The organism is Azospirillum picis, assembly GCF_017876115.1.
In the GTDB taxonomy this organism is placed as follows: domain Bacteria; phylum Pseudomonadota; class Alphaproteobacteria; order Azospirillales; family Azospirillaceae; genus Azospirillum; species Azospirillum picis.
The window spans coordinates 1-115343 of sequence record NZ_JAGINO010000021.1 but is presented as its reverse complement, the minus strand read 5'-3'; the positions used below and the strand labels follow the sequence as shown (position 1 = coordinate 115343).

The window sequence follows — 115343 nt, the reverse complement described above, 5'->3', positions numbered from 1 at the left end:
CGGCATGCTGGCCGACATCGTCGCCGTCCTGGCGGCGGCGGGGGTGAAGGCCATCGGCATCGACATCCTGTTCGACCAGCCGACCCTGCCGGCCCAGGACGAGCGGCTGCGCCGGGCCCTGCTCGGGGCGGCGGTGCCGGTGGTGGCGATCACCGCGCTCGACCAGACGCCGCTGACCGAGCGGCAGCGCCGCTTCCTCGACGGCTTCACCGACGGCCTGCCGCGCGGCCACGCCAACCTCGCCAAGGACCGGCTGGACGCGGTGGTGCGCTGGCACGTGCCCTTCGGCGCCGACGGTACGCCCAGCCTGCCGGTGCGGCTCGCCCGCCTCGGCGGCGCCGCGGCGGTGCCGGCCGAGCCGTTCCGCATCGCCTGGCACGGGCGCCCCGACGCCGCCACCGCCCCCTTTCCGGTCTATCCCGCCGACGCGGTGGCGCTGCTGCCGAAGGAGTGGCTGGCCGGGCGGCTGGTGCTGGTCGGCACCGCGCTGGCGGGGATCGACCAGCACCGCACGCCGCTGTCGCCGGCCGGCTCCTCGACCCCCGGCGTCGAGGTCGAGGCCCATGTCCTGGCCCAGCTCCTCGACGGGCGGACCAGCCCGCGGCTGCCGGCCGCGGGGGAGGCGGCGCTCGCCGTGCTGGCTGCGGCCGCCGGGGTGGCGCTGGCGGCGTCGGCGCCGCCGCTGTGGCTGCTGGCCCCGGCGGCCCTGCTGCTGCTGGCCGCCGCCTGGGCCGGCGCGGCGGCGCTGTACTCGGCCGGCGGGCCGCTGGTGCCGCTGGTGGCGCCGTCGCTGGCCTGGGGGCTCGGCATCGCCGCCATGACGGCGCACCTGTCGCTGCGCGAGCGGGCCGACCGCCGGGTGATGATGCGGCTGTTCGCCAACCACGTCTCGCAGCCGGTCGCCGACGAGATCTGGCGCGCGCGCGCGACCTTCATGGCCGGCGGCCGGCCGCGGCCGCAGCAGCTCACCGCCACCGTGCTCTTCTCGGACATCGAGGGCTTCACCACCATCTGCGAGGCGCTGGAGCCGGAACCGCTGATCCGCTGGCTGGAAGGCTATCTCGACGCCATGGTCCGGATCGTCGCCGCCCATGACGGGGTGGTGCTGCGCTTCGTCGGCGACGCCGTGCTGGCGGTCTTCGGGGCGCCGGTCGCCCGCACCACGCGGGCGGAGATCGACGCCGACGCCGGCCGTGCCGTCGCCTGCGCGCTGCAGATGGGGCGGGAGCTGGCGACGCTGAACCGGCGCTGGCAGGAGGAGGGGCTGCCGCCGGTCGGCATCCGCGTCGGCCTGCACACCGGCCCGCTGGTCGCCGGCAGCCTCGGCGGGCTGCGCCACAGCGAATATTCGCTGCTCGGCGACACCGCCAACACCGCCGCCCGGCTGGAGGCCTACGGCAAGCAGGTCGCGGCCCGCAGCTCGCCTCACTGCCGCATCATCGTCGGCGAGCCGACCTGGCAGGCGGTGCGCGACCGCGTCGCCGCCCTGCCGGTGGGCGAGGTCGCGCTGAAGGGCAAGATGCGGAGCGTGCGCATCTGGCTGCTGCTCGACGAGGCTGCCGGCGGCCGGGACCAGAGCGCCAGCGGATGAAGTAATCCCTTGGGGCGGACAAGTCCCCGATTGCCGGAGGTAGGCCGGAGGAACGGCTTGGAAGCCCCCTGTTTCCTCTGTATCGTTCTTGCGATCCTTGGCGGGTTTCGGGAAATATTTGGAAAAATCCGACGGCTGTCGGCGCCGCTTTCGCCGGGCAGGGAGGCGGAATGGTGACATGGAACGGGCCGCGCCCGGCGTTGGGCATGGTTCTGGCGATCCTGCTCGTGGTGGCGGGGCCGTGGGGCCTTGCGCTGGCCGCCGGTCCCGCGGGCGGTCCCGACAGCCGTTCGGACAGCCGCCCAGAAAGCCGCCCCGAAAGCCGCTACGCTCTGGTGATCGGCGTCGGCACCTACACCAACGCGCCGGAGCTGCTGAACCCGCGCAACGACGCCCGCGCCATCGGCGAGGCGCTGCGCGGGCTCAACTTCACCGTCGACGAGCTGTACGACCTCGACGCCCGCGGCTTCTCCACCGCGCTGCGGCAGTTCGGCCTGCGCGCCTCGCAGGCCGACGTGGCGGTCATCTTCTATGCCGGCCACGGCATCCAGGTCGGCGGCGTCAACTACCTGATCCCGGCGGACGCCCAGCTCGAACGCGAGCGCGACCTCGTCTACGAGGCGATCCCGCTGAACCTGCCGCTGGGCGAGCTGGCGCAGGCCCGCAAGCTCGGCATCCTCATCCTCGACGCCTGCCGCAACAACCCCTTCGTCGACCGGCTGACCCGCACCGGCTCCAACCGCATCCAGGCGCACCCCGGCTTCGGCAGCGTCGACGACACCCCCAGCGACACCCTGGTCGCCATGGCGACCCGCGCCGACCAACTCGCCGAGGACGGCACCGGCGACCACAGCCCCTACAGCGCCGCCCTGCTCGAACACCTGAAGACGCCGGGGCTGGAGCTCAGCCTGTTCTTCCGCAACGTGCGCGACACCGTGCGGCAGGCGACCAACGGCCGGCAGGAGCCCTTCATCTACGGCTCGCTGGGGGCGGCGCCCTTCTACTTCAACCCGCGGCCGTCCAACCGGGCGCCGGTGCTGGGCGACCTGATGGCGCTGACCGTCACCGACAAGGGCGGCGCCGCGCCGATGAATGTCGGCAAGCCGTCGGACCCCGACGACGACCAGATCTTCGCCCGCGTCACCGGCCTGCCGCGCGGCGGCAGCGTGCGCGTCGACGAGCGCAGCGTGCTGATCGGCGACTACCTGACCGCCGAGCAGCTCGCCGCCACCACCTTCAAGCCCGACGGCAGCTTCAACGGCGATGCCGGCGCCTTCGAGTTCACGGTGTCCGACGGGCGCGGCGGCTCGACCGCCGGCACCGTCCCGGTCACCATCCTGCCGGGCAATCGGCCGCCCGTCGTCGCGGCCGAGCGCCGGCTGCGCGCCGTCGCCAATCCGCTGGCGATCGAGGCGCCGACCGACCCCGACGGCGACAGCCTGACCGTCACCGTCACCGGCGTCCCCGACCGCGGCACGGTGCGCAACGGCGCCGCCGCGGTGGCGGCGGGCGACCGGCTGACGGTGCAGGCGCTGGCCGCCCTCAGCTTCGACCCCGGCGCGGCGGCGCCCGGCCCGGCCGGCAGCCTACGCTACAGCGTCGAGGACGGCCGTGGCGGCAGCGCCGCAGCGACGGTCGAGCTGGAGGTCGCCGGTCCCGGCACGGCCCCGGTGGCGGACCTGGAGGAGAGCGTCTGGACGCGCGTCCGCACCAGCAGCGAGCCCGGCGACTACCGGGCCTTCCTCCAGCTCTTCGGCAACGGCGGCCATGCCGCGCTGGCGCGCCGCCAGCTTGAGATGCTCGGCGCCCACGGCCGTGCCGAGACGGCCGCCGGCCCGCAACCGCCTTCGCAACCGCCTTCTCAACCGCTTCCGCAACCCGCACCGCCGACGGCTCCGCCCCCCGATCCCTCCGGCGCTGCCGGCCAGTCGGCCAGCCAGGCGGCGGGCCAGATGGCGGCCGCGGCCCCGCCACCCCCGACCGGCAGCGGGAGCGGGGCGGCGAATGGGGCCGCCCGCAACCACGGCTCCGGCAACAGCTTCCAGGACTGCCCGACCTGCCCGGTGATGCTGCGGGTGCCCGCCGGCAGCTTCACCATGGGCAACGACCGCGGCGACGCCTCGGAGCGGCCGGCCCACCGCGTCGCCATCGCCAAGCCCTTCGCGCTCGGCGTCTACGAGGTCACCGTCGGCGAATGGCGCGCCTGCATGCAGGAGGGCGGCTGTGCCGAGATGCCGCGGATCTCCGACGCCACCGACGCCACGCCGGTCCACAACGTCCATTGGAAGGATGCCGACGCCTATGTGGCGTGGCTCAGCCGCAAGACCGGCCAGCGCTACCGGCTGCCCAGCGAGGCGGAATGGGAGTATGCCGCGCGTGCCGGCACCGCCGGGCCGCTGTGGTGGGGCGGCGAGACGGGCGTCTTCGCCGACTGCGACGGCTGCGGCGGCCCGCACGAGGCCCTGGCCCCGGCGGCGGTCGGCAGCTACAGGCCCAATCCCTTCGGCCTGCACGACATGAACGGCGGCGTCGCCGAATGGGTGGCCGACTGCTGGAACCGCGACTATCGCGGCGCCCCCGCCGACGGCGGCGCCTGGACCAAGGGCGACTGCCGCAAGCGGGTGCTGCGCGGCGGCTCCTGGCGCAACAAGCCGGCCGAGATCGCCGCCGGCCTGCGCAACTTCTACGACGCCGACGTCCGCTACCTCGACAACGGCTTCCGTGTCGCCCGCGACCTCAAGTGAGGCGGCGTCAGCGCTGGGCGGACCCGACCGTCTGGCTGGCGCGGTTGCCGATGCCGGTGGCGAGGTTGACCGAGCTGTTGACGTTGTTGAACCGCACGCCGCCGTTTTCCAGCGCGAAGGGCAGGTGCGGCAGCGGCCCCGCCGACCTTTTCCGCGACGCCAGAGGCGATCCACTGGGTCGGCGATACGCCCTCTTCCCGAGCGAGCCGGGCCGCGGCGCCCTTGACGGAGGCGGGCAGTTTCAGGGGACAGGTCGCCTTGCCCATGTCGCCACTCCTGCGAGGACCTCCGCCGGGTGGAGCACGGGAATGCCGAACCTTGCGGCTGCGGCAAAGCCCCGGACATTATGGGTCACCGGCACGTCCGCCCTGCCATTGACGACCGTCTCCAGCATCAGTTCGTCAGACACAGCCTCATGTTCGAAAAACAGGGCGGTGGTCACCAGACCCCGGAGTTGTCCGTCAGCCGGGAGGCTCAGCACCACGAACGAGGCGCCATACTCAACGCAGTCCGCAACGGCAAGAGCCGGAATTTTCCGGATTTGGCATTATTGCTTGAATGCTCTTCCATGTATGGGCGCGGAGTGTCAGCGCCCGGCGCTTTCTGGAAACACTTTCGGCTATCCGCTCCCACTGCTCGTCACGCAGAACCATCCGATCCAAGGCCACCTCCTCTTTGGCAGCCTTGAACCGGATTTCGGCGACGACGGGAATCCCCTTCTTCGCGCAACTGTCAACGGACCCTAAATGGAAGTGCGGCGCCCATCTCGTTGCGCTCCCGCGTGCAGCGCGTCATCAAGGAACCGCACGGCATTGCGTAGCGCTTGATCGGCATCGGGCAGGATTCCGGCCAGCAGATGCCAGACGTGGAACATGCCCGGCCAGACTTCAAGCGAAGTGCGCACCCGTGCCTCGCCCAGATTGGCCGCAAGGCGGATCGCATCGCTGAGCATGACCTCGTTCTCGCCGATTTGAACCAGGATCGGCGCCAGATCGTGAACATCTGCGAAGACTGGAGAGGCGTCGGGATGTGTCGGCAATTCCCCGGCGAGGAACATCCGTGCCAGCTTGTTCAGGAAATCGACGCTGCAAAGCGGATCGATCCCGTCGCGCACGGTGGCGGACAAACCACTATGGGTCAGATTGGCCCATGGCGAAAAGGCGACACCTGCCGCGGGCAACGCGATCCCCGCATCACGAGCCTTGCGCATTATGGTGACGACCATCGCCCCGCCGGCTGAATCGCCTGCCAGAACAAGATTGTGCGGATCGACGCCCGACGAGAGAAGAGCGCGGTAGGCAGCAAACACATCATCGATCGGTGTTGGAAACGGGAATTCCGGAGCCTGACGATAATCGGGCGCATAGACCTCCGCATTCAGGGCGCTTGCAAGTCGTCCGGTCAAACCCCGATAGCCTTCGACGCCGCCATGGACATATCCGCCGCCGTGGATATAGAGCAGAACCCGCCCCTGCGTCTTGCCTTCGGGAACCACCGTCATCGCAGATACCGAATCCAGCGCCATGGCCCCGAAGGTCACCCCTTCCGGCGCGGGAAACAGGTGGTTCAGGCCGCTCATATAGCTGGCCCGGACTTGCGCCCAACCGGCTTCTGACGTGCCGCAGATCTTCTCCACCACCGGGGCAGCGGCGGCGATCCAGCCATCGAGGGCGCTCTGTGCGTTCTGGGGAAGCGCGTTCGCGGAGGGCATTTACAGTACCTTTCGTAATCTGTTCGACAATCGGTAATGTAGGCCTTCAATTGACGAAGAAATTTCCCCAATGCAGAGCCGAGATATCGCCAAGCGTCTGCCCGTCGCCTCCGATCTCGATATCGGAGCGTTGCGCATCTTTGTCGCCATAGCCGAGGCCGGCAGTTTTGTCGGCGGCGGAAAGGCCACGGGGCTGACCCGTTCTGCCGCCGGCAAGGCGTTGGCGCGGCTGGAAAGCTATCTCGGGGTCCGGCTGTTTCACCGGACCACGCGCCGTCTGTCCCTGACCACCGAAGGTCATGAATTCTATAGGCGCAGCGTGCAGTTGCTTGAAGACATTGCCGAGGCCGAGGCAAGCATTCGTCAGAGCCAGCTTCGGCCACGCGGAACACTGCGCCTGACCGTGTCCGAAGGATATGGGAAATCGAAAGTCATTCCCTATCTCGCGACTTACCTTGAAAACGCGCCTGATCTGGCGGTGGAAGTGAGTTTTACCGACCGGCTTGTCGATCTCGTGGAAGAGGGATTCGATCTTGCGATCCGGGTCGGGTTGGCCACGTCGAATGGCCAGTATATCACCCAGGTAATCGACCGGGCTCGGCTGGGGCTTTATGCGTCGCCGCAATACCTCCATAAGCAGGGCGTTCCGGCCAGCCTTGCGGACCTGGTGCATCATCAGCGGCTGATCTACGGGTTGGGTGCCACGTCAACGGCATGGAACCTGCCGGGAGAAGATGGGGAGCCCGCCATCGTCGCTGGCGGCACTCATGCCCGCTTTGACAGTGGCGACGCGATCCGCGTGGCGGCTGTGGCGGGCCTCGGGATCGCGCTTCTCCCCTCATTCATCGTCGAGATGGACCTGAATACGGGTAAGCTGGTGGAAGTCCTGCCGGAGAACGCTAAGAGCGAAATCGCCGTCCATGCGATCTATCCCAGCCGGCGGCACCTTTCGATTCGTACCCGCTGTTTCATAGAAGGGCTGAGGCGTTCTCTCAGATAACCCTATGCTGCGTCGTCCAACTCGGCTCCTTCACCGTCGTCGTCACTAGCCTGCTGCCGGAGGAAGCGCTGGGGGACGATTTTTGTGGCGCCGGGCGCGTCCGCACCCTCGACGATCGTGGCGAATACCGCGTCGAACTGATCGGAAGGCACTCCGTCCAGCATCGATTGCAGGTGGTTGCCGCCGGAGTTGTCGCTGGGGATTGCTGTCAACCCGGACAGGGTATGAGCGTTCGACCGCCCACGCCCGGTGCCCTTGGCCAAGCCGCGCCGGTGCGACAGAAACGACGGGCTCTGCATGAAGAATACCGGAAATGCCGCCAACCCGGTGTCCGACATCGTCTGGCGGCCGTTGCTCCCCCGTCGCCGATCCGCAAGCCCCATGCTTGCTCCACCTGCCTGATCGGCGTCGCGCTCAGCGCTGGACGGTCGTCACCGTCTGGGTGGCGCGGTTGCCGGTGCCGGTGGCGAGGTTGATCGAGCTGTTCAGGTTGTTGAACTGCACGCCGCCATTCTCCAGCGCGAAGGGCAGGTGGGGCAGCGGCCCCGCCGTCCGCATCAGCGGATCCGGCACCTGCGCGGTTTCCTCCCGATGCTGCCGCGCCTCGTGTTGGGGCTGGGGCTGGGGCTGGGATTGTGGCTGCGGTTGCGGCGCCGGGCCGCTGGGACCCGCCGGCGCGGCACCGCTGCCGTCGCCGAGCTGCTGCTGGCTGAGGTTGCCGTCGCCGAAGGCGAAGTTCAGCGCGCTGTTGAAGTTGTTCACGATGAAGGGCGCCTCGATCAGCGTGAGGGCTGGGTCGGCCGGCACCGGCGCTTGGCGGCTGGGTGCCAACGGCTGGCCCTTGCTGAAGCCGGCGAGGAAACCGGCGTCGCCGCGGATGCGGGTGATCGATTGCTGGTGCACGGAGGACCGGCTGGCCGACGGGTTGGTGACCATTGCGCCGGGAGGGGCGCCGCGGCGGTTGGGCGCCACCGACACCGGCAATCGCGGCACCTGCGACAGGGCCTGGGCCATGGCGGCGCCGGGGATCGGGCCGGACGGAAAGCCGATGCCGCCGCTGACCTGCGCCGCGGCGGTGCCGGCGGTCAGCAGCAGGGCGGCGCCTGTGGCGAGCAGGAGGCGGCGGGGCTTGGTCATCGCGGGCTCCCTCGGACATGTGGCGGGCGGACATGCGCTGGGCTGTCCGGGAGCCAGGATAGGGCGCCGGCCACCCCGCCGCTGTGGTCTGGGCCACAGGCGGCGGCCGATTGCCGCTCAGCCGCAGGACTCCGTGATCTCCTCCAGCGCCTCGGCGTCGAGGATGGTGATGATCCCGGCCTCCATCCGGATCACGCCGGCGCGCTGCCATTCGTTCAGCATCTTGTTGACGCTCTCGCGTGAGACGCCGACCAGGCAGCCGAGCTGCTGCTGCGACAGCTTGATGTCCAGGCGCAGCCCGTCGGCCGCCGGCTTGCCGAAGGCGTCGCCCAGCCGCTTCAGCGCGCGCGCGAAGCGCGAGGCGGCCTCCAGGAACAGCGTGTCCTCCAGATGCTCGCTGGTCAGGCGCAGGCGCTTGCACAGCACGCCGATGATGCGCAGCGCAATGTCCGGCCGGGCGGTCAGCAGCGGCATCAACTGCGCGCGGTCGACCACCAGCAGGTCGGTTTCCTCCAGCGCCACCGCGTCGGCGGTGCGCGGCTCGCCGTCGAGCAGGGCGATCTCGCCGAACAGGCCGCCCTTGTTGATGATGCTCAGCACCAGTTCCTTGCCGTCCAGCGAGTGCGAGCAGATCTTCACCCGGCCGCGGATGACCGCCATCATGCTGTCGCCGGGGTCTCCCTTCTGGAAGATCACCGCGCCGCGCCCGTGGTGGGACAGCCGCGCGCCGGCCGCCAGCCGGCGGCGTTCCTCGCCTTCCAGATGCTTCAGCAGGAAATGCCCGGCGAGAACGAGGTCCTTGTCGAAGTTGATCCGGATCGCGGTCATGGAGGGCCTCCAGAGCGATGTCTCAGGGCCGGTCGCTCGCGGCATGGTACAGCCGTTGCGGGTCTGCCCGGCGCCGTCATCGGCGTTACCCCGCCCTCGGCGCCGGCCCACCTCAATCCGGGTCCGGTTCCGGATCGGCATCCGGATTTTCGGGGAAGGCCCATGAGTCTCCGCCCTGGCCGACTTGCCCGACCTGGGGAGGAAGGCGGCGGTCCAGGAATCCCCGCAGGTCCGGATCGACGGGCCGCGGCGGCAGCATCGCGCCGTCGTCCGAGGGGATCGCCCGCATCGCCTGCGCCGACGTGGCGGTGCAGCGGGTTTCGCCGTCGACGGTGCGGCAGCTCAGGGTGCCGGACCCGCGCATGCAGACGGTCTTGCCGTTGACGGTCTGGCAGGCCAGCGAGTCCGCCAGTGCCGGGGTGGCGGCGAGGAGCGTGGCGCCGAGAAGAAGGATGGTCTTGCCCATGGTCGTGGGACTCCCATGATCGGGACGCGGTGGCCCGCCCCGCTCCCGCCCGGGGAGCGGGGCGGGGCCGGGGCGGGAAGGATGGAAGCGGCAGCCGGCGTGCCCTTGCCGGCCGCGCCGTCGTCAGCGGCGCCCGCCCGCCAGGGCCTGGACCGCGCTGTTGCCGATGCCGGCGGTGACGTTGGTGGCGATGCCGACGTCGGTGCTGACCAGCGGGCCGCGGCCGGTGAAGTTCAGCCCCACCCGCACGCCGCTGCCCGGCATCCCGGCCACCGATTGGCCGGCGCCGTTGCCGATGCCGGCGGCGACGTTCGTCGCGGTGCCGACGTTGGTGCTGACCAGCGGGCCGACGCCGCGGCCCGGCACGGCCATTCCGGGGCCGGCAGCCTGCCCCATACCCTGGACCAGGATCCCCTGCTGGTGGGCCGTGTTGCCGATGCCGGCGCCGACGTTGGTCGCAGTGCCGACATTGGTGCTGGCCAGTCCCGGGACCATCCCGGCGACGGTCATGGCGGGGATGCCGGCGGCGCGGCCCCTGCCCATGGCCGTGGTGTCGGCCGACGCGGCGGTCGAGAGCAGCGCCGCGGCGGCGAAGACGGCCATGAACGGGGCGCGGTTCGGAATGCTGCGGATCATCGGATGGTATCCTTCATCTGGTTGCGGGGGAAGGGCGATGGATCCAGCCTATCGGGAGAGCCGCGGCGCCGATGTGAGGCGGCCAACACATCGCCCCGTTTCCTTTTTCCCCCGCGGCCGCGGCAGTGGGACGGGCGCCGGCCCGAAAAGGAAAGCTCCGGCCGGGGGTCCGGCCGGAGCGAGGGTCAGGGAGGAAGCCTTGCAGGGAGGAGGAGGCGGACCGCTCAGCGCTGCTGGACGAAGGCGCCCTGGCCGGCGAAGTTGCCGACGCCTGCCGACAGGTTCTGCATGCTGGAGAGGTTGGACGGGCCGAGCAGGCCGCCGGAGCGCTGGAGGACGGTGCCGCGCTGCAGGGCGGTGTTGCCGATGCCGGCCGCGGTGTTGCCGATGGTGGCGACCGAGCCGCCGCTGAGCATGCCGCCGGACCGCTGCATCACCGTCGCAGCCTGCCCGGCGGTGTTGCCGATGCCCGCCGCGGTGTTGGAGACGCCGGCCACCGACCCGCCGTTGAACAGCCCGCCGCTGCTCTGCCTGACGAAGGCGCCCTGGGTGGCGGTGTTGCCGATCCCGGCGGCGAGGTTGGAGACCGAGGAGACGTTCGGGCCGGCGAAGCCGCCCTTGGACCGCTGCATCACCAGGGCGCTCTGGTCGGCGGTGTTGCCGATGCCGGCGGCGGTGTTGGAGATGGTGGAGACGTTCTGCGCCATCGCCGGGGCGGCGAACAGGGCGAGCGAGGCGAAGCCGGTCAGCAGGGCGGTGCGGATCATGGTGTGGTCTCCTGTCTGGGGGCCGTGGTGTCCGGCCGTGTTGTCGATGGACAGACCCTACCCAAGCCCGCGGATCCCGGATGTGAGCCGGGCCACAACCGGCCGCGGTTTCCCCGACGGGCCGGATTTCCCCGTGGCTCCACACGTTCCGCCGCCCCTGCGCGACCTCGACGTTGCCCCCACCTAACCTCCCCCGCCCAGCGGGAGAGGGTTGGGGTGGGGGTCTGGCTTGCCAAGGCCGGCACCCTCGCGGCCCCCAACAGCAGGCGGCCGGCCGTCACGGCACGGTCATTCCGCCGTCGACCGGCAGCGCCACGCCCGTCACGTAGGAGGCCTTGTCGCTGAGAAGGAAAAGCGCCGCCTCGGCCTGCTCCGCCGGATCGGAGAAGCGCCCGATCGGATGCGCGGCCAGCACCTGGGCATTCACCGCCGGGTCGGCCGTCCACTGGTCGAACATCTCGCTGCGCGTGCCGCCGGGGCAGATCGCGTTCACCCGGATGTTCCGCTGCGCGAGCTCCAGCGCCGCGACCTTGGTCAGGCCGATCACCGCATGCTTGGAGGCCTGGTAGGCCGACAGCCCGGGATTGGCGACGAGGCCGCCCACCGAGGAGGTGTTGACGATCGCACCGCCCCCGGCTTCCAGCATCGCCGGGATCTGGTGCTTCATGGCGAGGAACACGCCCGTCAGGTTGACCGCGATCACGCGGTTCCACTCGTCTTCGCCGAGATCGGCGATGGCGGTGCCGGACTGTGCCATGCCGGCGTTGTTGAAGGCGAGGTCGAGCCTGCCGAACGCCGCGACCGTCGCATCGACCAGCTTGCGGTGGTCGTCCGCCACCGCCACGTCCGTCCGCACGAAGATCGCCTTGCTGCCCTCCCGGACGATCCGGTCGGCGACCGCACGCCCTTCCGCCTCGCGCCGCGCCGCGACCGCGACGCTGGCGCCCTCGCGGGCGAACAGCAGCGCCGCCGCCCGGCCGATCCCCGAATTGCCGCCCGTGACGATGGCGACCTTGTCCTGAAGCCTGCCCATGCCGGTCTCCTGTGTCTTGCGCCCGCGGGCGGACGCCGTCGTGTCCGCCCGCGGGGCCGGTTGACTGGGTGCCGGAGTTAGGTAGACGCAAGGGGCTGGACAATCTATGCTCGGAAATCCGCAATACCCTCGCGATCGTCCAGAATGCCGGTTGACCCGCTCTCCGACGTCCTGTCGCTTCTCAAGCCTCACACCTACATTGCCGGCGGCTTCGACCTCGCCGGCGGCTGGTCGATCCGTTTCAACGCCCACACCGGCATCAAGTGCTACGCGCTGGTGTCGGGCCGCTGCTGGCTGACGGTGGAGGGCGCCGCCGAGCCGCTGGAGATGGAGGCGGGCGACTGCGTCCTTCTGCCCAACGGGCGGCGGTTCGTGCTGGCGGCGGACCTTGCGCTCGACCCCGTCCCCTATCCGGATCTGGCCCCGGCCGTGGGGCCGGGCGGGGTGCTGACGCTGAACGGCGGCGGCGGGACGATGATCCTCGGCGGGCATTTCGCCTTCAGCGGCGCCCATGCCGACATGCTGCTGGGGGCCATGCCCTCGATCGTCCGCCTGCGCGAGGATGCCGACAAGGACGGCCTGCGCTGGGCCTTGGAGCGCATGCGGCGGGAGCTGACCGGCGGGCAGCCGGGCGGCGTGCTGGTCGCCCGGCACCTCGCCCACATGATGCTGGTGCAGGCGTTGCGGCTCTATCTGGCAGAGGGGGTTGGCCGGAGCGTCGGCTGGCTCTTCGCCCTGGCCGATCCGCGGCTTGCCGCGGCCCTCGGCGCGATGCACGCCGATCCCGGCGCGCGCTGGACCCTTCCCGCGCTGGCCGAACGGGCGGGCATGTCGCGCTCGGCCTTCGCCGAGAGGTTCAAGGCGACCGTCGGCTCGTCCCCCATCGACTACCTGACCCGTTGGCGCATGCTGCTGGCCGGCGACCGCCTGTCCGGCGGCGGCGAACCGGTCTCCGCGATCGCGGCGTCGCTGGGCTACGAGTCGGAAAGCGCGTTCGGAACCGCCTTCAAGCGCGTGATGGGATGCTCGCCGCGACGCTACGCCGCGCGGCCCTAGAGGCGCCGCGCGGGAAGCCGCCCGGCCGAGGCGCCAGGCGGTGGATCAGGCCGTGGACCGGGATCGCGTCAGGCCGCCCGGATGCGGGTGATGAAGGCGTTCACCTCGGCGCGGAGACGATCGGCCTCGCGCGACAGTTGGCCGGCCGCGGACAGAACCTGGCTGGAGGCGGTTCCCGCCTCTTCCGCGGCGCTGCTCACGCCCGTGATGTTGGTCGAAACCTCCTGCGTGCCCTGCGCCGCCTGCTGCACGTTCCGCCCGATCTCCCTGGTGGCGGCCGACTGCTCCTCGACGGCGGCGGCGATGCCGCCGGAGATCTCGTTCACCTGCGCGATGGTGCGGCCGATGCTGCGGATCGCCTCCACCGCGCCGTCGGTGCGGGCCTGGATTTCGGAAATCTGGGCCGAGATCTCCTCGGTCGCCTTGGCGGTCTGGGTGGCCAGTTGCTTGACCTCGCTCGCCACCACGGCGAAGCCCTTGCCGGCCTCTCCGGCGCGCGCCGCCTCGATGGTGGCGTTCAGCGCCAGCAGGTTGGTCTGGCTCGCGATGTTCTGGATCAGGCCGACGACATCGCCGATCCGCTGCGCCGCCGAGGCGAGGCTGACGACGGTCTCGTTGGTGCGTTCCGCCTCGGCCACCGCGCTCTGCGACATGTGCGAGGAGTCGGTCACCTGGCGGCTGATCTCGGAGATCGAGCCGCCCAGCTCCTCGGACGCCGAGGCGACGGTCTGGACGTTGACCGACGCCTGTTCGGTCGCCGCGGCGACGGCGGTCGACCGGCGGGACGTCTCCTCGGCGATCGCCGACATGCTCTGGGCGCTCGACTGCAGGTGGGCCGCTGCGGACGACACCGCCTCGATGACGCTCAGGACGCTCGCCTCGAACTGATCGGCCAACCCGAGCATGGCGGCCTTGCGTTCGCGCTCGGCCAGCGCCTTGCGTTCGGCGGCGTCCGCCTCCATGCGACGCATCTCCAGGCCGTTGTCCTTGAACACCTGGACGTTCCTGGCCATCAGGCCGATTTCGTCGCTGCGGGCGGTCCCTTCGACCTGGATGGAGTGGTCGCCCTTCGCCAGGACCTGCATGACGCCCGCCAGGCGCTTCAGCGGCCCGGTCACCTGGCTGCGGATGATCCAGATGGCCAGCGCGAACGCGAACAGGGCGCCGACCGTCGTGCCGGTGACCGTGCGGATGAAGGAGCGTTCGTAGAGGTCGCTGGCGGCCTTCGCGGACGCGGCGAGGTCGTCCTGCTGGTCCTTGACCAGGGCCGCCAGGGCGTTGTTGCAGCTATCGTAATACTCGGTGATGATGTCCAGCAGGGCCTTGGCCTGGACATCCTGGTTCGAGGCGATGAACTTCCGCGCATCCTTCAACGTCGCGCGATAGTTGGTCGCGTCGTCGGTCGCCTTGTCGAAGGTCGCCTGTGAGCGGTCGATGAAGGTGTCGAGCTCCTTCATGATCTGGTCGAACTCGGCAAACTCCTCATCGGCTTCGCGGAACTGCTCGGCGATCTCGGCGGGGTCGTCCGCGACGATCGCCTCGTAGGTCAGTTGGTGCGCGCGCGCCATCTTCTCCTTGGCGGTGGCGGCCAGATACAGGGATCTGGCATCGTCCGTCGCCATCGTCTGCGTCGTCGCGGCAACCGTACGAAGTGAATCCAGGGATGTGGCCGCAACTCCCGCGACCAGCAGGGCGAACAGCGCCAAGCTGCTCAGGATCTTCGACGACATCGAGAGACGAGAAAGCAAGAAACGCTCCATTTATATTCAGCCCGTAGCTGCTCGGTCGTACGGTTTCGATGCGAATAGAGCTGCGTTTCATCGCGGCCGGAGAGGTTTACATTGAGCCTCGAAGGATCTTCGAAGTGGTTAACGGTAAGCAGGGGAAGCCCCTTAAAATCCGCCGGCGAATGCCCGGCGACGCTTGGGCGGCCATGCGCGCGCGGGTGGAAATCCCGGCTGCTCCGGCAACCGGCCTGGCACCGGCGGCGGCCTCGGCGTCACGGTGCCCACGCCCCGTGCGGGTGCCCCGGGCATGCGCTGTCAAACGATTGGAATCACTCCTGCTTTGGGTCATCGGCGCCTGAAAGGCGCGAGGCGGGCCACCCGCCCGCCTGCTCGCCGGGCCACGCGAACGGACCGTGGAGTCCCGCTGTCCCGGCGACGGCGGGCGGACCGGCGCCTTGGCTTGGCGAAAAGCTTAACGCCCCGACTGTGCGTACGCCGCATTACTCCAGGCGGGCTCCCCGCTTCGACCCGGAACCGCGCGGCTCGACCGGGTGCTTCCATGCCCCGCCGGCGCGTGTCGGCGGCAGCCTCGCGCACCCCGCCGGAGGAGCCGCCTCCACCGGTTCATGACCCCCGTCACCCGCCGTCCTGCGGTTCCAGGCCGGCGATCAGCTTCGCCAGGAGGGCGGCGAGCGCGTCCCGCTCCCCCTCGGTGAGGGCCGAGAGGATGGCGTGCTCGTTCTCGACATGGGCGGTCACCGCCTCGTCGATCACGGCGCGGCCCTGGTCCGTCAGGTGCACGGTAACGCCGCGCCGGTCGCCGGGATGGGGCTCCCGCCGGATCAGGCCCGCCCGCTCCAGCCGGTCGAGGCGGTTGGTCATCGCCCCGGACGACACCATTGTCGCCTCGTAGAGCGCCGTCGGCGTCAGCGCATAGGGGCTGCCGGAGCGGCGCAGCGTCGCCAGCACGTCGAACTCCCCCTGCTGCAGCCCGAACCGCGCGAAGACCGGTGCCAGCCGGTCGCGCGACACCAGCAGCGCCGCCTCGGTGAGCCGGCCGATCACCGCCATCGGGCGGACGTCGAGGTCCGGCCGTTCCCGCCGCCACTGCTCAAGCGCCCTGTCGGCCCGATCCATTCCTCTCACCATCAAGTATCTTGACGTAAAGATTCTTCAGGCTAAACATTACCGCCGCACGCGATCCTTGCCAAGCGGGAACCTCACCATGACCAGGCTCTGGAACTCGGCCGCCGGCCTCCTGCTCGCCACCGGCGGGCTGCTCGGCCTGACGCCGCTGTTCGGCAAGCTGGCGGCGCAGGGCGGGGTCGGCGCGCCGCTCTGGGCCTTCGTCGTCTCGTTCGGGGCGGCTGTCGTGCTGCTGTGCGCGCTGCTGGCGCGCCGGGGCAGGGTGGGGCTCACCCCGCGCCGGCTGCGCTATTTCGCGGCCACCGCCGCGATCTCCTACGCCATCCCGAACCTGCTGATGTTCTCGGCGATCCCGCACCTCGGGGCCGGCTACACCGGCGTCATGTTCACGCTGTCGCCGGTCTTCACGCTGGGGCTGTCGATCCTGTTCCGCCAGCGCCGGCCCAACGCGCTGGGCATCGCCGGGATCGCCGTCGGCTTCGCCGGCGCGGTGATGGTGGCGGCGACGCGCGGCGAGGCGGGGCAGCCGGCCGAGCCGCTGTGGGTTGCCGCCGGGCTGCTCATTCCCGTCTGCCTCGCGGCCGGCAACATCTACCGGACCCTGGACTGGCCGGAGGGCGCCGGCCCGATCGAGCTGGCGGTGGGCAGCAACCTCGCCTCCGCCGCCATGCTGCTGGCGGGGATGCTCGTGACGGGGGCCGGCGGGCCGGTCGCCAGCCTCGCCGGCGCCCCGCTGCCGCTGGTGGTGCTGGGGCAGGTCGCTGCGGCCTCGGGGATGTTCGCGCTGTTCTTCCGCCTCCAGGCGGTCGGCGGGCCGGTGTATCTGAGTCAGATCGGCTACGTCGCGGCGGCGGTCGGCCTGGTCTTCGGGGTGGCGATCCTGGGCGAGCGATACCAGGCGATGACCTGGGCCGGGGCGGTCGTCATCACCGTGGGCGTGCTGATGACCACGCGGGCGCAGGGCAGGGGATGAGAACCCGCGTGCCCGGCCGCTCGGCCGGCTCCAGCCGCTGCCCGCCCGCCCCTTCCGTCAAGCCGGCCCATAGTCCCATTTGCCCGCGTCGCCGAGCGCCGCCGCGAACGCCTTGCGGCCGGGCCCGGCGAGCCAGGAGCGCAAGGACAGCATCCCGGGATTCAGCTCCCGCAGCGCCTGGAGGTCGGCGTTGCCCGCGAGGCGCCCGGCATCCATCAGCGCCGCCAGCTTGCCCAGGAAGGGGTCGGCGGCCAGGAGGTCGTCGGGAAAGCGGGCATAGGCGATGGGCCGGCCGGCCGCCTCGCTGAACAGGGCTTCCAGTTCCCGCCCGGTGACGGCGTCGCCCGCGATCTCCAGCGTCGTTCCGCCGAACCGTGCCGGATCGGCGAAGATCGCCGCGACGAACCGGCCGATGTCCTCCACCGCGATGACCTGCATCCGCTGGTCGCGGCGCAGGAGGAAGCTGAAGCGTCCCTCGTTCAGCCCGAAGCCCGGCATCGCCAGCATCTCCATGAACGTCACCGGCCGGACGATGCTGGCGGTGATCGGCAGCCTGCGGATGTGCGCCTCAATGCGGGCCTTGGTGTCGAAGTGGCCCATGCCGGTCGGCTCGTTCCCGATGGCCGCAGTCGAGGTGTAGACGAGGTGCCGGACGCCGGCCTCGGCGGCGAGGTCGGCGATCCCGATGCCGTAGCGTTCCTCCTCCTCGTCGCTCAGCCCCAGCAGGGGGCCCTGGCCGGAACTCGGCTGGACGCTGAAGACGCCGTGCACCCCCTCCATCGCCTGCCGGATCAGGGCGGCATCGGCGAAGCCGCCCTGCATGAGGTCGACGCCGGCCCCGCGCAGGGCCGCCGCCTTGGCGGACGCCGGGTCGCGGACCAGGGCGCGGACCCGCCAGCCGGCCGCCAGAAGTGCCGATGCCACCGATCCACCCTGCTGGCCGGTCGCGCCGAAGACCAGAATTCGCTGCTTTCCGTCGGACATGGACGTTACCCTCGTGCTTGAACTCGCGCTTGGACGAGGGCCATCCACATATACCCGGGCGGGACGGCCCGGAAGACGGCACATTCTTCACCCTCAGGCACAAGGATGATACGCGTGGAACGAGTCATTCACGGCCGGCCCTACATCGAGACCAAGGACGGCCCCCGCTTCAAGCCCTGCGCGCCCAACAGCGTCCTCGCCCGGCTGGGCGACAAGTGGACGATCCTCGTCATGTCGCACCTTGCCGTGGCACCCGGCCACCGCCTCCGCTTCTCGACGCTGAAGGGCGGGATCGAAGGGATCACCCAGCGGATGCTGACGCTCACGCTGCGCAATCTGGAGCGCGACGGCCTGCTGGTGCGCCATTACTTCCCGGAGGTGCCGCCCCGCGTCGAGTATGAGCTGACGGAAATGGGCGCGAGCATGCTGCCGGCGCTGGAAGGCTTCACCTCGTGGATCCGGGAGAACTGGCCCCGCATCGTCGACTGCCGCCACGCCTATGACGAGGCGCAGCAGCGGGCGGAGGACCAGGACGCTCCGGTATAGGACGCCGCGGCATAGGACGCCCAGGCGCCCTCCGTCCGGGCGCCCGGCACGCCGTCCGGGATCATTCCCCGTCGGTCCGGGCGGCATCGGCACCGGGAGGCGGCGGTCCGATCCCTTCGCGCAGCATCAGGCTGCGCTTGCGGTCGAGACCCCAGCTATATCCCCAGTGGCTCCCGTCGGCCTTCACGACCCGGTGGCAGGGGATGGCGACGGCGAGCGGATTGCTCGCGCATGCGCTTGCGACCGCGCCGACCGCCCGCGGCCGGCCCACCGCCCTGGCGATCTCGTCGTAGGAAATCGTCGACCCCGCCGGCACGGACTGCAGCAGCCTCCAGACGCGCCTCTGGAACGCCGTGCCCCGCAGGTCGAGCGGCAGGGCCGTCCCCAGGGCCGGCGCCTCGACCAACCCGACGACACGCGCGACGAGCGCCTCATACTGCGCGTCGGCCCCGACCAGGGTCGCATGCGCGAAGCGCTCCTGGAGATCCCGGAGCAGGGCGTCGGGATCGTCCCCCAGCAGGATCGCCGCGACGCCGACCTCGCTGGAGGCCACGAGGATGGCTCCGAGCGACGTCTGGCCGACCGCGAAGCGGAGGGTTTCTCCCGTCCCGCCCGCCTTGTAGTGCGACGGCGTCATGCCCAGGGACTTGCGGGTCACCGCGTAGAAGCGGCCGCTGGAGCCGAATCCGGTCTCGTAGATCGTCTCGGTGATCTTCTGTCCTCGCGAGAGGCGCTGGCGGACGTCCTGCGCACGCTTCTGCTGGGCGAACGCACGCGGCGTGAGGCCGGTGTGCGCCTTGAAGAGGCGATGCAGGTGGCCCTCGCTGATGCCCAGGGCGTGCGCCAGCGCGCCGACCGACGGAACACCCTCGTCCGCCTCGATGAGCCGGCACGCCTCCGCCACGAGCTCCGCATGCCGGTCCGCGACCGGCCCGTCCTGCGGCCGGCAGCGGCGGCAGGGGCGGAAGCCGGCGGCCTCGGCGTCGTGCCGGCTCTCGAACAGCCTGACATTCTCGTGCCTGGGCGGGCGGGAGCCGCAGGTCGGGCGGCAATAGATCCCCGTCGTCGTCACCCCGCGCCAGGGCGCGCTCCCGTCCGCGGCTGCGCCGCCCGGCATCAGGCGGTCTCCCGGCGGGCGGAGCCGAACGGATTGTCGATCAGGTAGCGCCACAGCCCGTCCTCGCCGCGGCGGGCGATGTCGGTCGCCGTCGCGACCATGTTCACCGCGGTTCCGTCCCGCGCGATCCCGACATACGACCAGTCCAGGATCAGCAGGGCGATGTTGCCGGCGACGAACAGGTGCCGCTGCGTGATCGACATCTCCAGGCCCAGGCTGAAGTATTTTTCGAGTTCGGCGCCGATCCCGGCGCGCCCGGCATGCGGCGTTCCGCCGGCATCGACGATCATGCCGTCAGGATCGTAGAATCCGAGCATCGTCTCGACGTCGAGCGAATTGAGGTGCGCAAGCAGCGCGGGAACGATGCCTTCGGGGGTGGTCGCCAGGGCGAGCGGCTTGGTCATGGAAACTGGTATCCTTGGATGGCACCCGCGATGTGCGGGCCATCGAGTGATGCCAGTCGGCGGCCTGCCGCGAACTCCGCTTTCTGATCCCGGATTCGGCTTCGATCCCCTGCCGCCCTGTCCGGTCTCGCGGATCCGTCACGCCGCCCGCCCGGCCGGCCCCCCGCCCGGCGGACCGGATCAGGCGCGAGGCGGGTTACGCCTTGGCCGCCACCGGAAGGCGGAAGGGGGCGCCCAGCCGGTTGACGGCGTTGATCGCCGCGATCGCCACCGTCAGGTCGACGAAATCCTTCGGCTCGAACGCCGCCGAAGCCGCGGCGTAGGCCTCGTCGGACGCATGGGTTTCGCCGATGCGGGTCACCTCCTCGGTCCAGGCCAGCGCCGCGCGCTCCCGGTCGGAAAACAGGTGCGGAACCTCGTGCCAGACCGGGACCAGCGCCACCTTGTCCGCCGACATGGTCTTGCGCAGGTCGCGGCCATGCTTGTCGATGCAATGGGCGCAGCCGTTGATCTGGGACGCACGCAGGAACACGAGGTGGACGAGGTCCTCCGGAAGGTTCGTGCCCCTGGTGACATAGTGATAGAGGCCGCCGACGGCCTTCGCGCTTTCCGGCGCCACGTCGTACCAAGTCAAGCGTTCCATGTGTCAGCCCTTTCTGCTGGTGGTGGATGGTTCATTCCTCGCCGGTGCCCAGATCCGCACTGGGATCCGCACTGGGAACCGCACCGGGATCGCCCGGCTGTGCGGTTGCGCCGCCTTTGCGAAGCGGACGGCGCCCCGTCTTCACCGCGGTGATGCGTGCCGTTTCGCGGGCGGCGGCCCGGTCGCGGAACCAGTCGGCGACCAGCGCCTCGAACTCCGCCGGTCGCCCGCCCCGCGCGAGGTCGGCGAGGGTTGTCCTGGAAAGCTCCGACCGCATCTGCTTTTCGGCGCGGATCATCACGGCATGGATGCGGCAGACGCCCGACGCCGCCCAGGCGGGCGGCGAGCCGCCGAAGAGGATGCATCCGCGGCGGACCTCCTTGCAGTCGAACAGCTTGCGGCCGCCTTCGATCGCATCGACGACGTCGAGCACGGTCACCTGGGCGGGCGGCTTCGCCAGCGCGTAGCCGCCGCTGATTCCGTCGCTCGAACTGACGATCCCGGCCCTTTCCAGCTTCGGCATGATCTTCGACAGCATGGCCGCCGGGATCCCCTGCATCTCGGCCAGTTCGCGGCTGCTCGGGCGCTTGGGATGCTCGGCCAGCAGCCAAAGCACCGTGTGCAGGCCGTATTCGACCGACGCGCCGTAGAGGCTCGGCGCTCCCTTGCGCAGCCCGCCGGCTTCGCCATCCGCCATCTCGGCGCCGTCTTCCTCGGAGGGGTCCGGTTCAGGTGTCATAACGCAACCTAATCAGGTCTGCGTTATGAGTCAACGGCTGGAAACGCCCTCGGGACCCGCGGGCGATTTGGCGGGGCGGATGGAACCTGGCCGGCCCACCGCCGTTACGACAGCATGTTGTCATCACGACAGGGTGTTGTTCCGATGGGTGGCCCACCTGAGCCGGCCAGCGTCCGCGATCTGGTGCTGGCGGTGTTCGAGACCAACGGCCGGCTTGTCGGCGCCGGCAACGAGCTGGTGCGCCCGCTCGGGCTGACCGCCGCATGGTGGCAGGTCCTGGGCGCGCTGGGCTATTCGCCGACGCCGCTGCCGGTGGCCCACATCGCGCGCAACATGGGCCTGACGCGGCAGGCGGTGCAGCGGGTCGTCGACCTCCTTGCCGACCGCGGCCTCGTCAGTCTCGAACACAACCCGCATCACCGGCGCGCCAGGCTCGTCGTCCTGACCGCGGCCGGTCACGCCGCCCTGCATGCGGCCGAAGCCGCGGTCGTGCCGCTCGACGGCGCCATCCTCGAACGGATCGGCGCCGAGCGGCTTGCGGTCGCGGTCGCGGTGCTCCGCGAGATGACCTCGGTCATCGACCAGACCTTCGAGGCGGCGGCCACGTCCGCTCCGCCTCCCCCTTCAGAGGAAGCTCAATGAGCATTGTCACCGAACACGATCGTCTTGATGCGGAGGTCATCGTCGTCGGGGGCGGCCCGATCGGCCTGACGACGGCCTGCGCGCTCGCCCACCATGGCGTCGATTGCCTACTGGTGGAGCAGCGGCGGCAGCCGAAGGAGTATTCGCGGGCCAACAACCTTTGGGCAAGGCCCCAGGAACTGCTCGCCGGCATCGGTGTCCGCGACGCGATCGCGGAGAAGTCCTACAAGATCACGAAGATCAACACGCTCCTGAACGGACGCGCCGTCGACCCGATCGGGATCGCCGACGTCCCCAGCCCCTACGGCCCCGTGCTCTACAGCGGGCAGGACGTGATCGAGACCACCTTGTCGGAGCAGGTCGTGGCGAAGGGCGGCAGGATCGAACGCGGCCGCAAGGTGACCGGCTTCACGCAGGATGCGGACGGCGTTTCCGTCAGGATCGCGGCGGCGGACGAGGAGGACGAGGAGCAGGCCGTCGGGCCGGCCGCCACCCTGCGCTGCCGCTACCTGGTCGGTGCCGACGGGGCGAAGGGCTTCATCCGCAACGAGCTGGGCTTCGGCTTCGAGCCGGAAAAGCTGCCGAACTGCATGAACCGGCAGGTCGATGCCAAGCTGCACTGGCGACGGTCGCTGGATCGGGACCATCTCTGGTTCTTCTACTATCCCAGGGGCTTCTGCGGCGTGCTGCCGGTCTGGGAGGGCTATCACCGCCTGTTCTTTCTGGCCGACGACACCGGCATCCCCGACCGCGATCCGACGCTGGAGGAAATGCAGGCGATCGCCCGCGAGGTGACCGAGGACGAGACGCTGACGCTGACCGATCCGATCTGGCTGACGCACAGCCGCTTCCAGCACGGCACCGCGGCGCATTATGCCAAGGATCGCGTGTTCCTCGTCGGGGATGCCGGCCACCTGTCCCTTCCCGCCGGCGGCCAGGGCATGAACGCCGGCTTCCACGACGCGGTCGGGGTGGCATGGCGGCTGGCGATGGCCTTGCGGGGCAAGGCGACGCCGCTGCTGCTTGAGTCCTACGATGCCGAGCGGGGCGGCGAGCATCGGCGGCTCGACGCCCAGCAGGTCCGCGGCTTCCAGAACAGCGTCTATCGCGGCCCGGTGAAGGACGCGATCATGGACGTCGCCGCCCGGTTCCTGCCCAACATCGGCGCGCTGATCCAGGGCAGCGCCGATCTGCAGCAGCTCACGGTCGCCTATCCCGCCAGCCCGCTCAACGAGGACCATCTCGCCGGCGTGGCGGACGCGCTGCATCACCGCACGCCCAAGGCCGGCGACCGCGCTCCCGACGCGGCCCTGATCGCCGCCGACGGCACCTCGACGACGCTGTTCGCCCATCTCTACAATCCGGATGGCAGGAGCTGGGGCTGGTCGCTTCTCGGCTTCGACGGCCGCCAGGCGGACGCCCTGCCAGACCTGCGGCGGGCCTTCGCGGCGGTCGCCGGTTGGGGCTGGGTGCGGCCAAGGCTGGTGCTCGGGGCGGCGGTGCCGGAACCGGGCGACGCGGTGGCCCTGTCCGACCTGGACGGCGAGGCGCATGCGGCCTATGGGATCGGCGGCGACGGCGCCGTGGTCCTGGTGCGGCCGGACGGGCACATCGCGTACCGTGGCCGGATGGACCGGCCGGAGCCGCTGGCTGCCTACTGCGAGAAGCTGTTCGGCACGCCGGCATCGTGAGCCAGGATTGCCTCTCCCCCCGGCCGCGTTTCGTGGAAGGGGGCAGGGCCTGCCTGCGGGCGCCCCGGCCGGAGTGATCCGGGGAGTGATCCGTCTGAGTGATTGCCGGGGAGCCATGGCGGTCCGCCACGGCTCCCCTCCCGCCACCGGTTCACTCCCGCCACCGGTTCAGACGGCGCGCGTCACCCCGCCGTCCGCACGGATGTTCTGGCCGGTGATGTAGCCGGCGCCCTCCGACAGCAGGAAGGCGATGGTGGCGGCGATTTCCTCTGCCCTGCCATAGCGGCCCATCGGAACGCTGCCGCGCCGCTCGTCCGTCGCGGGAAGGCTGTCGATCCAGCCGGGCAGGACGTTGTTGATGCGGATGTTCTTCGCCGCATAGGTATCCGCGAAGATTTTGGTGAAGCTCGCCAGCCCGGCCCGGAACACCGCAGAGGTCGGGAACATGGCGGATGGTTCGAACGCCCATGCCGTCGAGATGTTGACGATCGCGCCGCCGCCCTGCGCCTCCATGATCGGCGTCACCAGCCTGATCGGCCGCACGGCATTCAGGAAATAGACCTCCATGCCCCGGTGCCAGTCCTCGTCCGAAATTTCTAGGATCGGCGCGCGCGGGCCATGGCCGGCGGAGTTGACCAGCGCGTCGATCCGCCCCCACCTCTCCATCGCCAGATCGGTGATCCGCCTCAGGTCGGCGTTCGACTGGTTCGAACCGGTCACGCCGACACCGCCGAGTTCCCGGGCGAGCGCCTCGCCCTTGCCCGACGAGGACAGGATGGCGACCCGATAGCCGTCCTGCGCCAGTTTCCGCGCGGCCGCTGCTCCCATCCCCGACCCGCCGGCGGTGATGAGAGCGACTTTTTCTCCAGACATGAAAGCCTCCGGCATCCAGATTTCGCCGGGATCATGCCATGGCGGCCGGCGGTCTTCCGCACCAGAAGGAAGCGCGCTAGCATGTAGAAAAACTACTGGCGCTCCTATGGTCTACCCTCGCCGCAAGCTGCCCCCGTTGAATGCCCTGCGCGCCTTCGAGGTTTCCGGCCGCCGGCTGAGCTTCCGCGCCGCCGCCGAGGAGCTCGGCGTCACGCAGGGCGCCGTTGCGCAGCAGGTTCGTGCGCTGGAGGATCAGCTCGGCATCGCCCTGTTCAAGCGCCAGCCGCGGGGCCTGTCCCTGACGCTGCCTGGCGCCGCCTATCTCGCCGACATGACGCGCGCCTTCGACATGCTCGGCGAGGCGACGGGGCGGCTGCTCGCGCGGCCGGGAACCGTGACGATCAGCGTCACCCCCACCGTTGCGACCAAGCTGCTGATCCCGCGCCTGGCCGAGCTCAACGAATCCCTTCCCGACGTGGAGCTGCGCACGGTCGCGACCGAGGCGCTGTCGGACTTCGACCGGGATCAGGTGGACATAGCGGTGCGGCTGACCCGTCCGCCCTTTCCGCCGGACCTGGAGGCGAGGCTGCTGTTCCGCCAGGAACTGGTGGCGGTCGCCAGCCCGCACCTGGTGAGGGGCGTGTCTCTTCCGCTGGCCGTCGAGCAGCTTCGGGAATTTCCGCTTCTGCATGATGCGCACGATCATTGGCCGGTGTTCCTGCGAACCGGCGGGAAGCTGCCGGGCGCCGTGTTCAACCAGACGGCGCTGGCGCTGGATGCCGCCCTGGCTGTCCAGGGTATCGCCCTGGCGTGCAGGGCCTTCGTGGTCGCCGATCTGGAGGCTGGACGGCTGGTGCAGGTGACCGATGCGACGATGATCGCGGAGCCCGGCTATTTCCTTGTCCGCAAACGCTCGTCATCGTCACGCAGGCCACTCGATGCGGTATGGGATTGGTGCGTGGCCCGCCTGTCGCTCGCCTAGGATGTGGTCGGTTCAAGCGGTGTCGCTGGAAGCGTGACCCAGGCCTTTGGTCCACTGTTATACCGCCGCCGGTTTTCCAACGGGGTGATCGATGGCCGCTTCACCGAAGCCATGATTGATGCCGCGGCCGAGGCCGCTGTCAGCCGCCAACGTCCGCGGGTCCGTGCCGTTTGCCGGCGCTGCTCAGGTAGGCGTGACACATCCGGAGCAGATGATCCCGAAGCGTCTCGATCGCTGCGGGCGGCAGATTGCGTTCGAAGGCGTTGCGGACCGTGCCGAAGATCACCGTTACGAGCGTCAGATTGATGCCGGCGAGGTCCTGCCCCGTCCAGTCGGAGGCGCTCGCCAGCATGGCAAGCGTGGCGGCGTCGACCCGCGCCGCGAAGTCCTCGATGAGCGCCTCGTTGTCGAGCTCGACGGCGGTGCGATACAGCGCGCGCGTGACATCCGCCCGCTCCGTTTTGGCCTTCCAGTAGGTTTCGATCAGCGCATCGATCATCACGCGCAGCGATACCCCATGATGGGCGAGGCAGGTCGCCTCGATCCTGTCCGCCAGAGCGTCCAGGTATCGTTCGTTGAGTGCGTAGAGCAGCGCCTGCTTGTGCGGAAAATACTGGTACAGCGTGCCTACCGAGACTCCCGCCCGTTCGGCAACGCGGGTGGTGGTCAGGCGGGGCAGGCCATCGGCCAGCAAAAGCTGAATGGTCGCTTCAAAGATCGCGTCCAACGTCACTCCGGCACGCGCCTGGCGCGGGCGTTTCCGGGCTTTCAGGTGTCGTGGTGCGGGGGGAGGCATAAGCGAATTCCGGAGCTGAATGATTCTTCATATCTTAGCCGTCACACGCAGGAGAATGAAGGAACAGCTCATGCCGAACGACGGTCGCATTGCCCTCGTGACGGGCGCCAACAAGGGCATCGGATTGGAGATTGCCCGCCAGCTTGCCCAGGCCGGCGTCCACGTCGTCATCGGAGCGCGCGATGGCGCCCGCGGCCGGGCAGCCGTCGGCACTCTCGCGTCCCAAGGGCTGACGGCGCAGTCTGTGCGGATCGACCTGACCGACCATGCCAGCATCTCGGCAGCGGCCGAGACCATCGGGGCGGAACACGGCCGGCTCGACATTCTCGTCAACAACGCCGGCATTGTCGATCCCGAGGATGGACCGCCCAGCATGGCCGCTCCGGAGGCGGCGCGGCGGATCATGGAGACCAACTTCGTCGGGACGCTGGCGGTGACCCAAGCGATGCTGCCCCTGCTGCGGAAGGCGCCGGCCGGCCGGATCATCAACCTGTCGAGTTCGCTGGGGTCGTTGACGGTCATGGGCGATCCGGCCTCGCCCTATTACTCCGCCCGGCTGATCGGCTACAACGCTTCGAAGGCTGCGGTGAACATGCTCACGGTTCAGCTTGCCGAGGAGCTGCGCGACACCGGCATCCTCGTCAACTCGGTAAGCCCCGGCTACGTGAAGACCGACCTCACTGGCCACACTGGCTTCATGACGCCGGAGGAGGGGGCTCGCCTTCCGGTTCGCCATGCGATGAGCGGCGACGAAACAGGTCGCTTCTTCGAACCGGACGGCGAAACACCATGGTGATGGCCGGATGCCGTAGCTCGGCTTGAGGACCGCCCCGCCGCTGCTGGAGCGTGACCGTTTCAAGCGGTCTCTGTAGCGGCCCGAGATCATCGGCGGCCGGACCCGAGATTCTGAGCGATTCCGGGACCGGATTGGCTGAGCCCGCTTCCCGGCCCCCTTCTGAAACAGGCTCTGAAGAAGCGGCGCCGGCCATCATGACAAGACGCAGACGAAGGCGGTTGTGCTGCCGTCGCCGCGCCAAGCCTTCATTTTAGCCCCCTGTCCGCCTTGTAGCGTTCCAGCAGGCCCTTCAACGGGGTGTGCAGAAGGTCGCCATTGATCCGGGGCGGCGGCCCGTAGCCGAACGTGAATTTATACCGGCCATCGCCCTCGATGGTGATGTCGGCGATCGTCCAGGGTTCCCTGCCTTCACGGCTCATCGCATCCCTTAAGGCGATAAGTTTCCGCTTCGTGCCCATGCTCATCCGGAAGCTCAGATCTTCAAGCGGTGCTCCGGGCCTGTGCGCCAACACTGCCGTCTGCGTGCTCGACCGCCGCCCTTCCTCGATCAGGAGTTCATGATTGACGGCGATGTGAACCCAATCGCGATCGCCCCACTCATCGTCATAAAGATCGCTGCTGTCGGCAACGATGCTACGGACGACATCATCCTGTAAGGACCCCACCGAGTCCGGCACAGCTTTGGAGGCCTCCTCATCCTTGTGCAATCCGGCGAACAGTCGCTTGAACATCTCATCCGTTTCCCTTGCCTGTTCCGACAGGTCAATCTGCGTCGGAAAACCCGGACTGTCCGGACCTGCATGATTCCGGAAAGAAGGACTGCGATCAGCCCGACGGAGGTCCGGTGCATTTCGGCCCGCCACTTCGACATGCATGTTCGACGCCGCTCAGGCTTGCGGTCTTGGTGGGTTCTGTTCTCACCCATCACGGCGAAGCTTTCCGCACGGCCAAGGATCGTCGCGCGCCCGCCGTCTCACCGAGGGAGTCACTGAAGAGGTTCCATGACATGGGCCGCTGGATACTCGCTTTGTTCGCCCTGTTCGGCCTGTTCGGCCTTGTCTTCGCTTGGCCCGGAGCCGCGGAGGAGCTGGATCTCAGCAAGCTCAGCAACCAAAAGATCATCGCGACTGCGCCCGAGCTTCATCCCTCGGCCCTTTATGTTCTTGCCGCGCGGCTACTTGCGCAAGGGAAAGGACAGGAAGCGGCGAACTGGATGTATGCGGGTCAGCTTCGCTACCGCATCCTGATTGCCACTGCGAAGCAGGCCGCCAGCGGCAACGACCGCGCGCTGTTCGGCGCCCTGACGGAACAGGTTGGCCGCCCCGTCAACGAATATATCGCCGGTGATCCCGACGAATGGATCGCTGCGATCAACTGGGCACTGGAATGGGATGACACCAACCCAAACGGGCTGGTGGACAAGACTGAACATGCGGCGATCATCAGCGAAATTCGCAAGAACTTGACGAAATTTCGTGACGACATTGATGGCCGCCGCGACGAGATCGCCCGCGAGCGCAGCAAGAATGGCCTGAAGAATCGCTGAACAACCGGGAAGCAAGCCATTCCGCTCCTCGTCGCCGTCCCCTGATCTTCACCTTGATTGGCATCGGTATGATTGTGGCTGACACGCCCGTGGCGCCCACCAAAAGGCCGGCCGTTGGTGACACCGGCGTTGACTGTTTCATGCTGTCCTGCCCTTGGCGCGGAATTCCGGATCCGGATGACGCATCGCGCGATCCGTTTCCCCCGCTTTGGAACTGGCAGGAACCGCCCGTGCTGGAAGCCTCGTCTCCCGACAGGACCGGGTTGGGCGAAACTTGGGGAGAAGGACGATGAGTGGCGAAAGACGGTACGCCCAACGGTCAAAACCTGCGGGTCGACAGGAACCTCGGAGACTCTTCATGAAACACCGTTTTGCCGGCGTCGTGTTGATCGCCCTTATGCCGGTTTATGCCCAAGCCGATGACGTCGCCGAGTTCACGGCGGAGCTTGGCAAGGTCATCGGGGCTTTCACGGCCACGGAGCTTTATGTGGAGCAGTGCAATCAGCGCGACCCTGCCGGTGGGGCCGGGCGTCGCGACATCCTTGCCGGCTGGTCATATGGGAATGGCAGATCGGGCTATGAACGGCTGATCGGCGCCATCCGCCACCGCATGCCCGAATTTGCCGGACAATACGACACCGGGCGGGACCGGCTGGCTGGGGTGATCCAGCAGGACCTCGAGAAGAACCCGCAACAATGCGACGATCTCATGAAGGTCTTCCGGGACGTCTTCCGGGACGACAGCCAGTTCTCCGTGCAAACAACCGTTCGCCGCCTCCTCCGCCGCGCGTCCGATCTCGGGATCGAGGTTCCAGACACTCCGAAAATCCTGCCCGGCCAGAAGCGCGTCGAGGATACGCGGATCCTGCGCCTGGCTGCTCTGTCTGCCCGGATCGAAGCCAAGATGGCCGAGATCGGCAGCAAGGAAGGCGCGCGCCGTTACCGCGACCTGAGACGCGCCCGCGAGGAGCAGGCCCTCAACTGGCTGATCGCTGATGGCATGCAGGTTCTCTACGGCCGCGTCACCGGGGACAGCGAGTTGCGTGAATGGCGCGGCGACCGGCAATCCTCCTTCAAGGTCGAATGCGACACCTTCGTCGATGGTACGCACGAAGCACGCATGGCGCAGGCCTTGGGGAAGGACCGCGTCGTCGCCGGCATGCCGCGCTCCGTTCTTGACGCCCATACCGGCGGAAAGCTGACGCTCACGAAATGCAGTCTCTTCACCCCGGAGGAAACCCGCCGCCCCTTTGTCGAGGAGGACGACACCGTCGGACTGATGCCGCGCCCCCTTGAGGAAAGCGAAGCCTATGCCGGCCCCAACAACGGTATCGCCCTCGGGGAGGTCGAGTCTGTTCTGTACGAATCCAGCTTCGACAACCGCTTGGATGGGTTCGGCAACGGCTATGTCGACCGTGAGGAAGCCGTCTACGTCCTGCTGCGGGACGGCACCGCCTACCGGCACGATTGGAGCTTTCCGTTCACGGATCTCGCGGTGCAACGGTCGAAGGAGCGCGAGCCGCACCGCTGGTTCACTTGGAAGGAGCGTGGCGGGAAGGTGACGCTGACCCACAGCCGCGGTGACGACGAGGGACGCACGGTCGAGCTGGAAAAGCCGCAACGCCTGCGCCCGATGACGGCATCGCGCTTGAAGGCGAGCTACCACTATCTTCAGGTCGGGATGGGCGGTCACAGGCAGGATCGGCGCTACACCTTCAGCAAGGATGGGATGGTCACCTACCATCGAAGCGGTTTCGTCGCCGGCAATGTCGCGACCAGCTACATCATGGTTGCCCCTCCCGACGAAGCGGAGGTCACCGCCCGTTACCGCTTTGAGGATTATGCGCTGATCCTTGAACGGAACGGAGAGGTCGAGCGCCATTTCTTCGCTGTCCCCGAAAGCACGGACAAAGCCCTGCCCGACACGGTTCTCGTGCGCGGGGAAGCGTACTGGCTGGAGGATTGAATGGGAAACGCCACCTCCTTCGAGATCCCGACGCCGATCGGTGATGTCCGGGAAGTCACGGGAATTGGACACAGGTGTATTGATTCCGCTAAAAAAGCAGGGGGATGTGCAAGGCGGAGGACAAGGGCGGCGTGCAGGAGCATATCGCAGATGGAGCACCGGGGACCGACGATCCCATGTCTCTCGTCCGGCAGGCGCAGACTGGCGACGTCGCCGCCTTCGAGCGCCTCGTCACCCGGCATTACCCATTCATCTACAGGACGGCGTTCCGATGGCTCGGCTGCAAGACCGACGCCGAAGACGTGACCCAGACGGTCTGCATGCGCCTTGCCACCATCCTCCCGTCCTTCGACGGCCGGGCCAGCTTCACCAGTTGGCTGTATCAAGTCACGCTGAATGCGGTGCGGGACCTGCTGCGCAGTCAGGCGCGCGTCAACCGCCAGGCGGCCGAGGTCGCTTCGATGGCCACCGAGGGAAGCGACGGGGATCAGGAAGACGCGCTGCATGTCGCCGACATCTGGCGGAAGGTCCAGGAACTGCCGGAGAAACAGCGCGATGCGGTCATGCTCGTCTATGGCGAAGAGATGAGTCACGCCGAGGCCGCGCGGATCATGCGGTGCAAAGAGGTGACCGTTTCCTGGCATATCCACAATGCGCGTAAAACGCTGAGAGGCCTTCTATGAGCCGGCAAAAAGACAGTTCGCTATCGCGCCTGCTCCGTCAGGAGGTTTCCGAACCGGACCCGGCACGGATGCAGGCCACCATCCGTGCGAGTACGGACCTGTTCGCGCGCGAGGTGCGGCGGCCTGCTCGCAACACGCAGACGCCGCCCATGACAGGAGGCCCAGCAGCTCCGGCTTTTCCGATCGAACACTACAGTTTTGAAGGTCTGGAGCTCGACCTGCACAACATGCCGGAGGCCGCTGAACTGCTTCTGCTCGAAGGCGGCAGCGAGGAGCGGCTGGGTGTCACGAACAAAAAAGAAAGCCAGCGAATCGCCCTTTTCGATGCCTTTCGCGAGAAGACCGCCAACGGACAGGACATGGTCGTGGTATGTTCCGGCATGGGTTCGAATCAGCGCTGGGACGTCTTCCTTCGCAGCGAGCAGGGCTATAGCCGCTCGATCGATCTGTCCCTCCGTATCCAGCATGCGCCCAACCGTGACGACGCACGGCAGGGCCTGCAACAACCCTGATCACAACCGCAGCCCACGCGAAATCGCAATCAGCCACCAAGCTCTCTGCGTGCCGGTACGTCTCATCGAGAAGATCATCCGCTCCCCACGATCCCGAAGGAAGCCACGCCGATGATTGCACGCCTAAAGCACGTGACTGCCTCAGCGGCCGTGATGCTCCTCGCCCTGCCTTTTGCCGTGGCCATCCTCCTCGGCAGCGCCTCGCCCGCCTCCAGCCAGTTCATCGACAATCTCGACATCCACCTTAACCAGCAATTGTGGAACCGGCATCAGAACCACCAGAATGCGGAACGGCAGCGGGTGCCGAACCGCGATGCCGGCGGGGAGAGGTCGACACGGCCCAACAAAAGCGCACAGACGCGCGGCGAACGTCCCGACACCGCCGTGATCCAACGGCTTCGGAAAAACATCAGGACGCTGGAAGCGCGTATCCCTCAGGGGCGCAGGATCGCGGTGGCAAAAGACGGCACGGTCTATATCCATGTGGCCGGCCGCGTCGACGAAAGAGCCGTCGTAACGTTTGCCGAATCCCTTCTGAAGACGAAGGTCATCCTGAAGCAAATGCCCTGAGACGGACACTCCGGTCCCGGCGCCGGTTGGCCGGGCCGCGAACAGGAGGAGTTGCAGATCCTTGCCGCGGCCGAATGGGCCAGCCTGAAGAAGCCGTGCCGGGCAGAAGACGCGCCTTGCGTCTGGAGCGCGTGCCGCAGAGGTCGCGCCGGAGTTTCCCGATTTCGGCTTCAGGCCGGCGATCGGCGTTTTGGCATTGGACGCAATCGCCTTGGCCCGTACCGGACGTCATTGACGTTTCATCCGCTCCTTCATGAGGTCGGCCTCGCGTTGTCCGAGGACGAAGGCTTTTTGACGGATCCAGGCATTCGCCTTGACCTCTCCGTCCCGCTTGGCCCGCCTGTTATACTCAGGAACGAGGGCCTTGATCGAAGCTTCAACCCTGGCGCGCGCCGCGGCATCCAGTTCGATCATGCCCGTCTGTCCGGACTGGGAGCGCCCGCTGCGGCTGCGATCACGATCCTTTTCCTGTCGGCCACGCTGATACTGGTCGTTGGGGAACAGGTAGCCTGGATCGGCAGTCGTAACCGGAGGTACGGAAACCTCTTGAGCTACCGCAGATAGGCTCGCCGACGTGGCAAGCATCGAGATGAACAATATGCGTTTCTGCATGAAAAATCCTCCCGGTTCTCAGCATGAGACGCCCCAGCGGCCTCGATCCTTGGTGTCATCACGCCCCCTGTGAGCCGATCCTTTGCCCCAGGATCGGAAGCGGGACCCGGTTTGGAAACACCCAATCGACACCCAATCGACATCCGATCCGTTGCCGACGTACGCCTCGGTGAGTGATGCGGTCAGGCCGCCTTCCAGTTCCAGGGCAGCAGTTCGTGCAGGCGTTTCTGCGGCAGGCCGGCGATGCGGGCCAGCACGTCGGCAAGCCACGCCTGCGGATCAACGTCGTTCAACTTGGCGGTGGTGATCAGGCCATACATGATCGCCACCCTCTGGCCGCCAACCGCTCGGCCGCCGGCTTGCCATTCAAGGCGCGCTTGAGATCGACGAGGGCGGCGATGCGCCTTATGGCCCCCAGCGCCAGCGCCAGCGCCAGCGCCAGCGCCAGCGCCAGCGCCAGCGCCAGCGCCAGCGCCAGCGCCAGCGCCGGCGCCGGCGGGATTGGCGGAGCATCCTTGCGTCTGGTGTTCGCGGCGATGTCGGCCAACTTGAAGAAGCCGCGCCCGGCATGCCCCCAGCACAGCGCGGCCGCGATCGGACCCGGCCGCCGGTCGGGCTTGCCAGCCGGTTGTGTTGTTAGAATAAAAACCTACAACAACTCCCGCTCTCGTCATAAAATAGGAATACAGGCCTTTTTCAACCCCGGGAGATCGCCATGCCCCCCGATTGCCTCGATCCTGCCGCCCGCACCACCGCCCCCGCCACCGGCGATGCTCCGAGGGCGGGCAGCCTGCCGCCCTGGGCCGCAGAGCCGCCGGAGCCGCCGGAGGGGGCCTTGGTTCCGGGATCGCGTTTCCACGAGGAGCAGTGGGTGATGGCGGCAGGCATGCTCGCCCGCGGCGCCTCCTTCCTCCAGGTGTCCCGCAGCATCGGATGCAGCCGCACCACGCTGTGGCGGGCCTATTACGGATCGCAGGCGTTCCGCCACCGGGTGTGGTGGGAGCGCCAGTCCCTGACCCGCGAGTCCGACCTGCGGTTGGCGTCGCTGCGCGGGCTGGTGGCCGAGCAGGTCGAGCGGCTGGTATCGGCCGGCGATCCGGCCACCGTGCGCTGGCTGGCCGACAGGCTCGGCATGTTCGCCGGCGACGAAGTGCCCGACGGGCGCGGCCGTCCGCATCCATCCGCCGCCGCGTCCGCCCCGGCCTCGGAAACCGGGCTCGCTCCGGCGCCGGTACCCGCCTCCGGGGCCGGCTCGGGAACCGGACAGCAGCCCGGTCCCGATGCCGGCCCGTCGCGCCGCCCGGATTTCGACGACCTCGATCCCCCCGGTGCGCTGCGCGAGCGCGTGCCGCCCGATCCGCGCATGGTCGCCGCCATCCTTGCCCGGCCGGAGGCCGAGGGGCCGAAGGGCGTCTTTCCCTGGACCGCGCTGCCGGAGGGGGAGTTCCACCCCGACCTCGGCTCGGCTCGCGAACGCCGCGGCGGCCGGCGCGCCTTCTCCTATCCCGGCCTTGCCCGGCTGGGCGGCGGCGAACCGTGAACGGGGGGCGGCGATGGTGCACCCGGTTTCAGACGTTCCATCCGCCGCCCTGGCATAGCCCGTTACCTGGAACGGCATAGCCCCGGGCATAGGCTGCCATGTGAAAATGGATTTACAGAAATTGGAAATTTCTGTAACCATTCGACCATCGCTGCCGCGCTTGGGCTTGCAGGAAGGGCATCCACGGGAATGAAGCCGCCCATCCAGACGGGATCGCTGCTGATCCGGATGCAGAACTGCCAGCCGCAGCTTCCGGCGGCGCTGGCCAAGGTCGGGGCCTGGGCGCTGGCCTATCCCTTCCGCACCGCGACGCTGAAGATCGGCGAGCTGGCGGCGGCGGCGGAGGTGTCGGTGGCCTCGGTCAACCGCTATTCCCGCTTCCTCGGCTATGACGGCTTTCCCGAATTCCGCGACGACCTGCTGCGCGCCTTCGAATCCACCTTTGCCCCGGTGGAGAAGCTGCGCGTCGCCGTGCAGCGCGACACCTCCAACGCCGAGATCATGCGGGAATCGCTGGCCAGCGACGCCGGCAACGTCCTGCGCACCGCCGAGCTGCTGCAGCCCGAACAGTGCGAGGCGGCGATCCGCCTGATCCGCGAGGCCGGCCGGGTCATCGCCCTCGGGCTCGGCGACAGCGCCTACCTCGCCCTGTTCCTCGCCGACGTGCTGGAGCCCTATGTCGACAACGTCCGCGAGTCCGTGGAGTTCGCCGGCACCGAGCGGGCCATCCGCCGGCTGATGACGGTCAAGCCCGGCGACCTCGTGATCGCCATCACCTCGCCGCGCTATTCGCGCCGCACCATCGAACACCTGCAGCTCTGCCGCGACCGCGGCGCCAAGGCGATCGCGCTGACCGACGCGCCGGACTCGCCGATCGTGCCGCTCGCCGACGTGACGCTGCTGGCCGGGGCCGACCACGGCGTGCGCCACAGCTCCCCCACCGGGCTGATGGCGCTGGTCGTGGCCCTCGGCACCGCCCTGTCGCGCACCGGGCACGACAGCGTCGGGCAGGCCGCCGACGTCGCCGAACGCATCCTGCCCTATCTCCACGTCGTGCCGAAAGCGGGCCGGCAGACCGACGGATGACCGGCCTTTTCCCCACCCATCCCGCGCTGAAGAAGCTGAAGCCGATGACGATCTCCTATTGGAACGGGCGCTACCTGCCGCTGGACGAGGTCCATGTGTCGCCGCTGGACCGCGGCTTCCTGTTCGCCGACGGGCTCTACGAGGTGACCGCCGCCTACAACGGCCGCCTGTTCGAGCCGGAGGCCCACATCGCCCGCCTTCAGCGCGGCATGGCGTCCCTGCGCATCGACACCGGCCTGTCGGCCGGCGACTGGCTGGCGATCATGGAACGGCTGGCGGCGGACTCCGGCATCGCCGGCGACCTGACCGTCTATCTCCAGGTCACCCGCGGGGCGGCGGCCTCGCGCGGCCACGGCTTCCCGGCCGGGGTGGCGCCGTCGGTCTTCGGCATGACCAGCCCGCTGAAGCGGCCGCCCGCCGCCTGGCGCGAGCAGGGGGTGGCGGCGATCACCATCCCCGACATCCGCTGGCTGCGCTGCGACCTGAAGAGCATCGCCCTGCTCGGCAGCGTGCTGGCGCAGCAGGCGGCCACCGACGCCGGCGTGGTCGACGCCATCCAGCTCCGCGACGGCGTCGTCACCGAAGGGGCGGCGACCAACGTCTTCGTGGTCAAGGATGGCGCCGTCGCGACGCCCGCCAACGACAGCCGCATCCTGGAAGGCATCACCCGCACCGTCATCCTGCGGCTCGCCGCCGAGCACGGCCTGGCGCTGGAGGAGCGCGACGTCGCGGCGGCGGAACTCGATGCCGCCGACGAGATCTGGATCGCCAGCACCACCAAGGAGATCACCCCCGTCACCCGCCTGAACGGCAAGCCGGTCGGCACCGGCGCGCCGGGTCCGGTGTGGCGGCGCCTGTTCCCGCTGTTCGCCGAGAGGCTGGGCCGATGAGCCGGTCGCCCGCCGCTGCCGCCGCCGCTGCCATCGATGCGCTGACCCGGTCCGCCGGGCCGGCGCCGTCGCTGCTGTCGGTGGAGGGGCTGAGCGTCGCCTTCGCCGGCGACGACGGCCCGGTGCGGGTGGTCGAGGATCTCAGCTTCTCGGTGGCGCCGGGCGAGACCGTCGCCATCGTCGGCGAGTCCGGCTCGGGCAAGTCGGTGACCTCGCTGTCGGTGATGCGGCTGGTCGACTATGCCGGCGGCCGCATCGTCGGCGGGCGCATCCGCTTCACCGGACGCGACGGGCGCGAGCGCGACCTGGCGGCGCCGTCGGCGGATTCGCTGACCGGCATGCGCGGCAACGACATCGCCATGGTGTTCCAGGAGCCGATGACCTCCCTGAACCCGGTCTTCACCATCGGCGACCAGATCGCCGAGGCGGTGATGCTGCACCAGGGGCTGGACCGCAAGGCCGCGCGGGCCGAGGCGCTGCGCATGCTGGAGAAGGTGCGGATCCCCGAGCCGGCCCGGCTGCTCGACCGCCACCCGCACCAGCTTTCCGGCGGCATGCGCCAGCGCGTGATGATCGCCATGGCGCTGTCCTGCCGGCCGTCGCTGCTGATCGCCGACGAGCCGACCACTGCGCTCGACGTCACCATCCAGGCCCAGATCCTGCGGCTGATCCGCCTGCTGCAGGACGAGATGGGGATGGGCGTCATCTTCATCACCCACGACATGGGCGTGGTGGCGGAGGTGGCCGACCGTGTCGTCGTCATGTGGCGCGGAAAGAAGGTGGAGGAGGGGCCGGTCGAGGAGATCTTCCGCGCGCCGCAGCACCCCTACACCAAGGCGCTGCTGTCGGCGGTGCCGAAGCTGGGCGCGCTCAGCGGCCAGGACCTGCCGGTGCGCTTCCCCCTGCTGGTGGTCGACGACGCCAAGGCCGGCGCCGCACCGCCGGCCCCGCCGGTGCAGGACACCGTGCGCGGCGAGGCGGCGCCGCTGCTGGAGGTGCGCGACCTCACCACCCGCTTCGACGTCCGCAAGGGCATCTTCGGCTCGCTGAAGGCGCGGGTGCATGCGGTCGAGAAGGTCAGCTTCGCCGTCCGTCCCGGCGAGACGCTGGCGCTGGTCGGCGAGTCCGGCTGCGGCAAGTCGACCACAGGCCGCACCATCATGGGGCTGCAGGCCGCCACCTCCGGCGCCATCCGCTTCGACGGCGTCGACACCACCACGCTGGATTCCAACGGCCAGGCGAAGCTGAAGGAGAAGATCCAGTACATCTTCCAGGATCCCTTCGCCTCGCTCAACCCGCGCATGACCGTCGGCTTCAGCATCGCCGAGCCGATGCTGGTCCACGACTACGCGCCGGCCGCCGCCCCCGGCCAGTCGCGCCGCCGCGCCATCGAGGCGCGGGTGGCGGAGCTGCTGACCCAGGTGGGCTTGCGGCCGGAGCATGCCCGGCGCTATCCGCACGAATTCTCCGGCGGCCAGCGCCAGCGCATCTGCATCGCCCGCGCGCTTGCCTGCGATCCCAAGCTGATCATCGCCGACGAGGCGGTGGCCGCCCTCGACGTCTCCATCCAGGCGCAGGTCGTCAACCTGCTGATGGACCTCCAGGCGGCGCGCGGCCTCTCCTACCTGTTCATCAGCCACGACATGGCGGTGGTCGAGCGGGTCAGCCACCGCGTCGCCGTCATGTATCTCGGCCAGATCGTCGAGATCGGCCCGCGCCGCGCGGTCTTCGAGAACCCGCAGCACGCCTACACCCGCCGCCTGATGGCGGCGGTGCCGGTCGCCGATCCCGGCCGCCGCACCCGCGACCTGCGGCTGCTGACCGGCGAGATCCCCAGCCCCATCCGCGCGCTCGGCGACGAACCGGCGGTCGCGCCGCTGGTCGCCGTCGGACCCGACCATTTCGTCGCCCGCCACGCCATCGGCGGCGACTTCTGAACCAAGAAAAGGGAGACATCACGTGACGCGTTTCGCTCTTCCCCTGCTCGCCGGCCTGCTCGCCGGCACCGCGCTGGCCGGCCCGGCCTTCGCCGCCAAGGATCTCGTCGTCGGCATGCCCGACAACATCACCACGCTGGACCCGGCCGACATCAACGACACCCTGTCGCAGTCGGCCAGCCGCACCATGCTCCAGGGCCTGTTCGGCTTCGACAAGGACATGAAGCTGGTGCCGCTGCTGGCCGAGAGCTTCACCGTCAACGACACCGCCACCGAATACACCTACCGCCTGCGCAAGAACGTCGTCTTCCATGACGGCACGCCCTTCAACGCCCAGGCGGTGAAGACCAGCTTCGACCGTCTCGCCGATCCGGCCAACCGGCTGAAGCGCCAGAGCCTGCTGGCGATGCTGGCCGAAACCGTGGTGGTCGACGACTACACCATCACGCTGAAGCTGTCGCAGCCCTTCGGCGCGCTGAACAACAACCTCGCCCATCCCGGCGCGATGATCCACAGCCCGAAGGCGCTGGAGACCTACGGCAAGGACATCGGCCGCCACCCGGTCGGCACCGGCCCCTACAAGTTCGTGAGCTGGGAAGCCGACACGCTGAAGGTCGAGAAGAACGACAAGTACTGGAAGCAGGGCCTGCCGAAGATCGACCACGTCACGCTGAAGAGCGTGCCGGAGAACGGCAGCCGCATCGCCATGCTCCAGACCAACGAGGCGCAGTTCATCTATCCGCTGCCGCCCGAGATGGTGAAGATGGTGGAAGGCAACCAGGCGCTGGAGATCATCGACGCGCCGTCGATCATCGCCCGCTACGTGGCGATGAACACCATGAAGAAGCCGTTCAACGACCCGCGCGTCCGCCAGGCGCTGAACTACGCCATCGACAAGAACGCCTACGCCAAGGTGGTCTATCGCGGCTACGCCGGCCCGCTGGATTCGGCGATCCCGTCCAAGCTGGGCTTCCACGTCACCCAGCCCAGCCAGTACACCTACGACCTCGCCAAGGCGAAGGCGCTGCTGGCCGAGGCCGGCTACCCGAACGGCTTCGAGGCCGAGATGTTCGGCCGCAACAGCACCAACTTCATCCGCGGCATGCAGTTCGTCCAGCAGCAGCTATCGCAGATCGGCGTCAAGCTGACCGTCACCCCGCTGGAAGCCGGCGTCGAGACCGCCCGCGTCTGGGGCGTCGAGAAGCCGGAGGACGCCACGGTGCAGATGCAGTATGGCGGCTGGTCGGCCTCGACGGGCGACGCCGACTGGGGCCTGCGCCCGCTGCTGTGGGGCAAGGGCTTCCCGCCGAAGTTCTTCAACGTCGCCTACTACAAGAACGACACGGTCGACGCCGCCATCGAGACCGGCATCGCCACCGCCGACACCGCCAAGCGCGCCGAGGCCTACCGCGTCGCCCAGGAGCAGATCTGGAAGGACGCGCCCTGGATCTTCCTCGGCGTCGAGAACCTGCTGGCCGGCAAGTCGAAGAAGCTGACCGGCTTCTATTACGTCGCCGACGGCGGCCTGCAGATGGAAGAAGCCGACCTGCAGTGATGTGAGTGCGGCGCCCGTTGTTCCTGCGGCGGGCGCCGCATTGCCCCCTTCCCAACCCTCCCCCGTCTTCGGCGGGAGAGGGGGTAAGTCGCAGAGCGGCGGCAGTCCCCTCTCCCTCGCAGAGGGGGAGGGCTAGGGAGGGGGCATTCGAAGCCGACACCCCACCCAGGCCCTCTTCCCGGACCTCCGCCCATGCTGAAATATCTCGTCGGTCGTCTCGCCGGCATCCTGCCGGTTCTGCTGGTGATCTCCGTCTTCGTCTTCGGCTTCGTCCATCTGCTGCCGGGCGATCCGGCGCGGCTGGTCGCCGGTCCGGACGCCACCCAGAAGGACGTCGAACTGGTGCGCCAGGATCTCGGCCTCGACCAGCCGCTGTGGGTGCAGTATGGCCGTTTCCTCGGCAATGCGGTGCAGGGCGAGTTCGGGCGCTCGATGAAGAGCAAGCGGCCGGTGTCGCAGGAGATCGGCGAGCGCTTCCTTCCCACCTTCTACCTCACCGTCGTCGCCATGGTGTGGGCGACCCTGGCCGGCCTGCTGATCGGCGTCGCCTCGGCGACGAGGCGCGGGCGCTGGCAGGACCATGTCGGCATGGTGGTGGCGGTGTCGGGCATCGCCTTCCCCTCCTTCTGGCTCGGCCTGCTGATGATCGACCTGTTCTCGGTCAAGCTCGGCTGGCTGCCGACCAGCGGCTACGGGACGTGGCAGCATTACGTCATGCCGTCGCTGACGCTGGGGCTCGGCGTCGCCGCGGTGATGGCGCGCTTCACCCGCTCCGCCTTCATCGAGATCGCGCGCGAGGACTATGTCCGCACCGCGCGGGCCAAGGGGGTGCCGGCGCGGCTGGTGGTGTGGAAGCACACGCTGCGCAACGCGATGATCCCGATCATCACCATGGTCGGCCTGCAGTTCGGCTTCCTGCTCGGCGGCTCCATCGTGGTCGAGACGGTGTTCTCCTGGCCGGGCCTGGGCCGGCTGCTGGTGGATAGCGTCAACTACCGCGACTACACCGTCATCCAGGCCGAGATCCTGCTGTTCTCGCTGGAATTCATCGTCATCAACCTGCTGGTCGATGTGCTGTACGCCCTCGCCAACCCCGAGATTCGCTACTCATGACCACGACAGACGCAACCGGCGTGGCCGCCGCCCATGAAGACGTCCGTTCGCCGCTGCGCGAGTTCTGGCGGAAGTTCCGCCGCAACCGCACCGCGATGGCCGCCGGACTGTGCCTGCTGCTGCTGGCGGTGGCGGCGGTGGCGGCGCCCTGGATCGCGCCCTACGATCCGGCCGCCTTCGACTACGACCGCATCCTGGAAGGCCCCTCGGTCGACCATTGGGTCGGCACCGACGCCTATGGCCGCGACATCCTGAGCCGCATCCTGTGGGGTGCCCGCATCTCGCTGTCGGTCGGGTTGCTGTCGGTGCTGCTGGGCGGCGTGGCCGGCGTGGCGCTCGGGCTGGTTGCCGGCTTCCGCGGCGGCTGGATCGACAGTCTGATCATGCGCATCTGCGACGTGCTGCTGGCCTTTCCCGGCATCCTGCTGGCCATCGGCATCGTCGCCATCCTCGGGCCGGGCATCGACAACGTGATCTACGCGGTGGCGATCTTCAGCGTGCCGGTTTTCGCCCGTCTGGTGCGCGGCAGCACGCTGGCGCTGAAGCGCGCCGTCTATGTCGACGCCGCCCGCGCCATCGGCGTGCGCGACCGACTGCTGATGGTCCGCCACATCCTGCCGGGCACGCTGCCCAGCGTGATCGTCTACGTCTCCATGCGCATCGGCACCTCGATCCTGACGGCGGCCAGCCTCAGCTTCATTGGCCTCGGCGCCCAGCCGCCCAGCCCGGAATGGGGCGCCATGCTGGCCGACGGGCGCAGCTACATCGGCGTCGCCAGCCACGTCACCTTCTATCCCGGCCTCGCCATCTTCCTGACGGTGCTGGCCTTCAACCTGCTCGGCGACGGACTGCGCGATGCCCTCGACCCGAAACTCCGCTGACGGGGCATCGCGGGCGCGGTCCTTCGGGCTCGCCTGCGGCCGGCTGAAGCCGGGGCCACGCAACGCCATCACCGACGTTCCGGGCGTGCGCGTCGGCCATTGCACGCTGGATGACGGCGCCGTCCAGACCGGCGTCACCGCCATCCTGCCGCATGCCGGCAACCTCTACCGCGACAAGCCGGTCGCCGCCGCCGACGTGCTGAACGGCTTCGGCAAGAGCCTCGGCCTGATGCAGGTGGAGGAGCTGGGGGTGTTGGAAACCCCGATCCTGCTGACCAACACCCTGTCGGTCGGTACCGCCGCCACCGCCCTGGTCCGCCACGCCATCGCCGGCAACCCCGACATCGGCCGCGCCACCGCCACCGTCAATCCGGTGGTGATGGAATGCAACGACGGGCCGCTGAACGACATCCAGGCGCTGGCGGTGAGCGAGGCGCATGCCGCCTCGGCCCTGGCCGCCGCAGCCGGCTCGCCGGAGGCGGCGGAGGTCGCGTCCGGTGCGGTCGGGGCGGGGCGGGGCATGTCCTGCTTCGGCTTCAAGGGCGGCATCGGCACCGCATCGCGCCGGCTGAAGCTGGATGGCGCGCGCCATCATCTCGGCGTGCTGGTGCTCGCCAATTTCGGCCGGCCGGGGGAGCTGCGGCTGCCCGACGGCCGTCGCGTGCCGCCGCCATCCAGCGATCCATCCAGCGATCCGGCGGGGGAGGCGGCGCCCGAAAAAGGCTCCGTCATCGTCATCGCCGCGACCGACGCGCCGCTCGACCACCGCCAGCTCCGCCGGGTCATCCGCCGGGCAGGGGTGGGGCTGGCGCGGGTCGGCTCCTTCTGGGGCCATGGCAGCGGCGACATCGCGCTCGGCTTCACCACCGCCAACCGCCTCGGCCATGACGAGGCCGCCGACACCGTGGCCTTGCGCATGCTGAACGAACGCCGCATCGACATGCTGTTCGAGGCGATGGCCGACGCCACCCAGGAGGCGGTGCTCGACGCGCTGGCCGCGGCGACGCCGGTGGTCGGCCGCGATGGCGCCACCCGGCCCTGCCTCCGGGATGTCCTGACCTCCGGGAGCTCATCGTGAAGATCTACATTTCCGCCGACATCGAGGGGGTGGCCGGCGTCGTCGCCCCGCAGCAGGTGACCGCCGGCAATGGCGAGTACGAGCGGGCGCGGCGGCTGATGACGGCCGAGGTCAACGCCGCCGTCGAAGGCGCGCTGGAGGGCGGGGCGACCGAGGTCCTGGTCAACGACAGCCACGGCCCGATGACCAACCTGCTGCCCGACGAGCTGCACCCGGCGGCCGAGCTGATCCTCGGCCGGCCGAAGCCCAACGGCATGTTCGCCGGGTTGGAACCCGGCATGGCCGGGGTGATGTGCCTCGGCTTCCACGGTGGCGCCCGGCAGGCCGGCATCCTCGCCCACACCACCAACAGCTTCGCCTTCGGCCGCGTCCGGGTGAACGGGCTGGAGTTGGGCGAGGCCGGAAATTACGGTGCCTGGGCGGGCGAGATCGGCGTGCCGGTGATCCTGCTCAGCGGCGACGACCGCTTCGCCGAGGAGGTCGCCCCGCTCTTCCCCGAGTCGGAACAGGTCGTCGTGAAATGGGCGCTGGGCCAGCGCGCCGCGCGCTCGGTGGCGCCGTCGGTGGCCCGCGCCCGCATCCGCGAGGCCGCCTGCCGGGCGGTGCGGCGTGCCGCCGCCATCCCGCCCTTCCGAGTCCCGCCGCGGACCGACGGCGCGCCCTACCGGCTGGAAATCGAGATGAACAGCCCGGCGCTGGCCGACCTGGCGGCGCTGATCCCGGTGGCGGAGCGTCTCGATCCCGTCACCATCCGCCTGTCCGCCGACGGCATGGCCGCCGTGCTGGGCTGGATCAACACCCTGTCGGCCATGTCGGCCACCCTGCGCTGAGACCCCGATCCATGACCTTCTCCGACCCGCAGCCCTTCGTCCTCGCCATCCATGGCGGTGCCGGCACCATCAGGCGCGATGCGCTGACCCCTGACCTGACCGAGGGCTATCATGCCGGCCTGCGCCGGGCGCTGGCCGCCGGCCATGCCGTGCTGGCCGACGGCGGCAGCGCGCTGGACGCCGTCACCCGGGCGGTGATGGCGCTGGAGGACGAGCCGCTGTTCAATGCCGGCCGTGGCGCCGTCTTCACCGCCGAGGGCCGGCAGGAGATGGACGCGGCGGTGATGGACGGCCGCGACCGTGCCGCCGGCGCCGTCGCCGGCCTGTTCGGGCCGCGCAACCCGATCCTCGCCGCCCGCGCGGTGATGGAGCACAGCGAGCATGTGCTGCTGATCGGCGAAGGGGCGATGGACCTCTGCCGCCACCAGGGGCTCGCGATGGAGGAGGCGCCCTATTTCTTCACCCAGCCGCGCTGGGACGCCCTGCAGGCCGAACTGGAGCGCCGGCGCAGCGGGACCCCCGACGACGGAGACGAGCAGCGCCGCCACGGCACCGTCGGTGCGGTGGCCCGCGACCGCGACGGCAACCTGGCGGCCGCCACCTCGACCGGCGGCATGACCGCCAAAGCCAAGGGGCGCGTCGGCGACAGCCCGGTGATCGGTGCCGGCACCTTCGCCGACAACATCACCTGCGCGGTCTCGGCCACCGGTCATGGCGAGCATTTCATCCGCCGCTGCGCCGCCCACGAGATCGACGCCCGCATGCGCTGGGGCGGTCAGTCGCTGGAGCGGGCGGCTGGCGGCGTCGTCGAGGAATTGGGCGTGATCGGTGGCTCGGGCGGGCTGATCGCGGTGGATCGCGACGGCCGGGTGGCACTTCCCTTCAATTGTTCCGGGATGTACCGCGGCGTGATCGGCGGAGAAGGGCGGGCCATGACGGCAATCCACCGCGAGGATTATCGCGCTGGGTGACCCGATCAGAAAATCCAGGCCGCCAACAGAATCCAGAACAGCAGTGAAGCGCCGACGGCGACCAGGAAACCGGGGCGATGAAAGGACGGGGGCGACGCGAAACTGTTGGGGAGGGTTTGCTGGTTACGCATGGGATGCCTCCATGATCTAGTGCGCATCGGCGCGCGATGTCAGTAATTCCTCAAGCTGAACGACCTTCTGTTGAAGGTACCAACAATTGAGCGCGCCGTGTGTTCCTCGAAAGGCCAGGTTGGCCCATTCGGCCGCTCGGCCGTTCTGTTGTGGACAGCCTGTGGCGGCTTTGACACGGTTTCCCTCACCAGGCAGACCGGCCCGGGAAAACCGGCCGTGCCCGTCGGCACGGCTCCATGGAGGGAATGCGCATGCGTGCCATGGTGATCTCACGCTTCGGCGACCCGGACGTCTTCGAACTGCGGGACCGGCCGCGTCCGGTGCCGGGACCCGGCGAATTGCTGGTCCGGGTGGTCGCCTCGGGCACCAATCCGGTGGACGCCAAGATCCGGCAGGCGGGCGACTGGGCGGGCATCCCGTTGCCGGCGGTGCTCGGCTACGACGTGTCGGGCGTGGTGGAGGAGGCAGGGCCGGGCGCGACCGGCTTCGCCGTCGGTGACGAGGTCTTCTTCACACCGGAAATCTTTGGCAATCCCCACGGCAGCTATGCCGAATACACGGTTGCGGCCGCCGGCATCGTGGCGCGCAAGCCCGCCGGCCTCAGCCATGTCGAGGCGGCCGGCATCCCGCTGGCCGGCGGCACCGCCTGGGAGGCCGTGGTGCGCCGCCTTGCGGTCCGTCCGGGCGAGACGGTCCTGATCCATGGCGGGGCGGGCGGTGTCGGCTCCTTCGCGATCCAGTTCGCCAAGGCCGCCGGCGCCCGCGTCATCGCCACCGCCAGCCAGGGGAACCTCGACTTCATGCGCAGCCTCGGCGCCGATCTGGCGCTGGACTACCGGGAGGCCGGGCTTGCCGACCGCATCCTGCGGGAATCCGGCGGAAGCGGCGTCGACGCCGCCTTCGACACCGCGGGCGGCAACGTGCCGCTCAGCACCCAGGTGTCCCGCCCCTTCGGCCGCATCGCCACAATCCTGTCGCCGACCGGCGATCTCGATGGCCTCTACATCCGGAACCAGACGCTGTACGGCACCTTCCTGACCCGCGAGGGTTCCCGCCTGCGCGAGATGGCGCCGCTGTTCGAACGGGGGCAGGCGCGTGTCGTCGTCGACTCCGTCCTGCCGCTGGAGGAGGTCGGGAGGGCGCATGAGCGCCTCGATTCCGGCCATGGGCGCGGCAAGATCATCCTTCAGGTCGGCGCCTGATGCCGGGCACGCCGCCATGACTGCGAAAGGGGCGGTGAAGGTGCTGTCGATCTGCCTGCTGCTGTTGGCCCTGCTCCTCGCCGGGCCGGTGTTCGTGATCGCCTCGGGTACGGTGTCGCTGCGCGTCGACTGGAGCAGGGCCGACCGGACGCCGGTCGGTCTCGCTCCCGACCCGGCCGCCACGCCGGAGGCGGTGGTCCAGGTCTATGCCGCCCGTGCCCTGTCCTGGCGCGGCGCCTTCGGGGTGCATCCCTGGTTCGCCGTGAAGCCGGCTGGCGCGCGGACCTACACGGTCTACGAGGTGATCGGCTGGCGGGCCTATCGCGGGCTGCCGGTGGTCGCCGTCAGCAATCGCGATCCGGATGGCCGCTGGTTCGGGGCCACTCCCACCGTGCTCGCCGAACTGCGGGGGCCTGCGGCGGAGGCGGCGATCACCGGGATCGCGGAGGCTGCCGCCAGCTATCCCTATGCCGGCGAGTACCGGGTCTGGCCCGGTCCCAACAGCAACACCTTCGCCGCCTGGGTCGCGCGTGCGGTACCGGGACTGCGGCTCGACCTGCCGTCGACGGCGCTGGGAAAGGACTATCTGGGCCATGGCGTCGTGGCGCGGGCGCCGAGCGGAACCGGTTGGCAGGTCAGCCTCTACGGCGTCGCCGGACTGCTGCTGGCGGTGGAGGAGGGGGTGGAGGTCAACCTGCTTGGCCTGACGGTGGGGATCGACCCGCTGGACTTGGCGATCAAGCTGCCGGGCATCGGCCGCTTGGCGTTGCGGACGGCAGCGTTCCCGAAGTAGGACCAGGGAAGGGATCGGCTGGGGAACGCTATGGATTACATGTGGCTCATGGGCCTTCACATCCTCGCGGTCGTGGTCTGGATCGGCGGGATGTTCGGAGCTGCGGTCATCGTTACCGCCCTCGCCACGCCGGCACATGCGCCGGGCGCTCCGTCGGGGCCTTCGGCCATCCTTTCGGGCCTGCATCGCTGGGACCGGCGTGTGACCACACCGGCGATGGGGCTCGCCTGGCTTCTCGGCGTGACTCTGGTGATCCGGGGCGGCTGGTTCGGCGAGCCTTGGCTGATGGTGAAGCTTGTCGTCGTGATCGCCCTGTCGGCCCTCCACGGGCGGCTTGCTCGGGCGCTGCGGACGATGGCGGGTGCGGGTGGTGGCGCGATCAGCACGGGGCTGCGCTTTGCACCTCTGGCGATCGTCGCCGCCGTGATCGCCGTCATCACCCTGGTGGTGGTCAAGCCGTTCTGACACCGTCGTCAGTCCTGCCAGTCGCCATACTCCCAATCTTCGGCATCGGGGTCCGCCGTTCCGAGTGGCGCCACCGTCGCGCCGGCGTCGAGCGCCGCAGCCAGCCAGGGCTCGACGGACGTGACCGGCGAGGTGCGGCACCACCGGCGCCGACGTCCATCCCAGCGGCAGCGGCCCTGCCGTTTCATGTCGTCCCGCAGGTCCCAGGACGGGATGGAGGGAAAGGAAAGCTCCATCCCGCGTTCGCTCTGGTTGATCTCCACCACATCGCCGCCCGAGGTTGTGTAGGTCATCCCCTCTTCCAGGACCCGCTTGAGTGCGGCCGCTCGCTCCCCGCGGATGCGCGCTTCCGCCTCCTGCCGCTCCCGGCGCTCGGCCATCACTCCGGCGATCCAGTCGGGCGGCTCCTCAAGCGTGCGGTACCCGGCGCCTCCACGCGGACCCGGCGCCTCTTCGATCAGTCCGGCCTCCACGAGATCGGCCAGAAGATGCTTGAGCCGCTCGCGATCGATCCGGCCACCCAGGAGTTGGCGTGCCACGCCATCCGCAACGGTGAACCGGGCACCTCCTCCCCACATCTCATGGATGTCCGCGGCGAGCGTGTGCAGGTCGGCGATATGCCCCGTTTGCGCGGACAGCCGTTCCCTGATGACTTGGTTGAAGGTTTGGTCCACCCGCCCGCCCAGACCGCAGGTTCCGCACACCCAGGCACCAGGGTCCGAGAGGAGGGCATGGGCATCACAATGGCGGACGCGGCAATATTCCTCGCTGCCGGGTTCCGGCCGTCCCGCGCCGCTTGCCAGCAGCATGCGGATCGCCTCAACCGGCTCATCGGCGATCTCCCGCAGGCGTTCAAGAACGTCGGCCGGCAGCCGGATATCGGCACCGCCGGCCTTCCAGTTGTCGGTCGCCAGCAGTCCGATGATCCGCTCGGCGGTATAGGTTTCATCGAAGTTGTCTGCCAGGATGGCATGGAGGTCGTTGAGGGAAGCCGTTGGAGACAAGGCGCTTTCATCTCCTGCGGCAACGATGCGGCGAGCCTCTGCGAGGACGTCTGCACAGTGATCACGGTCGATCTGCCGCTTCGTCGACATTTTTCCCGCAACTCCTCGCGTCCAGCCCACCGTGTTCCCCTGTGCTTGAAATGTTCTTTTGTGGTCGTAAGGTCAACGTCCTTCCGGCGGCATTACCCTGGACAGGTCGGATTCAATACGACTTCACCGCGGCGGGGGTACGCACATAGTACATAATGCATGTGCAAAATCGGTATCTTGTTCTCTTGTTCAACACTATTCTTTGTTATAGCGTGGGCGCAGATCGCCGGATTCTTAACGAGCGCGCCACAAGCTGCGCCGGTCCGACGACCCCGCAACAGACACCAGGCACCAATCAATGAAATGGCTCAAATCACTGGTCGTCGCCGGCCTGATCCAAGTCGCCGCCGGTTCCGCCGCCCATGCCCAATCCGACATTGAGCGCATCAAGGCGGAGGGCGTGATGAAAATGGGAACTGAAGGCACTTACGCACCTTTCACTTACCATGACGCCACCGGCACCCTTGTCGGTTTCGATGTCGAGATCGGGCGCGAGGTCGCGAAGCGTATCGGCGTGAAGGCGCAGTTCCTGGAAGGCAAGTGGGATGGACTGATCGCCGGGCTGGATGCCCGCCGCTACGATGCGGTGATTAATCAGGTCGGCATCACCGAGGCACGCAAGGTGAAGTACGACTTTTCCGCCCCCTACATTGCGAGCCGTGCGGTGTTGATCGTGCGTGGGGACAATGACAGCATCAAGAGCTTTGCCGATTTGAAGGGCAAGAAGGCTGCCCAGTCGCTGACCAGCAACTTCGGCAAGTTGGCCGAAGTGTCGGGAGCCCAACTCGTCGGAACCGACGGATTCGATCAGTCGATCCAACTCGTCATCAACGGGCGGGCTGATGCGACGCTCAACGACAGCTTGTCCTTCCTCGATTTCAAGAAGCAGAAGCCGAATGCCAACGTGAAGGTCGTGGCGACCCAGGACAACGCCGAGTATTCCGGCATCATCGTGCGCAAGGGCGAAGCGGGCCTCGTCGATGCAATCAACAAGGCACTAGAGGCCATCAAGGCCGACGGTACCTACAAGGAAATCTCGCAGAAGTATTTCGGCGAGGACGTATCGAAGTAACGGAGCGTGCCGACGGCTCAAGATCGACCCTTCGTTCCTACCGGATGCGGTTAGGTTCCGTCGGCACCCCCTTCAACGAGAGGCACCTTTCCCGTGCTGCACTGGCTTACCCTGATGGCGGACTCGCTTCCGTCGCTGCTATGGGCGGCGCTGGTCTTCACCATTCCGCTGACACTCGCCTCCTTCGCGCTCGGTCTCATGGTTGGACTGTTGAGCGCGGTGATCCGGTTGTTTGGACCGGCCCCACTGGCAGTCGTGGTCCGTTTCTACGTCTGGATCATCCGTGGCACGCCGCTGCTCGTCCAACTGTTCCTCATCTTCTATGGTCTGCCGAGTGCGGGCATCGTGCTCGATGCCTTCCCGGCCGCGTTGATCGGCTTCACCCTGAATGTCGGCGCCTACACGTCTGAGATCATCCGTGCCGTGATAGGATCTGTGCCGAAGGGACAGTGGGAGGCGGCCTATTCCATCGGCATGAACTGGAATCAGGCCATGCGGCGCACCATCCTGCCTCAAGCCGCACGCGTCGCTGTGCCGCCGCTGGCCAACAGCTTCATTTCGCTGGTCAAGGATACGTCGCTCGCCGCCGCAATCACCGTGCCGGAACTGTTCCAGGCCGCCCAGCGCATCGTTGCGACGACTTATGAACCGCTGATCCTGTATGTCGAGGCCGCCCTCATCTACCTTGTGCTGAGTTCCGCGCTGTCGGCTCTGCAACTGCGGCTGGAACGGCGGCTGGGGCGATATGGCGGTTTCCTGGAGGCAAAGTCGTGATCCGGCTGACGAACATCGAGAAACGCTTCGGGGACCTGACTGTCCTCAAAGGCGTGACGCTGTCTGTTGCTGAGGGAAGGGTGACCGCCCTGATCGGCCCGTCCGGTGGCGGCAAGAGCACGCTTCTGCGCTGCATCAACCTTCTGGAAATCCCGACCGCCGGCACCTTGCGCATCGGGCAGGAGGAACTGTCCTTCCGCGACGGCGTTCCGCCGGCCTGGAGGGAAATCCAGCGGTTGCGCCGCCAGACTGGCATGGTCTTTCAGAACTTCCAGCTATTCCCGCACCGCACGGCGATCGAGAATGTGATGGAAGGGTTGGTGACCGTTCAGAAGTGGCCGCATGAGCGGGCGCGGGAGCGGGCTTTCGCGCTGCTGCAGAAGGTGGGCATGGCTCACAAGGCAGACGCTTGGCCCGCAACGCTGTCCGGCGGCCAGCAGCAGCGGGTCGCCATCGCGCGGGCCTTGGCTCCGTCTCCGCGTGTCCTGCTTTGCGATGAACCGACATCCGCCCTTGATCCTGAGCTTTCCGGCGAGGTGGTGGAGGTTCTTGGTCGGCTTGCCGATGAAGGGACCACCATGGTGATGGCGACCCATGACCTGCGCTTGGCCTCCCGTATCGCTCACGATGTCGTGTTTCTCGAAGCTGGCCAAGTGGTGGAGGCCGGTTCGGCTCAAGCGCTCTTCACCCAGCCGAAGCATGATCGCACCAAACGTTTCATCGCCACGCTGACCCAGCAGGGACAGCATGGCGAAGGTGTCTGATGTCGACGGGTTTGTGGAAAAAGCCGGCAGGCCGGTTCCTGCGCGCAAAAGGGACGTGCCGCAGGTTTCGTTGAGAGGTTGCCGCCGCGCCCGCCGCAGACGGCGCGGCGGCTTTATGGTGCTATCGGGTGTCTTCCCCGGAACCTTCGGCATTCGACCGTGAAGCAGTGATCGATATCGGGCGGACGTATAGTCCTCGACCCTCCGGCTCCCCCCCACATCTTCCTGTCCCCCATGCCTAATAAGCCGGTGCTTCAGACCCAAAGCTCTGAGGTGCGCACCTCGACGGATGGCCGATAAGATAAGTGGGACGCGGTGAAGTCGTCCTCATTTGAGAAATGCCCAACTCTGGCCTTCGTATGAGTTGCGTACCTCAGCCTGGCGCAGTATGTTGGCATCATGAACAATACGGTTGGTGAAACGTCTTTGACGCTGCGTGACGTGGCCGCTGCGGCCGGTGTCAGCCTTGCGACGGCCGACAGGGTCGTCAATGGGCGTCCGGGTGTCAGTGCCAAGACCGCTCGCAAGGTGCATGAGGCCGTGGAGCGGCTCGGCTTTCGCCCTCTCGCGGCCGCCGCGGAACTGGCGCGTGCGCGGTCCTGGCGCTTCGCGGTGATGCTGCCGCGTGGCAGCAACCGGTTCATGATGGACATCGCCGACAATGTGAGAGCCCAGGCGGATTGGTTCCGCGCCCGCCGGATCGGGGTCGAGATCATCGAGGTCGACGTCTTCGACGCGGATGGCTTGGCGGAGGCCTTGGCGGACCTGGGTGGACGCTTCGACGGGGTGGCGGTGGTGGCGCTCGATCATCCGCGCATCCGGGCGGTGATCGATGATCTGGTCGACGGGGGCATGGCGGTGGTGACGCTGGTGTCGGATGCCCCATCGTCACGCCGACAGCATTATGTCGGCATCGACAACATCGCTGCCGGCCGAACCGCGGGATCTCTGGTCGGTCGTTTTCTCGGTCGTCAGCCGGCCGGTGGCGGGAATGGCAAGGTCGGAATCGTCACAGGCTCGGCCGGACTTCGTGACCATGCGGAGCGGCGGTTCGGTTTCGGGCAGGTGATGGCGGAGGAGTATCCGCATCTGACGCTGCTCACGCCGTTGGAGGGGCGGGATGATGCGGAGCGCAACCGGGAACTGGTGAGGCGCATGTTGTCCGACACGCCCGACCTCGTGGCGATCTACAACACCGGCGAGGGGTCCGTCGGTATCGGCGACGCTCTCGCGGAGGCCGGTCTTGCCCGGACGGTGCTGTGTGTCGGGCACGAACTGACGCCGGCGACCCGCCGGATGCTCCTCGACGGGACCTTTGCCGCCCTTGTGGCACAGGATCCCGGGCATGAGGCGCGATCCATGGCTCGGGTGCTTCATGCGCTGGTTACCGGGCAGGAGATCGTTGCGGCACAGGAACGTATTCGGGTGCAGGTGATCCTGCGGGACAACCTGCCTTAGTGCTGTTCCGGACCGGATGCGGCTGCTGCCCCGCGGTCGGCGGGGCCCGTGGGATGGTCCATACGGCTTGGGAAAGGCGGCGGGCTATGTTTCTGGGTATCGACATCGGCACATCCAGCGTCAAGGCGGTGTTGACCGGCGCCGACGGCACGGTCATGTCCGTCGCCTCGCGTGCATGTGCAGTATCGCATCCGCACCCGCTGTGGTCGGAGCAGGAGCCGGAGGATTGGGTTGCCGCCGCGATCGCCGCGGTGGATGAGCTGGCCGATCGTCACCCGGGCGCCGTCGCCACTGTCGCCGGAATCGGCTTTTCGGGCCAGATGCACGGTGCGGTGCTGCTTGGCCGCGATGGGCGCGTGCTGCGGCCTGCCATTCTCTGGAACGACGGCCGGTCCTACCGCCAATGTGCGGCGTTGGAGGCGGCCCTGCCGGATTTCCGGGCCATCAGCGGCAACATCGCCATGCCAGGCTTCACCGCGCCCAAGCTTCTGTGGGTGGCGGAGGAGGAACCGGAGCTCTTCGCCGAAACCGCCAAGGTCCTTCTTCCGAAGGCTTACGTCCGCTGGCGCCTGACCGGGACGATGGTGGAGGAGATGTCGGATGCTTCGGGGACATTGTGGCTTGATGTCGCCCGGCGCGACTGGTCGGACGCGCTGCTTGGTGCCGGCCGCCTGAGCCGCGCCCATATGCCGGAGCTTGCGGAAGGGTCGGCTCCCGTCGCGCGGCTGTCGGCGGAGTTCACCCGGCGCTGGGGCATGGGCACGCCGCCGGTGGTGGCGGGAGGAGCCGGCGACTGTGCGGCGAGCGCGGTCGGCCTCGGTGCGATCGCCCCCGGCGACGGCTTCCTCAGCCTCGGCACCTCCGGTGTGGTCTGGCAGACGACCGACCGCTTCCTGCCGAACCCGGCGATGGCGGTCCATGCCTTCTGCCATGCCTTGCCCGGGGTCTGGCACCAGATGGGCGTGATGCTGTCGTCGGCAGCGTCGCTCGCCTGGGCGGCATCGACTCTCGGGACGCCGGAGGCGGAGTTGCTGGCTCCGCTCGGCGATGCGGTGGATGGCCCGGCGCCGGTCGCCTTCCTGCCGTACCTGTCGGGCGAGCGCACCCCACACAACAACGCCACCGTCCGCGGGCTCTTCGCCGGACTATCGGCGGAAACCGGTCGGAACACACTGGTGCAGGCAGTGCTGGAAGGCGTCGCCTTCGCCGCCCGGGACAATCTGCTGGCCCTGGGCGAGGGCGGGGTCGTCCCATCCTCGCTCGACTTGGCCGGCGGTGGCTCGCGGTCGCGGCTATGGGCACGGATCTGCGCCGACGCGCTCGGCCTGACCATCCACCGCATCGAGGACGGCGAGGTCGGGGCGGCGCTGGGTGCGGCACATCTCGGCCGTATGGCGGCGACCGGAGAGGAGCCGTCCGCGGTCTGCCGCAAGCCGCGCCGCCTGGAGAGCTTCACGCCAGATCCCGCCCGCGCCGAGGCCTACACCCGCGCCTGGTTGCGCTGGCGCCGGCTCTACCCCCTTGCCAAGGAGTTCGCCTCTTGAGCACCGTTCCTTTCTTCGGCGAGTTGTCGCCGGTGGCTTACCGTGGGCCCGAGAGCCGCGATCCTCTGTCCTACCGCTGGTACGACAAGGACCGCGTGGTGCTGGGCAAGCGCATGGAAGACCATCTGCGGCTCGCCGCCTGCTATTGGCACAGCTTCTGCTGGCCGGGCGCGGATCCGTTCGGCGGCGAGACCTTCCTGCGTCCCTGGATGAAGGCCGGCCTCGATCCAATGGCTGCGGCGCGCATGAAGGCTGATGCCGCCTTCGAGATGTTCCGTCTGCTGGACATCCCCTTCTTCTGCTTCCACGACCTCGATGCCGCTCCGGAGGGCGCTACCCTGGCTGAGAGCGTGAACAATCTGAAGGCGATCACCGAGGTGTTCGCCGCGAAGATGGAGAACGCAAAGGTCCGCCTGTTGTGGGGCACCGCCAACCTGTTCTCCCACCGCCGTTACATGGCGGGGGCGGCGACCAATCCGGATCCCGAGGTCTTTCTCTACGCCTGTGCGCAGGTGCGTGCGGTGCTGGAGGCGACCCATGCCCTGGGCGGGGCCAATTACGTCATGTGGGGCGGGCGCGAGGGGTACGAGACGCTGCTGAACACCGACATGAAGCGCGAGATGGACCAGATGGGACGCTTCGTGTCGATGGTCGTGGAGCATAAGCACAAGATCGGCTTCAAGGGGCCGATCCTGATCGAGCCGAAGCCTCGCGAACCGACCAAGCACCAGTACGACTTCGACGTCGCCACCGTCTACGGCTTCCTCGAGCGCTATGACCTGCTGGCCGACGTCAAGGTGAACATCGAGCAGAACCATGCCATCCTCGCCGGTCACAGCTTCCAGCACGAGGTGGCATTGGCGCTGGCGCTGGGCATCTTCGGATCGCTCGACATGAACCGCGGCGATCCGCTCCTGGGCTGGGACACCGACCAGTTCGCCAACGATGTCGGCGAGCTCACGGTGGTCTTCCACGACATCCTGAACGGCGGAGGCCTCACCACCGGCGGTCTGAACTTCGACGCCAAGATTCGCCGTCAATCGCTCGATCCGGCCGATCTGCTGCACGGTCACATCGGTGGGATCGACACCTGCGCCCGCGCGCTGCTTCAAGCGGCCGTCATGCTGGAGGATGCGGCGCTCACCGGTCCGCTCGCCGAACGGTACGCCGCCTGGGACGGCGAGGAGGGCAGGGCGATCATGGCCGGCGAACGCGATCTTGCGAGGCTGGCGGATCGCGCGGTCGCCGACAACCTGAACCCGCAGCCGCGCTCCGGTCGGCAGGAATATCTGGAGAACCTGGTCAACCGCTACGTCTGACCGCGTCCGCTCCCGCCTTCTTCGATCAGCAGGGCCGCCCGCGGCGGCCATTCCGGCAACAAGGCCGCACCGGACGGCCGGACAGGGAGGAACCATGATGAAGCACCGCATGACCGCCGCCGCAGGCCTGCTCATGATGCTGGCCGCAGCCACGACCACCATCATGACCTCGACGGCGGCGCTGGCTGCCGGCCCGACGGTCGGCGTGTCCTGGTCCAACTTCCAGGAGGAGCGCTGGAAGACCGACGAGGCGGCGATCAAGGCGGCGATCGAGAAGGCTGGCGGCAGCTATCTGTCTGCAGATGCGCAATCCTCGCCGGCCAAGCAACTGTCGGACATCGAATCCCTGATCGCGCGCGGCGCCCAGGCGCTGATCATCCTGGCGCAGGACGGCGACGCCATCCGCCCGGCCGTGGAGAAGGCTGCGGCGGAGGGAATCCCGGTGGTCGGCTATGACCGGCTGATCGAAATCCCGTCGGCCTTCTACATCACCTTCGACAACAAGGAGGTCGGACGCCTCCAGGCCCGCAGCGTGTTCGCGCTGAAGCCCAAGGGCAACTACGCCTTCATCAAGGGAAGCTCGACCGATCCCAATGCCGACTTCCTGTTCGCCGGCCAGATGGAGGTGCTGAAGGCCGCCATCGACCGCGGCGACGTGAAGAATGTCGGCGAGGCCTACACCGACAAGTGGCTGCCGGCCATCGCCCAACAGAACATGGAGCAGATCCTCACCAAGACCGGCAACAAGGTCGACGCGGTCGTCGCCTCCAACGACGGCACTGCCGGCGGGGCGGTGGCGGCGCTGACGGCGCAGGGGCTGGCAGGTTCGGTGCCGGTGTCGGGCCAGGACGGCGACAAGGCGGCATTGAACCGGATCGCGCTTGGCACCCAGACCGTATCGGTCTGGAAGGATGCCCGTGAGCTTGGTCGCCGCGCTGCCGAGATCGCCATCGAGCTGGCCAGCGGCAAGGCGATGACCGGCATCGCCGGCGCCACGACCTTCGATGGTGGGCCGAAGAAGCAGACGATGACCTCGCTGTTCCTGACGCCGGTCGCCATCACCAAGGATAACCTCGATCTCGTGATCGATGCCGGCTGGGTGACCAGGGAGGTGGTTTGCCAGGGGGTGAAGCCGGGTTCGGTGAAGGTCTGCAATTGATGGGCGAGCCGTCTACGCTCTCCTCTCCAGGATCGCCACCCCCTGGATCGCCCTCATCGGGTTCGCATGGCGAAGCACCTTATGCCGGCGGCCGGACCAGCCTCACCGACGCTTTCCGTGCGTTGGAGCTGGACACGCGACTGCTCGGCATGATCGGCGCCCTCGCCGTCATCTGGATTGGTTTCGACGTCATGACCGGCGGTGCCTTCCTGACGCCGCGCAACCTGTGGAACCTGTCGGTCCAGGCGGCATCCGTCGCCGTAATGGCGACGGGCATGGTGCTGGTCATCGTTACCCGCAACATCGACCTGTCGGTGGGGTCCATCCTGGGCTTCACCGGTATGGTGGTCGGTGTTTTCCAGGCCCGCGTCCTGCCGGAGCTGTGGGGCTTCGACCATCCCTTGACCTGGGTTGCGGCGGTTGCGGCCGGCGTCGCCGTCGGCGGGGCGGTCGGGCTTCTGCAAGGGGCGGTCATCGCCTATCTCGGCGTCTCGTCTTTCATCGTCACGCTCGGCGGGCTGCTGGTCTGGCGCGGGGCCGCGTGGTGGGTGACGACCGGCCAGACGGTGGCCCCGATGGACGGCTTGTTCAAGCGGTTGGGCGGCGGGTTCGAGGGTGCCATCGGTGCCGGGCCGAGTTGGGCAGTCGGCGTCGCGGCGATCCTGCTGGCGGTTGCAGCGATCATGGTGACCCGGCGGCGGCGGGCGGGCTTCGGCTTTCCGGTCCGGCCACTTTGGGCAGAGGGGGTGGTGATCCTGTTGATTGCCGCCGCCATCGTCGGAGCGGTGATGGTGGTCAATTCCTATCCTCTTCCGGCCCCTGTCGTCCGCCGGATGATGGAGGCACAGGGGGCCATCGGGGACGGTGCGTTGCCGGTCATCACACACGGCTTTGCCATCCCGGTGCTGATCGCGCTGGCGGTGGGGGTGGCGGTGACCTTCCTTTCCAGCCGCACCCGCTTCGGCCGCTATGTCTTCGCCATTGGCGGCAATCCCGAGGCGGCGGAGCTGTCGGGAATCAACACCCGACGCGTGCTGATGCTGGTCTTCGGGTTGATGGGGGCGCTGTGCGGACTGTCCGCCTGCATTGCGACCGCCCGCCTGAACGCCGCCACCAACGCCAACGGGACGCTGGACGAGCTGTACGTCATCGCCGCGGCGATCATCGGCGGAACCTCGCTGGCCGGCGGCGTCGGCACCATCCATGGTGCGATGCTGGGGGCGCTGGTCATGCAGTCGCTCCAGTCCGGCATGGTGCTGCTGGGGGTGGATGCCCCGATGCAGAACATCGTGGTCGGAATCGTGCTGGTCGCCGCGGTCTATATCGACACGCTCTACCGCAAGGGAATCAAATGACCCATCTCGGCATGGCTCCGGCTGGATCGCATCCAGATGTCCCAGTTCCCCTGGTGGAGATGCGCGAGGTTTCCATCGCCTTCGGCGGCATCAAGGCGGTGGACAACGTCAGCATCGACCTCTACCCCGGCGAGGTGGTCGGGTTGCTCGGCCACAATGGCGCAGGCAAATCGACGTTGATCAAGATCCTGTCCGGCGCCTACGCCGCCGACCATGGCGAGATCCGGGTCAATGGCGAGCCCGTCCACATCGCCAGCCCACGCGACGCCAAACGCTGCGGCATCGAGACGATCTACCAGACACTGGCGCTCGCCGACAACGTCGATGCCGCAGCCAACATCTTTCTGGGCCGGGAGAAGCTGACCCGCTGGGGGACGCTGGACGACCATGCCATGGAGGCGGAGGCGCGCAAGGTGATGGGCCGGCTGAACCCGCATTTCCGGCGCTTCAAGGAGCCGGTGAAGGCGCTGTCCGGCGGCCAGCGCCAGTCGGTCGCGATCGCACGCGCCATCCATTTCGATGCCCGGGTCCTGATCATGGACGAGCCGACGGCGGCCCTGGGACCGGCGGAAACTCGGCAAGTGGGCGAACTGGTCAGACAACTGAAGCAGGAAGGAATCGGCATCTTCCTGATCTCACACGATATCCACGACGTGTTCGACTTGGCGGACCGCATCCATGTGATGAAGAACGGCATGCTGGTCGGCACCGCCGTGGTCGCGGACGTGACGAAGGACGAGGTGCTGGGAATGATCATCCTTGGCAAATGTCCGCCAGCGGCCATTCCGGGACCCGGTGCGGCAATATAAGCCCCTGTCAATCATCCTGACAAAAATTAGCAGATCGGAAAGGGAATTTATGAGGGCGGATGCCGTGAAGTCTTCCTGATCTGAAATAGTTATTTTGATAATTTATGATATAGTGAGTTTGAATAGAAAATCTAAGCATTATATGGCATCTTATTCTGTGCTATTTGTTGGATGTCTCTTGCGGGGTTACCTCTTCTGTGCGTACCGTCGCTCTGTTTCCATGCCCAACGTCTCGAGGCAGAGCCGACATGCTTGAAGACATCGCATTCGATACCCCTGTCTCCCAGCCGCAACCCTCCGGACGGCCGGCAGCCTCGTCTGAGCCGCTGCGTGTTGCCGTGCTCTGGAAGACTCCCAACCTCGGGCTCTATTCCAATGCGCCATTCGACTCGCTCTACACGGCGATCGGGCACAACAACGGCAACCTCGCCTTCGTGCACGCGATCGCCAGCCACATCACCAATCCGGTCGGCTTCTTCGCCTGGGGAACGTCGGCGGAGACGCTGCGCAAGAACGCCGACATCATTGTGATCCCCTGCGCCAACCAGCTCGGCCGTCACACGGACTACGGGCAGATGGCAGAGAATCTTGAGAAATCGGGACTGCCCATCGTCGCCATCGGCCTTGGTGCGCAGGCGAACAGCTACGACCACGACATCGAACTCAGTCCCGGTACCCTGCGCTGGGCACAGGTGATCGCCGCATCCAATCCGTCCTCGGCTTCTTCCAACATCTATACCCGCGGCGCCTATACCAGCGCACAGCTCGACAAGCTGGGCATCACCGGCTCGTTGCCGGGGGGCTGCCCGTCGCATTTTCTGAACCAAGCGCCGGGGCTTGGACGGAAGATCCATGCCAACTGGACGGCATGTGAGCTGCCTCGGTCGATTTCGGTGGCTGCCGGACATCAGGCGTGGGTGAAAACCCGCGAGATCGAGCACCAGCTCATCAGCCTGATGATGGACCCGATTGCACCCGGGCAGTATGTCGTCCAGTCGATGGGCGAAATGATCAAGATATCGAGAGGCATCTTCGACGATATCGAACCTCAGGTCTTGAAAGAAATCCAGGAACATACGGTCCCGCACTATTCGCCTGAAGAATTCAGGTCCTGGTGCCGTAACTACGTTCGCTCCTACTATGATGTTCCGGCTTGGATGGACAGCTTGCGTCAGCAGGATCTCACCATCGGATGCCGCTATCATGGCGTCGCCTTGGCTATCCAGGCCGAGCGGATGGGCGTGACCGTAACGATCGATTCCCGTACGCGCGAGTTGTGCGAGAACACCGGCGTGCCCTACGTCGATGCCGCCGCCCTGACCGCTCCGCTGACGCGCAAGCGTCTCAAGGCCCTGGTGGCCTTCGATCCCGATGCCTACGACCGGCATCGGGCCGACTCCGCAGGGCGCTATCTGGACTTCCTGGAAGCCAACCGGTTGAAGCCGGCACCTTTCCTGAAAGCCATCGCCGTCGGCAGGTGATCCGCATGGATTGGCGCGATGGCCGCAGAACCGCCATGTGGCGTCCGGGTGCCGCGCTCATCCTGTCTCTCGCGCTAGGGCTGGGCACGGACCCGGCCCCAGCCTGGGCAGTCACCGTCAGGAAAACGGGGGAACCGGAACTGGTGACCTCCTGGCAGCATGACGCTTGCGCCAAGACCGACGCTCCGGACACGCCGGCACGCGCCTTCCGTGATGCGGGGGGCACCGTCCACCTCGTTGCCTCGCATTCCACCGCCCGCGCGCTGACCGGCGCGTCCCTTGACACGGTCCGACCGAACTGCACGGTCATATACCAGGGAAACGGTGGGAACGATCCTCGCCTCCATGATGATCGTAGCTGGATCTCGTCCTTCTACACACCGGACGGCAGGACGGTCTACGCGCTTGTCAGCAACGAGTTCCATGGCGACCAGCGGCCTGAGCTCTGCCCATCCGGCGATTATATGCGCTGTTGGCGCAACAGCATCACGTCTGCGATTTCGTCAGACGGTGGCGCCAGCTTTCGTCCAAGCGCGCCGCCTCCTGACCACACCGTCGCGACGCTTCCCTATCCCTATGGCGGAGATGTCGGGCGGCGGACCGGCTATTTCGCGCCGTCGAACATCATTCGCCAAGGCAGCTATTGGTACGCCTTCATCTGGGCTGAAGCGCTGGAGGCCCAGAGGCGCGGCGCCTGCCTCCTGCGTACTGACGATCTGGCAAACCCGCAGGCTTGGCGAGCCTGGAATGGAGCATCCTTTTCGGTCCGCTTCGTCCGTGACGGCCAATCGGGAGAAGCGCCGGGCGAGCATGTCTGCGCTCCGGTCTCTCCCGGTATCCTGCAGGGAACAGTGCGCAGCGTCGTCCACCACGGGCCGAGCGGGCTGTTCATCGCGACCATGGCCACGGTGCGCCAGGGTGTTCCGGGCGTTTGGACAACGACGTCTCCGGATTTGCTGCACTGGTCGGAGCCGCAGCTTCTGTGGGGGGGGTCACTGCTGTTTCGTTATGATTGCAGCGACTATGCGGCCTACGATTATCCGGCTTTGCTCGACCCGCAAAGTCCCAGCGCCAACTTCGACGACATTGGGAAGACGGCCTACGTGTATCTGACGCGGCTCAATCTGAGCAAATGCAAGATCACCTGGGACCGCGACCTGATGCGCTTGCCGGTAACGATCGACTGAGTTTGTCTGCATGGCCTTGGCCCTGCTTGATGCCATGGCCCAACCGGCATGTCTGGTTCTGCCTGCGAATGGCGGCACGGACGGATCGATGTGCCGGCTCCAGCCGGATAAGCGGAGCCAAGTTGCTCTCTTTTGCGTGCGGAACTTGAACGAAGAGGTAGTTTTCTCAAAAGAACGACTATGGCACCCTGAGGGTGCAATAATAAAATTCAAGGGGTTTGCACATGTCTGCTTCCCCACCTTCCTCCAAACCAAGGTGGACGGAAGGCCGTTTGCTGGTGTTTCTTCTCGCGGTTGCGCTCCCTTTCCTGTGGTTTGAAATCTACAGTCAGTTGGAGTTTCGGCAGTACCGAGAACGGGAGATCAAGGACCAAGGGGTTCGCCTTCTCAGCTTGATCGAGGCCGAGCAGCAACGAATTATTGAAGACATACGCCATATTCTGGTTACCCTGACGGAGATGGGCGTCGGGCGGATGGACGCAGCGTCTTGCCTAGCGTCAATGGCTCATCTTAGAAGCCAATATCCGCCTTTCCTGGCTGTGAGCATCAGCAACGCGTCGGGCGTGGTCTGGTGCACGACTGAGCCCGCCGTCATCGGTCTGTCGGTTGCCGACCGCGAGTATCGGCAGCAGGCGATCCAAACCCGCAACTTCACCGTCAGCCAACTCATCGAATCGAGGACCACCAAACGTCCCGCCATCGCCTTTGCGCTCGGCTATGGCGGTGGGTCAGATACGGCATCGGGTGTGGCGGCGGTTCTGCTCGACATCGGCTGGTTGGAGGAATTCCTGCTCCGTCAGCCGATCCCGGACTACGCTTCGGTCTTCCTGACCGACAAGGCCGGGACGATCGTCGCGTCTGTGCCACCGTCCGGTCGGGCGATGGGTCTGCCGTTGCTTGATTTGTCGGCTGCAAAATCTCCACGGCAGACAGTTGAAGGGCAGGGAGCCGACGGGCGGCCACGGATCGTTGTCCGCTCTCCTGCCGATGCCGGTTCCCACGATCTTGGCCTGATGGTCAGCTTGGACAAGGCACGCGCCATGCGGGCCGTCGACCTTGCCGCCTTGCGCACCCTCTCGATCTTCGCAGGACTGCTGCTGCTGACCGCGGCTGGGTTCTTCTGGGGATTGCGGCGTTTCCTGCATGTCCGCGAGACGGCCGAGCGCAACGCCTTGAAGACCGCGATGGTGCTGGCGAGCACCGTGGACGGTGTTGTCGAATTCGACCGCGATTGGCGCTTCACATACCTCAACGACAAGGCAAAGGCCCTGATCGCCCAAGGTCGCGAACTGGTGGGGCAGTCGCTGTGGGAGGCCTTTCCTGAACTGGTCGGCAGCCCCCTGTGGGACAAGGCTCAACAGGCGATGTCACGCCGGGTGCCCAGCGAGGTCGAATTCCAGGGAATGCAGACCGGTCGCTGGTTCTGGATGCGTGCATTCCCATCGGCGGACGGGTTGGCGGTCTATCTGCTGGACATAACCCGGCGCCGGCATGCGGAAGACGAATTGCGGATCAACAAGGAGCGCCTCGACCTTGCCCTTGAGTCCGCCGGTGCCGGAACGTTCGAGTGGGATCTGAGGAGTGGGCGCGGGCTCTGGTCGGCCGAAAGCTACCGCATCTTCGGCCTGGAAGCCGAGGCGCAGGAGATCAGCACCGACACCTGGGCCGCCATCGTCCATCCGGACGACTTGCCGGCGGCCTCGCTGGCGCATGCACAGCTTCTGGCCGAGCGTGCGCCGGAAGTCAGCCTCGAATATCGCGTGATCCATCCCGGGGGTCAGGTGCGGTGGGTGATGTCGGTCGGGCGCGTCTGTTATGACGAGCAGGGAATGCCCGTCCGCTACAATGGACTGACCATCGACATAACAGAGCGCAAGCGGATGGAGGAGGCGCTGCGCCGGACGGAAACCCGTCTGAACATCGCGCTTTCGGCGGCCGACGCGGCGCTGTGGGACGTCGACCTGCGCACGGGCGCAATCACCTGGTCGGACAGCAACTTCCGCCTGTTCGGCCTTGATCGTACGTCCGTGCGGCCCAGTCGCGAGGCCTATCTGGCGCAGGTGCATCCGGCCGATCGTGCGCGGGTGGAGGCGCACATCGACGTCATCATCAGGGACGACATACCCGACCCGGGGATTGAATATCGCATCCGCCGTCCCGAGGACGGCGTGCGTTGGATCCTGAGCATCGGGCGGGTCGAGCGGGATGCGGCCGGGCGGGCGACCCACTTCAGCGGCCTGAACATCGATGTGACCAACCGCAGGGCGATGCAGGAAGCCCTGCGGTCCGCCAAGGAGCGCGCGGAGGAGGCGAACGTCTCGAAGTCGAAGTTCCTGGCGGCGGCCAGTCATGACCTGCGCCAGCCGCTGCAATCGGCGCTGCTGTTCGCCGGCGTGCTGCACGCGCATGTCGATCCCAAGCAAGGCCGTTCTCCGCTGATGGCCTTGGAACGCGCACTGGTGACGTTGAAGGACCTGCTGGATAGCCTTCTCGATGTCTCGCGTCTTGACGCCGGCGTGATCGTGCCACGGGTACAGGACATGCCGCTGCGGCTGCTGTTCGACGAGATCGCCGCCGCCTATTCACCGGTCGCCTCTGCAAAGGGATTGGAGTTCCGGGTAGACGCCTCCTGCGGCGCGACCAGCGTGCACAGCGACCCGCTGCTGCTTGGCCGCATGCTTCGCAACCTCGTCGAGAACGCCATCCGCTACACCGAACGCGGCTTCGTCAGGATGGATTGCGACGTGACCGACGGCAGCGTGTGCATCCGCATCCACGACAGCGGTATCGGTATCTCCGCCGAACATCTGAGCCGGATTTTCGAAGAGTTCCACCAGGTCGGCAATCCGGAGCGCGATCGCAGCCAGGGGCTCGGCCTCGGCCTTGCCATCGTGCAGCGCCTGTCGCGCCTGCTCGGCCATCCGGTGGCGGTGCGGTCGGAGCCTGGCAAAGGATCGACATTCTCGATCGAGGTGCCGCGGGCGCACTCGCCGGAGGGGGTGCCGGAAGAGCCCCAGCCGTCCGTCGCCGGCAATGACGGCAGCGGACGGCTGGCGGTGCTGGTGGACGATGATGCGATCGTGCTTGCCGGCCTGCGGACCCTTTTCCACGACTGGGGGTATGAGGTGGGGGTCGCAGGCTCCATCGGCCAGGCTCTCGAGATCGTGCGAGCCGCTGGCCGCTCACCCGACATCGTCGTCGCCGATTACCGGCTCCGTAACCACGAGGTCGGGACCGACGTCGTTCGCGAAATCCGGGGGATGGCAGGCCGGCGGATTCCGGGGATCATCCTGACCGGAGAGATCGGGCCGGAGGCCGAGCAGGCGGCGGCGGCGCTCGGGCTCGTGCTGGCTGCGAAGCCGGTCACGCCCCGTCAACTTCAGACGCTCGTGGAGTCCGTGCTGGGCGGCGACGGCACCTGATCCCTCGCCGAAGCCTGGCGTTTGCCTTACCCCTCCTGAACAGGCCTGTTGCATCCGGGGAATCCTCCGTCGGCGGCGGTGCATCGCCGGATGACCAGGGCGCACCACTCCAAGAGTGGGTGTATGCCTTCCGCTCATTGGAAATTTCTGTTCCACCGCAGATTTACGGTGCGCAGCGGTGGAAAGAGAAATCGCCGTGTCTTCCGGAGCTTCCCCGAGAATGAGCAAAACCTCCGCAGCAGACAGACTTGATGTGCTGGGCACCAGCCGACGCCGCTTCCTCGCCTCCACGGCGATGGGGCTGGTCGTGCTGGCGACCTCCGGGGTCAAGGCGCGCGTCCTGTTCGGGACGGGCCTGCCCTGGGATTCCGGGGCGACCGACCCGCCCAGGCAGGTGCTGCCGGGGCCATGGCAGTTCTTCACCCCCCGCGAGGGCGAGGTGGTGGAGGCGATCGTCGAACGGTTGATTCCGGCCGATGAACTCAGCGTCAGCGGCAAGGATGCCGGCTGCGCCGTCTTCATCGATCGCCAACTCGCCGGACATTACGGCACCTCCGACCGCCTCTACATGAAGGGTCCCTTTCAACCCGGTCTGCCGACCCAGGGCGATCAGACGGACCTGACCCCGGCGAAGAAATATCGCCTGGGGCTGAAGGCTCTGGATGCTCACTGCCGAACGGCCATGGACGGCAAGGGCTTCACCGATCTGTCGCCGGAGCAGAAGGATAGCCTCCTGGCGGCGATGGAAAAGGACGAGGTGGCCTTCGATGGCCCGGTCGGGTCCGGCAGCTTCTTCAGCCTGGTCCTGCAGAACACCATGGAAGGCTTCTTTGCGGATCCGATCTACGGCGGCAACCGTGACATGGTGAGCTGGAAGATGATCGGCTTTCCCGGCACCCGCTACGACTATCGGGACTTCGTGCTGAAGCACAATCAGAAATATCCGCTGCCCCCCGTCTCCATCGGCGGCCGCAGCGACTGGGCCAGGAAAGGCTGACGAATGGCACGCAAACTGCCCCACAAGGACGTGGTGGTCATCGGGCTCGGCTGGACGGGGGCGATCATCGCCAACGAACTGTGCGATGAAGGGCTGGATGTCGTGGCACTGGAGCGCGGCCCCTGGCGCGACACCGCCACCGACTTCAATCTCGGTTATGCTCCTGACGAGCTGCGCTACAACTCACGCCAGGAATTGATGCTGCGTCCGGCGCAGACCGCCGTCACGGCCCGCAACAATGCCGACCAGACGGCGTTGCCGATGCGCCAATATGGCTCCTTCCATCCCGGCAACGGCGTCGGCGGGGCCGGCGTGCACTGGGCCGGAATCACCTGGCGGTTCTCCCCCTACGACTTCCGGCTGCGCTCCCACTATACCGAGCGTTATGGCGCCCAGGCCATACCCGACGACATGACCATCCAGGACTGGGGCCTGAGCTACGAGGAGATGGAGCCCTATTACGACCGCTTCGAGTATTTGGCCGGCGTGTCGGGCAAGGCCGGAAACCTGAACGGCCAGATCCAGGATGGTGGGAATCCCTTCGAAGGGCAGCGCAAGCGCGAGTACCCAAATCCGCCGATGATGCAGACCTTTGGGCCGACCTTGTTCGCGGAAACGGCCGCCAAGATGGGCTACAAGCCCTTCCCGATCCCTTCCTCCCTGCTGTCGCGCACCTACACCAATCCGCTCGGCGTGACGATGGGGCAATGCACGTTCTGCGGCTTCTGCACCAACTACGGCTGTGCCAACTATTCCAAGGCCAGCGCCCAGACCACCGTCCTGCCTGTGCTGATGCGCAAGCCCAATTTCGAACTTCGCACGCTGTGCGAAGTCCTGAAGGTCAACCTGGATCCTTCGGGCAAGCGGGCGACGGGCGTCACCTATGTCGACAGCTCCGGCGACGAGTTCGAGCAGCCGGCCGATCTGGTGGTGCTGTGCGCCTTCATGCTGGACAATGTGCGCCTGATGCTGCTGTCCGGCGTCGGCACGCCTTACGACGTCCGGACGGGCAAGGGCACGCTGGGCCGGAACTTCTGCTACCAGATGGCCAATCAGGTCGTCGGCTTCTTCGATCCCAAGAGATACAACTTCAACAATTTCATCGGCGGCGGTGCCACCGGCATGGCCATCGACGAGCTGAACAACGACAATTTCGACCACGGGCCGCTGGGATTCCTCGGTGGCGGCAGCACCCGCTGCGCGCCGATCGGGGCGGAGCCGATCTCCAAAAGGCCGACGCCGCCGGGCAGCCCCACCTGGGGTTCCGGCTGGAAAAGGGCGATGCGGGACAGCTATCTCAGCAATCTCAGCGTCGGCTGTGAGGCGAGCAGCTATGCCAACCGTGGCAACTTTCTCGACTTGGATCCGACCTACACCGATCGGCTGGGCCGGCCGCTGTTGCGCATCACCTTCGACTTCCCCGACAACGATGTGCGGATGTCGGCCTATGTCACCGGCAAGGTGGCGGAGATCGTCCGTGCCATGGGGGCGCAGCAGATCGTCGAAAATCCCCGCACCCGGCCCTGGTCGGTGGTGCCCTACCAGTCGACCCATGTGGTGGGTGGAACGGCGATGGGCATGGATCCGTCGACCAGCGTGGTGAACCCGTATCTGCAGAGCTGGGACGTGCCGAACCTCTTCACCGTGGGAGCGAACGTCTTTCCGCAGAACTCGGGCTTCAACCCAACCGGAACGGTGGGCGCCCTGGCCTTCCGCGCTGCCGACGCCATCCGCACCCGCTATCTGAAATCCCCCGGCCCCTTGGTGCACGCATGACCAGGACACGTCTTGCCGCCGCGGCGGCCGTCACCGTCCTGCTGGCCGCCGCCCCCCGGGCCGAGGCCGCCGACCAGGATTTCGCCCAGATAGAGCGCGGGCGCTACATCGCGGTCACCGCAGACTGCGTTGCCTGCCACAGCGCGCCCGGCGGCAAGCCATACGCCGGCGGCTCGGCACTCCAGACGCCCTTCGGCACGCTGGTGGCGCCCAACATCACCCCCGACCGCGAAACCGGCATCGGCAGTTGGACGGAGGAGGATCTGCGCCGGACCTTGCAGGACGGGGTCGGCCGCGGCGGAAAGCGGCTGTATCCGGCCATGCCTTACCCTGCCTATACCAAGATGACGGACGACGACATCCACGCGCTTTGGGCCTATCTGCAGACCCTGGCGCCGGTCAGGAATCAGGTCGACGTCAACCAGTTGCCTTTTCCCTTCAACGTCCGCCTGGTGATGGCGGGCTGGAACCTCTTGAACTTCGAGCCGGGGCGTTTCAAACCCGATCCGCAGAAGTCGCCGGAATGGAACCGCGGCGCCTATCTCGTCGAAGCGCTGGGCCATTGCGGCACCTGCCACACGCCGAAAACCATGCTGGGTGCCGACGACACCGGCAAGGCGCTGCAGGGGGCCAATCTCCAGGCATGGTATGCTCCGTCGATCACCGCGGATTCCCGCAAGGGCATCGGCGGATGGACGGCGGAACAGCTCACCGCCTATCTCAAGACCGGCGCGAACCACCAGTCGCTCGCCTCCGGTCCGATGGCGGAGGAGATCCAGAACTCAAGCTCCAGGATGACCGACGCCGATCTATCGGCGATCGCGGCCTATCTGCTCGACGGCAAGGGGTCGGCAAGCGGTCAGGGAGGTGGCGGTCCTGCACCGTTGGCGGCCGACGATGCGCGGATGACCGCCGGGAGCGCCATCTACACCGATAGCTGCATGGCCTGCCATGGCGGTGACGGCAAGGGTCAGACCTTCCTGTTCCCGACGCTGGCCGGCAGCGGCGTGGTGCAGGCGGATGATCCCGCGACGCTGATCCGGCTGGTTCTGGACGGATCACGGGCCGTGGCGACCGACACCCGGCCGACCGGGCCGGCGATGCCGCCGTTGGGATGGAGGCTCGACGACGCGCAGGTGGCTGCGGTGGTCACCTACATCCGCAACAGTTGGCGCAACGCCGCGGCCCCCGTCGGCGTCGACGACGTCGCCAAAGTGCGCAGGACCCTGGCGGAAGCACAATAAAGCGGCGGGTTGCCGGGCGGCATCGATTTCCCTTGGGAATGGGAGATGGTGACCGTCCGGCCCGGTCCATTCCATAGGCGCGACGGCACAGGTCATGCGGATGCGGCTGGCCCTCACCGACAGCGTTGTCGGCGTCACCCAGGCGATCGGGGGCACCGGGTCCGCAGAGGCGGGGAGCCGGTTTTGCCGATGCGGAGGTCCGTCCGATCCCGCTCCCGCAGGAACCTCCACTCCCGTCGGCCGGTTGATGAGGCATATCTCCAGCACTTCGGAAGGGGCACAGCATGGCTCGCGCAGCCAACACACAGCTTGCCGTCGTCACGGGCGCTTCCAGCGGAATAGGCCTTGAACTTGCCAGGAACTGTGCCCGCGCCGGTTTCGACCTGGTCATCGCCGCCGACGATCCGGCCATCGAGGACGCCGCGCGCGAACTGCGCACGCTCGGCGGTGCGGTGGAGGCCGTCCAGGGCGACCTCGCGACCACGGAAGGCGTCGACCGGCTTTACGACGCCTTGCGGGGCCGGGCGGTCGATGCCCTGCTGGCGAATGCCGGCCATGGGCTTGGACACGGCTTCCTCGACCAGGATTTCGACGAGGCCCGCCACGTCGTCGACACCAACGTCACCGGCACGCTTTACCTGATCCACAAGGTCGGGCGTGGCATGCGCACGCGGGGCAAGGGGCGCATCCTGATCACCGGCTCCATCGCCGGATTCATGCCGGGCAGCTATCAGGCTGTCTACAATGGAACCAAGGCGTTCATCGATTCCTTCTCCTTCGCGCTCCGCAACGAGTTGAAGGACAGCGGTGTCACCGTCACCTGCTTGATGCCGGGACCCACCGATACCGATTTCTTCGAACGCGCCGGTATGATGGACACGCAGGTGGGGCAGGGAAAGAAGGACGATCCTGCCATGGTCGCCAAGGTCGGTTTCGAGGCGATGATGGATGGCGAGGGCGACGTCGTCGCCGGCTGGAAGAACAAGCTGCAGGCCGCCATGGCCAACGTGACGCCGTCGGGCATGCTGGCCGAGCAACACCGTAAGATCGCCGAGCCGGGGTCGGGAAAGCACTGAGAGCTGCCCTGCCGGCATCGGCGCCCTCACGGAGCCTGTGAGGCGGGAAGGGGCGATGCCTCAGGTGTCGAGGCAGCCGCCCTTCGGGGCGACGGTGATGCGGATCAGCTCGGCCGATCCGCCGCCGAAGACGTTGCCGCCGGTGTAGGTCAGGCAGCCCTCATTGCGATAGATCACCTGCAGGCGCTGGGCGTCGTTTCCGAAATAGAACGGGATCCAGCGCTTCCCGGTTTCGTGCCGGATCATGTTGTCCGGCGCGCCGATAAGGGTGGACACCTCTTCCATCGTCATGCCGATCTGGAGTTTGGCGAAGCGGCTGCTGGGGGCGGGGGTGCCGATGACCTCGCCTTCGTAGCGGCCGTCCCGCGACTTCACCAGCCGTGCGCCCGGTGCCGACGCTGCCGCCGCGGTGGTGCCGTCCCCCGTTGCCGCGCTGCCGGCCGCGTTCTGCTGCTGACCGGCACAGGCAGTCAGGATGGTCAGTACCGACACCGCCGCCAAAAGCCGCTTCACCGCCATGATGTTCCTCGCTGAAGATGGTCAGGTTCTCGTTGTCCAGGGCCGACTATGAAGCGGATAACGGCAGCGCCACACCAGCAAAGGCGGATGAAAACATCCAAGAGAGGTAATAACGTCAGATAGGGATTTGCCGGAACCGCTTTCAGGATCCGTTCAGCGCTCTCTTACATCCGGTATAATTCTTGAACAGGTCGTAATCGGTCGCGCATCGGACCTGTTCCAGGCCGGCACCGGCCATTGCCTGCTTGATCGTCTCCGGCTCCACGCAGCGATCGATCGTTTCCCAGTAGTAGCGCATCAGCATGCGCCCACCTTCGCCCCCGCCGCTCAGCCGCGAAAGCGCAGGCACCACCAAGCCGAGATAACCGTTCATCAGGTGGCGGGTGATCGGCCGCTCCGGCCGTGCGATTTCCATCACCAACACCGAGCCTCCCGGCCGCAGCACGCGATGAAATTCGCGGAATGTGGCGGTGAGGTCGCCGACATGGCGCAACGCGTAGCCCATGGTGATCATGTCGACGCTGTCGTCCGCCAGCGGCAGCGCGTCGGCCACGCCCTGGATCAGGGGGATGGGCAGAAAGCGGCGGGCTTGCGCGAGCATGGCCTCGCTGAGGTCGAGCCCGATGACCTCGGCTTGGTGTCCGCCCAGCCGGACAGCCTCGCGAGCCACCAGCCCGGTGCCGATGGCGACGTCCAGCACCCGCATGCCAGGCCGCAAGCCGGCCCGGCGCAGGCATTGGGCGCGGTACCATGGACCGGACCCGAGTGCGAAGATCGCGTTGATGCGGTCATAGTGATGGGCGGTGCGGTTGAACAGCCCGCGCACGAAACCAAGCCGCTCGGTCCTCTCCCGATAATAGCTTTCCAGCACCGGGTGCGGTTCGATGGGAGAGCGGGTACGCTGGTCCTGATCGGTCGGCAAATCCATCCCCCTCGGGTGCATCTCGGTCGAACATGTCGTTCACCGTGTCCACCCTGACGCCGGTCGTCCCAGCGGCGGAACACGGTCGGGAGCACGGAGCCCGCATCAGAACCGCGTTTGCCCCGGCAGTGGCGATCCCGATAGTGGCGACCCTGCGCGGTCGACCGCCGGCCGCGCACCGCGGAGCGTCCGGGCTTGTGCCGGAGCGCCAGCGCATTCTGTGTGTGAGATGGTTCGAGGGCAAGGAAAAGCCCGCTGCCGGAGTGGGTAGCCGGAAGGAGGCGTTGAGACGCTTGGATTGCCTTGACGGTTGGCGACGAAGAACGCCTGACGGCGTAAAGCGGCTTCGCTCCTGTCGAGTAATTGTGCGGATTCCGGTGCGAAGCCGCGGATGGAATCCGATGACTTTCATCATGTCACAGGTTCGTAAAAGAGAAACCTCAACGGCTCGCGCGATATGTATATATCTTTACGGCTATCTCCCAGACAAATGGGAATGTCGGGTTTTTGGCTCTGGATTGCACGCGATTGGCTTTGCTAGAAGATATTTGTGAACTCCTAGTCGCACGATCGAGAGAGCAGCCATGCAGATGGTGTCGAACGGTTCTGACTGCGACGTTCTGGTCGTGGGCGGAGGCCCTGCCGGATCGACCGCGGCAGCGCTGTTGGTGGAGATGGGCCACCGCGTGGTGCTGCTGGAAAAGGATCGTCATCCGCGTTTCCATATCGGGGAATCGCTGCTGCCCTGCAACTTGCCGCTGCTGCAGCGGCTCGGCGTGCTGGAGCAGGTGGAGCGGATCGGCATGCTGAAGTACGGGGCGGAGTTCGTCTCGCCCTACCATGGCAAGGCGGTCACCTTCGATTTCGCCAACGCCTGGGACAAGAGCAAACCCTATGCCTATCAGGTCCGGCGGTCCGAGTTCGACCATATCCTGATCCGCAACGCGGCGGCCAAGGGCGCCACCGTCATCGAAGGCTGCAAGGTGACCGACGTCGCAATCGGCGGCGACGGAACGCTGGTCACAGCCAGCCAGGACGACGGCACCACCCGCACCGTACGGGCGCGCTTCCTGGTCGATGCCTCCGGTCGCGATACGCTGCTGGCCTCGCGCTTCGGCATCAAGCGGCGCAATGCCAAGCACAACAGTGCCGCCATGTTCGGCCATTTCACCGGGGCGAAGCGGTTGCCGGGAAAGGCCGAGGGGAACATCACCGTCTTCTGGTTCGATCACGGATGGTTCTGGTTCATTCCGCTTGCCGACGGCACCACCAGCGTCGGTGCGGTCTGCTGGCCCTACTACTTCAAAACCCGGAAAACCGACCAGACCCGCTTTTTCCTGGACACCATCGCCTTGTGCCCTGCCTTGGCGGAACGTCTGGAGGGGGCGGAACTGACCGGACCGGTGACGGGGACCGGCAACTTCTCCTATCAGGCCGACCGGATGTCGGGGCCGGGCTACGTCATGCTGGGCGATGCGTTCGCCTTCATCGACCCGGTTTTCTCGACGGGCGTCTACCTGGCGATGACCAGCGCCTTCGAAGGGGCCAAGGCGGTCGATGCGTGCCTGCGCGAACCGCACCGCCAGGATGAAGTGCTGAAGCAGTTCGAAAAGACGGTCCGTCAGGGGATAGGAACCTTCTCCTGGTACATCTATCGCGTCACCACCCCGGCCCTGCGCAACCTCTTCATGGGACCGCGCAACGTCTTCCGGGTGGAGGAGGCGCTGCTGTCGCTTCTGGCCGGCGACGTTTTCCGGCCATCGCCGATCAAGTCACGGCTGAAGATCTTCAAGGCGATCTATTATATGAACGCCCTACTGGACCTTAAAAGGAACTACGTGGCATGGCGGAAACGGCGACGGAACATTCGCGCGCCCGTGGGCGACGTGGTCTGACCTTTTCAGGCGCGGTCCGGCGGATGTGGGAATATCCGCTCTTCTATGTCCTGCTGTTCCTGTTCGGGTTTCTGTCATTGGCTTGGAGCCTGACGGCGGCGTTGCTCGACCCGCTGCTGCCGCGCCGCCTCGGGCGGCCATTGGGCCGCTTCATGATCAGGTCGGGCTTCCGGCTCTATCTCGGCATCCTGCGCGCGTTCGGCATCCTGAAGACCGATCTTTCGGCACTCGACCGGCTGCGGACGGAGGGCGGGCTGGTCGTCTGTCCGAACCATCCGTCTCTCCTGGACGCCGTGCTGCTGGTTTCCCGCCTGCCGGACGCGGTGTGCATCGCCAAGTCCAAGGTCTATGACAACCTGTGCCTCGGCAGTGGGGCCCGGATGGCCGGCTATATCCGCAACGACTCCCCGTCCTCGCTGGTCAAGATGGCCGCGCACGAGGTGCGGGCCGGTCAGCAGCTCCTGATCTTCCCGGAAGGGACCCGAACCGAACGGCCGCCGATCAACGCGCTGAAGGGCGGATTCGCGTTGATCGCCAAGACGGCCAAGGCACCGGTGCAAACGGTCTTCATCGAGAGCAACACCCACTTCCTCGGCAAAGGCTGGCCGCTGTTCCGCAAGCCGGAATTCCCCCTGGTCTACACCGTCCGGCTCGGCCGCCGTTTCGACCCGCCAACCGATGTCCGCGACCTGGTCGAGGATCTCGAACGCCACTACAGGTCCGAGCTGTGATCGCCTCCCACTCCGAAAGCCATCTCGTCCTCATCCCCAGCTACAACACAGGCCCCAAGCTGTTCGAGACGGTTCAGGCTGCCCGGCAGCACTGGGCGCCGGTCTGGGTGGTGGTCGACGGCAGCACCGACGGCACCGCCGAGGACCTGCATCGCATGGCCGCGGACGACCCGAACCTGCGGGTCCTCGTTCTGCCGGTCAACCGCGGCAAGGGGGCGGCCGTTCTGCATGGGCTGATAGAGGCCGAACGCTGCGGCTTCACCCATGTGCTGACCATGGATGCCGACGGACAGCATCCAGCCGACCGCATTCCGCAATTCCAGGGCGTGTCGCAAGCCAACCCCGAGGCGCTGGTGCTGGGGCGGCCGGTGTTCGACGCCGCCGCCCCGCGTCTGCGCGTGCGGGGACGCAGGATATCCAACTGGTGGGCCAACCTGGAAACCCTGTGGGGCGGAATCGACGATTCGCTGTTCGGCTTCCGCGTCTATCCCATCGCGCCGCTGCGCCGGGTGATGGCGCGCAATCCCTGGATGCGCCGGTTCGACTTCGATCCCGAGGCGGCCGTGCGGCTGTGCTGGAACGGGGTGCCGACGATCAACGTGCCGGCACCTGTCCGTTATTTCAAGCCGGAGGAGGGTGGCGTTTCCCACTTCCGCTATCTCCGCGACAATGCCCTGCTGACCTGGATGCACACGCGCCTGATGCTGGGCTTTCTCGGCCGCCTGCCGATGCTTGCCGTCCGGCGGGCCAGGAAGGCCTCCTTCAGATCATCCCACCGTTGATCGAAATCACCTGTCCGGAGATATAGGCGGCACGCTCCGACGCCAGGAAGGCAACGAGGTCGGCGACCTCTTCCGGCCGTCCGGCACGCTTCATCGGCACCAGCCGCTTGACCGCTTCGGGATCGAAGGCGGCATCGGCCATCGGAGACGCGATGATCCCCGGCGCCACCGCGTTGACGGTGATGCCGCGCGGTGCCAACTCCAGCGCCAGGGACTTGGTGGCTCCATGAAGGCCGGCCTTGGCTGCGGCATAGTTGGTCTGGCCGCGATTGCCCGCGACCGCTGCCACGGATGAAACGGTGACGATCCGTCCCCACCGGGTGCCGATCATCGGCATCAGCAGAGGCTGTGTGACGTTGAAGAAGCCGTTCAGCGAGACGTCGATGACGCGTGCCCACTGGTCGTGCCGCATGGCCGGCATCACCGCGTCGTCGTGAACGCCCGCATTGTTGACCAGGACCTGGATCGGCCCGCCGTCGAGCAGCCGTTCCAGCGCCGCTGTGGCGGCCTGCGCGTCGGTGACGTCGAAGGCCACCGTCTCGGCAGAGCCACCGGCCTCCCGGATTGCACCGGCCAGTGCCTCGGCGCGGTCGGTGCGGCCGTTGGCATGGATCAGCACATGGCAACCGTCGCCAGCCAGTGTCCGGCAGATGGCGGCGCCCAATGCGCCGCTGCCGCCGGTAACGAGCGCGCGTTTCATCGCTCCCCCGCGTCGATGACCACCGCGGCCCGACCGCTCAGCAGCAGCGCACCGTCGGCGTGAATGGAAAAGCCGTAGATCACGCGGCTGCCGTCTCCGGTCAGGTTCTCCGCCTCGATCAGCAGATCCGCCGTCACGTCGTCGAGGCGGTCGGCGTGGCAGGCGAGATCGCGCAGGCTGGCGAGATAACCGGCCGCCGGGCGTTTGCCGCCGGCGGTCAGCCCGCCATGAACGGCCATGGCCTGCGAGGCGTATTCGACGCCGCACACCGCGGCGAGGCGTCCGGCATGACGCAGCGGGTTGTCCGGGGAACGATGGCTGGCGGCGGTGCAGCGGATGCGGCGGGAGTCCCAGGACAGCACGCTTTCCAGCAGGCACATGCTTCCGGAATGCGGGATCAGGGCCGCAAGGTCGGCACGCCCCATCAGCATGGCGGGCCGACCTGCAGCACCAGATGGCTTCCGGGAGGCAGATCAAGCACCACCGTCTCGGCACCGTCACCCGAGGCCACGCGCGCCAGGGCGCCCAGCAGCGGCAGCGCGCGCCCCGCCGGATTGCCCGCCCTGAGTGCCTCCAGCGCCGCATCGGCCATTCGCGTTGCCGGCATATCGGTGCGGTCCAGGGTGAGATCGAGGCGGGCGAAGCTGCGCCCGGTCGGCTGCGGCGTCAGGACCAGGGCGGTGCCGAACGCTCCGGCGATGGGCCGCACGCTATTCAGCGGTTCGGGGTAGGGGAGGTCGTAGGCGATGAGGGCGACGGTCCAGCCCGCGGTCGCGACCTGGGTCACCGCTTCCAGCAGACCAGCCTGGAAGCTCTCGTCATGGCTCGACAGACTGGCCGAGGGCTGGCGGGAGCGGGTGGCGATGCTCCAGTAGCCGGCCGGTGCGTTGTGGACCGAGTTGTGGAACCGTGTCGGCGAGATCTCGGGCTCGTCCGAAGCGAGCGTTTCCAGGATGGTGTGCAGCGTATCGGGATCACCGCTGGACGAGGCGAAAACGGTGGCGACGGTTTCCGGATCCCGGCCCGCCCTCTCCATCGCTTCGGCCCCCACCGCCATGGCCAGCCTGACGGTGGGCACGCTGCGCCGGCGTTCGGCAGGGGGAAGCAGCGGGCTGGCTGTCAGCACTGCCGGCGCCGGCGCATAGGGGCGGAGCCCTGCCAGAACGGCGCTGGCCTCGTCCCAGCCGGCCAGTCCGGGGCCGAGCAGGCTCACGGCCTCGACGAAGACCCGGATCACGCCGCCCACCCGAAGACCAGGGCACTGTTGCTGCCGCCGAAGCCGAAGGAGTTGGTCATCACGCGGTCCATGCGCCCTGTTTCGTTGGCCTGCAGATAACGGCTGCGCAGGGCCGGGTCGAGGGTGCGCGTCTGCGGGCTGCCGGGGATCAGCCCGGCGCGCAAGGTCAGCACGCTGATGATCGCCTCGACGATTCCCGCCGCCCCCAGCGTGTGACCCGTATACCCCTTGGTCGAGCTGACCGGCGTGCGCGTGCCGAACAGTCCGGTGATCGCCCGGTCCTCGGCCGCGTCGCCGTAGGTGGTCGCGGTGCCATGCAGGTTGACGTAGTCGATGTCGCCTGGCTCCAGCCCGGCGGCGGTGAGCGCCCGTTCCATCGCCAGCCTTGCGCCCAGCCCTTCCGGATGTGGCGTGGACATGTGATGCGCATCGCTGCTCTCGCCGGCGCCCAGCAGGTGGACGGTGCCGGGAGCGGGGCGCGGATCCGCCCGTTCCAGCAGGGCGAAGCCGGCACCTTCCCCCAGTGAAACCCCTCTGCGGTCGGCATCGAAGGGTCTGCAGGGAGTGGGAGAAACCAGCTCCAGCGAATGGAAGCCGTACAGCGTCGTCAGGCACAGGCTGTCGGCGCCCCCGACCACCACCGCGTCGCAGAGCCCGGCTGCGACCATCCGCGCGGCGCTGGCGAACACCTTCGACGTCGTGGCGCAGGCGGAGGAGGAGACGAAGGCCGGCCCCTCCAAACCCAGGCGCACGCGCACGAACTCGGCGAGGGAACCCGTGCTGTGCGTCGTTGCGAAGCTGAAGGCGGAAGGGAGCGCGCCGGTGTCCTTGTCACGCTGGCGATAGGCAAGTTCGGCGGAGAGGATGCCGGATGTGCTGGTGCCCAGAAGCACGCCGATGCGATGTGCGCCATAGCGTTCGCGGGCCGCTGCCACCGCCGTGTCGAACCCGTCCTGGCAAAGCGCCAGCTCGGCCAGCCGGTTGTTGCGGCAGTCGTAGCCCGCCAGCCGGTCCGGCAGGCGCACGCCGTCCAGTCCGGCGACTTCGCCGATGTGCGTGTCCAGCGTCACGGTTTCGAATCGGCAAGGCTTCAGGCCGCCTCTTCCGGTACGCAGAGCATCCAGGGTTGCATCCTGCCCGGCGCCCAGGCTGCTGACGATGCTCATATGGCTTAGGGAAAGTGGCTGCACGATGATATTCTTATGATTGTCGGGCGAGGTGGGCAGCAGTCTGGAGTTTCATTGTTCAAGGAATGCTAGCATCCACCGTTTCGCCGGAGGAAGGGCAAAATTGGACTGTGCGATTGCTTTGGCGGGCTATGAACAAGGTGTTGGCGAAAGGTGTGCCTTGGCTCATCGGCAGAGCCGTCACCGCAAGGCCCAGATCCTCCAGCAGGACGATCCATTCCCGTGCCGGGCGATAGACCAGGGGCTGGTGCCATTGCCGGCGCATCAGGCATGCCAGCCGTTCGGCCCAGCGCGTGACATGGAAGGGCAGGCCACCCCCTGCATCGGCCTCCCGCAGCAGCAGGACGCCGCCGGAGGCCAGCGCGCCCGCACAACGGGCAAGAACGGCCGCCTGTTCGTCCCGGCTGAGATAGAGCAGCACGTCGAGGATGACAATGGCATCACTGGGCGGCAGCAGGGCATCCCGGATGTCGCCCTGGACCACGCTGTCTCCCAGTGCTGCCCGAGCAAGCCGTGCGCGCCTGGCTGAAAGCTCCACGCCATGGAGGCTGAGGGCGGACGGCGGGGCCGGCCAGTCCGGTGGCCAGTCTCCTACGGCATGCCGTGCCGCAGCCGCGCGCAGCAGCGCCATCAGCACCCCCTGCCCGCAGCCGAGATCGAGCAGGCGCCCGGCGCCAGGCAGGAGCGGCCTGCGGAGCAGGTGGCGGAAGACGGGGTCCCCCTTCAGCTTTCCCTTGGCGAAATGCCAGGCGTAGCGGCCGCAATGGCGGTAGGGTAGGGCGGCCGTCTCGACGAGCTCGCGGAACAGGGAGTCAGTCATCGGCGACCACCTCCAGCGACACGGCCGCCAATCCCTGATCGGCCAGCCTGTCGAGCAGGCGCGGTAGGACCTGCAAAACCACCGGCTGTCCGTGCGGCGACCGTGCGGCGGAGCCGTCATGCAGCATCAGGATGTCGCCGGCAGCCAGGGCGCGCACCAGGCGCCGTTCAACCTCGACCGGATTGCGGCGTACGGCGTCGAAGCCGCGCCGTGTCCAACTCGCCAGCCGGAGGCCGAACCCAGAGAGCACGGGGTCGAGCAACGGGTTGCGCAGGCCGGCCGGCGCCTTGAAGAAGCGTGGTGGCCGGCCGGCCAACCCCGTCAGGATGTGCTGCGCCGTCCCCACTTCACGCCGGATGGAACCGGCGCCCATCGCGGCGAACCGGTGGGAATGGTGCCAGCTATGGTTCTCCACCGTATGCCCGCATCGGGTGATGGCCCCGATCAGGTCAGGATGGCGCTCGGCCCGTTCGGCGATGCAGAAGAAGCTGGCGGTGGCACCCGCCCGCGCCAGCATCTCCAGGACGGCCGGCGTCACCTCCGGGTCCGGTCCGTCGTCGAAGCACAGGCCGACCTGCCCCAGGCGGGCGTTGCGTTCCGGCAGCCGCCGAAGGTTCGGACCGAGCAGCGTGCTGCGCGGCCAGAGGCCGGCGGCGCCGAGCAGGGCATGGTTGCCCGCCACCACCCCCAACGCCCACGGCCAGGCGGCCGGCACCGCTGCCGCGCCGGCAAGGGCCGCGAGGTGCAGCGCGGCGGAGGCGCGGAGCAGCGGCGAGGGGTGCCAGCGGGACCGGGGCAGGACATGGTCAGCCATGGTGGGGTTCGTCCACCGCCGGCGACGGGGGCTGATCGCCCAGCACCGCGGCGAAGGCGAGGCACAGGAAGGCGCCGACGGCGACCGTCAGGCCGATGCCGTGCAGCACCGGGATGGTGGAAAATGCCAGCGTCCCGAAACCGATGACGGTGCAGAGGTTGGCGATCACGACCGAGAAGACCGTGCGTTCCCGCAGTGCCTTTGACGGTTCCGGCCGTTCGAACAGCAGCGAATAGTTCGAGCCGACTCCGACGACGAGGAGCAGGCCGACCAGATGGAAGATCGACAGCGTCTGGCCGAGAGCGGTCAGCAGAGCCATGGTGATCACCACCGCGGCGGTCAGCGGCATCAGTGCGGCGATCAGCGAGCGGGCCGAGCGCAACGCCAGCGCCAGCAGCACGGCGATCACCGCGGCCCCGATCAGGGCCAGAGTGAGCGCCTCTTGGCGGTAGGTGCGGTAGAGCCTGTCCGATTCCTCCTTCAGGTTCAGCAGGACGGCGCCCTGTGCCGCCGGGTCGCCATCCAGCCGCGCGGCCAGAGCCGCAGGGTCGATGACTCCGCGCAACGGCAGCATCGCGGTCCAGCCGGCGCCGCTGCGTACCAACAGCGAGTCGAGTTTCAGCTTCAGCCCGGTGCCGTCCAGGCTCGCGGAGGTCAGCGGCGGCCGGGTCCTGGCGGCCTCGACGTCGGACAGGAAGGGGGTGAAGGCGTCCGCGCGGAAGGGAAGCCCCTGCAGCGCCTGGGAGAGTGCAGCCTGCAGGCTGCCGGCATCGGGCAGTGCCGACCGGCGCGCCTGCTGCGTGGCCTGGCTGGGCAGATAGAGGGCAGGGGAATCGTAGCCGCCCAGCAGTCCCTCTCCGGTCAAGGCGTCGAGAGGGCCGGCCAGACGCTCCGCCGCAGCGAGCGCCGCGTCGGGCGAGGCGGCGGCGATGACCAGCAGGTGGCCGACATCGGGTGCGCCGAGGTCCCTCCGCAACGCCTCGTCCTGGCGCTGGTCGGCCTCGGAAACCGGGCTGAGGCTCGACAGTTCGCCCGACCACAGCGCCGGGCCCTGATAAAACAGCCACGCGAGGGACAGCAGCATCGCCGCAGCCAACGGCATCCGCAAAGCCGGGGCACGGGCTGTCAGCGCCGCCAGCAGGGGTGCCATCCGTGCCGGCCGTGCCGTCGAGAAGCCGTCCGGCAGCAGCGACGGCAACACCCAGCGGGTGACGCACAGCGCCGCCACCAGCCCGGTGATGGAAAACAGCCCCAGTTGGGCCAGGCCGCTGAAGCTGGAGAACAGCATGGTGCCGAACCCGGCAACCGAGGTGCCGACGCCCAGCAGCAGCGTCGGCCAGATGCGAACGAGGGTTCGGCGTGCCGGATGTCCCGGCATCGTCTGGGTGAAGAGATAGATCGCGTAGTCGACGCTCTCCCCCAGCAGCGTGACGCCAAATCCCAGCGTGATGCCGTGGACGGTGCCGAAGCCCAGGCCAACCGCGGCGAAGCCCGCCAGCGCGCCGCTTGCCGCCGGCAACAGCGACAGCGCCAGGACGCGGGCCGAGCGGTAGACCAGCAGCAGAACCGCGGCCACCAGCACCGTGGCGACGATGGAGGAGCGCGTGGCATCGGCCTCGATGCGGTCGCGGGTCGCGACGGCGAAGACCCCCGGCCCCGTCATCACCAGTTGGCTGGCCCCGGCAGCGGCGGTCGTGCGCGCGGCTTCGAAGGCGGCGCGAACCGATGTCTGGATGTCCTGCTGCGCGTCGAGGTCGAAGCCGGGTGCGGCGGTCTGCACCAGGAGCAGCGCCCGCTTTCCATCGGCCGACATCCATACCCCGTCCCTGCTGGCCGGCCCGCCGGCTTCGCCCATCGCCCGGTCGGCCAGACGCAGGATCTCGCCGGTCGGATCGGCGGGCAGCGCCTGCTTCAGGAACATGCCCGCGGGAGATTGCAGGAGGCGCAAATCCTCCTGCAACGCCTGCCGCAGCCCGTCCGCGGTGAACCGTTCGGGCGTCACGGCCGGGCTCAGCAGATAGCGGTTGGTCCAGAGATAGGCGCCGTCAGCGCCTCCCCCGACGCGCTCGCCGTTTTCGACCATGGCCAGCCGCGGATCGCTTCGCAGCCGGGCCGCCATGTCCCGGCTCAAGGAAACCAGACGGGCAGGCATGTCGCCTTCGATCGCCACCAGCAGGAGCCGGGAGACCACGCCGTCGCGCAACTGGTCGACCAGCAACTGCTGCGTCTGTGTCGGCGATCGCGGCAGGAAGGCGGAGAGGTCGGCGGTGACGGTGGTTCGCGCCACGACGAAGCCGCAGGCGAGCAGCCCGGCCAGCCACAGCGCCAAGGCCCAACCGGCCCATCGCCGCGATGGACGGGTCATGCCGGGTCCGGGAGGATCGTCATCGTGGAGCGGTCGCCGTCGGACTGTTCGACGTCGATCTGCCGGATCGCGGCACGGCGGCCGACGATGACGATCCGCCGCACCATCCGGCGCGCCTCCGCCGCTCTCGGCGTCAGATCCATGCGCCATTCCTGGGACGTGCCCTGGAGAACCACCTCGTAGAAGCGCATCATCGTCGGCACGTCGCCGCGCAGGGTCGCACGGATGCTCTCCACATAGGTCTGGATCTCCGGCATCGACGATACGGACAGCGTGCGCGCCGCACCGTCCGCCCGCGTCAGCGTCAGCCGGTCGCCGTCCACCCGCAGGCTCTCCGCCTCCGGTTGGAGCGTGCGTTTCTCGAAGAGGTCAGGGCGGCGGTAGGACAGGATCCCGCTGCTTTCCAGGGGGGCATTCAGCAGGCTGACGGTCCGTGTCTCGACGAAGCGGGCATCGGATTCGCGGACCTGAGCGAATTCCGCGAACAGATCCTCCAACCCCCACGGCCTGCCCTCGGCCGCGGCCACCGGGGCGCTAGCGCTCGCAAGAACCGTTGCGGTGACCGCCAACGGGATCGCCAGCAGGAGGCGCCGGGTGGGTCTATCGCCAGAAATCATAGAAATTGAACCAGTTGTAGGGAAACGAGCGGGCGTAATGCTCCAGCCGGTCGGCATAGCGCCCGGCCGCCCAGCGCACCAGGCCCGGACGGTCCTGCACCGGGCGATCCTGGATCCGGCAGTCGGAGAAGTCGGCGATCCTCTCGAAATGAACGTCGTATCGCCGGCCGCCGCGATAGATGCCCATCATCAGGACCACCGGCCGCTTCAGCATCGCCGCCAGTTGGAAGGGGCCGAGGGCGAACGCCGCCGGCTCGCCCAGGAAGGGGAGGCGGACTTCCGCCTCGCCATCCAGCGTCCGGTCGGCGAGCATGCCGACGAAATGGCCCTGGTCCAGCCGTTCGCGGACGCGCAGCATGGAATCCGGTCGCCCCAGCCCGATGACCTCCAGCGACAGCAGGGGATTGATGGCGTTCAGGACCGAATTGATCTTGCGTGCGTTCTCCTCGTACATCACCAGACTGACGCGCAGGTCCCGCTGCCGATGGCCGAGCATGCGGATGGCCTCGAAGCTTCCCATATGCGCGCCGAGCAGGAGGCAGCCTTCGCCCCGTTCCATGACGTCGATGACGACATCCTCGCCATGGACGTGGATTTCGAAATCATCCGTCTGGTCGTTCAGGAAGAAGACCCGGTCCAGCAGGCAGGCGGCGAAGACATGATAGTGGCGAAACAGGTCGGTGAAGGCCGGCGGGCGCCCCAGCGCCCTGGCCAGGAAGCGGGCTGACGCCTTGCGGGGCTTGCGCGAGAACAGGATGAAATAGAGGCAGATTGGGTAGAGCAGCAGCCGTGCCGCGGGACGGCCGAGCGACAGGGCAACCCAGACGATGAACTTGATCGCCGACGTCGTGCTGCGCTCCGGCCGGTTCATCCATTCCTTCCGCCGCCGCCTTCCGCCGGATGGCGGCGCCGTGCCCGGTGCCGTGGGGCTGTCGGCCGGCGTCTCGCGCAGTGGCCGTTTCATGGCGCCACAACTCCGTTCAGCACCGGCTGGCCGTCGATGCTGCCGGTGAAGGTGAACCCGCCGTCCGACCCGTCCCGCCATTCGATCAGGAGCCGGTCACCCGGCCGTATGGGCCGCAGGAACTTGGCCGAACGAAGGCGGCAGGCGTCGCGGCCACGGCCTGTGGCCGTGGCGATCGCGGTCAGTGCGGTATCGAGCAGCACGGCTCCGGGAATGATCGGGTTGCCGGGGAAATGCCCGACCGCCGTCGGATGGTCGGCGGGAAAGAGGATGTCGGTCTGCCGGAGCAAGCGGGACGCCTCCTAGTCTTGTCGCGTGTCGTGGAGCAGCCGCAGCAGCGCTTCGCGCGGGAGCTTGCCGGTGGGGTTGCGCGGCAGGGCATCCACGAAGCGGAGCGGCCGCGGCAGGAAGATCGGGTCTATCCGTTCGCGTAGCCGTCCGAGAAGCGTTTCTGTGTCCAGGTCGGGCGCCACCACCAGAGCGGCCAGCCGGGTCGTCCTGGCGCCGTCGTCGCGCGGCATGAAGAAGACGCCGTCCCGGACCCCTTCGATCGAGTTGAGATGGTGGTTGAGGTAGGCCAGCGAACTGCGTTTGCCGGCTATGTTCACCTGATCGGCCGAACGGCCGTGCAGGATGAACCGGGTGTCGCTCTTAAGCTCGATCACATCGGCCAACAGGGTTTCACCATCCAGGAACTCGCCCGAAGCCCAGGTTCCCTGTTCGTCCTGGCGCAGGTGGATGCCGTCGATGCAGAGCCATTCCGCCGTGGCGCTGGTGCGTCGCAGCGCGAGCTGGCCGGTCTCCGAGCAGCCGTAAATCTCGTGGAGGGGAGCCCCCATGCGTGCCTCCGCATCGGCAGCGAGCTGTGGGGCCAGCGGTGCCGTGGCGCACAGGATCAGGTCGATCGGCGGCAGTGCCGAGCCGTCGGCCAGCAGGGCCTGCAAATGGACCGGCGTGGTCACCAGGATGCGCCGTTCCGGAAAGACGGCGAGCCCGGCGGCGATGTCGGCCGGGAACAGCGGGCGTCTGGCATGCATCACCAGCCCGTGCTGGAGCGACAGCAGGGCGACCGACTCCAGCCCGTACATGTGCTGGTGCGGCACCGTTCCGACCAGCCCGGCACCCTGCATGGCCGCCAGGCCAAGCACCTTGCCGGCGCCACGGACGCTGCGCACCAGGGTTCCCCAGCTCTTCACCTGCGGCATCGGCCGACCGGTGGACCCCGACGTGAAAGCGATTGCCGCAACCTGGTCGGCCGGGAAGGCGAGGGCATCGTCACCGGATGCCAGTCCGGCGCGTTCCAGCCCTGCCAAGCCGCCGGACGGCAATGCCTCGACCTGGTCGAAACCGGGGTAGTGAACGCCTGCGTCGGTCAGGCAGACCAGATCCGGATAGCTTTCCTTGATCTGGTGCAGCGTGGCCGGGGTATCGCTGGGGGGGAGCAGGCTGATCTGCCGACGCAGCAGGGCCGCACCCAGCCCGATCGTGAAGCCCAGCCGGTCCGCACACAGGTTCAGCACATGCGCACGTTCCGGCAGCCGCAGCGCCAAGCCGTGCACGGCGGCGAGGAAATCCCGCACCTTCACGGCGGCACCGTCATGCCATGCGAACAGGTCGTCGGGACCACGGTGCCGGATCAGGGGAAGGCGGGTGGTGGACAGCATCGTCATCGCTCGGCGATCCGTCTTGGCCATAACCGTTCGCTCACCGCCGTCATGGTTTCGCCCGCTCGGAGAAGACGCGGACGACATCGGCGATCGAGCCGTGGGCGTAGTTGCGGAACCTGCGCAGCCGGTACGCGTATTCCAGCAGGAACATCGTCGCGACCAGAGGCAGGTCAAGGATATTGATGAAGAAGGACCAGGCCGCTTCGCTCGCCGATTGGAAGAGGAGGGCCGACATCGCCAGTTGCCCGGCGAAGAACAGGCACCAGGCGATCGTCACGCGGCGGGTATAGACCAGCATCTCTTCCGTCAGGCTGCCGCGGATCTTGCGGGCCATGGTCGTGACGAGCGGCTCGTTCCCAGGCCGCAGTGTGCGGCCGAACAGAGCCAGGAGGCCAAAATAGATGGCGGCATGGTTGAGTGCCGCCGCCGCCAGCAGTCCATGATGGGTGGAGTGCCACGACAGAGCGACAACGGTCGCCGCCGCGACCAGCGCGAGCCAGCGGTGGCGGCGCGATGCGCGGCCGACCAGCAGCCCCGTGGCAGCGGCCTGTACCAGCACCAGGGCCATCGCCGTGCCGGCATGCAGGTCGGTGACGATGGCGCCGTGGAGGAACAGCGGATAAAGGGCGATGACCGAGAGGCCGGCGCCGACCCCGAGCCAGTTGGCCGCCTCCCGCATCAGGATGCTTTGAGATTTTGAATATGATTGGTCAGCGTGCGCAGCGAGGCGAAGATCTTCGTGTTGTTCTCGTCGTCCGCCCTCAGCTTGACGCCGTAGGCCTTGGATACCGCGAGCGCCACCTCGAGGATGTCGATGGAATCGAGGCCAAGGCCCTCTCCATAGAGGGGCGCTTCGGGGTCGATGTCGTCAGGAGCGGTTTCGAGCGTAAGTGTGTTCACGATCAGGGCGGCCAGATCGAGTTCAGAGGGTGACGCGGTCTTCAAGTCACTCATCATGCCTCACCAAAACAAATCCAGTCATACCCCGGTTGACCTACTCCTTCGGATTTATCCCCAAGGCACGGAAAACCGCATTCACGCATGATGATTCGCGCAAACTGACGCCACGATAGCCACGCTCACCAAGGCGCGCCATCATTATTTTTGCTGTGATCGAGATGCGGAATTTCCCATCGGACAGCATTATGGACTTGGTTTGACGACGATCGAAAAGCGGGACCGTTTTTCTTTCACGATGGCGGACCGGGCTTATGGCGGGAAGTAGGCGAAACGCGCCTCGCCATCCCGCAACCGGAACCTACGCACGGGAACTCTGCTGTGCATGAGCGACGGTCGAGCGGATCGCCAAGTGCGGGACGGAACGCAGGAGTTAAGAAACAATGCGACCCTCCCTCTCTCAGGTTGTAGGCTTCCGCTTTTGAGTACATGTTCAGAAACATGATCTCGCAAAGGATGTGGCGACTGCGACGGCCTGATGCTTTCAAGCGGCAAATTTTTTATGGTTAAGAAGCAATTAGCGAGCGATAGGTGGTATTACGCACGGAGTTGGACGGTTGGCTATGTCGAAACGGTAATAAATCGCGGAAGATCATACGAAAGACGGCTTTTTACAGAACATTTTCAGCATCAGCGCTTCAAACAATCCAACATACCTAAGTATGTTCAACGCGCCGATCATATTTATTTTCGCTGCAATTTCGGTTTACCAAATCTTTGGAGTTAGGATCTAACCTCCAGCTCACTTCCTTGAAAATGTGAGTGTGCCTGGAGCGTTTTATGCAACCCGCATTGGTCGTGCGTCCCCGCCTAACGCTGCCCCTGCTGACGATCTTCTGCCTCTCCCTCCTCTCCTATCTGATTTTTGCAAAATTTTACGCGATTTGCGGCCAGCAGAGCTTTGGCTTCACCGGACTGTCGACTGGTTTCTCCGGTCCGCAGGCACAGCACGATGGAACGGCACTGTGCAACATGCGCGACCATATCCGGGTGGTTGCAGCCTTGCCGATGGCCGCAGTTGGCATTCTGGCGCTCCTGCTGCCATCGTCGATGCGTCTTGCCGGTGCCACTCCATTTCGTGGGCTGATCCCGGTCACGCTGGCCATTGTGGCGTTCGCGGCCGGCCTGGTGCCGCGCCTGACCGGAGTGCTGGAGCCGACGGCACTGCGATCGTTCCTCCTGGAAGCTGCCGTCATGGCGGCGGTGTCGCTGCTTCTGGCCTTCGAGGTGCTCCTTCTGCTGGCGGCACGGCCGGCGCCGCTGGCACGGGCCTCCGGCGAGGACAGGGAAGGCGGCGTGGCCGCCATGCGCTTCGCCCTGTTCCTGTTCATGCTGGCGGAGGAACTTTCCCGCTCCTTCCTGCCGCTCTACGCGCGCGAACTCTATGTCCCGGTCGCCGGCCTGTCGGAAACCCTGATGATGGGCTTGCCGATCGGGCTGTTCATGCTTCTGGTTGCCGTCTTCACGCCGTTTGCCGGCGTCTGGGCCGACCGGTTCGGCAGCCGCCGTACGCTGCTGCTGGGTGTCCTGCCCGCCGTGGCCGGCTTTGCGGGAACCGCCGCGGCCCAGTCGCTGACCGAATTGCTGCTGTGGCGGAGCGCCTGCGCGCTCGGCTACGCGGTGATGTTCATCGCCGCGCAGGGCTTCATTGCCCGCCATACCCCGGTGGGACAGCGCGCACGCGGCATGGCGCGGTTCGTCGCCGCCGTGATCGTGGCAGGGCTGTGCGGTGCGCCGATCGGCGGCATCCTGGCCGATCATGTCGGCCCCCGTGCGACCTTCCTGGTATCGGCGCTGCTGGCTCTGGCGGCCGCGGGCACCACGCTGCTGCTGCCGGCCGATCACCCGGGAGCCGGGCAGGCGTCGCCCTTTCGGCTGCGCGTGGCCGCCGGTCTCTTCCGCAATCCGCGCTTCATGGCGCTGCTGCTCTTCTCCTCGGTGCCGACCAAGCTGATGTTGACCGGCTACCTGTTCTACCTCGTCCCGGTGTCGCTTCATGCCGCCGGGGAGACGCCGGCGGGCATTGGCCGCATGATGATGCTCTATGGCCTGATCATCGCCCTCTTCGCGCCCCGGCTTTCGCATGTCGCCGACCGGGCCGGACGGCATGCGCTGTTTGCCGGCATCGGCGGGCTGATCGGAGGCGCCGGCACGCTCGTGGTCCTTCAGGCGCCTGGCGTGCCTGGCATCGTGGCCGGCATTGGGGCACTCGGCATCGCTCATGCCCTCAACAATTCCACGCAGTTGGCGCTGGTGCCGGAGGTCTGCCGCGACGAATGCGACCGGATCGGCTCCACCAGTGTCTTCGCGGTCTACCGCCTGCTCGAACGTGGCGGTTCGGTGGCGGGGCCCCTGCTGGCGGCGGCGCTTGCCGATCGCTTCGGTGTGCAGGCGGCACTTGGCGCACTCGGCGTGCTCGGCATGCTGTGCGGGACCGCATTCTGCGCCGTCTTCCTGCTGGTCCCGTCGCGGGACCGGCCGGCATCTCCTGTTCCCAACCGTACTTCGGCCCCCCTGTTCGTCCAAGGAGGCGATGACGCCCATGCCTGACCAGATGCTCGTCGAGCCCGTACTCACCGGTCCGGCCACCGCGGTCCTGCGGAGCAGCACCGGCATTCCCGCAGCCGTCGATGGTCTTTCGGCGGACCACCTTCCTTCCGGCCCCCTCGCAAAGCCGCCGCTTCCGGCGACCCCAATGGACGCGCTTCGCGCAGCGCTCGACCGGATCGGCTTCGCTTCGGCCGAGCACATGACCTGGAAGGACTACGAGAAGATCATGCGCTCGATCGAGCCGCTGATCGGGGGCGGGCATACGCTGCGCCGGTTCGATTATACGCACACGGCGGCCTTGCAGCCGGGCACGGTGGAACGGCTGCGCAACGACTACACTATTCCGCTGGCCTACACGGAGTGGGGCAGCCCGCTGCAGCCGACACTCATCTGCCTGGGCGGCATCGCCAATTCGGCCCGGCGTTTCGACTATCTCGCCCGTGCGCTGTCGCGCCGCTACCATGTGCTGTGCATGGACTGGGCAGGGCGCGGACGCAGCGGCTGGCTGGCGGAGCAGTCGGATTACAGTTTCGAGGCCAATGTCGCCCAGGTGCTGGCGCTCATCCGGCACAAGCGCCTGGAGCGCGTCACCCTGCTGGGCTCCTCGCTCGGCGGCAGCGTGGCCATGCGGGTGGCCGCCGAGGCGCCGGCGCTGGTCGATCGCCTGATCCTCAACGACATCGGGCCCTTCATTCCGACGGAGCGTCGTCGCCGTCGAGCGGAGTCGGTGGCCCGTCATTACGTGTTCCGCCACCCGGCACAACTCTTCCACCGGACCGGCGCCGCCCAGAAGAACGACGGGCCGGTGGATGATACCGTGCTCCTCCACAACAGCTTCCACCAGACCCGCTGGTGCGGGGAGAATTGCGGGCGTGTCTATCGCCACGACATTCGTGCGCTGCAGTGCTACCGCGATGGCGCGGCGCAGGACCATGAGCAATGGGACGACTGGCACCGCATCGGCTGCCAGATCCTGCTGGTGCATGGGATGATGAGCGATGCGCTGCTCGACTCCACCATCGACCGCATGATGGGGAAGCCGCGGGTCAGCGTCCTTCATGTTCCCGACGTCGGCCATACGCCGACGCTCAGCGACCCGCTCCACATCGACATGCTCGACCGCTGGCTGGACGCTCCGCAGGCGTTCCCCGCCCAAAGCACCGTCGGCTGGAGCGGTGCCGCCGACCGCATCCTGTTCCGCTAGGCGCCGGTCATGGATGAGTTCCATTTTGTGCGCCACGGCCAGACCGCGGACAACCAACGCGGCGTGCGGTGCGGCGGCGACCGCGACGTCCCTCTTACGGATTTCGGCATCGCGCAGGCCCGCCGGGCCGCGGAGCGCTTCGCCGTCTCCGGTGCGGGATGCCGTCTGGTGGTCGCCGGCCCGCTGCAACGCACCCGTGTGACAGGCGCCCTGTTCGCCCAGGCCCTCGGCGTGCCCCTCCTGGAACGGGAGTGGCTGCGCGAGCGGAAGCTGGGGCACTGGAACGGCCTGCCGATCGACCTGACCCGGCCCTGGTTTGCGGCAGGAGACACTCCTCCCGGCGGCGAGAGCGAGGAGAGGTTCGCCACCCGCGTCCTGGACGGCATCGCCGACCTCGGCGGCCTTCTGGCCGAACGGCCGCTGCTGGTCGGCAGCAAGGGCGTCGGCCGCATCCTGCTGCACCGCCTCGCCGGCCAGCCGGCGATGGAACTGGGCAATGGCGAAGTGGTCGGGTTCACGCGAAACGCGGACCCTGCCGACGGAGCCGGACGGTGGGCATGTACCCGCCAGCCGGTCCAGGACGATACGAAACCCATCGATGCATAACACCGCGTATCCCACAGGAAACGGGATTATTGAGGAGAACCGGGCGATGAAGCTCAAGATTGGCACGCGGCTCATGCTGCTGGTGTTCGGTGTGGCACTGCTCAGCACGCTGGCCGGCGCCACCGTCCATTTGACGGGGATGCGCGAGAACATGATCGAGCAGCGCAAGGCAAAGGTGAAGGAGATGGTCGATGCCGCCGTTTCCGTCATCACGCTGTATGGCGACCAGGAGAAGGAAGGCAAGATGTCCCGCGCCGAGGCGCAGGAGCGGGCGCGCGCCACCGTGCGTGCCATGCGCTACGGCAATAGCGAGTATTTCTTCGTCTACGACTATGAAGGTGTCAGCCTGGTGCATGGCCTGCGGCCGCAGGTCGAGGGCAAGAACCTGCTGAACCTGAAGGACCCCGACGGCGTGTCCTTCAACGTCCTGATGACCGAGGCGGCCAAGTCCGGCGGCGGTTTCGTCGCCTTCCGCCACAAGCGCAGCGATGACGCCGAGCCGACGCCGAAGATCGCCTATGCCGCCGGCTACCAGCCTTGGAAATGGATGATCGGCACCGGCGTCTACACCGACGACGTCGATGCGGACTTCCGCAACCGCGCCAGCCGCGAAGGACTGGTCACCCTGCTGCTGCTGGCGGCCAGCGTCGGCATCGGCATCTGGGTATCGCGCGGCATGACGCGCCCGCTGCTGGCGATCCGCGACGTCCTGGTCCGCATCGGCGGCGGCGATCTGGCAGCGACCGTTCCCCACGCCGGCCGCCCGGACGAGATCGGTGACATGGCCCGTGCCGTGGCCGGGCTCGCCACCACCCTTCAGGCCGCCCACGACGAAGGCCAGCGCGCCGAACTGGAGCGCGCCGTCCGCGACCAGCAGCGCGAGCGCCTGTCCGTCCGTGCCGCAGAGTTCGCCCGCGCCATGGACGAGGTGGTGGCGACGCTTGCCACCACCACGGTGGCCCTGAACGAGCGCACCGCCGCCCTGTCCAGCGATGCCGCCAGCACGACCGACCAAGCCCATGCGGCCGCCGGTGCCGCACAGGGGGCGTCGGACAGCGTCGAATCCGCCGCGCTGGCCAGCGAGGAACTGCGCGGCTCCATCGCCGCCATCAGCCGCCAGGTCGAAAGCGCCGCCCAGACGGCGTCGCGCGCCGTGACCGAAACCGCCAACACCACAGGTATAGTCACCGGGCTGGCCTCCGCCGCCGAGCAGATCGGCGCGGTGGTCGAACTGATCAACTCCATCGCTGGGCAGACCAACCTGCTGGCGCTGAACGCCACCATCGAAGCCGCCCGCGCCGGGGAGGCCGGCAAGGGCTTCGCCGTCGTCGCCAGCGAGGTCAAGAGCCTGGCCACGCAGACAGCTAAGGCGACGGAGGACATCCAGTCGCAGGTCGGGGCGATCCGGGCGGCGACCGCAAATGCCATCGGCGCCATCGAAGGCATCGCCAGCCTGATCACCAACCTCAGCGGGCTGAACGGCGAGGTCGCCTCGGCGGTGCAGCAGCAGGAGGCGGCCACCCACCAGATCTTCGCAAACGCCCGTGCGGCTGCCGACAATTCGCGTCGCGTCACCAGCAGTGTCGGCGCTCTGTCGGGCACCATGACCGCCACCAGTGACCGCATGCGTCTGGTCTCCGCGAGCGTTCACAGCGTTTCCGAGCAGTCGGAGCGGCTGAAGGACGAGGTGCGCCGCTTCGTTGCCGAGGTGAACGCCGCCTGATCCGGGCGTCGAACTCCTGATGTTCTGGCCCCCGACGGTTCTTTCCGCCGGGGGCCGGCGCGTCAGCCGGCGCCTCGCGTCAGACCGGCTCCGCCGCCTGCGCCTGGACCTCGGCCGGCTAGCGCTTTCGGAGCAGCAGGGTACTGACGGTCGACTGGGCGGGCATTCCCATGGACCGGTATGTCAGTGCGGAAGCGGCCGCCGCAGCGAGATCGGCGACCGCCGGGACGTCCATCGCCCAAATCGGGTCGAACGACTGCAGCCGATCCTGGTGACCATCGGCCATCCTGTCGACCACCGTCGGCTGGCCAGCCAGCTTCTGATCCTCAATAACATGGTGTGGATCACCAGCCTTGGGCGCCTTCCTGCCGTCGGACGCTCCTGTTCGCCTATGATGCGGCGGGAAAACGGGTGGCGGCGCCCAGGTATGGCTGGATTGGGGGGCTCATCACAGGCGGCATCGGCACGCGGAGTCAGGTTCAGGGTTGGGGCCGGCAGCGGGAAGCGAGGTTGGCTTTCCGGAAGCGTGAGGTCCGAAACCCATAAAGCGGATCGATCAAACGCATCAAGACGATGCGTTGGATGTGATCGATCGCCCTCTCCATAGTCCTTTTCAACGGAACGCCCGGCAATGTGGCCCGGCATTCCTGCTCGAAAAGCGACCAGGAGATGATTCATGACCTACAGAGCCACGGCACCCGCTGCGGTGGTGCCCGGGCGTGGTCTGATTGACCGCGCTACCCTGCTGATTCCCGGGCTTGGTCTGTGTGTCGCGGTGACCGTGGCGGCCTTCGCGGTTCAATGGTGTGAGGAGGGATTGTTCGGCCAGGCGTGGCTCGAAGCGCTCGTGCTGGCCATCCTGATCGGCACCGCTTTACGGACGGCCTGGACTCCATCGGCGCGCTGGTTTCCTGGAGTTTCCTTCTCCGCCAAGTTTCTTCTGGAAGCGGCGGTGGTTCTGCTGGGTGCCTCGATCAGTGCCGCAACCATCCTGTCGGCCGGTCCGGCGCTTCTGCTCGGCATCGCCGGCGTGGTGGTTGCGGCGCTGGCGGCAAGCTATGGCATCGGACGTCTGCTCGGATTGCCGATACGGTTGGCGCTGCTGGTGGCGTGCGGCAACTCGATCTGCGGGAACTCGGCCATCGCCGCCGTGGCGCCGGTGATCGGTGCCGATGGCGATGACGTCGCGTCTTCCATCGCCTTCACCGCGGTGCTCGGCGTCGCCGTCGTTCTTGGCCTGCCGCTGCTGGGAATGGCGTTGCATCTCAGTGGCCTGCAGTACGGGGCATTGGCCGGGCTGACCGTTTATGCGGTGCCCCAGGTGATCGCGGCGGCGGCACCGCTGGGCGCCATCGCCGTGCAGGTCGGCACGTTGGTGAAACTGGTGCGCGTCCTCATGCTCGGCCCGGTCTGTCTGCTGTTGTCGCTGCTGGCACCGCGCCTGCGCGAGGAGGCCGACGAGCGGCCGCCGCACGTCACTGCCGGCGACCGGCCGAGGCCGGGTTATCCACCCGTCCATCATCTGGTTCCCTGGTTCATCCAGGGCTTCCTGGTGATGGTCGCCCTCCGCTCGCTCGACCTCATCCCGCATGGTGCGGTGGAGCCGATGGGCCACGCGGCGACCTTGCTGACGGTCGTGTCGATGGCGGCCCTGGGTCTGGGCGTCGACATCCGTACGGTGGCTCGGGCGGGGGGACGGGTGACCGCCGCCGTCATCCTGTCGCTTCTGGTGCTGGGCGGCATCAGTCTGGCTCTCATCCACGCCATCGGTTTGGCCTGACCGCCGGGCCACGACCCACGAGCTAGCCGGGATCAATGCTGGACTTGCGGTCTGGTTCTATCCTGTGATCGCTGTGTCCCCCAAAACACATCCCCGGGGACCGGCGGTGTGCCGGCGAGGGGAAGGCGGAGCAGTTTCCTGCGCGACGCGACGGGGGAACGGGCATGCATCGACCGTAGCAGGCCCTCTTCCGCAACATGCCGGCGGCCTCCCCCTTCCACAACAGCATACTCGTTTGCCTTGCGGCTCTCGAAGTGCCGCACAGCCATCGAAGCCATGTGACTGCTGCCGACTGCGGGCGTTCCTCGCGTGCGGCGGCCCATCAGGCACCGGAACGCGGGTAAATGTAGCAGGCTCCGCGTCGCTTCACAGGACCCGTTCGCCCACCTCGCGAGTGGAGCGTCTTGCACCGTGCATGACCCACCGTCTCGTGCAACGTCCCCACGACGAAGGCGCGAGGTGAATGTCAGTTAGAATTTTGGGGCGCGTTCGGGCGTCGTGGCTGAAGCTTGATCGAATCGTCTGAGCCGACGGTAAGGAGTGATCCAGCAATAATGCCGAACAAATGTTCCGCACGAGAGCCAAAGGATGGTTGATCACCAATCCATCCAAGTGCGCCGATGATCGCGAAAAGATCGAGCCCACTGATGTCCGGGCGAGCAACTCCCGCTGTTTGTGCATTTTCCAGAAGCCGTGCTCCGGCCGATCGCAAATTAGAGCACGATGCGTGCAACGCGGAATTGACATCGTCCAGGGCTGCCGACATGACGGCAACAGCACCGTTATAGCTCCGCACAAATCGAACAGCGTCATTGATCCATAGCAGGAGCGCCTGTTGAGGCGGCTCCGTCTGCTCAAGTTTGGCGGCTTCACGCGTCAGTTCATCCAACGTCTTGCGGAGCAACGCTTCAAGAAGCGCCTCCCGTGTTGGGAAGTGCCGATACAGCGTCGCAAGCCCGACATCCGCTTTCCGAGCGATATCGCGCAGCGATGCCTCTACGCCATGCTCTTTGATGACCTCGCCGGCAGTCGCCAGCAGGTGGGCATAATTCTTCTTCGCGTCGGCGCGCATAGCTCTCCCTTGACAAACGGAGCAGTGCTCCGATTATAAGGAGCGCTGCTCCGTTTATATGTGTCACTCACGAATAGGGATAGAGGAAATGGCAGCTAGCTTGCGATACAAGCCCTTTGGCAAGCACACGGGCCTGCGCGTCTCGGAATACGTGTTGGGCACCGCGAACTTCGGCGTCGCTTGGGGTGGCCACGGCGCCGAGCCCGACGAGGCTCGCCGAATCCTGGACACCTATGCCGAGGCCGGTGGCAACTTCATTGACACCGCCAACGGTTATCAAGAGGGCCAGTCGGAGGAGTTTCTTGGCGATCTGCTGACCGGGCGGCGCGACGAGTTCGTGTTATCGACCAAGTTTGCCGTCAAGACGAATGCGGACTCCGGCATTCTCGTCACCGGCAACAGCCGTCAGGCGATGGTCTCATCGGTCGAGGCGAGCCTGAAGCGGCTCAAGACGGATCGGATCGACCTCTATTGGGTGCACGTCGACGACGGCGTGACGCCGGTAGATGAAATCGTGCGCGGCTTCGACGACCTCGCGCGCGCCGGGAAGATCCTCTACGCTGGCCTTTCCAACTTCCCGGCCTGGCGCATCGCCCGGGCCGCCACGATCGCCGAGCTGCGCGGCACCATCCCAATAGCCGGCATTCAGGTCGAGCACAGCCTCGTCCAGCGCGCGACCGAGCAGGACGTAATCCCGGCCGCGCAGGCGCTTGGCATTGGCGTCGTCGCCTACTCGCCGCTCGGGGGCGGGGTGCTGACTGGCAAGTATCGCGAGGGCAAGGACCAGGCGCGGCGTGACGAGGCATGGGCTGGCGCCGGCTTCCAACCCGAAAACACCCCGCAGCGCACCGCAATCATCGACACGTTGATGGAGGTTTCGAAGGAGGCTGATGCATCACCGGGCGAGGTCGCCATAGCGTGGGTCGCCTCAAAAGGGTCGCTGCCGATCGTCGGGCCGCGCACGCTCTCGCAGCTCGAAGCCAACCTTTCCGCTGCCAAAGTCAAGTTGTCGCCGGAGCAGATCGGACGCCTCGACGAGGTAAGCGCGATCCCGCGTGGCTACCCTTACACAGTGCTCGACGCTCCACGGATCAAGGACCTGATAACCGGCGGCAAGGATGATCGGATCGACGCTCCGGCCGAACCTGTAGCCTAGCATTACAGTTGCGCTTCACGCCTATGGGCTTGGTTGGCGATGGCCTGATGCCATCGAGTCCAAGTGATCCGTGTCCCTGAGTGGTGTAGGGTCTGGACCGCTCACGTGGTTCGCCAGCCGGTCTGGCCGGATTGTCAGGCGGGCACGGCGGGCAGATTGACGACGGGAATTGCCGAGTGGAGCGATAGCTTCCAGCGTCATGGGGAGGTGCGGGGGCCGGGTCCCCGCACCTCCTACACCACCCCCTGAGGTACGAGCTGCGGAACTGCGGCAAGGCGATACCTTCGGGACCGCGACGCTGCTGGACGAGGGACAAGCACCGGAACGGGCTGGGCGGGCGAACCGGATGGATCGTCGATGCCTTCTGATTATACAACAAAAAATTTCTGTTTGTATTTTGCCTGAGCAGAACAATCAACAAGTAGATGAGCTATTTTCCTACTTGTAAGATAGGTATAGATGGTGTTCAATCCTCCTCGGCCCTTTCAGGCAATGGTTCCAGGAGCGATGTCTCATGACGATCGGTACCGAACCCGTATCAAGGCGTTCCGACACCGCTCCCGATGATGAGGTTGGTACGCCGTTGTCCGGGGAGCATCAGGTCAGTCAGTTCATCGGTGCGATCGCCGAGAACCTGCGCAATTTCCGGCGACGGCAGGGGCTGTCGGTGGAAGGCTTGGCGCAACTGTCCGGCACGCAGGCCGCGACCCTTGCCGCAATCGAAGGCGGCCTCCATACGCCGGACATCGCGACCCTGTGGACAGTGGCGAAGGCGTTGGATTTGTCCTTTTCCAGCCTGCTCAGTTCCGGCGGCGATGTCGGCACCACGGTGATCCGCCGGTCGGAGTCGCGCAGCCTCACCTCCAGCGATGGCCGGTTCGCATCCCGGGCGCTGTTTCCGTTCAGGGGCGAGAGACAGGTCGAGTTCTACGAGCTTCGGCTTGCCCCGGGGGCAGACATCGCCGCTGAAGGCCATCCGCTGGGAACCGTGGAGAACATCCTGGTCGGCCGCGGCGCGGTCACCATCGCCACGGGCGACGGAACCCACCGGCTGGAGGAGGGGGATGCGATCCTGTTCGAGGCCGATTCTCCTCACAGCTACCGCAACGATGGTGACGGAGAGGCGGTGCTCTTCCTGGTGATGTCCTACGTCCTGTGACCGCGAACCGCTTACCCACAGATTTCCGGGAGCCATGTAATGCCGGATGCCTTCGCCGTCCCGGTGCGTGAACTGCTTGATCCACAGGTCCTGGCACTCAACGCTCTCGCGGCGTCCGCCGGGTGGCCGCCGGCCGATCCACTCGCGCTGCCGCTGGCGGAAGCGCGAGCCGCGGCGGAGCGGCATCATGCGTTTCTCAATGGTCGGGCTCCGGTTCCCGTGGTGGTTCAGGACGTCGAGGCGGCCGGCCCGGGCGGGCCGCTGCGACTGCGTTTGATCCGCCCGCCCGGCGAGGCCTCCGCCCATCTGCCGGTGCTGATCTATTTCCACGGCGGCGGCTTCGCTTTGAACAGCATCTACACCCACGACCGGCTGCTGCGTCTGCTTGCCCGGCATGGCCGGGTGGCGGTCTGTGCCGTCGCCTACAGCCTCGCGCCTGAGCGCCGCTTTCCGTTCCAGCACGAGGAGGCGCTGTCCGCCCTGCGTTGGGTGGTACGGCATGGCCCTTCCCATGGGCTGGATCGTGAAAGGCTGGCCGTCGGCGGCGACTCGGCGGGGGCCAATCTGGCTCTCGGCCTTGCGCTGGCCAGCCGCGGCGAGCCAGGGCCTCCGGTTTCCTTCGGGCTGCTGTTCTATGGCATGTTCGCCCATGATTTCGACACCGCGTCACACCGGCTGTATGGTGCGGGAGGCTTCGGCCTGACCACGGAGCGGATGCGCTGGTACTGGCGGCAATATCTGGGAGAGCACACGCCTGCCGCTGACGCATGGGCGGCGCCGCTGCTCGCCGATCTCCGGGGGTTGCCGCCGCTGTATCTGGCGGTCGCCGGGCTGGATTGCCTGCGCGACGACAGCCTGCGCCTCGCCCGCCGTCTGGAAGAGGCGAAGGTCCCTCATCGGGTGGCCCTGTACGAGGACCTGCCCCACGCGTTCGCCGGGATGACCCGGTTCGTGCGACGGGCGGAGGTGGCCGTGATCCAGGCGGCATCAGCGGTTGGCGGCCATCTCCGCGGCCAACCGCTCGCCCTTGCGAATGGATGAACAATTCCCTCCTGGCGGAGCCCCGGTTTCAGCACCCGGTTCCCAGATGCGAAAGCCATGCCCATGCTTGAGTTGATCTTTCGATCCGCGGTCGTGCTCACCGGTCTTCTATCCGTCCTGGCCGCCGCCGGTCTGGTCACCGCACTTCCCTGAGCATCGACGAGATGGCCTGTTTCGGTGTTTGACCGGATCGGCCCCCCGCCGGATCGGCCATTTCCGCGCAAGCCCTTCGACCGGCAGGGTGAAGGCGGCGGACGGCTGGCAGCGCGGGTGGAGTTCCGCTCCTCCGCCACCGGCAGGAAAGCGTTGAGGTCGACCAGTTCTTCGCGTCGCATTGATGAACTCCGGACATGACGCCATGTCTGCCATGGCAACTGGTCTGGGCCGGACCCAGCCCCAGTTCTTTGCCTGCCGTCGGCGTTTCCCCTCCATCCGCCGGCACCAACCGCAGGGAGACGGGTGATGGACATCAAGCGCAGCGGTGCACAGCCTTCGAAGGCCGGCCCCGAGGAGTATTTCACCGGCCGGGTCCGTATCGATGCCCCGTTCAGCGGCAGCGGCAAGCTGAGCGGTGCCACCGTTACGTTCGAGCCGGGGGCACGCACGGCATGGCATACCCACCCCCTCGGCCAGACCCTGCTGGTCACCGCCGGCCTCGGCCGCGCCCAGCGTGACGGCGGACCGGTGGAGGAGATCCGTCCCGGCGACATCGTCTGGTTCGCGCCGGGCGAGAAGCACTGGCACGGCGCCGCCCCCGATTGCGCCATGACGCACATCGCCGTCGCGGAAATGGAGGATGGCAGGGCGGTCGACTGGCTGGAGCAGGTCACCGATGATCAGTATGCCGGCTGACCGGATACAGGCATGACTGAGGCGCCCGACATCGCCATCATCGGCGCCGGCGCGGCCGGCATCGCCGCAGCGCGCCGCCTGGCCGGAAGCGGGCTGTCCTGCCTGCTGCTGGAGGCGCTGCCACGTCCGGGCGGTCGTGCCTGGACCTGCCGGGCGGCGGGCATGACGCTCGACCTCGGCTGCGGCTGGCTGCATTCGGCGGAGCGCAATCCATGGACGCGCATCGCCGAGGAAAGCGGCTTCGTCGTCGACCGCAGCCCGGCCGCCTGGCGCGACCAGTTCCATGACCTCGGTTTCCCGCCGGCCGAGCAGCGGGCGGCGGATCAGGCGCTCGATCGGTGGAGCGGGCGGATCGCCGACGATCCACCCGCCAGCGACCGCGCGTCGGATGCGCTGGAGCCGGGCGGCCGCTGGACCGCCTATCTCCAGGCGATCAGCGGCTATCTCAGCGGCGACGAACTGGAACGTGTGTCAGCCCGCGACTATGCCGCCTACGACACCGCTGCGACCGCCTGCAATTGGCGTCTTCCTGCGGGATACGGCACGCTGATCGCCGCCAGCCTGCCGGCCTCCGCGGCCCTCCGCCTGAGGACGCCGGTCGAGGCGGTGGCGCTCGACGGCCGCGGGGTGGCCTTGCGGACGGCGCTCGGCACGCTTCAGGCCCAGGCCGCCATCGTCACGGTATCCAGTACCGTGCTGGCAGGCGACGCGATCCGTTGGCCCTCGGCGCTCGACCCCTGGCGCGAGGCGGCGTCATGTCTGCCTCTGGGCGCAAACGAAAAGCTGTTCCTGGAAGTTGTCGGGGACGGGCCGTTCGAACCGGAAACCCATGTGCTGGGCGATCCCCATGACCCGGCTACCGGCAGCTACTACATCCGCCCTTTCGGCTTGCCGGTGATCGAGTGCTTCCTCGGCGGCGCCGGGGCACGCGCCATGGCGGACCGGGGATCGGCGGCGTCCTTCGCCCGTGCCGTCGACCAGATCGCCACCCTGTTCGGCGAGTCGGTTCGGCGCTGCCTGCGTCCACTGCTGGCATCCGATTGGACCGGCACGCCGTCGGTGGGCGGCGGCTACAGCCATGCGCTGCCCGGCCATGCCGTTGCCCGCGCCGTGCTGGCCCGTCCGTGCGATGACCGGCTGTTCTTCGCTGGCGAGGCGACCCACGCCACTGATTTCTCCACCGCGCACGGTGCCTATCAGAGCGGGATCCGCGCGGCGGAGGAGGCGATCGCGGCGCTGGAGGCCCGTGGTCGATAAGGAGCGAACGGGACGGCCGCCTCAGGAGGGGAAGCGCTGCGGCTTCCTGTGCCCGGACATCTGACGTTCATCGATCGGCTGTTGCCGTTGATGGTTCCCTCTTGCGGTTGTCCTCCCGTCGGGGAGTGGCCGGACCTTTGCCTCCATCCATGTTGTTGTTGGGCACTGGGGCTCATGGTCGCCGCGGGGGCGCCCAAAGGAGACAAGGACGCGACGATGGATATGGAGCGCGGACACACCCTCGGAATGACCGGAAGCCGGCATGCGGCTCACGGCCATGGGAATGCCGGACATGGGGAGATGGGAGTGGCGGACGACCGGGACCTCTCGACCGCAAGCCGGCTGAAATCCATCATCGGCGGCTCGATCGGCAATCTGGTCGAATGGTACGACTGGTATGTCTACTCGGCCTTCTCGCTCTATTTCGCCCACGCCTTCTTCCCGGGCGAGGATCAGACGGCGCAACTGCTCAGCACCGCGGCGATCTTCGCCGTCGGCTTCCTGATGCGCCCGATCGGCGGCTGGCTGATGGGCTGGTACGCGGACCGCCATGGCCGCAAAGCGGCCCTCACCCTGTCGGTCACGATGATGTGCCTGGGCTCGCTGATGATCGCGCTGACCCCGACCTACCAGACCATCGGACTGCTGTCCCCGCTGATCCTGGTTGCCGCCCGGCTGCTGCAGGGGTTGAGCGTCGGTGGCGAGTACGGCACCAGCGCCACCTATCTCAGCGAGATGGCGACGCGGGACCGACGCGGATTCTATTCCAGCTTCCAATATGTGACGCTGATCATGGGTCAGTTGCTGGCGCTGCTGGTCCTGGTGCTGCTGCAGCGGGTCTTCCTGACGGAAGAGCAGTTGAGCGCCTGGGGCTGGCGCATCCCCTTCGTGATCGGCGCGCTGTGCGCGGTGACCGCGCTCTACCTGCGGCGCAAGATCGAGGAAACCCGGTCCTTCACCCGTCACCGCTCCGACCAGCCGCGCGGCAGCCTGTTGCGGCAACTGGCGCGTCACCCGCGATCCGTTGCCATCGTGGTCGGGCTGACGCTCGGCGGCACCGTCGCCTTCTACACCTATTCGACCTACATGCAGAAGTTCCTGGTCAACACGGTGGGGCTGGAGCGCGATGACGCCACCTTGATCTCCGCGGCGACGCTGTTCCTGTTCATGCTGTTGCAGCCGGCGGTGGGCGCCCTGTCGGACCGCATCGGCCGGCGGCCTCTGCTGATCGCTTTCGGCGTGGCGGGCACCCTGCTGACGGTTCCAATCCTCACCCTGTTGAGCCGGACCGACAATGGCTGGGTCGCCTTTGCGCTGATCTGCGCCGCCCTGGTGATCGTCAGCGGCTACACCTCGATCAACGCCGTGGTGAAGGCTGAGTTGTTTCCGGCCAACATCCGCGCGCTGGGGGTCGGCCTTCCCTATGCCCTGACGGTCTCGATCTTCGGCGGCACGGCGGAGTATTTCGCCTTGTGGTTCAAGAACGCCGGGCACGAAACCTGGTTCTACTGGTACGTCACCGGCTGCATCGCGCTGTCCCTGCTGGTCTATTTCTTCATGCCGGACACCCGCCATGTATCGGAAATGGACCGTGACTGACGGTGGGTGCCGGACGGAGACGCAACGGTGAGGCATTGGTTCGCCGCCAACCGCTCGAAGCTCATCCATGCGCTGCGGATGACCATCTCCTGCCTTGCGGCCTTCGCGCTGGCCGCGGCATTGGCGCTGCCGCAGGCGTTCTGGGCGGTGATCACCGCCATCATCGTGACCCAAAGCAGTGTCGGCGGCTCGCTGAAGGCGGCGCTCGACCGGTTCGTCGGCTCGCTGCTGGGCGTCGTCTACGGTTGCGCCGTCGCCATCCTGATGCCGCATGGAGACCCGCCGGCCCGGGCGTTGGCCCTGCTGGTCGCCGTGGCGCCCTTGTCCTTCTTCGCCGCCATCTCCGCCGGGTTGCGCGTCGCCCCGATCACCGCGATCATCGTATTGCTGGGAACGAGCGGCGCCTCGCTCGGCCCGCTCGGCTTCGCGACCGACCGTGTGCTGGAGGTCGGGCTCGGCTGCGTCGTCGGGGTCCTGGTGTCGGTGCTGGTGGTGCCGGCACGTGCCTCGCGCTCGGTGCTGGTGACCGCGGCGGAGGTGGCGCGGCTGCTGGCCCGCCAGCTCGACGCGCTTGCCGCCGATGGGAGCGCCGCCGAGGGAAATACCGACGGGAAAGGGCAGGCGGACATGAACGCGCTGGCGCTGCGGACCCGCAAGGCGCTGACCCGGCTGGAGACCCTGGTGGGGGAGGCGGCACGGGAACGGCGCAGCCGGTTGGCCGATCTGCCGGACCCCGACCCGCTGCTGCGCACGCTCATGCGCCTTCGCCATGATGTGGTGATGCTGCGCCGCGCCGTCTGGGAACCAAGCCGCAACGGGGCGCCGGAGTGGAGCTGGGCGCCGGTCGCGGCCGCCGCCGCCGCCCGTCTCGGGAGTCTGGCCGACGCGCTGGCGGCCGGTCTGCTTCCGGCGCCGTCCGATGCCTTGGCGGGCGCGCTGGCCGACTACCGCACAGCGATCGATGGCATGCGCAAGGCGCACCGCACCCGCGACCTGCCGACCGACATGCTGTGGCGGCTGTTCGGCGCCGGCTTCGCCCTGGAACAAGCCAGCCGCAACTTGGCGGACCTGGAGGAGCGGGTGGCCGATTTCGCCGCCCGGCCGTAGAGTCCGGTGCCTTGCCGTCGCCTTGCCTGGCGTCGGCGGAAGGAGCACAGTGCGCTGGACCCCAGGCTCCGGGCGGCGATCCGACCCAATCCGGCCGCGAAGATCGAAGACGATGCGTATCCTGCTTGTCGAAGACAATCACGATCTGGCGACGTGGCTGTGCAAGGCTTTGCGGCGCAACAATTTCGCCATCGACTGGGTGGGAGACGGCGAGGACGCCGACCATGCGCTGTCCGTCAGCGATTACGCCCTGGTGATCCTCGATCTGGGATTGCCGAAGAGGGGTGGCCTGGATGTGCTGCGGCGCCTGCGCCGCCGCGGCAACTCCTGTCCGGTGATCATCCTGACCGCCAACGACAGCCTCGACGGCCGGGTCGCCGGGCTGGACGAGGGGGCCGACGACTACCTTGCCAAGCCGTTCGAACTGGCGGAGCTGGAGGCGCGCATCCGGGTGCAGTTGCGCCGCGCCAGCAACCGCGCCGCGCCCGTCGCCGTCTGCGGCGACCTCCTGCTCGACCCCCGCAAGCGGGAATTCCGCTCGGCCGGGCAGGCGCTGGTGCTGACGCCGCGGGAATATGCCGTGCTCGAATACCTGATTCTCAAGACCGGAGAGGCCGTCGGCAAGATGCAGATCTTCGACGCCGTCTTCGGCATGGAGGAGGATGCCCAGCCGAGCGCCATCGAAATTTACATCCATCGCCTGCGCAGGAAGTTGGAGGGAGGACGGGCGAGGATCCACACCTTGCGGGGGTTGGGCTACGTCCTGCGCGCCGACGATGCTTGACAGCCTGCGGTTCCGCCTCCTCGCCTGGCTGCTTCTGGCGCTGGCCGGGCTGGTCGGGCTCAACCTGTGGATCACGGCAGGCACGGTGCGGCGCACCGCCGACGCCGTTGTGGATCGGATGCTGGTGGCCTCCGCGCGCGCCATCGCCGAGCAGACCACCGTGGATCAGGGCGTCGTGGACGCCATGGTGCCGCCCGCCGCGCTGGAGATGTTCAGCACCGGCTATCGCGACCGTGTCTATTACCGCGTCCAGGGCGCCGACCAGCGCCTTCTGACCGGATATCCGGACCTGCCGCTGCCGATGTCGCCGCTGGCCGCCCTGCAGCCGGTCTACTATGCGGGCACCTACCGCGACCAGCCGCTGCGGCTGGTGGCTTTTGCCCAGCCGCTGGTGGGCGCCGGCAGGGCCGACCCGGTGCAGGTGGTGGTCGGTGTCACCCTCAACAGCCGTGATGCCATGGTACAGGACCTGCTGATCGGTGCCTCCGGCCAGCAGGGCTTGATGCTGCTGGTTGCCGGGCTGGTGGTGGCGGTCGGCGTGACCCGTGCGCTCGCGCCCGTGCTGCGGCTGCGCGACGCCGTGCTGGCCCACGATCCCAACGACCTGGAGCCGGTGGCGCCCCTCCCGGTCCCCAGCGAGCTGCGGCCGCTGGTGGACGCCCTCAACACCTACATGCAGCGGGTTCGGGCGCAGATGGCCGCACAGCGGCGGTTCGTCGCCAATGCCGCGCACCAGTTGAAGACGCCGCTGGCCCTCCTCAGCACGCAGGCCAGCGTCGCCGCCCGCGCCGCCGACGAGGGGGAACGCGGGGAAGCGCTTGCCGCGCTGCGCCGGACCACCCGGCAGACGGCGCGCATGGCGAACCAGATGCTGACGCTGTCTCGGGCCGAGGCCGGCAGCCGGCGGCCGCGGGTCGATTCCGTCGACCTCGTGGCGGCGGTGCGGCTGGTGCTCGACGACTTCACGGACCCCGCGCTCGCACGCGGCGTCGATCTCGATCCCGAGGTGGCGATGGCCGGCGGGCCGCTGCGCGTGACCGGCGACGGCGCCATGCTGCGTGAGATGATCGTCAACCTCGTGGACAACGCCGTGCGCTACACGCTCCCCGGCGGCACCGTCCGGGTCGAGCTCGACGGTGACGGCCGGCACTGCCGCCTGCGGGTGATCGACAGCGGTCCCGGCATCCCGGCGGAGGAGCAGGCGCGCGTGTTCGAGCGCTTCTACCGCATTCCCGGGACCGGGCCGGAGGGCAGCGGGCTCGGGCTCGCCATCGTCAAGGAGGTCTGCGAGGCGGCTGGTGGACGCGTGACCCTGGAAACATCGGCGGAGGGCGGCCTGATGGTGGAGGTCGTCCTGCCGGGCGGTGCCGCGCCGCCCCGGGAGGCCGCCGGCGGTTAGCCGTCAATTGCGAAGCCCCGCGGATCCCGGGGGAAGATCCGGGATCCGCGGGGCTTCGCTGCGGGCTGGCGCGATGGAGCGGCTCAGGTCTGCTCGTGGAATGGGGTTGGCTTCCAGCGGACCAGATGGTTCTCGACCCAGGTGATCGCGAACTCGACCACCAGCGCCACGACCGCCAGGATGATCATCGCCGCGAAGACGCCGTTGGCGTTGAAGGCTCCCTGGGCGGTGGAGATCAGCAGGCCGATGCCCTTCTTGGCGCCGAGGAACTCCCCGACCACCGCGCCGACCAGCGCGAAGCCGAAGCTGACATGCAGGCTGGCGAGGATCCAGCTCATCGCCGAGGGGATGATCACCGTGCGGGTGATCTGCACCGGCGAGGCGCCGAGGATCTGGGCGTTGGCGATCATGGCACGGTCGGCCTCGCGCACGCCCTGGAAGGCGTTTGCGAAGACGACGAAGAACACCATCACCACCGCCAACGCCACCTTCGACGCCATGCCGAGCCCGAAGGCGATGATGAAGATGGAGCCGAGCACCACGCGCGGCACCGAGTTGGCGATCTTGATGTAGATGCTGAAGACATCGGCCAGCAGCTTGTTGCGTCCCAGCAGGATGCCGCAGGCAACCCCGCCGACGGCACCGATGAGGAAGCCGAGCACCGTCTCTTCGAGGGTTACCAGCACCTGCTCCCACAGCGGCCCCTGGGACGTGCCGTCGGTGATCCAGATGGCGATCTGGCTGAAGATCCCCGACGGGCTGGCGAAGAAGAACGGGTCGATCCACTCCAGCCGGGTGGAGATTTCCCAGCCGGCGAGCACCGCCACCAAAATGCCGACCCTCAGGCCGACAACCAGGCGCTTGCGCCGTGCGAGCGCCGCGCGGGCGGCGGTCTCGATATCCTCGCTGCTCGGTACGGCACGCGAGGGCATGGTCATATCGGTCATCGTCTTTCGCTCCCCGCCTCAGTGGCCGCTGTCCATGGTGCGCTGCTGGCCGATCTGGACCTCCTCGCGCAACGCGTCCCAGATCACCTTGCAGACCTCCACGAAATGCTGGTCGTAGCGGATCTCGCTCATCACGCGCGGTCGGGGCAGGTCGACGTTGAACACGGTCTTGACCGTGGCGGGGCCGGCGGTCAGCACATAGACCTTGTCGGCCAGCGCCACCGCCTCCTCCAGGTCGTGGGTGACGAAGACCACCGAGGCGCCGGTCCCCGACCAGAGCGCCAGGAGTTCGTCCTGCATCAGCGTCCGGGTCTGGACGTCGAGCGCGCTGAACGGCTCGTCCATCAGCAGGATCTTCGGCTCGTTGATGAAGGTCTGGGCGAGCGCCACGCGCTTGCGCATGCCGCCAGACAACTGGTGCGGGTAATGCTGCTCGAACTTGGCGAGATGGACGCGGGCGATCCAGTCGCGCGCCTTCTCATAGGCTTCCTTCCTGGGAACGCCGCGATAGAGCGGCCCGGCGGCGACGTTGTCGAGCACGCTGCGCCAGGGGAACAGGGCGTCGGTCTGGAAGACGAAGCCGACGCCGGGGTCGACGCCGCCGACCGGTTGCCCCATCACTCGGACCTCGCCGGCGCTGGGACGGGCCAGCCCGGTGACGAGGTTCAGGGTGGTGGACTTGCCGCAGCCGGTCGGGCCGACGACGCAGGCGAACTCGCCCTGCCCGACCACCATGTCGAAATCGCGCAGCGCCGTCATCGCCTTGCCCTCCGGCGTGACAAAGCGGCGGCTGACGTTGACCAGTTCAATGGCGGGTGCGGCTGCCCCGGCGGCCGCTGGCCGCTGGACGTCCCGCGAGGGGGTGAGCAGGGGCATGGCCATGTCTCCTTTCCCTCAGCGGCTCGCGTCGACGAAGTCGGTGGTGTAGGTCTTGGCCAAGTCGACGGGCTTGCCCTGGATGTTCTTGTTGAAGGCGGCCAGCACCTTCAGCACCGTTTCCGGGCCGTTCTTCGGCATGCGCCCATCGGGGGTGAACTGCGCCTTGCCTTCGGCCAGTCCCTTCACGTAGAGCGCCTTGTCGCCCTGGTAATAGTCGGCCGGCATCTTCTCCGCGATCTCCTCGGCGCTGTGCGTGGCGATGAAGCGCAGCGTCCGGACGAAGGCGTTGGCCAGCTTGGTGGCGTCGTCGCGATGCTTGGCCAGCCACGAGGACTGCACGTAGAAGGAGGCCGCCGGGTAGGGGCCGCCGAGGGCCGCCTCGGTCGCTTCCGGCGTGCGCATGTCGACCAGGATCGAGGCCTCGCCGGTCTTCAGCATGCGGCCGATCGTCGGCTCGGTGGTCATGCCGGCGGCGATCTGGTCCTGCTTGACGGCGGCGACGAAGGTGTTGCCGGCACCGACCGGCAGCAGCGTATAGTCGCCCGCCTTCAGCCCGGCACGCTGGCACAGGTACTGGGTCAGGAAGTCGGTGGAAGAGCCCAGGCCGGTGACGCCCAGCGTCTTGCCCTTGAGGTCGGCGAACGACTTGGTGTTTGCCGCCTGCTTGGTGGAGACCAGTTCGACTTCGCCCGGGGCTTGGCTGAACTGGACGATAGACTCGATGTACTTGCCTTTGGACTGCAGGTCGATGGTGTGATCGTAGAAGCCGACCACCCCCTGCACCGCCCCGGCCAGCAGCTCGTTCTCGGCCTCGACGCCGGCGCGGCTATTGATCAGCTCGACGTCCAGCCCCTCGTCCTTGAAATAGCCGAGGCGTTCCGTGAGAACCGCGGGCAGGTAGATCTGCTTTTCCATCCCGCCGACGATGATGACGATCTTCTCGGCCGCGAGCGCGGGCAGCGACGTGAGCACGGACACCGCCAGCGCCGCGGCGGACAGCGACACGCGCACTCGTCCAGTGAGCAGGGACATGACAATCCTCCCGGCATCGGGGAGCCCAGGCTCCCCGTGTTTGGCCAACCTGACTGTTGGGTTGCCTCACTGTACCGGAAGGAAGCTTTCAGCCAGCTTTCAGCGTCGCGGCCCCGCGGCGCCTGCCGGAAAAATAAGCCGGAAAGGCCTGCGGAGTGGTGCTGGCCCAAGCGATTGACTGTGTGACGAAGCGGATGCGGTGCCGCCGCGGCCGGTACGGCCGCGGCGGTTCGGCGGCGATCTCACCGGTCGCCCAACTCGTGCTCGATCTCGATGACGAGGCGCTCGGCGCATTGCAGGGCCTGCCGGCGATCCTCCTCGGTCATGCCCTGCATCGGATCGGATTGGGCCGGGAAGGAGTCGGACCGGCAAAGCCGGCGGCCGGAGGCGCAGACCATCACCTCGTAATGGCGGCTGTCCTCGTTGAACAGGCATTCGGATTCGAAACCCTTGGCGTCGGTTTCGGCCCACATCACGGTCTTGCTCATCGTCCGGCTCCTTCGGTGTGGCGGAATGGTCGGCGCTTACTTGGCGTTGGCCATGGCGACGGCGGTGTCGCTCATGCGGCAGGAGAAGCCCCACTCGTTATCGTACCACGCCATCACACGCACGAAGGTCCCGTCGATGACCTTGGTCTCCTTCAGCGCGAAGGTCGAGCTGTGCGGGTCGTGGTTGAAGTCGCTCGACACCAGATCCTCGGTGTAGCAGCCGAGGATGCCCTTCAGCGGGCCGTCGGCGGCGTCGCTGATCGCCTTGGCGATCTCTTCGACCGAGGTGGCGCGCTTGGCGGTGAACTTGAAGTCGACCACCGACACGTTGGGCGTCGGCACGCGCATGGCGGTGCCGTCCAGCTTGCCCTTCAGCTCCGGCAGGACCTTGCCGACCGCCTTGGCCGCACCGGTGGAGGTCGGGATCATGTTCAGCGCCGCGGCGCGGGCGCGGTGCAGGTCCTTGTGGTTGGTGTCGACGATCCGCTGGTCACCCGTGTAGGAGTGGATCGTGGTCATGAAGCCCTTTTCGATGCCGACGAGGTTGTTCAGCACGAAGGCCACCGGGGCCAGGCAGTTGGTGGTGCAGGACGCGTTGGAGACGATTCGGTGCTCGGCGGTCAGCTTGTCGTGGTTGACGCCGTAGACGACGGTGAGGTCCTCGTCGGTCGCCGGGGCGGAGATCAGCACCTTCTGCGCACCGGCCTCCAGGTGCTTGGCGGCATCGGCGCGCTTGGTGAAGATGCCCGAGCATTCCATGGCGATCTCGATGCCGAGGTCCTTCCACGGCAGCTTGGCGGGGTCACGCTCCTGCACGACCTTGATGGAATGGCCGTTGACGATCAGGACGCCGCCTCCGTCTTCAGATTGGGCGGTCTCGATGGTGCCGGGGAAGCGGCCGTGGACACTGTCGTACTTCAGCAGGTGCGCGTTGGCCTTCAGGTCGGCCAGGTCGTTGATCGCCACCACCTCGACGTCCTTGCGGCCGCTCTCGTAGATCGCGCGCAGAACCAGACGGCCGATGCGGCCAAAACCGTTGATCGCTACCCGTACAGCCATGATCGTGCTCCAGTCTTTTCCTTGCGGCTTCGTCCCATGTGCGGAACGGAAAACCAATTTCAACCTATCACCCCGGGAAATGACCCGTGGCGGGTGCAGTTTTCGCATGCCCGCCCGTCAGGCGGGAACCATCCTCCGGGCATCGCGCCCAAGCCAATCCGGCAGATCCGCCGGCTTTGCCAGTGCGCTGAAGCGTTCCTCGACCCCGGTCGCGGCCAGCGCCGCGAGCGTAGCGGCTCCGGCGGCGACCGACAGCAGGCCGGCATCGCGGGTGCGCCGTGCGATGAACCAGGCGAGGGCATTGGTGCCGGCGTCGAAGGGGGCGATCTCGCAGGCGCCGAGCGGGCCGGTCCACAGGACGGTGCGGACCGCCTCCACGCAGGCCGTCAGCCGTGCCACCGTCGCCGGCCCGATGTCGAGCGCCATGTCCTCCGGTCCCAGCGCCGAACAGGGAACGGCACGGTCCTCGGCCCCCTCACGCACCTCGGTCGCCACCACGAGGTCGACCGGCAGCAGCACCGTGCAGCCATGCGCCTTCGCCTTGTCCAGGATGGCGCGGGCGTCACGGGTGAACGCCTGGTCCGCCGCCTGGCCGTACAGCGACGCGCCCATGTCGGTCCCCGTCGCGGCCAGGAAGCCGTTGGCAACCGCACCACCCAGGGCCAGCGCGTCGACCTCGCCGGCCAGCCGATCCAGGAGGTCGAGCTTTGCGGCCGAGGCCAAGCCTCCGACGATCGCCAGGGCGGGCGCATAGACGGGCGGGGTCATGCACGGCTCGTCCAGGGAGGCCGACGGCCGGCGGATCCGACGGAGCGGGAGGATATGGACATTGGGTGCGAACATGATGGATGTCCTCGTCTCTTGCGGGACGTATCGTGGTATCGGTCCCCGGCGGGATCGCCGGCGAATGCCGCCTTCAAGCCGTTCTCGCCGGGCCGGCGGCCGGGCGTGCCGACGGATCGGCTCGCCGGTCGTTGTGCCGGCCTTTGCGCCGGGTCTCGCGCAGCAGGATCAGCAGGCCGCTGGCGATCACCACCGCGGCTCCCGCCAGGACGTGCGGGGCGGGCACGTCGCCCCAGACCAGCCAACCGAGCAGGGCAGCCCAGATCAGGCTGGCGTAGCTGAAAGGGCCGACCACCACGGCGCTGGCCAGCGCATAGGCCCGTGTGCTGAAATACTGTGCGCCGCCGCCGGCGAGACCCATCAGCGCCATCATCCCCAGCGCCCGTCCGTCCGGCGTGACCCAGGCGAAGGGCAGGGCGAGCGCGCTCAGCAGGGTGGAGATGACGGTGAAGTAGAAGACGGTGGTCACTGGCCTCTCCGTCCGCCCCAACTGCCGCATGGCGATCATGGCAAGCGCGTAACAGACGGCGGCGGTCAGCGCCACCAGCGTCGCACGGTCGACCATGTCGGGGCCGGGCTGGACCATGACCAGCACGCCGGCGAAACCGACCAGCACGGCACCCCAGCGATAGGCGCCGACGCGTTCGCCCAGCAGCGGCACCGACAGTGCGGTCAGGAACAGCGGGGCGGAGTAGGAGATCGCCACCGCATTGGCCAGCGGCATCAGGTGATAGGACCAGAACAGCAGGATCATCGAGGCCAGCCCGATGACCGACCGCCACAGATGCCCCAGCCGGTGTTCGGTGCGCAGGCAGCGCCGCCCACCCGCCGCGGCGATCATGGCGATCGCCGGCAGCAGGGCGAACAGGTTGCGGAAGAAGGTCACCTCGGTCAGCGGGTACTGTTCGGCGAGGACCTTGGCGAGCGCGTTCATCACGGTCATCAGGACCATCGCCGCAAGCATCGACAGGATGCCGAGCCGGGGATTCTCCGGGTTCGCCGGAGCGGGGACAGCCGGTGAGAGGGGAGAGGGTGCCCGTTCCATGATGCCCTTCCGCGCGCTGGCTGCGCCGCTCCGCTCAGGCCGCCCGGTCCGCCGCCGCGACGGCGACCGTGTCCAGCGTGTGGCGGGCGATCATCCGTTCCTCGTCGGTCGGGATGACGAAGACCGGCACCCGGCTTTCCTGGGTGGAGATCCGCGTCGCCTTGGCGCGGTTGGCGGCCGGATCGAGCGCAACCCCGAGCCAGGCCAGCTTCTCGGCCACCCGGGAACGGACCAACGTCGAGTTCTCGCCGACGCCGGCGGTGAAGACCAGGGCATCCAGTCCGCCCATCGAGGCCGCCAGCGCCGCGGCCTGCTTGGCAACGTGATGGCAGAAGAGCTCGACCGCTTCGGCAGCGGCCGGGGCGTCGGAGTTCTCCAGGTCGCGCATGTCGTTCGACAGGCCAGACACCCCGAGCAGCCCGGACTTGTGATAGAGCAGCTTCTCCAGGTCGTCGGCACCGTAGCCCTTCTCGCGCATCAGGTAGATCAGCACGCCGGGATCAATGGCGCCCGGCCGCGTGCCCATCGGCACGCCGTCGAGCGCGGTGAAACCCATGGTGGTGTCGATGCTGCGGCCGCCGCGCATGGCGCACAGGCTGGCGCCGCTGCCGAGATGGCAGACCACCACATGCCCGTCCGCGAGCTCCGGCGCCACTTGCGGCAGGCGATGGGCGATGTATTCGTAGCTCAGGCCGTGGAAGCCGTAGCGGCGCACGCCCTCGGCGGTCAGGTCGCGCGGGATGGCGAAGGTCTGCGATTGCCAGGGTTGGTCGTGGTGGAAGGCGGTGTCGAAGCAGGCGACCTGCGGTAGCCCAGGATAGATCTCGGCCAACGCCCGCATGGCGGCGATGTTGTGCGGCTCATGCAGCGGTGCCAGCGGGATCAATCCCTCAAGTGCGTCCATCACCGCCGGCGTCACCAGCGCCGGGGCGGAGAAGCGGGTTCCGCCATGGACCACGCGATGGCCGGCCGCAACCAGCGTCACGCCGGTCAGCGTCTCGGCGATCCAGTCGAGCAGATGGTGCAGCAGGGCCGAGCGGCCGGGATTCTCGCCGTCGGGCCAGCGGTGGTCGGCCAGCGGGTGGCGGGCGGCATCCTTCGCCTCGAAGCGGGGAGCCGTGCCGATCCCGGAGATCTGGCCGCTCACCACCGGCTCGAGGCCGGTGGCACCATCCTTGCGGATGACGGAGAATTTCAGGCTCGAGGAGCCGGCATTGATGACCAGGCAGGCATCCTGGCCGGAGTGGGAGAGAGAGGCCATGGCATGGCGTCCTATTCGGCGGCCAGCGACAGAGTCGGCCGGCGTTGCGATGCGGCGACGAGCGAAGCGACGGCACAGGAGGCCAGCCGCGTGCGGACGGCGTCCGCACGGCTCGTCAGGATGATCGGCACCCGCGCCCCCAGCACGATGCCGGCGGCATCGGCGTTGGCGAGGAAGGAGAGCTGCTTGGCCAGCATGTTGCCGGCCTCCAGGTCGGGCACCAGCAGGATGTCGGCCTGTCCCGCCACCTCGGACGTGATGCCCTTGGTGCGGGCGGCCTCGGCGGAGATGGCGTTGTCGAAGGCCAGCGGGCCGTCGAGGATGCCGCCGGTGATCTGGCCGCGGTCGGCCATCTTGCACAGCGCCGCCGCCTCCAGCGTCGTGGCGATCTTCGGGTTCAGCGTCTCGACCGCCGACAGGATGGCGACACGCGGCACCTCGACGCCCAGCACCTTGGCGAGGTCGATGGCGTTCTGGACGATGTGGACCTTGTCCTCCAGCGTCGGGTAGATGTTGATCGCCGCGTCGGTGATCAGCAGGGCGCGCGGATATGTGGGCACATTCATCACGAAGACGTGGCTGAGCCGCCGGCCGGTGCGCAGGCCGGTTTCCTTCTTCACCACCTCGCTCATCAGCTCGTCGGTGTGCAGGCTGCCCTTCATCACCGCCTCGCAGGCGCCGGTGCGGGCGAGCGCCACGGCAGCCTGGGCTGCGGCATGGCTGTGGGCAGCATCGACGATGCGGTAGCGCGAGACGTCGAGCCCGCAGGCGTCGGCGACGGAGCGGATCTTCGCTTCCGGCCCGACCAGGATCGGGTCGATCAGCCCGGCCATCGCCGCCTCGACGGCGCCGCGCAGCGAACTCTCGTCGCAGGGATGGGCGACGGCGGTGACGACCGGCGGCAGCTCGTCGCACTTGGCGAGCAGCGCGTCGTGCTTGTCGTGGCGGATCATCTGGATCTGCGGCAGCTCGTGCGCCGGTCGCACGACCTTCTGGGTGGGGGCGATCACCTCGGCGGTGCCGGTGACCACCACCTCGCCGTCCTGGTTGGTGCAGACGCAGTCGAAGACCACGACGTTCTTCGCCGGCCGCTTCTCCGTCACCGTGACGGTGGCGGTGACGATGTCGCCGAGCCCGACCGGGCGGCGGAACTGCAGGCTCTGGCCGGCATAGAGCGAGCCGGCGCCCGGCAGGTAGCTGCCGAGCACGCCGGAGATCAGCGAGCCCGACCACATGCCGGGGCCGATCACCTTCTGGAAGCGGCTGTCGGCCGCGAATTTCGGGTCGAGATGGGCCGGGTTGACGTTGCCCGACACGGTGGCGAACAGTTCCACGTCCATCAGCGTCAACTGGCGCGACAGGCTCGCCGACTGGCCGATGCGGATTTCGTCGAAGGTCACATTCTCCACCACGGCACCGTTGCCGCTGGCTTCACCACTGGCATGCATTGCTTGGGCACTCCGGTTGACCACCCTGGATCGGCGCGTGCGTTTCGGCGTCGCGGCATGAGCGGTCGGGCATGAACATTCGGTTCTGGCAGGCCCTGGCGAAGAATGACGGGGGCCTTTCCGTGCGGGGCGCGCCGGCCGGCTGCGCTCCGCTAATCGTCAAAGAGTATATTAATATATTAGATGTGCATCGCAACATGGAACGGGGGTGGAAAGCTGCTGCGGACACTATGCCGCAGGGAAGAAGACCCCCTCCTCCCGGGGAGAGACACGGGAGGAGGGGGAGATACGGCAAGGCACCTCAGACCCCCCCAGGACGCCCGCCGTATTCCGTAAAACCGATCTTCGGGCGCTTCAGGCCCTCAGGATGCCGCGGCCGGCGAAGCGGGATGCCGCGCCGAGCTGCTCCTCGATGCGGATGAGCTGGTTGTACTTGGCCAGCCGGTCGGAGCGGCTGAGCGAGCCGGTCTTGATCTGGCCGCAGTTGGTCGCCACCGCCAGGTCGGCGATGGTGCTGTCCTCGGTTTCGCCCGAGCGGTGCGACAGCACGGCGCTGTAGCCGGCCTTGTGCGCCATGTCGACCGCCTCCAGCGTCTCCGACAGCGTGCCGATCTGGTTGACCTTGACCAGGATCGAGTTGGCGACGCCCTTGCGGATGCCCTCGGCCAGGCGCTTGGGGTTGGTGACGAACAGGTCGTCGCCCACCAGTTGCACCTTGGAGCCGATGGCGTCGGTCAGCGCCTTCCAGCCCTCCCAGTCGTCCTCGGACATGCCGTCCTCGATCGAGATGATCGGGTAGCGGCCGACCAGGTCCGACCAGTAGGAGACCATCTGCTCGGGCGACAGCGACTTGCCCTCGCCGGCCAGCTCGTACTTGCCGTTCTTGAAGAACTCGGTGGAGGCGGCGTCGAGCGCCAGCATGACGTCGTCGCCCGGCTTGTAGCCGGCGGCCTC

Annotated in this window: 108 protein-coding genes and 1 pseudogene (1 of these 109 running past the window's edge); 61 read left to right on the top strand and 48 right to left on the bottom strand. The window is 67.6% G+C overall.

All coding sequences use genetic code 11. From position 1 onward, the window contains the following. Both J2850_RS24000 and J2850_RS23995 read left to right on the top strand, forming a co-directional pair. Positions 1–1591, top strand: partial view of an adenylate/guanylate cyclase domain-containing protein gene (locus J2850_RS24000; RefSeq protein WP_209987441.1) — the 3' portion only. It extends 338 nt beyond the left edge of the window; 1591 of the gene's 1929 nt are visible here — the last part of the coding sequence; the start codon falls outside the window, past its left edge; its stop codon occupies positions 1589–1591. Positions 1592–1761: 170 nt separating this feature from the next. Further along, positions 1762–4335, top strand: a complete 2574-nt coding sequence (locus J2850_RS23995; RefSeq protein ID WP_209987440.1) for an SUMF1/EgtB/PvdO family nonheme iron enzyme — start codon at positions 1762–1764, stop codon at positions 4333–4335. Positions 4336–5077: 742 nt separating this feature from the next. On the opposite strand, the gene J2850_RS23990 is transcribed toward J2850_RS23995, so the two are convergent. After that, positions 5078–6046 (bottom strand): alpha/beta hydrolase, encoded by a 969-nt coding sequence (locus J2850_RS23990; RefSeq protein ID WP_209987437.1) that lies wholly within the window; start codon positions 6044–6046, stop codon positions 5078–5080. Positions 6047–6116: 70 nt separating this feature from the next. Here J2850_RS23990 and J2850_RS23985 point away from each other — a divergent pair, with 70 nt between their 5' ends. Continuing rightward, positions 6117–7046: a LysR family transcriptional regulator gene (locus J2850_RS23985; RefSeq protein ID WP_209987436.1), complete on the top strand. Its 930-nt coding sequence runs from the start codon at positions 6117–6119 to the stop codon at positions 7044–7046. Between the two features lie 2 nt (positions 7047–7048). On the opposite strand, the gene J2850_RS23980 is transcribed toward J2850_RS23985, so the two are convergent. The 7 genes from J2850_RS23980 to J2850_RS23950 all read right to left on the bottom strand — a co-directional run bounded on the left by J2850_RS23980 (position 7049) and on the right by J2850_RS23950 (position 11913). Next, on the bottom strand, positions 7049–7429 hold the full coding sequence (locus J2850_RS23980; RefSeq protein WP_209987434.1) for a hypothetical protein: 381 nt from the start codon (positions 7427–7429) through the stop codon (positions 7049–7051). 31 nt (positions 7430–7460) lie between these two features. After that, positions 7461–8183 (bottom strand): hypothetical protein, encoded by a 723-nt coding sequence (locus J2850_RS23975; RefSeq protein WP_209987432.1) that lies wholly within the window; start codon positions 8181–8183, stop codon positions 7461–7463. 117 nt (positions 8184–8300) lie between these two features. Beyond that, positions 8301–9011, bottom strand: coding sequence for a Crp/Fnr family transcriptional regulator (locus tag J2850_RS23970; protein ID WP_209987430.1), 711 nt, complete (start codon positions 9009–9011; stop codon positions 8301–8303). Positions 9012–9123: 112 nt separating this feature from the next. Then, positions 9124–9477 carry a hypothetical protein gene (locus J2850_RS23965; protein WP_209987428.1) on the bottom strand — a complete coding sequence of 118 codons (354 nt, stop codon included), beginning with the start codon at positions 9475–9477 and terminating at the stop codon, positions 9124–9126. Between the two features lie 123 nt (positions 9478–9600). Then, positions 9601–10113 carry a hypothetical protein gene (locus J2850_RS23960; protein WP_209987426.1) on the bottom strand — a complete coding sequence of 171 codons (513 nt, stop codon included), beginning with the start codon at positions 10111–10113 and terminating at the stop codon, positions 9601–9603. Between the two features lie 224 nt (positions 10114–10337). Next, on the bottom strand, positions 10338–10880 hold the full coding sequence (locus tag J2850_RS23955; protein WP_209987424.1) for a hypothetical protein: 543 nt from the start codon (positions 10878–10880) through the stop codon (positions 10338–10340). A gap of 277 nt (positions 10881–11157) precedes the next feature. Continuing rightward, entirely contained in the window at positions 11158–11913 is a 756-nt protein-coding gene (locus tag J2850_RS23950; protein ID WP_209987423.1) for an SDR family NAD(P)-dependent oxidoreductase, read from the bottom strand. A gap of 144 nt (positions 11914–12057) precedes the next feature. Here J2850_RS23950 and J2850_RS23945 point away from each other — a divergent pair, with 144 nt between their 5' ends. Further along, a complete protein-coding gene (locus J2850_RS23945) occupies positions 12058–12969 on the top strand; it encodes an AraC family transcriptional regulator (RefSeq protein ID WP_209987421.1) in 912 nt (303 codons plus the stop codon). Positions 12970–13037: 68 nt separating this feature from the next. On the opposite strand, the gene J2850_RS23940 is transcribed toward J2850_RS23945, so the two are convergent. Beyond that, positions 13038–14717 (bottom strand): methyl-accepting chemotaxis protein, encoded by a 1680-nt coding sequence (locus J2850_RS23940; RefSeq protein ID WP_246513465.1) that lies wholly within the window; start codon positions 14715–14717, stop codon positions 13038–13040. Positions 14718–15332: 615 nt separating this feature from the next. After that, positions 15333–15833: a MarR family transcriptional regulator gene (locus J2850_RS23935; protein ID WP_209987416.1), complete on the bottom strand. Its 501-nt coding sequence runs from the start codon at positions 15831–15833 to the stop codon at positions 15333–15335. An 88-nt stretch (positions 15834–15921) separates the two neighbouring features. Here J2850_RS23935 and J2850_RS23930 point away from each other — a divergent pair, with 88 nt between their 5' ends. After that, positions 15922–16815 (top strand): DMT family transporter, encoded by an 894-nt coding sequence (locus J2850_RS23930; RefSeq protein ID WP_209987414.1) that lies wholly within the window; start codon positions 15922–15924, stop codon positions 16813–16815. Positions 16816–16872: 57 nt separating this feature from the next. On the opposite strand, the gene J2850_RS23925 is transcribed toward J2850_RS23930, so the two are convergent. Then, positions 16873–17799 (bottom strand): NmrA/HSCARG family protein, encoded by a 927-nt coding sequence (locus J2850_RS23925; protein ID WP_209987411.1) that lies wholly within the window; start codon positions 17797–17799, stop codon positions 16873–16875. A gap of 114 nt (positions 17800–17913) precedes the next feature. Here J2850_RS23925 and J2850_RS23920 point away from each other — a divergent pair, with 114 nt between their 5' ends. Continuing rightward, positions 17914–18345, top strand: coding sequence for a winged helix-turn-helix transcriptional regulator (locus tag J2850_RS23920; RefSeq protein WP_307354511.1), 432 nt, complete (start codon positions 17914–17916; stop codon positions 18343–18345). Between the two features lie 61 nt (positions 18346–18406). Here J2850_RS23920 and ada read toward each other — a convergent pair whose 3' ends face one another. The 4 genes from ada to J2850_RS23900 form a co-directional block, all read right to left on the bottom strand. Further along, positions 18407–19462, bottom strand: coding sequence for a bifunctional DNA-binding transcriptional regulator/O6-methylguanine-DNA methyltransferase Ada (gene ada, locus J2850_RS23915; protein ID WP_209987406.1), 1056 nt, complete (start codon positions 19460–19462; stop codon positions 18407–18409). Continuing rightward, positions 19462–19866: a YybH family protein gene (locus J2850_RS23910; RefSeq protein WP_209987403.1), complete on the bottom strand. Its 405-nt coding sequence runs from the start codon at positions 19864–19866 to the stop codon at positions 19462–19464. The genes ada and J2850_RS23910 overlap by 1 nt, the downstream gene beginning before the upstream one ends. Positions 19867–20062: 196 nt before the next feature. Further along, positions 20063–20509: a carboxymuconolactone decarboxylase family protein gene (locus J2850_RS23905; RefSeq protein ID WP_209987400.1), complete on the bottom strand. Its 447-nt coding sequence runs from the start codon at positions 20507–20509 to the stop codon at positions 20063–20065. Between the two features lie 31 nt (positions 20510–20540). After that, the gene (locus J2850_RS23900) at positions 20541–21248 is read right to left on the bottom strand and encodes an RrF2 family transcriptional regulator (protein ID WP_246513464.1); all 708 of its coding nucleotides are present in this window, start codon (positions 21246–21248) and stop codon (positions 20541–20543) included. Between the two features lie 144 nt (positions 21249–21392). Between J2850_RS23900 and J2850_RS23895 the strand changes: the two genes are divergently transcribed. Both J2850_RS23895 and J2850_RS23890 read left to right on the top strand, forming a co-directional pair. Further along, positions 21393–21890 (top strand): MarR family winged helix-turn-helix transcriptional regulator, encoded by a 498-nt coding sequence (locus J2850_RS23895; protein ID WP_209987397.1) that lies wholly within the window; start codon positions 21393–21395, stop codon positions 21888–21890. Continuing rightward, positions 21887–23581: an FAD-dependent oxidoreductase gene (locus J2850_RS23890; protein WP_209987394.1), complete on the top strand. Its 1695-nt coding sequence runs from the start codon at positions 21887–21889 to the stop codon at positions 23579–23581. Before J2850_RS23895 ends, J2850_RS23890 begins: the two co-directional genes overlap by 4 nt. Before the next feature lie 168 nt (positions 23582–23749). On the opposite strand, the gene J2850_RS23885 is transcribed toward J2850_RS23890, so the two are convergent. Beyond that, entirely contained in the window at positions 23750–24454 is a 705-nt protein-coding gene (locus tag J2850_RS23885) for an SDR family oxidoreductase (RefSeq protein WP_209987389.1), read from the bottom strand. A 106-nt stretch (positions 24455–24560) separates the two neighbouring features. Here J2850_RS23885 and J2850_RS23880 point away from each other — a divergent pair, with 106 nt between their 5' ends. Continuing rightward, the gene (locus J2850_RS23880) at positions 24561–25436 is read left to right on the top strand and encodes a LysR substrate-binding domain-containing protein (protein ID WP_209987386.1); all 876 of its coding nucleotides are present in this window, start codon (positions 24561–24563) and stop codon (positions 25434–25436) included. A gap of 139 nt (positions 25437–25575) precedes the next feature. On the opposite strand, the gene J2850_RS23875 is transcribed toward J2850_RS23880, so the two are convergent. Further along, entirely contained in the window at positions 25576–26163 is a 588-nt protein-coding gene (locus tag J2850_RS23875; RefSeq protein ID WP_246513462.1) for a TetR/AcrR family transcriptional regulator, read from the bottom strand. Between the two features lie 139 nt (positions 26164–26302). Here J2850_RS23875 and J2850_RS23870 point away from each other — a divergent pair, with 139 nt between their 5' ends. Further along, a complete protein-coding gene (locus J2850_RS23870) occupies positions 26303–27028 on the top strand; it encodes an SDR family oxidoreductase (protein ID WP_209987381.1) in 726 nt (241 codons plus the stop codon). A 245-nt stretch (positions 27029–27273) separates the two neighbouring features. Here J2850_RS23870 and J2850_RS23865 read toward each other — a convergent pair whose 3' ends face one another. Beyond that, positions 27274–27759, bottom strand: a complete 486-nt coding sequence (locus J2850_RS23865; protein ID WP_209987378.1) for a hypothetical protein — start codon at positions 27757–27759, stop codon at positions 27274–27276. Between the two features lie 296 nt (positions 27760–28055). On the opposite strand from J2850_RS23865, the gene J2850_RS23860 reads away from it, so the two are divergent. From J2850_RS23860 to J2850_RS23840, 5 genes are all read left to right on the top strand, one after another. Continuing rightward, positions 28056–28574 carry a hypothetical protein gene (locus tag J2850_RS23860; RefSeq protein ID WP_209987376.1) on the top strand — a complete coding sequence of 173 codons (519 nt, stop codon included), beginning with the start codon at positions 28056–28058 and terminating at the stop codon, positions 28572–28574. A 358-nt stretch (positions 28575–28932) separates the two neighbouring features. Next, positions 28933–30540, top strand: coding sequence for a hypothetical protein (locus J2850_RS23855; protein ID WP_209987373.1), 1608 nt, complete (start codon positions 28933–28935; stop codon positions 30538–30540). A gap of 104 nt (positions 30541–30644) precedes the next feature. Further along, positions 30645–31223, top strand: coding sequence for an RNA polymerase sigma factor (locus tag J2850_RS23850; protein ID WP_209987369.1), 579 nt, complete (start codon positions 30645–30647; stop codon positions 31221–31223). Positions 31224–31291: 68 nt separating this feature from the next. Beyond that, the gene (locus J2850_RS23845) at positions 31292–31735 is read left to right on the top strand and encodes a hypothetical protein (RefSeq protein WP_209987366.1); all 444 of its coding nucleotides are present in this window, start codon (positions 31292–31294) and stop codon (positions 31733–31735) included. A gap of 111 nt (positions 31736–31846) precedes the next feature. Next, the gene (locus J2850_RS23840; protein ID WP_209987363.1) at positions 31847–32305 is read left to right on the top strand and encodes a hypothetical protein; all 459 of its coding nucleotides are present in this window, start codon (positions 31847–31849) and stop codon (positions 32303–32305) included. A 228-nt stretch (positions 32306–32533) separates the two neighbouring features. Here the strand turns inward: J2850_RS23840 and J2850_RS23835 are convergent, their stop codons facing one another. Together J2850_RS23835 and J2850_RS23830 are read right to left on the bottom strand one after the other, a co-directional pair. After that, positions 32534–32917 (bottom strand): hypothetical protein, encoded by a 384-nt coding sequence (locus J2850_RS23835; protein ID WP_209987360.1) that lies wholly within the window; start codon positions 32915–32917, stop codon positions 32534–32536. 182 nt (positions 32918–33099) lie between these two features. Continuing rightward, a pseudogene (locus J2850_RS23830) lies at positions 33100–33536 on the bottom strand (transposase domain-containing protein); the annotation flags it as partial. A gap of 96 nt (positions 33537–33632) precedes the next feature. Here J2850_RS23830 and J2850_RS23825 point away from each other — a divergent pair. From J2850_RS23825 to J2850_RS23780, 10 genes are all read left to right on the top strand, one after another. Further along, positions 33633–34457, top strand: a complete 825-nt coding sequence (locus J2850_RS23825; RefSeq protein WP_246513460.1) for a hypothetical protein — start codon at positions 33633–33635, stop codon at positions 34455–34457. Between the two features lie 189 nt (positions 34458–34646). After that, positions 34647–35543 carry a MurR/RpiR family transcriptional regulator gene (locus J2850_RS23820; protein ID WP_209987356.1) on the top strand — a complete coding sequence of 299 codons (897 nt, stop codon included), beginning with the start codon at positions 34647–34649 and terminating at the stop codon, positions 35541–35543. Next, a complete protein-coding gene (locus J2850_RS23815) occupies positions 35540–36433 on the top strand; it encodes a D-amino acid aminotransferase (protein ID WP_246513458.1) in 894 nt (297 codons plus the stop codon). The genes J2850_RS23820 and J2850_RS23815 overlap by 4 nt, the downstream gene beginning before the upstream one ends. Next, complete coding sequence (locus J2850_RS23810; protein WP_246513456.1) at positions 36430–38370, top strand: ABC transporter ATP-binding protein; 1941 nt, start codon at positions 36430–36432, stop codon at positions 38368–38370. Before J2850_RS23815 ends, J2850_RS23810 begins: the two co-directional genes overlap by 4 nt. Positions 38371–38392: 22 nt before the next feature. Beyond that, a complete protein-coding gene (locus tag J2850_RS23805) occupies positions 38393–39925 on the top strand; it encodes a glutathione ABC transporter substrate-binding protein (protein ID WP_209987354.1) in 1533 nt (510 codons plus the stop codon). A 192-nt stretch (positions 39926–40117) separates the two neighbouring features. Further along, positions 40118–41038 carry a glutathione ABC transporter permease GsiC gene (gene gsiC / locus J2850_RS23800; protein WP_209987351.1) on the top strand — a complete coding sequence of 307 codons (921 nt, stop codon included), beginning with the start codon at positions 40118–40120 and terminating at the stop codon, positions 41036–41038. Further along, positions 41035–41919 carry an ABC transporter permease subunit gene (locus J2850_RS23795; protein WP_209987348.1) on the top strand — a complete coding sequence of 295 codons (885 nt, stop codon included), beginning with the start codon at positions 41035–41037 and terminating at the stop codon, positions 41917–41919. The genes gsiC and J2850_RS23795 overlap by 4 nt, the downstream gene beginning before the upstream one ends. Then, on the top strand, positions 41894–42997 hold the full coding sequence (locus tag J2850_RS23790) for a DmpA family aminopeptidase (RefSeq protein ID WP_209987345.1): 1104 nt from the start codon (positions 41894–41896) through the stop codon (positions 42995–42997). Before J2850_RS23795 ends, J2850_RS23790 begins: the two co-directional genes overlap by 26 nt. After that, positions 42994–43827, top strand: coding sequence for a M55 family metallopeptidase (locus tag J2850_RS23785; protein ID WP_209987343.1), 834 nt, complete (start codon positions 42994–42996; stop codon positions 43825–43827). The genes J2850_RS23790 and J2850_RS23785 overlap by 4 nt, the downstream gene beginning before the upstream one ends. An 11-nt stretch (positions 43828–43838) precedes the next feature. Continuing rightward, positions 43839–44798 carry an isoaspartyl peptidase/L-asparaginase family protein gene (locus tag J2850_RS23780; RefSeq protein ID WP_209987341.1) on the top strand — a complete coding sequence of 320 codons (960 nt, stop codon included), beginning with the start codon at positions 43839–43841 and terminating at the stop codon, positions 44796–44798. Between the two features lie 5 nt (positions 44799–44803). Here J2850_RS23780 and J2850_RS32125 read toward each other — a convergent pair whose 3' ends face one another. Next, the gene (locus J2850_RS32125) at positions 44804–44929 is read right to left on the bottom strand and encodes a hypothetical protein (RefSeq protein WP_281415057.1); all 126 of its coding nucleotides are present in this window, start codon (positions 44927–44929) and stop codon (positions 44804–44806) included. 246 nt (positions 44930–45175) lie between these two features. Between J2850_RS32125 and J2850_RS23775 the strand changes: the two genes are divergently transcribed. From J2850_RS23775 to J2850_RS23765, 3 genes are read left to right on the top strand one after another with little or no spacing between them, the layout of a single operon-like run. Beyond that, positions 45176–46132 (top strand): zinc-dependent alcohol dehydrogenase family protein, encoded by a 957-nt coding sequence (locus tag J2850_RS23775; protein ID WP_246513455.1) that lies wholly within the window; start codon positions 45176–45178, stop codon positions 46130–46132. Between the two features lie 16 nt (positions 46133–46148). Next, on the top strand, positions 46149–46925 hold the full coding sequence (locus J2850_RS23770) for a DUF3750 domain-containing protein (protein ID WP_209987338.1): 777 nt from the start codon (positions 46149–46151) through the stop codon (positions 46923–46925). Between the two features lie 30 nt (positions 46926–46955). Beyond that, positions 46956–47390: a CopD family protein gene (locus tag J2850_RS23765; protein WP_209987335.1), complete on the top strand. Its 435-nt coding sequence runs from the start codon at positions 46956–46958 to the stop codon at positions 47388–47390. 8 nt (positions 47391–47398) lie between these two features. On the opposite strand, the gene J2850_RS23760 is transcribed toward J2850_RS23765, so the two are convergent. Next, positions 47399–48484, bottom strand: a complete 1086-nt coding sequence (locus tag J2850_RS23760) for a hypothetical protein (protein WP_209987332.1) — start codon at positions 48482–48484, stop codon at positions 47399–47401. Between the two features lie 298 nt (positions 48485–48782). Between J2850_RS23760 and J2850_RS23755 the strand changes: the two genes are divergently transcribed. From J2850_RS23755 to J2850_RS23680, 16 genes are all read left to right on the top strand, one after another. Beyond that, a complete protein-coding gene (locus J2850_RS23755; protein ID WP_209987329.1) occupies positions 48783–49556 on the top strand; it encodes an amino acid ABC transporter substrate-binding protein in 774 nt (257 codons plus the stop codon). A 93-nt stretch (positions 49557–49649) separates the two neighbouring features. Continuing rightward, complete coding sequence (locus J2850_RS23750; RefSeq protein ID WP_209987326.1) at positions 49650–50330, top strand: amino acid ABC transporter permease; 681 nt, start codon at positions 49650–49652, stop codon at positions 50328–50330. After that, positions 50327–51094, top strand: coding sequence for an amino acid ABC transporter ATP-binding protein (locus J2850_RS23745; protein ID WP_209987322.1), 768 nt, complete (start codon positions 50327–50329; stop codon positions 51092–51094). The genes J2850_RS23750 and J2850_RS23745 overlap by 4 nt, the downstream gene beginning before the upstream one ends. A gap of 399 nt (positions 51095–51493) precedes the next feature. Continuing rightward, positions 51494–52552 (top strand): LacI family DNA-binding transcriptional regulator, encoded by a 1059-nt coding sequence (locus tag J2850_RS23740; protein WP_209987320.1) that lies wholly within the window; start codon positions 51494–51496, stop codon positions 52550–52552. 86 nt (positions 52553–52638) lie between these two features. Beyond that, the gene (xylB, locus tag J2850_RS23735) at positions 52639–54096 is read left to right on the top strand and encodes a xylulokinase (protein WP_209987317.1); all 1458 of its coding nucleotides are present in this window, start codon (positions 52639–52641) and stop codon (positions 54094–54096) included. Then, positions 54093–55415 carry a xylose isomerase gene (xylA, locus tag J2850_RS23730; protein ID WP_209987314.1) on the top strand — a complete coding sequence of 441 codons (1323 nt, stop codon included), beginning with the start codon at positions 54093–54095 and terminating at the stop codon, positions 55413–55415. The genes xylB and xylA overlap by 4 nt, the downstream gene beginning before the upstream one ends. Positions 55416–55509: 94 nt before the next feature. Then, entirely contained in the window at positions 55510–56574 is a 1065-nt protein-coding gene (gene xylF / locus J2850_RS23725; RefSeq protein ID WP_246513452.1) for a D-xylose ABC transporter substrate-binding protein, read from the top strand. A 149-nt stretch (positions 56575–56723) separates the two neighbouring features. Next, entirely contained in the window at positions 56724–57929 is a 1206-nt protein-coding gene (locus J2850_RS23720) for a sugar ABC transporter permease (protein WP_246513450.1), read from the top strand. Beyond that, positions 57926–58738, top strand: coding sequence for an ATP-binding cassette domain-containing protein (locus tag J2850_RS23715; protein ID WP_246513448.1), 813 nt, complete (start codon positions 57926–57928; stop codon positions 58736–58738). Before J2850_RS23720 ends, J2850_RS23715 begins: the two co-directional genes overlap by 4 nt. A 248-nt stretch (positions 58739–58986) precedes the next feature. Further along, entirely contained in the window at positions 58987–60219 is a 1233-nt protein-coding gene (locus J2850_RS23710) for a polysaccharide pyruvyl transferase family protein (protein ID WP_209987307.1), read from the top strand. A gap of 5 nt (positions 60220–60224) precedes the next feature. Next, positions 60225–61406: a hypothetical protein gene (locus J2850_RS23705; protein ID WP_246513447.1), complete on the top strand. Its 1182-nt coding sequence runs from the start codon at positions 60225–60227 to the stop codon at positions 61404–61406. Between the two features lie 278 nt (positions 61407–61684). After that, positions 61685–64828 carry a PAS domain-containing protein gene (locus J2850_RS23700; RefSeq protein WP_307354518.1) on the top strand — a complete coding sequence of 1048 codons (3144 nt, stop codon included), beginning with the start codon at positions 61685–61687 and terminating at the stop codon, positions 64826–64828. A gap of 220 nt (positions 64829–65048) precedes the next feature. Further along, positions 65049–65825, top strand: coding sequence for a gluconate 2-dehydrogenase subunit 3 family protein (locus J2850_RS23695; RefSeq protein ID WP_246513445.1), 777 nt, complete (start codon positions 65049–65051; stop codon positions 65823–65825). 3 nt (positions 65826–65828) lie between these two features. Further along, complete coding sequence (locus tag J2850_RS23690) at positions 65829–67601, top strand: GMC family oxidoreductase (RefSeq protein WP_209987299.1); 1773 nt, start codon at positions 65829–65831, stop codon at positions 67599–67601. Further along, positions 67598–68845 carry a cytochrome c gene (locus tag J2850_RS23685; RefSeq protein WP_209987296.1) on the top strand — a complete coding sequence of 416 codons (1248 nt, stop codon included), beginning with the start codon at positions 67598–67600 and terminating at the stop codon, positions 68843–68845. Before J2850_RS23690 ends, J2850_RS23685 begins: the two co-directional genes overlap by 4 nt. Before the next feature lie 284 nt (positions 68846–69129). Then, positions 69130–69921 (top strand): SDR family NAD(P)-dependent oxidoreductase, encoded by a 792-nt coding sequence (locus tag J2850_RS23680; protein WP_209987292.1) that lies wholly within the window; start codon positions 69130–69132, stop codon positions 69919–69921. A 60-nt stretch (positions 69922–69981) separates the two neighbouring features. On the opposite strand, the gene J2850_RS23675 is transcribed toward J2850_RS23680, so the two are convergent. After that, positions 69982–70440: a hypothetical protein gene (locus J2850_RS23675; protein WP_209987289.1), complete on the bottom strand. Its 459-nt coding sequence runs from the start codon at positions 70438–70440 to the stop codon at positions 69982–69984. A gap of 142 nt (positions 70441–70582) precedes the next feature. Then, a complete protein-coding gene (locus J2850_RS23670; protein ID WP_246513443.1) occupies positions 70583–71362 on the bottom strand; it encodes a class I SAM-dependent methyltransferase in 780 nt (259 codons plus the stop codon). A 584-nt stretch (positions 71363–71946) separates the two neighbouring features. On the opposite strand from J2850_RS23670, the gene J2850_RS23665 reads away from it, so the two are divergent. The 3 genes from J2850_RS23665 to J2850_RS23655 are packed head-to-tail and all read left to right on the top strand — an operon-like array spanning position 71947 to position 74770. Next, a complete protein-coding gene (locus tag J2850_RS23665; protein ID WP_209987285.1) occupies positions 71947–73257 on the top strand; it encodes an NAD(P)/FAD-dependent oxidoreductase in 1311 nt (436 codons plus the stop codon). A gap of 23 nt (positions 73258–73280) precedes the next feature. Beyond that, positions 73281–73988 (top strand): lysophospholipid acyltransferase family protein, encoded by a 708-nt coding sequence (locus tag J2850_RS31865; RefSeq protein WP_209987283.1) that lies wholly within the window; start codon positions 73281–73283, stop codon positions 73986–73988. Further along, the gene (locus tag J2850_RS23655; protein WP_307354514.1) at positions 73985–74770 is read left to right on the top strand and encodes a glycosyltransferase family 2 protein; all 786 of its coding nucleotides are present in this window, start codon (positions 73985–73987) and stop codon (positions 74768–74770) included. The genes J2850_RS31865 and J2850_RS23655 overlap by 4 nt, the downstream gene beginning before the upstream one ends. Here the strand turns inward: J2850_RS23655 and fabG are convergent. The 13 genes from fabG to J2850_RS23590 form a co-directional block, all read right to left on the bottom strand. Beyond that, positions 74751–75470, bottom strand: a complete 720-nt coding sequence (gene fabG, locus J2850_RS23650) for a 3-oxoacyl-ACP reductase FabG (protein WP_209987281.1) — start codon at positions 75468–75470, stop codon at positions 74751–74753. The two genes, J2850_RS23655 and fabG, sit on opposite strands and share 20 nt — an antisense overlap. Then, on the bottom strand, positions 75467–75901 hold the full coding sequence (locus tag J2850_RS23645) for a hotdog family protein (RefSeq protein ID WP_209987278.1): 435 nt from the start codon (positions 75899–75901) through the stop codon (positions 75467–75469). Before J2850_RS23645 ends, fabG begins: the two co-directional genes overlap by 4 nt. Next, positions 75895–76707, bottom strand: coding sequence for a beta-ketoacyl synthase chain length factor (locus J2850_RS23640; RefSeq protein WP_209987275.1), 813 nt, complete (start codon positions 76705–76707; stop codon positions 75895–75897). The genes J2850_RS23645 and J2850_RS23640 overlap by 7 nt, the downstream gene beginning before the upstream one ends. Continuing rightward, complete coding sequence (locus J2850_RS23635) at positions 76704–77897, bottom strand: beta-ketoacyl-[acyl-carrier-protein] synthase family protein (protein ID WP_209987269.1); 1194 nt, start codon at positions 77895–77897, stop codon at positions 76704–76706. The genes J2850_RS23640 and J2850_RS23635 overlap by 4 nt, the downstream gene beginning before the upstream one ends. Before the next feature lie 55 nt (positions 77898–77952). Continuing rightward, positions 77953–78714: a class I SAM-dependent methyltransferase gene (locus J2850_RS23630; RefSeq protein ID WP_209987266.1), complete on the bottom strand. Its 762-nt coding sequence runs from the start codon at positions 78712–78714 to the stop codon at positions 77953–77955. After that, on the bottom strand, positions 78707–79528 hold the full coding sequence (locus tag J2850_RS23625) for a polysaccharide deacetylase family protein (protein WP_209987262.1): 822 nt from the start codon (positions 79526–79528) through the stop codon (positions 78707–78709). Before J2850_RS23625 ends, J2850_RS23630 begins: the two co-directional genes overlap by 8 nt. Next, complete coding sequence (locus tag J2850_RS23620; protein ID WP_209987259.1) at positions 79521–81893, bottom strand: MMPL family transporter; 2373 nt, start codon at positions 81891–81893, stop codon at positions 79521–79523. Before J2850_RS23620 ends, J2850_RS23625 begins: the two co-directional genes overlap by 8 nt. Then, complete coding sequence (locus J2850_RS23615) at positions 81890–82390, bottom strand: LolA-related protein (RefSeq protein WP_209987256.1); 501 nt, start codon at positions 82388–82390, stop codon at positions 81890–81892. Before J2850_RS23615 ends, J2850_RS23620 begins: the two co-directional genes overlap by 4 nt. Positions 82391–82493: 103 nt before the next feature. Beyond that, positions 82494–83474, bottom strand: a complete 981-nt coding sequence (locus J2850_RS23610; protein ID WP_209987253.1) for a lysophospholipid acyltransferase family protein — start codon at positions 83472–83474, stop codon at positions 82494–82496. Beyond that, positions 83471–83764: an ApeI family dehydratase gene (locus tag J2850_RS23605; protein WP_209987251.1), complete on the bottom strand. Its 294-nt coding sequence runs from the start codon at positions 83762–83764 to the stop codon at positions 83471–83473. The genes J2850_RS23610 and J2850_RS23605 overlap by 4 nt, the downstream gene beginning before the upstream one ends. 12 nt (positions 83765–83776) lie before the next feature. Beyond that, on the bottom strand, positions 83777–85144 hold the full coding sequence (locus J2850_RS23600; protein ID WP_209987247.1) for an AMP-binding protein: 1368 nt from the start codon (positions 85142–85144) through the stop codon (positions 83777–83779). 43 nt (positions 85145–85187) lie between these two features. Then, complete coding sequence (locus tag J2850_RS23595) at positions 85188–85820, bottom strand: COG4648 family protein (RefSeq protein ID WP_209987244.1); 633 nt, start codon at positions 85818–85820, stop codon at positions 85188–85190. Further along, a complete protein-coding gene (locus J2850_RS23590; RefSeq protein ID WP_246513441.1) occupies positions 85820–86086 on the bottom strand; it encodes a phosphopantetheine-binding protein in 267 nt (88 codons plus the stop codon). Before J2850_RS23590 ends, J2850_RS23595 begins: the two co-directional genes overlap by 1 nt. A 774-nt stretch (positions 86087–86860) precedes the next feature. Here J2850_RS23590 and J2850_RS23585 point away from each other — a divergent pair. The 5 genes from J2850_RS23585 to J2850_RS23565 all read left to right on the top strand — a co-directional run bounded on the left by J2850_RS23585 (position 86861) and on the right by J2850_RS23565 (position 93961). Then, positions 86861–88648, top strand: a complete 1788-nt coding sequence (locus tag J2850_RS23585; RefSeq protein WP_307354515.1) for an MFS transporter — start codon at positions 86861–86863, stop codon at positions 88646–88648. Positions 88649–88793: 145 nt separating this feature from the next. Next, positions 88794–89852, top strand: a complete 1059-nt coding sequence (locus J2850_RS23580; protein ID WP_246513439.1) for an alpha/beta fold hydrolase — start codon at positions 88794–88796, stop codon at positions 89850–89852. 9 nt (positions 89853–89861) lie between these two features. Continuing rightward, positions 89862–90458, top strand: a complete 597-nt coding sequence (locus J2850_RS23575) for a histidine phosphatase family protein (RefSeq protein ID WP_209987240.1) — start codon at positions 89862–89864, stop codon at positions 90456–90458. A 46-nt stretch (positions 90459–90504) separates the two neighbouring features. Continuing rightward, positions 90505–92181: a methyl-accepting chemotaxis protein gene (locus J2850_RS23570; RefSeq protein ID WP_209987236.1), complete on the top strand. Its 1677-nt coding sequence runs from the start codon at positions 90505–90507 to the stop codon at positions 92179–92181. Between the two features lie 676 nt (positions 92182–92857). Then, positions 92858–93961 carry a YeiH family protein gene (locus J2850_RS23565; RefSeq protein WP_209987234.1) on the top strand — a complete coding sequence of 368 codons (1104 nt, stop codon included), beginning with the start codon at positions 92858–92860 and terminating at the stop codon, positions 93959–93961. Between the two features lie 466 nt (positions 93962–94427). Here J2850_RS23565 and J2850_RS23560 read toward each other — a convergent pair whose 3' ends face one another. Further along, entirely contained in the window at positions 94428–95033 is a 606-nt protein-coding gene (locus tag J2850_RS23560) for a TetR/AcrR family transcriptional regulator (RefSeq protein ID WP_209987231.1), read from the bottom strand. A gap of 88 nt (positions 95034–95121) precedes the next feature. On the opposite strand from J2850_RS23560, the gene J2850_RS23555 reads away from it, so the two are divergent. From J2850_RS23555 to J2850_RS23515, 9 genes are all read left to right on the top strand, one after another. After that, the gene (locus J2850_RS23555; RefSeq protein ID WP_209987228.1) at positions 95122–96189 is read left to right on the top strand and encodes an aldo/keto reductase; all 1068 of its coding nucleotides are present in this window, start codon (positions 95122–95124) and stop codon (positions 96187–96189) included. Positions 96190–96703: 514 nt separating this feature from the next. Beyond that, positions 96704–97348 (top strand): helix-turn-helix domain-containing protein, encoded by a 645-nt coding sequence (locus tag J2850_RS23550; protein ID WP_209987225.1) that lies wholly within the window; start codon positions 96704–96706, stop codon positions 97346–97348. 39 nt (positions 97349–97387) lie between these two features. Next, on the top strand, positions 97388–98389 hold the full coding sequence (locus J2850_RS23545; protein WP_209987222.1) for an alpha/beta hydrolase: 1002 nt from the start codon (positions 97388–97390) through the stop codon (positions 98387–98389). Positions 98390–98851: 462 nt separating this feature from the next. Then, positions 98852–99241: a (R)-mandelonitrile lyase gene (locus J2850_RS23540; RefSeq protein ID WP_209987218.1), complete on the top strand. Its 390-nt coding sequence runs from the start codon at positions 98852–98854 to the stop codon at positions 99239–99241. A 12-nt stretch (positions 99242–99253) separates the two neighbouring features. Further along, positions 99254–100498, top strand: a complete 1245-nt coding sequence (locus tag J2850_RS23535) for a flavin monoamine oxidase family protein (protein WP_209987214.1) — start codon at positions 99254–99256, stop codon at positions 100496–100498. A 306-nt stretch (positions 100499–100804) separates the two neighbouring features. Next, positions 100805–102097, top strand: coding sequence for an MFS transporter (locus J2850_RS23530; protein ID WP_307354516.1), 1293 nt, complete (start codon positions 100805–100807; stop codon positions 102095–102097). Between the two features lie 27 nt (positions 102098–102124). After that, positions 102125–103204: an FUSC family protein gene (locus tag J2850_RS23525; protein WP_307354517.1), complete on the top strand. Its 1080-nt coding sequence runs from the start codon at positions 102125–102127 to the stop codon at positions 103202–103204. Between the two features lie 112 nt (positions 103205–103316). Continuing rightward, complete coding sequence (locus J2850_RS23520) at positions 103317–103988, top strand: response regulator (protein ID WP_209987208.1); 672 nt, start codon at positions 103317–103319, stop codon at positions 103986–103988. Beyond that, positions 103981–105387, top strand: coding sequence for a sensor histidine kinase (locus J2850_RS23515; RefSeq protein ID WP_209987206.1), 1407 nt, complete (start codon positions 103981–103983; stop codon positions 105385–105387). Before J2850_RS23520 ends, J2850_RS23515 begins: the two co-directional genes overlap by 8 nt. A gap of 83 nt (positions 105388–105470) precedes the next feature. On the opposite strand, the gene J2850_RS23510 is transcribed toward J2850_RS23515, so the two are convergent. From J2850_RS23510 to eno, 10 genes are all read right to left on the bottom strand, one after another. Continuing rightward, entirely contained in the window at positions 105471–106334 is an 864-nt protein-coding gene (locus J2850_RS23510; protein ID WP_246513437.1) for an ABC transporter permease, read from the bottom strand. A gap of 18 nt (positions 106335–106352) precedes the next feature. Then, a complete protein-coding gene (locus J2850_RS23505) occupies positions 106353–107210 on the bottom strand; it encodes an ABC transporter ATP-binding protein (protein WP_209987202.1) in 858 nt (285 codons plus the stop codon). An 18-nt stretch (positions 107211–107228) separates the two neighbouring features. After that, complete coding sequence (locus J2850_RS23500; RefSeq protein WP_209987199.1) at positions 107229–108245, bottom strand: ABC transporter substrate-binding protein; 1017 nt, start codon at positions 108243–108245, stop codon at positions 107229–107231. A gap of 242 nt (positions 108246–108487) precedes the next feature. Beyond that, positions 108488–108733, bottom strand: a complete 246-nt coding sequence (locus J2850_RS23495; protein WP_209987196.1) for a hypothetical protein — start codon at positions 108731–108733, stop codon at positions 108488–108490. A 36-nt stretch (positions 108734–108769) separates the two neighbouring features. Then, positions 108770–109792: a type I glyceraldehyde-3-phosphate dehydrogenase gene (gene gap, locus J2850_RS23490; protein WP_209987192.1), complete on the bottom strand. Its 1023-nt coding sequence runs from the start codon at positions 109790–109792 to the stop codon at positions 108770–108772. 117 nt (positions 109793–109909) lie between these two features. After that, the gene (gene pgk / locus J2850_RS23485) at positions 109910–110560 is read right to left on the bottom strand and encodes a phosphoglycerate kinase (RefSeq protein WP_246513436.1); all 651 of its coding nucleotides are present in this window, start codon (positions 110558–110560) and stop codon (positions 109910–109912) included. A 148-nt stretch (positions 110561–110708) separates the two neighbouring features. Beyond that, positions 110709–111680, bottom strand: a complete 972-nt coding sequence (locus J2850_RS23480; RefSeq protein WP_209987185.1) for a DMT family transporter — start codon at positions 111678–111680, stop codon at positions 110709–110711. Between the two features lie 34 nt (positions 111681–111714). After that, entirely contained in the window at positions 111715–112941 is a 1227-nt protein-coding gene (locus J2850_RS23475; protein WP_209987182.1) for an acetate/propionate family kinase, read from the bottom strand. Between the two features lie 11 nt (positions 112942–112952). Then, a complete protein-coding gene (locus J2850_RS23470) occupies positions 112953–114389 on the bottom strand; it encodes a bifunctional enoyl-CoA hydratase/phosphate acetyltransferase (RefSeq protein WP_209987180.1) in 1437 nt (478 codons plus the stop codon). Positions 114390–114743: 354 nt separating this feature from the next. Next, positions 114744–115343, bottom strand: a 600-nt coding sequence (eno, locus tag J2850_RS23465) for a phosphopyruvate hydratase (RefSeq protein ID WP_281415042.1), incomplete at its 5' end; no start/stop codon positions are given.

Coding starts and splice junctions, on each gene's coding strand:
- J2850_RS23930 (WP_209987414.1), top strand. CDS start 15,922: ATGACCAGGCTCTGGAACTCGGCCGCCGGCCTCCTGCTCGCCACCGGC.
- J2850_RS23855 (WP_209987373.1), top strand. CDS start 28,933: ATGAAACACCGTTTTGCCGGCGTCGTGTTGATCGCCCTTATGCCGGTT.
- J2850_RS23695 (WP_246513445.1), top strand. CDS start 65,049: ATGAGCAAAACCTCCGCAGCAGACAGACTTGATGTGCTGGGCACCAGC.
- xylB (WP_209987317.1), top strand. CDS start 52,639: ATGTTTCTGGGTATCGACATCGGCACATCCAGCGTCAAGGCGGTGTTG.
- J2850_RS23810 (WP_246513456.1), top strand. CDS start 36,430: ATGAGCCGGTCGCCCGCCGCTGCCGCCGCCGCTGCCATCGATGCGCTG.
- J2850_RS23720 (WP_246513450.1), top strand. CDS start 56,724: ATGATCGGCGCCCTCGCCGTCATCTGGATTGGTTTCGACGTCATGACC.
- J2850_RS23545 (WP_209987222.1), top strand. CDS start 97,388: ATGCCGGATGCCTTCGCCGTCCCGGTGCGTGAACTGCTTGATCCACAG.
- J2850_RS23480 (WP_209987185.1), bottom strand. CDS start 111,680: ATGGAACGGGCACCCTCTCCCCTCTCACCGGCTGTCCCCGCTCCGGCG.
- J2850_RS23535 (WP_209987214.1), top strand. CDS start 99,254: ATGACTGAGGCGCCCGACATCGCCATCATCGGCGCCGGCGCGGCCGGC.
- J2850_RS23895 (WP_209987397.1), top strand. CDS start 21,393: ATGGGTGGCCCACCTGAGCCGGCCAGCGTCCGCGATCTGGTGCTGGCG.
- J2850_RS32125 (WP_281415057.1), bottom strand. CDS start 44,929: ATGCGTAACCAGCAAACCCTCCCCAACAGTTTCGCGTCGCCCCCGTCC.
- J2850_RS23505 (WP_209987202.1), bottom strand. CDS start 107,210: ATGCCCCTGCTCACCCCCTCGCGGGACGTCCAGCGGCCAGCGGCCGCC.
- gap (WP_209987192.1), bottom strand. CDS start 109,792: ATGGCTGTACGGGTAGCGATCAACGGTTTTGGCCGCATCGGCCGTCTG.
- J2850_RS23850 (WP_209987369.1), top strand. CDS start 30,645: ATGTGCAAGGCGGAGGACAAGGGCGGCGTGCAGGAGCATATCGCAGAT.
- J2850_RS23935 (WP_209987416.1), bottom strand. CDS start 15,833: ATGGATCGGGCCGACAGGGCGCTTGAGCAGTGGCGGCGGGAACGGCCG.
- J2850_RS23820 (WP_209987356.1), top strand. CDS start 34,647: ATGAAGCCGCCCATCCAGACGGGATCGCTGCTGATCCGGATGCAGAAC.
- J2850_RS23905 (WP_209987400.1), bottom strand. CDS start 20,509: ATGGAACGCTTGACTTGGTACGACGTGGCGCCGGAAAGCGCGAAGGCC.
- J2850_RS23965 (WP_209987428.1), bottom strand. CDS start 9,477: ATGGGCAAGACCATCCTTCTTCTCGGCGCCACGCTCCTCGCCGCCACC.
- J2850_RS31865 (WP_209987283.1), top strand. CDS start 73,281: ATGTGGGAATATCCGCTCTTCTATGTCCTGCTGTTCCTGTTCGGGTTT.
- J2850_RS23560 (WP_209987231.1), bottom strand. CDS start 95,033: ATGCGCGCCGACGCGAAGAAGAATTATGCCCACCTGCTGGCGACTGCC.
- J2850_RS23900 (WP_246513464.1), bottom strand. CDS start 21,248: ATGACACCTGAACCGGACCCCTCCGAGGAAGACGGCGCCGAGATGGCG.
- J2850_RS23910 (WP_209987403.1), bottom strand. CDS start 19,866: ATGACCAAGCCGCTCGCCCTGGCGACCACCCCCGAAGGCATCGTTCCC.
- J2850_RS23510 (WP_246513437.1), bottom strand. CDS start 106,334: ATGACCGATATGACCATGCCCTCGCGTGCCGTACCGAGCAGCGAGGAT.
- J2850_RS23775 (WP_246513455.1), top strand. CDS start 45,176: ATGCGCATGCGTGCCATGGTGATCTCACGCTTCGGCGACCCGGACGTC.
- J2850_RS23950 (WP_209987423.1), bottom strand. CDS start 11,913: ATGGGCAGGCTTCAGGACAAGGTCGCCATCGTCACGGGCGGCAATTCG.
- J2850_RS23825 (WP_246513460.1), top strand. CDS start 33,633: ATGCCCCCCGATTGCCTCGATCCTGCCGCCCGCACCACCGCCCCCGCC.
- J2850_RS23680 (WP_209987292.1), top strand. CDS start 69,130: ATGGCTCGCGCAGCCAACACACAGCTTGCCGTCGTCACGGGCGCTTCC.
- J2850_RS23500 (WP_209987199.1), bottom strand. CDS start 108,245: ATGTCCCTGCTCACTGGACGAGTGCGCGTGTCGCTGTCCGCCGCGGCG.
- J2850_RS23705 (WP_246513447.1), top strand. CDS start 60,225: ATGGATTGGCGCGATGGCCGCAGAACCGCCATGTGGCGTCCGGGTGCC.
- J2850_RS23555 (WP_209987228.1), top strand. CDS start 95,122: ATGGCAGCTAGCTTGCGATACAAGCCCTTTGGCAAGCACACGGGCCTG.
- J2850_RS23475 (WP_209987182.1), bottom strand. CDS start 112,941: ATGGCCTCTCTCTCCCACTCCGGCCAGGATGCCTGCCTGGTCATCAAT.
- J2850_RS23780 (WP_209987341.1), top strand. CDS start 43,839: ATGACCTTCTCCGACCCGCAGCCCTTCGTCCTCGCCATCCATGGCGGT.
- J2850_RS23945 (WP_209987421.1), top strand. CDS start 12,058: ATGCCGGTTGACCCGCTCTCCGACGTCCTGTCGCTTCTCAAGCCTCAC.
- J2850_RS23975 (WP_209987432.1), bottom strand. CDS start 8,183: ATGACCAAGCCCCGCCGCCTCCTGCTCGCCACAGGCGCCGCCCTGCTG.
- J2850_RS23765 (WP_209987335.1), top strand. CDS start 46,956: ATGGATTACATGTGGCTCATGGGCCTTCACATCCTCGCGGTCGTGGTC.
- J2850_RS23520 (WP_209987208.1), top strand. CDS start 103,317: ATGCGTATCCTGCTTGTCGAAGACAATCACGATCTGGCGACGTGGCTG.
- J2850_RS23755 (WP_209987329.1), top strand. CDS start 48,783: ATGAAATGGCTCAAATCACTGGTCGTCGCCGGCCTGATCCAAGTCGCC.
- J2850_RS23580 (WP_246513439.1), top strand. CDS start 88,794: ATGGACGCGCTTCGCGCAGCGCTCGACCGGATCGGCTTCGCTTCGGCC.
- pgk (WP_246513436.1), bottom strand. CDS start 110,560: ATGACCCCGCCCGTCTATGCGCCCGCCCTGGCGATCGTCGGAGGCTTG.
- J2850_RS23570 (WP_209987236.1), top strand. CDS start 90,505: ATGAAGCTCAAGATTGGCACGCGGCTCATGCTGCTGGTGTTCGGTGTG.
- J2850_RS23515 (WP_209987206.1), top strand. CDS start 103,981: ATGCTTGACAGCCTGCGGTTCCGCCTCCTCGCCTGGCTGCTTCTGGCG.
- J2850_RS23595 (WP_209987244.1), bottom strand. CDS start 85,820: ATGCGGGAGGCGGCCAACTGGCTCGGGGTCGGCGCCGGCCTCTCGGTC.
- J2850_RS23565 (WP_209987234.1), top strand. CDS start 92,858: ATGACCTACAGAGCCACGGCACCCGCTGCGGTGGTGCCCGGGCGTGGT.
- J2850_RS23985 (WP_209987436.1), top strand. CDS start 6,117: ATGCAGAGCCGAGATATCGCCAAGCGTCTGCCCGTCGCCTCCGATCTC.
- J2850_RS23715 (WP_246513448.1), top strand. CDS start 57,926: ATGACCCATCTCGGCATGGCTCCGGCTGGATCGCATCCAGATGTCCCA.
- J2850_RS23630 (WP_209987266.1), bottom strand. CDS start 78,714: ATGACTGACTCCCTGTTCCGCGAGCTCGTCGAGACGGCCGCCCTACCC.
- J2850_RS23970 (WP_209987430.1), bottom strand. CDS start 9,011: ATGACCGCGATCCGGATCAACTTCGACAAGGACCTCGTTCTCGCCGGG.
- J2850_RS23865 (WP_209987378.1), bottom strand. CDS start 27,759: ATGTTCAAGCGACTGTTCGCCGGATTGCACAAGGATGAGGAGGCCTCC.
- J2850_RS23835 (WP_209987360.1), bottom strand. CDS start 32,917: ATGCAGAAACGCATATTGTTCATCTCGATGCTTGCCACGTCGGCGAGC.
- J2850_RS23550 (WP_209987225.1), top strand. CDS start 96,704: ATGACGATCGGTACCGAACCCGTATCAAGGCGTTCCGACACCGCTCCC.
- J2850_RS23795 (WP_209987348.1), top strand. CDS start 41,035: ATGACCACGACAGACGCAACCGGCGTGGCCGCCGCCCATGAAGACGTC.
- J2850_RS23710 (WP_209987307.1), top strand. CDS start 58,987: ATGCTTGAAGACATCGCATTCGATACCCCTGTCTCCCAGCCGCAACCC.
- J2850_RS23685 (WP_209987296.1), top strand. CDS start 67,598: ATGACCAGGACACGTCTTGCCGCCGCGGCGGCCGTCACCGTCCTGCTG.
- fabG (WP_209987281.1), bottom strand. CDS start 75,470: ATGAAACGCGCGCTCGTTACCGGCGGCAGCGGCGCATTGGGCGCCGCC.
- J2850_RS23540 (WP_209987218.1), top strand. CDS start 98,852: ATGGACATCAAGCGCAGCGGTGCACAGCCTTCGAAGGCCGGCCCCGAG.
- J2850_RS23620 (WP_209987259.1), bottom strand. CDS start 81,893: ATGACCCGTCCATCGCGGCGATGGGCCGGTTGGGCCTTGGCGCTGTGG.
- J2850_RS23845 (WP_209987366.1), top strand. CDS start 31,292: ATGCAGGCCACCATCCGTGCGAGTACGGACCTGTTCGCGCGCGAGGTG.
- J2850_RS23995 (WP_209987440.1), top strand. CDS start 1,762: ATGGTGACATGGAACGGGCCGCGCCCGGCGTTGGGCATGGTTCTGGCG.
- ada (WP_209987406.1), bottom strand. CDS start 19,462: ATGCCGGGCGGCGCAGCCGCGGACGGGAGCGCGCCCTGGCGCGGGGTG.
- J2850_RS23815 (WP_246513458.1), top strand. CDS start 35,540: ATGACCGGCCTTTTCCCCACCCATCCCGCGCTGAAGAAGCTGAAGCCG.
- J2850_RS23770 (WP_209987338.1), top strand. CDS start 46,149: ATGACTGCGAAAGGGGCGGTGAAGGTGCTGTCGATCTGCCTGCTGCTG.
- J2850_RS23665 (WP_209987285.1), top strand. CDS start 71,947: ATGCAGATGGTGTCGAACGGTTCTGACTGCGACGTTCTGGTCGTGGGC.
- J2850_RS23890 (WP_209987394.1), top strand. CDS start 21,887: ATGAGCATTGTCACCGAACACGATCGTCTTGATGCGGAGGTCATCGTC.
- J2850_RS23495 (WP_209987196.1), bottom strand. CDS start 108,733: ATGAGCAAGACCGTGATGTGGGCCGAAACCGACGCCAAGGGTTTCGAA.
- J2850_RS23925 (WP_209987411.1), bottom strand. CDS start 17,799: ATGTCCGACGGAAAGCAGCGAATTCTGGTCTTCGGCGCGACCGGCCAG.
- J2850_RS23760 (WP_209987332.1), bottom strand. CDS start 48,484: ATGTCGACGAAGCGGCAGATCGACCGTGATCACTGTGCAGACGTCCTC.
- J2850_RS23955 (WP_209987424.1), bottom strand. CDS start 10,880: ATGATCCGCACCGCCCTGCTGACCGGCTTCGCCTCGCTCGCCCTGTTC.
- J2850_RS23600 (WP_209987247.1), bottom strand. CDS start 85,144: ATGACGATGCTGTCCACCACCCGCCTTCCCCTGATCCGGCACCGTGGT.
- J2850_RS23470 (WP_209987180.1), bottom strand. CDS start 114,389: ATGCATGCCAGTGGTGAAGCCAGCGGCAACGGTGCCGTGGTGGAGAAT.
- J2850_RS23610 (WP_209987253.1), bottom strand. CDS start 83,474: ATGAAACGGCCACTGCGCGAGACGCCGGCCGACAGCCCCACGGCACCG.
- J2850_RS23960 (WP_209987426.1), bottom strand. CDS start 10,113: ATGATCCGCAGCATTCCGAACCGCGCCCCGTTCATGGCCGTCTTCGCC.
- J2850_RS23870 (WP_209987381.1), top strand. CDS start 26,303: ATGCCGAACGACGGTCGCATTGCCCTCGTGACGGGCGCCAACAAGGGC.
- J2850_RS23740 (WP_209987320.1), top strand. CDS start 51,494: ATGAACAATACGGTTGGTGAAACGTCTTTGACGCTGCGTGACGTGGCC.
- J2850_RS23675 (WP_209987289.1), bottom strand. CDS start 70,440: ATGGCGGTGAAGCGGCTTTTGGCGGCGGTGTCGGTACTGACCATCCTG.
- J2850_RS23575 (WP_209987240.1), top strand. CDS start 89,862: ATGGATGAGTTCCATTTTGTGCGCCACGGCCAGACCGCGGACAACCAA.
- J2850_RS23625 (WP_209987262.1), bottom strand. CDS start 79,528: ATGGCTGACCATGTCCTGCCCCGGTCCCGCTGGCACCCCTCGCCGCTG.
- J2850_RS23990 (WP_209987437.1), bottom strand. CDS start 6,046: ATGCCCTCCGCGAACGCGCTTCCCCAGAACGCACAGAGCGCCCTCGAT.
- J2850_RS23980 (WP_209987434.1), bottom strand. CDS start 7,429: ATGGGGCTTGCGGATCGGCGACGGGGGAGCAACGGCCGCCAGACGATG.
- J2850_RS23840 (WP_209987363.1), top strand. CDS start 31,847: ATGATTGCACGCCTAAAGCACGTGACTGCCTCAGCGGCCGTGATGCTC.
- J2850_RS23885 (WP_209987389.1), bottom strand. CDS start 24,454: ATGTCTGGAGAAAAAGTCGCTCTCATCACCGCCGGCGGGTCGGGGATG.
- J2850_RS23880 (WP_209987386.1), top strand. CDS start 24,561: ATGGTCTACCCTCGCCGCAAGCTGCCCCCGTTGAATGCCCTGCGCGCC.
- gsiC (WP_209987351.1), top strand. CDS start 40,118: ATGCTGAAATATCTCGTCGGTCGTCTCGCCGGCATCCTGCCGGTTCTG.
- J2850_RS23645 (WP_209987278.1), bottom strand. CDS start 75,901: ATGCTGATGGGGCGTGCCGACCTTGCGGCCCTGATCCCGCATTCCGGA.
- xylF (WP_246513452.1), top strand. CDS start 55,510: ATGATGAAGCACCGCATGACCGCCGCCGCAGGCCTGCTCATGATGCTG.
- J2850_RS23790 (WP_209987345.1), top strand. CDS start 41,894: ATGCCCTCGACCCGAAACTCCGCTGACGGGGCATCGCGGGCGCGGTCC.
- J2850_RS23690 (WP_209987299.1), top strand. CDS start 65,829: ATGGCACGCAAACTGCCCCACAAGGACGTGGTGGTCATCGGGCTCGGC.